This window comes from Coleofasciculus sp. E2-BRE-01, assembly GCF_040221695.1.
Lineage (GTDB): Bacteria > Cyanobacteriota > Cyanobacteriia > Cyanobacteriales > Coleofasciculaceae > Coleofasciculus.
In genome coordinates this window covers 1-90127 of record NZ_JAVKEA010000204.1, presented here as the reverse complement: position 1 = coordinate 90127, position 90127 = coordinate 1, and the positions used below count along the sequence as shown (strand labels likewise).

Annotated in this window: 81 protein-coding genes and 2 pseudogenes; 51 read left to right on the top strand and 32 right to left on the bottom strand. The window is 45.4% G+C overall.

The features are described 5' to 3' along the window. The first annotated feature begins 390 nt into the window (after positions 1 to 390). From RIG66_RS26880 to RIG66_RS26850, 7 genes are all read left to right on the top strand, one after another. Complete coding sequence (locus RIG66_RS26880) at positions 391 to 1020, top strand: chemotaxis protein CheB (RefSeq protein ID WP_446382084.1); 630 nt, start codon at positions 391 to 393, stop codon at positions 1018 to 1020. A 95-nt stretch (positions 1021 to 1115) separates the two neighbouring features. Next, the gene (locus RIG66_RS26875) at positions 1116 to 2987 is read left to right on the top strand and encodes a CheR family methyltransferase (protein ID WP_446382082.1); all 1872 of its coding nucleotides are present in this window, start codon (positions 1116 to 1118) and stop codon (positions 2985 to 2987) included. A gap of 15 nt (positions 2988 to 3002) precedes the next feature. Further along, positions 3003 to 3209: a hypothetical protein gene (locus tag RIG66_RS26870; protein WP_446382080.1), complete on the top strand. Its 207-nt coding sequence runs from the start codon at positions 3003 to 3005 to the stop codon at positions 3207 to 3209. Between the two features lie 113 nt (positions 3210 to 3322). Continuing rightward, positions 3323 to 4600 (top strand): PAS domain-containing sensor histidine kinase, encoded by a 1278-nt coding sequence (locus RIG66_RS26865; protein WP_446382078.1) that lies wholly within the window; start codon positions 3323 to 3325, stop codon positions 4598 to 4600. A 372-nt stretch (positions 4601 to 4972) separates the two neighbouring features. Then, positions 4973 to 6217, top strand: coding sequence for an ATP-binding protein (locus RIG66_RS26860; protein ID WP_446382076.1), 1245 nt, complete (start codon positions 4973 to 4975; stop codon positions 6215 to 6217). Positions 6218 to 6415: 198 nt separating this feature from the next. Continuing rightward, a complete protein-coding gene (locus tag RIG66_RS26855) occupies positions 6416 to 7903 on the top strand; it encodes a DNA methyltransferase (protein WP_446382074.1) in 1488 nt (495 codons plus the stop codon). Between the two features lie 448 nt (positions 7904 to 8351). Further along, a complete protein-coding gene (locus RIG66_RS26850; RefSeq protein WP_446382072.1) occupies positions 8352 to 9014 on the top strand; it encodes a hypothetical protein in 663 nt (220 codons plus the stop codon). 156 nt (positions 9015 to 9170) lie between these two features. Here the strand turns inward: RIG66_RS26850 and RIG66_RS26845 are convergent, their stop codons facing one another. The 3 genes from RIG66_RS26845 to RIG66_RS26835 form a co-directional block, all read right to left on the bottom strand. Beyond that, positions 9171 to 10199, bottom strand: coding sequence for an aromatic ring-hydroxylating dioxygenase subunit alpha (locus RIG66_RS26845; protein WP_446382070.1), 1029 nt, complete (start codon positions 10197 to 10199; stop codon positions 9171 to 9173). A gap of 242 nt (positions 10200 to 10441) precedes the next feature. Then, positions 10442 to 10960 (bottom strand): type IV pilin-like G/H family protein, encoded by a 519-nt coding sequence (locus RIG66_RS26840; protein ID WP_446382068.1) that lies wholly within the window; start codon positions 10958 to 10960, stop codon positions 10442 to 10444. 218 nt (positions 10961 to 11178) lie between these two features. Next, positions 11179 to 13134: an FAD-dependent oxidoreductase gene (locus RIG66_RS26835; protein WP_446382066.1), complete on the bottom strand. Its 1956-nt coding sequence runs from the start codon at positions 13132 to 13134 to the stop codon at positions 11179 to 11181. Positions 13135 to 13247: 113 nt separating this feature from the next. On the opposite strand from RIG66_RS26835, the gene RIG66_RS26830 reads away from it, so the two are divergent. Then, positions 13248 to 14021, top strand: a complete 774-nt coding sequence (locus RIG66_RS26830; protein WP_446382064.1) for an ABC transporter permease — start codon at positions 13248 to 13250, stop codon at positions 14019 to 14021. A 225-nt stretch (positions 14022 to 14246) separates the two neighbouring features. Beyond that, positions 14247 to 15134, top strand: a complete 888-nt coding sequence (locus tag RIG66_RS26825; RefSeq protein ID WP_446382090.1) for an ABC transporter ATP-binding protein — start codon at positions 14247 to 14249, stop codon at positions 15132 to 15134. 227 nt (positions 15135 to 15361) lie between these two features. Here RIG66_RS26825 and recR read toward each other — a convergent pair. Next, a pseudogene (recR, locus tag RIG66_RS26820) lies at positions 15362 to 15955 on the bottom strand (recombination mediator RecR); the annotation flags it as partial. Positions 15956 to 16146: 191 nt separating this feature from the next. Here recR and RIG66_RS26815 point away from each other — a divergent pair. From RIG66_RS26815 to RIG66_RS26785, 7 genes are all read left to right on the top strand, one after another. Continuing rightward, positions 16147 to 17430 carry a valine--pyruvate transaminase gene (locus RIG66_RS26815; protein ID WP_446382088.1) on the top strand — a complete coding sequence of 428 codons (1284 nt, stop codon included), beginning with the start codon at positions 16147 to 16149 and terminating at the stop codon, positions 17428 to 17430. 145 nt (positions 17431 to 17575) lie between these two features. Next, positions 17576 to 18880, top strand: a complete 1305-nt coding sequence (locus tag RIG66_RS26810) for a glutamate-cysteine ligase family protein (RefSeq protein WP_446382062.1) — start codon at positions 17576 to 17578, stop codon at positions 18878 to 18880. Between the two features lie 43 nt (positions 18881 to 18923). Next, on the top strand, positions 18924 to 19610 hold the full coding sequence (locus RIG66_RS26805) for a class I SAM-dependent methyltransferase (protein ID WP_446382060.1): 687 nt from the start codon (positions 18924 to 18926) through the stop codon (positions 19608 to 19610). 378 nt (positions 19611 to 19988) lie between these two features. After that, complete coding sequence (locus tag RIG66_RS26800; protein ID WP_446382058.1) at positions 19989 to 20882, top strand: hypothetical protein; 894 nt, start codon at positions 19989 to 19991, stop codon at positions 20880 to 20882. A gap of 148 nt (positions 20883 to 21030) precedes the next feature. Next, positions 21031 to 21321 (top strand): hypothetical protein, encoded by a 291-nt coding sequence (locus RIG66_RS26795; RefSeq protein WP_446382056.1) that lies wholly within the window; start codon positions 21031 to 21033, stop codon positions 21319 to 21321. Between the two features lie 270 nt (positions 21322 to 21591). Next, positions 21592 to 22044: a DoxX family protein gene (locus tag RIG66_RS26790; RefSeq protein ID WP_446382054.1), complete on the top strand. Its 453-nt coding sequence runs from the start codon at positions 21592 to 21594 to the stop codon at positions 22042 to 22044. Next, a complete protein-coding gene (locus RIG66_RS26785; protein WP_446382052.1) occupies positions 22041 to 22229 on the top strand; it encodes a hypothetical protein in 189 nt (62 codons plus the stop codon). The genes RIG66_RS26790 and RIG66_RS26785 overlap by 4 nt, the downstream gene beginning before the upstream one ends. Positions 22230 to 22273: 44 nt before the next feature. Here the strand turns inward: RIG66_RS26785 and RIG66_RS26780 are convergent, their stop codons facing one another. Beyond that, positions 22274 to 23140 (bottom strand): shikimate dehydrogenase, encoded by an 867-nt coding sequence (locus RIG66_RS26780; protein WP_446382050.1) that lies wholly within the window; start codon positions 23138 to 23140, stop codon positions 22274 to 22276. 70 nt (positions 23141 to 23210) lie between these two features. Between RIG66_RS26780 and RIG66_RS26775 the strand changes: the two genes are divergently transcribed. The 3 genes from RIG66_RS26775 to RIG66_RS26765 are packed head-to-tail and all read left to right on the top strand — an operon-like array spanning position 23211 to position 25066. Beyond that, positions 23211 to 24059, top strand: a complete 849-nt coding sequence (locus RIG66_RS26775; protein WP_446382048.1) for a hypothetical protein — start codon at positions 23211 to 23213, stop codon at positions 24057 to 24059. 1 nt (position 24060) lies between these two features. Beyond that, on the top strand, positions 24061 to 24411 hold the full coding sequence (locus RIG66_RS26770; RefSeq protein ID WP_446382046.1) for a hypothetical protein: 351 nt from the start codon (positions 24061 to 24063) through the stop codon (positions 24409 to 24411). 58 nt (positions 24412 to 24469) lie between these two features. After that, complete coding sequence (locus RIG66_RS26765) at positions 24470 to 25066, top strand: hypothetical protein (protein WP_446382044.1); 597 nt, start codon at positions 24470 to 24472, stop codon at positions 25064 to 25066. A gap of 263 nt (positions 25067 to 25329) precedes the next feature. Here the strand turns inward: RIG66_RS26765 and RIG66_RS26760 are convergent, their stop codons facing one another. Then, positions 25330 to 26433, bottom strand: a complete 1104-nt coding sequence (locus RIG66_RS26760) for a metal ABC transporter substrate-binding protein (RefSeq protein ID WP_446382042.1) — start codon at positions 26431 to 26433, stop codon at positions 25330 to 25332. Positions 26434 to 26526: 93 nt separating this feature from the next. On the opposite strand from RIG66_RS26760, the gene RIG66_RS26755 reads away from it, so the two are divergent. The 3 genes from RIG66_RS26755 (at position 26527) to RIG66_RS26745 (ending at position 28560) form a co-directional block, all read left to right on the top strand. Further along, positions 26527 to 27318, top strand: a complete 792-nt coding sequence (locus RIG66_RS26755; RefSeq protein WP_446382040.1) for a metal ABC transporter ATP-binding protein — start codon at positions 26527 to 26529, stop codon at positions 27316 to 27318. Positions 27319 to 27463: 145 nt separating this feature from the next. Then, positions 27464 to 28351 carry a metal ABC transporter permease gene (locus tag RIG66_RS26750; RefSeq protein WP_006100597.1) on the top strand — a complete coding sequence of 296 codons (888 nt, stop codon included), beginning with the start codon at positions 27464 to 27466 and terminating at the stop codon, positions 28349 to 28351. Positions 28352 to 28479: 128 nt separating this feature from the next. Continuing rightward, positions 28480 to 28560, top strand: coding sequence for a hypothetical protein (locus RIG66_RS26745; RefSeq protein WP_446382086.1), 81 nt, complete (start codon positions 28480 to 28482; stop codon positions 28558 to 28560). Between the two features lie 15 nt (positions 28561 to 28575). Here the strand turns inward: RIG66_RS26745 and RIG66_RS26740 are convergent. Continuing rightward, positions 28576 to 29154, bottom strand: a pseudogene (locus tag RIG66_RS26740) (Uma2 family endonuclease); the annotation flags it as partial. A 298-nt stretch (positions 29155 to 29452) separates the two neighbouring features. Here RIG66_RS26740 and RIG66_RS26735 point away from each other — a divergent pair. Then, a complete protein-coding gene (locus RIG66_RS26735) occupies positions 29453 to 29773 on the top strand; it encodes a CU044_2847 family protein (RefSeq protein ID WP_446382038.1) in 321 nt (106 codons plus the stop codon). 418 nt (positions 29774 to 30191) lie between these two features. Here the strand turns inward: RIG66_RS26735 and RIG66_RS26730 are convergent, their stop codons facing one another. From RIG66_RS26730 to RIG66_RS26720, 3 genes are all read right to left on the bottom strand, one after another. Next, on the bottom strand, positions 30192 to 34097 hold the full coding sequence (locus tag RIG66_RS26730; protein WP_446382036.1) for a WD40 domain-containing protein: 3906 nt from the start codon (positions 34095 to 34097) through the stop codon (positions 30192 to 30194). A gap of 137 nt (positions 34098 to 34234) precedes the next feature. Further along, positions 34235 to 35014, bottom strand: coding sequence for an HNH endonuclease (locus RIG66_RS26725; RefSeq protein ID WP_446382034.1), 780 nt, complete (start codon positions 35012 to 35014; stop codon positions 34235 to 34237). Next, positions 35014 to 35247 carry a helix-turn-helix domain-containing protein gene (locus tag RIG66_RS26720; protein WP_446382032.1) on the bottom strand — a complete coding sequence of 78 codons (234 nt, stop codon included), beginning with the start codon at positions 35245 to 35247 and terminating at the stop codon, positions 35014 to 35016. Before RIG66_RS26720 ends, RIG66_RS26725 begins: the two co-directional genes overlap by 1 nt. Before the next feature lie 136 nt (positions 35248 to 35383). On the opposite strand from RIG66_RS26720, the gene RIG66_RS26715 reads away from it, so the two are divergent. After that, the gene (locus RIG66_RS26715; protein WP_446382030.1) at positions 35384 to 36268 is read left to right on the top strand and encodes a DNA cytosine methyltransferase; all 885 of its coding nucleotides are present in this window, start codon (positions 35384 to 35386) and stop codon (positions 36266 to 36268) included. Positions 36269 to 36483: 215 nt separating this feature from the next. Here the strand turns inward: RIG66_RS26715 and RIG66_RS26710 are convergent, their stop codons facing one another. After that, on the bottom strand, positions 36484 to 37791 hold the full coding sequence (locus RIG66_RS26710; RefSeq protein WP_446382028.1) for an AAA-like domain-containing protein: 1308 nt from the start codon (positions 37789 to 37791) through the stop codon (positions 36484 to 36486). A gap of 362 nt (positions 37792 to 38153) precedes the next feature. Between RIG66_RS26710 and RIG66_RS26705 the strand changes: the two genes are divergently transcribed. Beyond that, positions 38154 to 41651, top strand: coding sequence for a PAS domain S-box protein (locus RIG66_RS26705; RefSeq protein ID WP_446382026.1), 3498 nt, complete (start codon positions 38154 to 38156; stop codon positions 41649 to 41651). 563 nt (positions 41652 to 42214) lie between these two features. Here the strand turns inward: RIG66_RS26705 and RIG66_RS26700 are convergent. The 3 genes from RIG66_RS26700 to RIG66_RS26690 form a co-directional block, all read right to left on the bottom strand. Next, the gene (locus RIG66_RS26700; RefSeq protein WP_446382024.1) at positions 42215 to 43348 is read right to left on the bottom strand and encodes a glycosyltransferase family 4 protein; all 1134 of its coding nucleotides are present in this window, start codon (positions 43346 to 43348) and stop codon (positions 42215 to 42217) included. Positions 43349 to 43581: 233 nt separating this feature from the next. Continuing rightward, entirely contained in the window at positions 43582 to 43887 is a 306-nt protein-coding gene (locus RIG66_RS26695; protein WP_446382022.1) for a hypothetical protein, read from the bottom strand. A 235-nt stretch (positions 43888 to 44122) separates the two neighbouring features. Next, a complete protein-coding gene (locus RIG66_RS26690; protein ID WP_446382020.1) occupies positions 44123 to 45274 on the bottom strand; it encodes a UDP-sulfoquinovose synthase in 1152 nt (383 codons plus the stop codon). Positions 45275 to 45375: 101 nt separating this feature from the next. On the opposite strand from RIG66_RS26690, the gene RIG66_RS26685 reads away from it, so the two are divergent. Together RIG66_RS26685 and RIG66_RS26680 are read left to right on the top strand one after the other, a co-directional pair. After that, entirely contained in the window at positions 45376 to 45840 is a 465-nt protein-coding gene (locus RIG66_RS26685; protein WP_446382018.1) for a GNAT family N-acetyltransferase, read from the top strand. A gap of 256 nt (positions 45841 to 46096) precedes the next feature. Next, positions 46097 to 46654, top strand: coding sequence for a PEP-CTERM sorting domain-containing protein (locus RIG66_RS26680; protein WP_446382016.1), 558 nt, complete (start codon positions 46097 to 46099; stop codon positions 46652 to 46654). A gap of 139 nt (positions 46655 to 46793) precedes the next feature. On the opposite strand, the gene RIG66_RS26675 is transcribed toward RIG66_RS26680, so the two are convergent. The 7 genes from RIG66_RS26675 to RIG66_RS26645 all read right to left on the bottom strand — a co-directional run bounded on the left by RIG66_RS26675 (position 46794) and on the right by RIG66_RS26645 (position 51825). Next, a complete protein-coding gene (locus RIG66_RS26675) occupies positions 46794 to 47672 on the bottom strand; it encodes an SDR family oxidoreductase (RefSeq protein ID WP_446382014.1) in 879 nt (292 codons plus the stop codon). A gap of 285 nt (positions 47673 to 47957) precedes the next feature. Beyond that, a complete protein-coding gene (locus RIG66_RS26670; RefSeq protein WP_446382013.1) occupies positions 47958 to 48107 on the bottom strand; it encodes a glycine zipper family protein in 150 nt (49 codons plus the stop codon). Between the two features lie 32 nt (positions 48108 to 48139). Next, positions 48140 to 48517, bottom strand: coding sequence for a hypothetical protein (locus RIG66_RS26665; protein ID WP_446382011.1), 378 nt, complete (start codon positions 48515 to 48517; stop codon positions 48140 to 48142). A gap of 99 nt (positions 48518 to 48616) precedes the next feature. Beyond that, complete coding sequence (locus tag RIG66_RS26660) at positions 48617 to 48868, bottom strand: TIGR02450 family Trp-rich protein (RefSeq protein WP_446382009.1); 252 nt, start codon at positions 48866 to 48868, stop codon at positions 48617 to 48619. 66 nt (positions 48869 to 48934) lie between these two features. Beyond that, entirely contained in the window at positions 48935 to 49111 is a 177-nt protein-coding gene (locus RIG66_RS26655; protein WP_446382007.1) for a hypothetical protein, read from the bottom strand. Continuing rightward, positions 49108 to 49710, bottom strand: coding sequence for a rhomboid family intramembrane serine protease (locus RIG66_RS26650; protein ID WP_446382005.1), 603 nt, complete (start codon positions 49708 to 49710; stop codon positions 49108 to 49110). Before RIG66_RS26650 ends, RIG66_RS26655 begins: the two co-directional genes overlap by 4 nt. A 177-nt stretch (positions 49711 to 49887) precedes the next feature. Next, complete coding sequence (locus RIG66_RS26645; RefSeq protein WP_446382003.1) at positions 49888 to 51825, bottom strand: S9 family peptidase; 1938 nt, start codon at positions 51823 to 51825, stop codon at positions 49888 to 49890. 233 nt (positions 51826 to 52058) lie between these two features. On the opposite strand from RIG66_RS26645, the gene RIG66_RS26640 reads away from it, so the two are divergent. From RIG66_RS26640 to surE, 3 genes are all read left to right on the top strand, one after another. Further along, complete coding sequence (locus RIG66_RS26640; protein ID WP_446382001.1) at positions 52059 to 53702, top strand: rhomboid family intramembrane serine protease; 1644 nt, start codon at positions 52059 to 52061, stop codon at positions 53700 to 53702. A gap of 356 nt (positions 53703 to 54058) precedes the next feature. Beyond that, positions 54059 to 54283 carry a helix-turn-helix domain-containing protein gene (locus tag RIG66_RS26635; RefSeq protein WP_446381999.1) on the top strand — a complete coding sequence of 75 codons (225 nt, stop codon included), beginning with the start codon at positions 54059 to 54061 and terminating at the stop codon, positions 54281 to 54283. Positions 54284 to 54308: 25 nt separating this feature from the next. Continuing rightward, a complete protein-coding gene (gene surE / locus RIG66_RS26630) occupies positions 54309 to 55097 on the top strand; it encodes a 5'/3'-nucleotidase SurE (protein WP_446381997.1) in 789 nt (262 codons plus the stop codon). Positions 55098 to 55370: 273 nt separating this feature from the next. Here the strand turns inward: surE and RIG66_RS26625 are convergent, their stop codons facing one another. From RIG66_RS26625 to RIG66_RS26615, 3 genes are all read right to left on the bottom strand, one after another. Beyond that, positions 55371 to 55598, bottom strand: coding sequence for an indolepyruvate ferredoxin oxidoreductase subunit alpha (locus RIG66_RS26625; RefSeq protein WP_446377919.1), 228 nt, complete (start codon positions 55596 to 55598; stop codon positions 55371 to 55373). A 105-nt stretch (positions 55599 to 55703) separates the two neighbouring features. Continuing rightward, on the bottom strand, positions 55704 to 55895 hold the full coding sequence (locus RIG66_RS26620; RefSeq protein WP_446381995.1) for a hypothetical protein: 192 nt from the start codon (positions 55893 to 55895) through the stop codon (positions 55704 to 55706). 193 nt (positions 55896 to 56088) lie between these two features. Beyond that, positions 56089 to 57840: a thiamine pyrophosphate-dependent enzyme gene (locus RIG66_RS26615; RefSeq protein ID WP_446381993.1), complete on the bottom strand. Its 1752-nt coding sequence runs from the start codon at positions 57838 to 57840 to the stop codon at positions 56089 to 56091. Positions 57841 to 58697: 857 nt separating this feature from the next. Here RIG66_RS26615 and RIG66_RS26610 point away from each other — a divergent pair. Then, entirely contained in the window at positions 58698 to 61301 is a 2604-nt protein-coding gene (locus RIG66_RS26610; RefSeq protein WP_446381991.1) for a GAF domain-containing protein, read from the top strand. Between the two features lie 52 nt (positions 61302 to 61353). Here the strand turns inward: RIG66_RS26610 and RIG66_RS26605 are convergent, their stop codons facing one another. Then, the gene (locus RIG66_RS26605) at positions 61354 to 61881 is read right to left on the bottom strand and encodes a DUF3122 domain-containing protein (RefSeq protein WP_446381989.1); all 528 of its coding nucleotides are present in this window, start codon (positions 61879 to 61881) and stop codon (positions 61354 to 61356) included. Positions 61882 to 62110: 229 nt separating this feature from the next. On the opposite strand from RIG66_RS26605, the gene RIG66_RS26600 reads away from it, so the two are divergent. The 4 genes from RIG66_RS26600 (at position 62111) to RIG66_RS26585 (ending at position 67223) form a co-directional block, all read left to right on the top strand. Then, complete coding sequence (locus tag RIG66_RS26600) at positions 62111 to 62446, top strand: cupin domain-containing protein (RefSeq protein ID WP_446381987.1); 336 nt, start codon at positions 62111 to 62113, stop codon at positions 62444 to 62446. A gap of 375 nt (positions 62447 to 62821) precedes the next feature. Then, complete coding sequence (locus tag RIG66_RS26595) at positions 62822 to 65215, top strand: PAS domain S-box protein (RefSeq protein ID WP_446381985.1); 2394 nt, start codon at positions 62822 to 62824, stop codon at positions 65213 to 65215. 332 nt (positions 65216 to 65547) lie between these two features. Continuing rightward, positions 65548 to 65988 carry a response regulator gene (locus RIG66_RS26590; protein WP_446381983.1) on the top strand — a complete coding sequence of 147 codons (441 nt, stop codon included), beginning with the start codon at positions 65548 to 65550 and terminating at the stop codon, positions 65986 to 65988. A gap of 5 nt (positions 65989 to 65993) precedes the next feature. Then, positions 65994 to 67223 carry an ATP-binding protein gene (locus RIG66_RS26585; RefSeq protein WP_446381981.1) on the top strand — a complete coding sequence of 410 codons (1230 nt, stop codon included), beginning with the start codon at positions 65994 to 65996 and terminating at the stop codon, positions 67221 to 67223. Between the two features lie 282 nt (positions 67224 to 67505). On the opposite strand, the gene RIG66_RS26580 is transcribed toward RIG66_RS26585, so the two are convergent. Next, positions 67506 to 68297 (bottom strand): YdcF family protein, encoded by a 792-nt coding sequence (locus RIG66_RS26580; RefSeq protein WP_446381979.1) that lies wholly within the window; start codon positions 68295 to 68297, stop codon positions 67506 to 67508. Between the two features lie 211 nt (positions 68298 to 68508). On the opposite strand from RIG66_RS26580, the gene RIG66_RS26575 reads away from it, so the two are divergent. The 7 genes from RIG66_RS26575 (at position 68509) to RIG66_RS26545 (ending at position 75035) form a co-directional block, all read left to right on the top strand. After that, positions 68509 to 69114, top strand: a complete 606-nt coding sequence (locus RIG66_RS26575) for an HD-GYP domain-containing protein (RefSeq protein WP_446381977.1) — start codon at positions 68509 to 68511, stop codon at positions 69112 to 69114. A 43-nt stretch (positions 69115 to 69157) separates the two neighbouring features. Beyond that, positions 69158 to 69304 (top strand): hypothetical protein, encoded by a 147-nt coding sequence (locus RIG66_RS26570; protein WP_446381975.1) that lies wholly within the window; start codon positions 69158 to 69160, stop codon positions 69302 to 69304. A 217-nt stretch (positions 69305 to 69521) separates the two neighbouring features. Further along, entirely contained in the window at positions 69522 to 71285 is a 1764-nt protein-coding gene (locus RIG66_RS26565; protein ID WP_446381973.1) for a S8 family peptidase, read from the top strand. Then, a complete protein-coding gene (locus RIG66_RS26560; protein WP_446381971.1) occupies positions 71282 to 71515 on the top strand; it encodes a hypothetical protein in 234 nt (77 codons plus the stop codon). Before RIG66_RS26565 ends, RIG66_RS26560 begins: the two co-directional genes overlap by 4 nt. A 320-nt stretch (positions 71516 to 71835) precedes the next feature. Next, positions 71836 to 72585, top strand: a complete 750-nt coding sequence (locus RIG66_RS26555) for a TauD/TfdA family dioxygenase (RefSeq protein ID WP_446381969.1) — start codon at positions 71836 to 71838, stop codon at positions 72583 to 72585. Positions 72586 to 72718: 133 nt separating this feature from the next. After that, positions 72719 to 73978, top strand: coding sequence for a diaminobutyrate--2-oxoglutarate transaminase (gene ectB, locus RIG66_RS26550; RefSeq protein WP_446381967.1), 1260 nt, complete (start codon positions 72719 to 72721; stop codon positions 73976 to 73978). Between the two features lie 97 nt (positions 73979 to 74075). Beyond that, entirely contained in the window at positions 74076 to 75035 is a 960-nt protein-coding gene (locus tag RIG66_RS26545) for a glutamate cyclase domain-containing protein (RefSeq protein WP_446381965.1), read from the top strand. Here the strand turns inward: RIG66_RS26545 and ectB (RIG66_RS26540) are convergent. Then, positions 75027 to 76280, bottom strand: coding sequence for a diaminobutyrate--2-oxoglutarate transaminase (gene ectB / locus RIG66_RS26540; RefSeq protein ID WP_446368407.1), 1254 nt, complete (start codon positions 76278 to 76280; stop codon positions 75027 to 75029). The genes RIG66_RS26545 and ectB (RIG66_RS26540) overlap by 9 nt on opposite strands. A gap of 161 nt (positions 76281 to 76441) precedes the next feature. Here ectB (RIG66_RS26540) and RIG66_RS26535 point away from each other — a divergent pair, with 161 nt between their 5' ends. Continuing rightward, entirely contained in the window at positions 76442 to 77254 is an 813-nt protein-coding gene (locus tag RIG66_RS26535; RefSeq protein WP_446368406.1) for a class I SAM-dependent methyltransferase, read from the top strand. Between the two features lie 180 nt (positions 77255 to 77434). On the opposite strand, the gene RIG66_RS26530 is transcribed toward RIG66_RS26535, so the two are convergent. Together RIG66_RS26530 and RIG66_RS26525 are read right to left on the bottom strand one after the other, a co-directional pair. Then, positions 77435 to 78001, bottom strand: a complete 567-nt coding sequence (locus RIG66_RS26530) for a Uma2 family endonuclease (RefSeq protein WP_446342060.1) — start codon at positions 77999 to 78001, stop codon at positions 77435 to 77437. 175 nt (positions 78002 to 78176) lie between these two features. Continuing rightward, positions 78177 to 78971: a hypothetical protein gene (locus RIG66_RS26525; protein WP_446381963.1), complete on the bottom strand. Its 795-nt coding sequence runs from the start codon at positions 78969 to 78971 to the stop codon at positions 78177 to 78179. Between the two features lie 337 nt (positions 78972 to 79308). Between RIG66_RS26525 and argB the strand changes: the two genes are divergently transcribed. Continuing rightward, positions 79309 to 80208 carry an acetylglutamate kinase gene (gene argB, locus RIG66_RS26520; RefSeq protein WP_446381961.1) on the top strand — a complete coding sequence of 300 codons (900 nt, stop codon included), beginning with the start codon at positions 79309 to 79311 and terminating at the stop codon, positions 80206 to 80208. 40 nt (positions 80209 to 80248) lie between these two features. Here argB and RIG66_RS26515 read toward each other — a convergent pair whose 3' ends face one another. Further along, entirely contained in the window at positions 80249 to 80584 is a 336-nt protein-coding gene (locus tag RIG66_RS26515; RefSeq protein ID WP_446381960.1) for a hypothetical protein, read from the bottom strand. A gap of 388 nt (positions 80585 to 80972) precedes the next feature. On the opposite strand from RIG66_RS26515, the gene RIG66_RS26510 reads away from it, so the two are divergent. The 3 genes from RIG66_RS26510 (at position 80973) to RIG66_RS26500 (ending at position 84529) form a co-directional block, all read left to right on the top strand. Then, on the top strand, positions 80973 to 81821 hold the full coding sequence (locus tag RIG66_RS26510; RefSeq protein WP_446381958.1) for a hypothetical protein: 849 nt from the start codon (positions 80973 to 80975) through the stop codon (positions 81819 to 81821). Positions 81822 to 82310: 489 nt separating this feature from the next. Next, a complete protein-coding gene (locus tag RIG66_RS26505) occupies positions 82311 to 82481 on the top strand; it encodes a hypothetical protein (protein WP_446381956.1) in 171 nt (56 codons plus the stop codon). Further along, entirely contained in the window at positions 82478 to 84529 is a 2052-nt protein-coding gene (locus RIG66_RS26500) for a DICT sensory domain-containing protein (RefSeq protein ID WP_446381954.1), read from the top strand. Before RIG66_RS26505 ends, RIG66_RS26500 begins: the two co-directional genes overlap by 4 nt. Positions 84530 to 84695: 166 nt before the next feature. On the opposite strand, the gene RIG66_RS26495 is transcribed toward RIG66_RS26500, so the two are convergent. Continuing rightward, complete coding sequence (locus RIG66_RS26495) at positions 84696 to 85013, bottom strand: hypothetical protein (RefSeq protein ID WP_446381952.1); 318 nt, start codon at positions 85011 to 85013, stop codon at positions 84696 to 84698. A 275-nt stretch (positions 85014 to 85288) separates the two neighbouring features. Between RIG66_RS26495 and RIG66_RS26490 the strand changes: the two genes are divergently transcribed. The 4 genes from RIG66_RS26490 to RIG66_RS26475 all read left to right on the top strand — a co-directional run bounded on the left by RIG66_RS26490 (position 85289) and on the right by RIG66_RS26475 (position 89492). Beyond that, entirely contained in the window at positions 85289 to 85819 is a 531-nt protein-coding gene (locus RIG66_RS26490) for an O-acetyl-ADP-ribose deacetylase (RefSeq protein ID WP_446381950.1), read from the top strand. A gap of 3 nt (positions 85820 to 85822) precedes the next feature. Further along, positions 85823 to 87178: an inorganic phosphate transporter gene (locus tag RIG66_RS26485; RefSeq protein WP_446381948.1), complete on the top strand. Its 1356-nt coding sequence runs from the start codon at positions 85823 to 85825 to the stop codon at positions 87176 to 87178. Between the two features lie 325 nt (positions 87179 to 87503). Next, positions 87504 to 88895: an AAA family ATPase gene (locus tag RIG66_RS26480; protein ID WP_446381946.1), complete on the top strand. Its 1392-nt coding sequence runs from the start codon at positions 87504 to 87506 to the stop codon at positions 88893 to 88895. Beyond that, complete coding sequence (locus RIG66_RS26475) at positions 88896 to 89492, top strand: RloB family protein (RefSeq protein ID WP_446381944.1); 597 nt, start codon at positions 88896 to 88898, stop codon at positions 89490 to 89492. Between the two features lie 307 nt (positions 89493 to 89799). Here RIG66_RS26475 and RIG66_RS26470 read toward each other — a convergent pair whose 3' ends face one another. Beyond that, positions 89800 to 89994, bottom strand: coding sequence for a hypothetical protein (locus RIG66_RS26470; protein ID WP_446381942.1), 195 nt, complete (start codon positions 89992 to 89994; stop codon positions 89800 to 89802). Positions 89995 to 90127 lie beyond the last annotated feature (133 nt).

The window sequence follows — 90127 nt, the reverse complement described above, 5'->3', positions numbered from 1 at the left end:
TTTAATGAACCAGGAAGCTTGCCACACAATGATTGCCGCTTTTCACCGCCTCAAAACTCTCTTGAAATCCGGGTAAAATTGGTTAAAGCTATTGCTGTCCCATGTTCCGGCAAATCAAACTAACAATTTAGCACACTAACTACGGAAGACCCAACAATATCAACAATCGGCAAATCGAGTAAGCGCGTCTGAAAGTCGGTGCAGTCATAGCCCCGTTGAGCCGATTCGTAGCGACTCAGAAAAGTCTAGCCAGATAGCCTCCTCCGGGACGGGCGAAAAGCTAGATATAAGGTTCTGAGGAATCTCCCGGTTCCGCTTCGCTAAAACCGGGAGAGGTTTCAATGAAAACGTTAACCCTTATATTTCAGTGCTACCGCTCATAAAAATAAAATGCAACAGCCCCAAGCCGATCAACACACCAATCCTCCCCCAGGCTTCGCCAATACTGCCTTTGATGTCGTCGCCATCGCTGCATCTGCTGGCGGACTAAAGGCGCTATCTGAAGTTTTATCCCATCTACCGACTGACTTTCCAGCAGCCGTTCTGGTTTTACAGCATCTTGACCGCAGTCACCGTTCTTTAATGGTAGATATACTCCGCCGACGGATTTCTTTGCCGATTAAGCAGGCGGAGGATGGAGACAAGCTAAGTCCGGGAGAAGTTTATATTGCCCAACCCAATTATCATGTTTTGGTTAACTCTGATGGTACGCTTTCTTTAACGCAGTCACCGATGGTCAATTTTGTCCGTCCCTCAGCAGATTTACTGTTTGAGTCGCTGGCAAATAGTTATCAAAATCGGGCAATTGCTGTTATTTTAACCGGGACAGGGAAAGATGGCACAAAAGGAGTAGAGGCGATCGCGAAAATGGGCGGTATGGTGATTAGCCAAAATCAAGAGACGTCGGAACACTTTGGTATGCCCCGTTCTGCTATTGACACCGGGATCGTCAATTTAATTTTACCCTTACCGGAAATTGCTGAAACACTCATCCAACTTGTAAAAGAGGGTAGAGGGTAGAAGATTTTAATAGTTCTGGGACTTGCTTTTAACTTTTTATTTTTAATTTTTGCTTTTATAATAAGTAATAAGTAATAAGTAATATCCAATTACCAATGACAACTGACAAAGAACAAGAAGAAAGTAGAATATTTGAATCCCTACTGGAGTACCTAAAAGAAACACGCGGCTTTGATTTTACAGGCTACAAACGCTCTACGCTCAAGCGGCGGGTAACCCGGCGAATGCAGTCTCACAATATCGACAATTTTGGCGATTATTTGGACTACCTGGAAGTTAATCCAGAAGAATTTGAGCCGCTGTTTAATACAATTTTAATCAACGTTACCGCATTTTTCCGGGATACCGAAGCCTGGGACTATTTACACCAGCAACTCCTGCCGCAACTGTTGCAGCAAAAGGATAGGCAAGAGCAAATCCGCGTCTGGAGTGCGGGGTGTTCTTCGGGGGAAGAAGCCTATTCTATCGCCATGCTTTTGGTAGAAATGATGGGGTTGGAACAATTTCGCCAGCGGGTGAAAATTTATGCCACCGATGTAGACAAAGAAGCCTTAAGTCAAGCGCGTTGGGCACGCTATGATTCCAAAGCCTTAGAAAACCTGTCCGAGGAATGGCGACAGCGCTATTTTGAACAAGTCGGCAATCAGTATGTATTCCGATCTGATATCCGCCGGGCGGTGATTTTTGGTCGGAATGATTTGGTTCAAGATGCGCCAATTTCCCGACTGGATTTACTGCTTTGCCGCAACACGCTGATGTATTTTAATGCGGAAACTCAGAAACGGATTTTGGCACGGTTTAACTTTGCGCTAAAGGACAACGGCGCTCTATTTTTGGGCAAAGCCGAGATGCTGCTAACTAATAGCAATCTGTTTAGACCTTTAAATTTACAGCATCGCCTCTTTACCAAAGTACCCAAACCGAAACTAAGCGATCGCCTGCTGATGCTCGCCCAAGCTGGGAATGAAGAATCGAGTGCGCGTCTGTCTGAGCGGGTGCGGCTGCGAGAAGCGGCGTTTAATACCTCAGCCATTGCCCAAATTATTGTTGATACCAATGGTTACTTAGTCTTGGCAAATATCAGCGCCCGGTCAATGTTTAATCTCAAACAGCAAGATCTGGGCAAACTGTTTCATGACTTAGAAGTTTCCTACCGTCCCCTAGAACTGCGGTCGATCATCGATGATGTCTATCGCGATAGTAGGTCGATTACGATTAACGATGTGGTGCGGGAGCAGTCCGATAATACTCAGTATTTGGATGTGCAAATTACTCCCTTAAAGGAAAATGGCAATGGCGAGAAGTTATTGGGAGTGAGTGTTTCCTTTTATGATGTCACTTGCTACAACCAATTAAAAGATAAGTATAAAACGTCTAGCCAAGAACTGGAAACGGCAAATGAGGAACTCCAGTCGAGTAATGAGGAACTCGAAACGACAAACGAAGAACTACAATCCACGAATGAGGAACTCGAAACCACCAACGAAGAACTGCAATCCACCAACGAAGAATTGGAGACAATGAATGAAGAACTCGAATCGACTAATGAAGAATTACGGACGATGAATGATGAATTGCGCTTGCGGACGGATGAAGTCAACCAAGCCAATGCCTTTTTAAATTCAATTCTAGAAAGTTTCCAAACAGGGGTGATTATTGTAGACTGCGAATTTCATATTATCCGGTGGAATCAAGACGCCGAGGAATTCTGGGGACTACGCAGTGACGAGGTAAAAGACAAATCCCTCCTGAGTTTAGAGATTGGTTTACCTGTGGATCAGTTGTGCGAACCAATCCGTAACTGTTTTCAGGGCGAGGAAAATCATCAGACAATCATGGTGGATGCGATTAATCGCCGAGGTCAATCCATTCAATGTCGGGTTACATTGCATGGTTTGCAAGGGATAGAAGAACAATTATACGGCACGATTGTATTGATAGATGAGGTGAATCAAGGAGATGGGTGAGGGTGTGGGTGTGGGGTGTGGGGTGTGGGGTGTTGGGTGTTGGGTGTGGGGTGTGGGGTGTGGGGTGTGGGGTGTTGGGTGTGGGGGTGTCGGGTGTTGGGAAAGGTTGAAACTATTGCCTATTGTCTATTGCCTATTGCCTATTGCCTATTGCCTATTGCCTATTGCCTATTGCCTATTGCCTATTGCCTGTTCCCTGTTCCCTATTCCCCCCCCTTTTGAAGATCTATTGCATGTGAAATAACAGGAGGTAGTATTGTTGACGGGGCGCGTTTAGTCGCATCTTTTGTGAAGAAAGATAAGATTAAGTGTAAATCCTCACTTACGCAATTCCCATGACTAACCTAAACCAACCGATTCACCTCTCCCAACAACGCCTAGAATCCTTGATGAACCGGATCAATCAAGCGGCGGATCAACCCGAAATCCTCTCAACGATTCTAGAGGAGTTTTCAATCACATTAGAGAAACTCGATCAGCAACAGCAGGAGTCAGTCACCATAATTAATGCCAGCCAAATCGAACTCCAGCATTACCGAGAGTTATTTAACAGCACTTCAGAAGCCTACATAGTGACGGATATTACAGGAAAAATTCACACCGCCAATCCCGCCGCCAGTACGATGTTGAACATCTCGCCCAACCATCTGATTGGCAAACTGTTACCTGTCTTTGTCTGTGAATCTCACCGCCAAGCCTTTCGTACCAAACTGGAACAAGTAAACCAATCCTGCCAATCAACGGCGTGGGAAGTGCAGCTACAGCCTCGCCACAGTGAATACTTTCCCGCCGCGATCGCGGTTTCTCCCATTCGCGATAATCAGGGTAATCTAACCAAATTACGCTGGTTAATTAGCGACATTAGACACCGCCAACAAGCAGAAGCCTTGCGCCAGGAATTAGCTGAACAACAAGAACTCAGTGAACTCAAATCCCGGTTTCTCGGTACCGTTTCCCATGAATTCCGCACGCCGCTAACCACGATTCTCTCCTCTAGTGAAATGTTAGAACGGTATAGCGATCGCCTGAGTCCAGAACGCAAAACCGTACATTTCCATAAAATTAGCCAATGCGTGGGCTATATGACCCAGTTATTGGAAGATATTTTAATTTATAGCAAAGCCGACGCCGAAAAACTAGAATTTAATCCTACTGTTGTCAATTTAAGCGAATTCTGTCAGAATTTAGTCGAGGACTTGCACCTAGAAGCCGCGAATCAACAACGGATTCAGTTTAAGTGTAACGATGATGACATTTGCGGCAATTTTGACCCCAAACTGCTGCGGCAAATTCTGAGTAATTTACTCACAAATGCCCTGAAATACTCACCCAACGGTGATCCCGTAGACTTTGAACTGAATCTTGAGGAGAATCAAGCTATAATTATTATTCGCGATCGCGGCATCGGTATTCCCGCCAATGACCAAGTTCATTTATTTGAACCCTTTCATCGCGCCCAGAATACAGGTACAATCAACGGGACTGGATTAGGACTCGCGATCGTCAAAAAAGCCGTAGATTTACATCAAGGCAAAATTTCTGTCCAAAGTAAGATTGACATTGGCACAACATTTACCGTCAAATTGCCACTCCTGAATGTAAAAAAATTCTAGTCTGGACACGACTTGTCGTGTCCAGACTAAAGGTGATATAACCGTTGTGAGTGAAATCATCAAAAAAACGTAACTCGCCCTCTAGTGGGAAGAATCTGATCCTAAAAACTACTATAGTAAAGTGCAAGCTATATAAGCTATAGAAATTTTAAATCCTACTGTTTTATAGAACGAAATCATTTATAAAATGCTGCATTAACTATAGATAAATCTGAATAGGCTAGACACCCCTGATGTGATGGAGATAACCATGAATCCTAACCAATCCGCAAAAAAAAACTAAATATATCCTCCGATACCTTAACCGAAGCGATTAACGAACATATTCAAAACGCCAAAGAACGCTTAGCACAGACAGAACCTGAGGTTAGCATGTCAGCCGATGAATGCTCAATTAAGCTAGCCGAAACCGTTACCGAACTATCCACCACCCTAGAAGAACTACAAGTCGCCGTCGAAGAAATCCAAGAACGGAATCAGGAACTCGCAGCAGCGCATCAAGCCACAGAAGACGAACGCCGAAAGTATCAAGAGTTATTTGAATTCGCCCCCGACGGCTATTTCATCACCGACGCATCCGGTATAATCCAAGACGCCAACCAAGCCGCCGCCACCCTACTGAATATAGAAAAACGGCGTCTAATCGGCAAACCCCTAGCTTTGTTTATTGCCGATACAAGCAAACGCACCTTTCTCAGTCAACTCAACCAACTCACCCACCTCTCCTCCCCCGACTTTCCCACCACCCTACTGTACCGAGACTGGGAACTATCCCTGCAACCGCGCCAGAATGAACCCTTTCCGGTGGAGATTTCCATTTCAGCCATACTCAACCCTCAATCAGAAATCGTGGGATTGCGCTGGTTAATTCGGGACATGACCTATCGCAATCAAGCCGAAAGCCTACGCCAACAACTAGAAGCCGAAAAAGAATTCAGCGAACTCAAATCCCGCTTTATCCAAACCGTCTCCCACGAATTCCGCACCCCCCTGAACATGATTTACGTCTCCGCCCAACTCCTCGCCCGTTCTCACGACGGCTTAAGCGAAGAAAAATGCAATCAATTACTCCAACGAACCGACAAAGCCGTGCGGCGGATTACCAAAATACTCGATGACGTTCTCGTCTTCAGCCAAGCCAGCGCCGACAAACTGGAACTCAACCCCACATTACTGGACTTAGAACAATTCTGCGAAGCCATCATCGAAGACTATCAAATCATCGCCGGTAGCAACAAAACCCTACAACTCAACACCCCTGGAACCAACCACAGCGTTTGTCTCGACGAAAAACTCCTCTATCAAATACTTGGCAATCTCTTATCCAACGCCATCAACTATTCCCAACCCAACAGCACCATAACCCTAACCCTAACCTATCCAGACCATACAGTATGCTTTCAGATCCAAGATCAAGGAATCGGCATACCAAGAGAAGACATCCCCCGACTCTTTGACCCCTTCCACCGGGCGAAAAACGTCAGCAACCTACCCGGAACCGGACTCGGACTATCCATCGTCCAAAAAGCCATCGAACTCCACGGCGGAACCATCAACGTCCACAGTGAAGTCGATATCGGCACCACCTTCACCGTCACCCTTCCATTAGGTTTGTAGTAAGGGCTTTAGCCCTATCATCGTAACGCTGAGCAGATTAACTTGTAATATAATCAAACCTCCCCCACCCCAACCAACATTCGTCGTTCGTAGTAAGGGAACCTTAGCCCATCAACGCAACGCCGAACAGATTATCTTGTAAAATAATCAAACCTCCCCCATCCCAACCCCAAAACCTGATCAAACCAAACAAACCGAGTGTACAAACAACTAACCCTAGAATTTGCCAACAATTCCGAACCATCCCCCCAAACCATCACTCATCCCACTGGATATTCAGGCTGGTACAGACTACACAAATACTGGGGCAAAAAACCCCACGAACCCCTCGCCCTAGCCATCCAACAACTCACCCAAGAAAACGATATCATCCTAGACCCCTTCGTCGGTTCCGGCATAGCTGCCCGTGAATCCCGGCTGCGAAAACGTCGTTTCATCGGAATAGACATCAACCCCATCGCCACCGAACTCACCAAACTACTCATCTCCCCACCCGATTATCCCCTCATCCGCAATGCCTTCCTATCCCTAGAAAAAACCCTCAAACCCCAAATCAACCAAACTTATCAACTCAAAGATGGAAGAATCGCCTCCCACTATCTTTGGCAAAACAACCAATTACACCAAATTTGGTTATCCGGTAATCGCAGCACTAGCCGCCTCGAACTTCCCCCCACACCCGAAGATATTCAACTCATCGACACCTTTTCAACCTACAAAAGCAAAACCATTCGTCCCCCGAAATTCTTCGCCAATAGCAGAATAAACGCTACCCCGCAACTCTCCCTATCCGACCTCATCACAGGTCGCGCCCAACATAACCTGGACTTAATCATAGACCGAATTAACCAACTTCCCCAAGCCGCCCAACCCGCCATGAAGCTATGCCTAACCGCAGCCTCTGGACAAATGACAAAAATGGTATTCGCCGTTACAGGCAGAGGCAAAACCAACGGGAATCCCTCAAAAAAAACAGAAGTCGGGAGTTGGGTAATTGGCTACTGGCGACCCCCATTACACTTTGAAGTAAACGTTTGGAACTGTTTCGAGCGGCGCGTTACCAAACTATTAAATGTGATCAAAAACGGTGATCCCTTACAAGGCAGCACTATTAGTGAAACCCTCGATCAATTCTACCAAAACAACGCAGAATGTAGCATTATCTGCGCCCCTTGTCAACAAGAACTAAAAAACCTGCCAAAGAAATCAATCAACCTAATTATAACCGATCCCCCACACAGCGATCGCATTCCCTACCTAGAACTCAGTGAACTGTGGAATAGCATCTTAGGAATTGAACCCAACTTTGACTCAGAAATCGTCATCTCAAACGCCAAAGAACGCGCCAAAACCGCCACCCTCTACAATCAAACCATGAGCGCCTTCTTAACCGACTGTTCCGCCATTCTACGAGACGACGGCTTCCTCGTCTTACTTTATAATGCCAGACAACAGAAACACTGGGCATTTATCAAACAACTCATAGATAGCTCAGAACCATCATCAAACCTAAACTACCTCGGACAATTCCCCTGTAACTATTCAGCCCGTTCCGTCGTCCAAGACAACCGAAAAGGGAGTCTTAAGCATGATGTTGCCCTAGTTTTCGGCAACCCTAACGCTGATTTAAACAAAATTTCGCGATTGAAAACTATTCGCGGTTGGTCAGATACTTTTCCCCATTAGTCAAGCATTAACTCGATGGACTTTGAGACAGCACAAGCCTGGTTTCGAGACAATCGCATCAGAGAATTATCCCAAACCAAGGACGGGCTACGTTTTCTTAAACTACGTTCATTATCGCGCCGTGAACACTTATACCAATTATTCGCATCCGCCGCTTTAACCCCCCCAATCCAACTCAGCACGAGATTTATTAAAAGAAGCCTTTAATACCACCTCGATTAATGACACCCTAATTAATTTCACCATCCAACAAATTTACGCATCAGAGCGAGAAACACGTCGTCAACAAGAGCCAGAACTCGTCAATCAACTCTATCGTATCGATGTTTTTGACTGGGGTGGACTGCATCAAAATAGCCTGGAGAGAACAATTATAGACAACTACGTCAAAAAAATCCATAACTATGATCAACTCTCAAACAGTATCGAGAATGAGCTTCACTATAGTATGCGAGGTTACGTTTTATGTTCATGGTACAACCATTGGACATCAATAATAATTGAAGATATTTTCCGTGATCATGATCAAGTATTACCTGCGGTAGGCTTAATCAAAAAAATAGACTTTTTTATAAATAGTATTCCCTTTGATCTAAAAGTCACTTATTTTCCTGAAGGATACATCAAACAGTGCCGTCGTTCAGAAAATAAGCGTCCAGAACTTACACGATTGAAACAATGGGCGCGTCAGCATCAAGTCACATTTAGCCCTAATCTTCCTGACAGTCAATTACTCTCAGACTTATGGAAAAAAGCCAGGGATCATCCCTCAGAAGACGCCCAAACCTTGCTATCTGAACTCAGCAATTTTCGGCAAAAACTGATTCAACAAGCCAAGAAAAACCCCGACAATCTAATCAAATGGCTGTACGAAAATCAAGGTATCCGTCGATTTGACGCCTCGAATCGCTTATTCTTAGTTCTCATTGACCCCTCAGACTTCTTTCAATCCTGGAAATTGAAACGCGCCAAACCGCTTCTCGACGCTAGAATAACAGCTTACTTAGATAAAATCTCTTCATCTCCCGGACAAACCTTAAACTTCACCTGGGAAGGAAAAAACTACACAGTCATATCAGACGCAATAATCATTACTAAACCGCCCGGATAACGTTGTTTGTCATTCTTCGTTCGTAGTTTGGGAACCTTAGCCTATCAACGTAACAGCGAACATACCAACGTAAAACATACATTCAACCTTAACCAAGGGCGGGTTTTGCCACAAACAGTATCAGCAAAATTCCCAATTCAATCCCTAAACCCACCCCTACAAATCACCCTGCTTACCCATCACCCGTTGCACACTCACCAACGCCCGATTCAACTCATACCCCCTCCCTTGCGGATGCGCCAAATACGCCAACTGTTCCTCCTCAATCATCTGCACATCCTGACGCACCAACCCATCCAACAACCCCTGCGCCGAACCAAATAAACTCTCCTTAATCCACCGCCGAAACCAAATCGGTAACTTATGCAACCGCCAAAACGCATTCAGCGACGTAAAATGAACCAAATAGGCGCGAGTCTGGCGTAAACTTATCGGACACAATAAACAATAAATCCTAAAATCCTCCCCCAAACTCGACACCCAATGGGGATAAACATAACTCACATCCAACGGTTCCGGATGCAAACGCCGCAGCGCCGGAAAAAACAACTGAGAAATCGACCAAATTTTATCAATCTTATAATAACTCTTCGCCTGATAATGAGCATCTACCCGATACTCATCCTCCTCAATATCCACCAAAACCGGATCAGCCCACGCTTGCAAATCCTGATGCAAATGCCCATGATACATATCCATCAAATTCTCAATTAAAAACGAAAAATGGGCATTACAGTCAATCCGAGAAACCGTAGCAATATAATTCAGATGATCCCACTCCGGGAGTCCCATCGGTTGTCGAATGTTCCTATCCCCCTCCCCTGGAAACAGCCAAATAAACCCATCCTGTTCCCGCACCGGATAAGCACGAACCGCACAATTCGGCAATTTTTGATTTTCGGCTAAATAGGGAACAAAAACACAATTTCCCGTTGTCTTAAACTGCCATCCGTGATAAGCGCACTCCAACAAATCCCCCTTAACTTGACCATGACTCAATTGAACTTGGCGATGAGGACAACAGTTTTCTAAGGCATGAATTTCACCCGTACTATCGCGAAAAAGAACAATATTTTGATGCCAAAGGGTTACGCCGACAGGTTGCAATTTCACCTCATCGCTACGGGCGACAACATACCAATGATTGAGGTTAATTCCAAGTTGGCGAATATCTAAATTTGTCATACTAAGTCATAATTAAATTGTAGTTATAATTTAATTGTAGGGGCAGGTTTAGGAATTGTAGGGGCAGGTTTAGGAATTGTAGGGGCAGGTTTAGGAATTGTAGGGGCGGGTTTAGGAATTCAACTCAGCTATCACTGAAATAACGGAACAGCAAAACCCGCCCTATCTCACCAATAACGGAACAGCAAAATCCTTGACCATTGAATCGGGCGCACGTCGGTGCGCCCCTACGGTGTCACACCCTATAATATTCTGTTCCGATCAAAATCCGTTAACGCATGAGAACCAAAAGGACATAATATCCCCGTTGAAGCAAACGTCGGCGCAGTCGGAATCACAGGCGGAGAGGTTGAAGGTAAATTCGTTTCACAAATCCCCCCAATGCCCTTAATAATCTCACCCGACGATACCACAAAAGCCGCCCCCGCATAACTTTTCAGTTTCGGGTTTTTCGCTTGGGCAATCATAATCATACCCTGACGCGGATTCTTTGCAGGTAACATCAAATAGCGATAATTCTCCGTCTCCTGGAACCCCGCCAGATTTAACTCAGCTAAACTTGTGGCAAACTGAGAATACTCCAGAAAATAATTTAATTGCGCCAAATTCACCGCATTTAAATACTCTTGCACCTCCCCTTGCAGCGCCAAGGCTGCGGCTGTTTGGGGAATGTAGGAAGGCGATTCCTGCGCCTGTACCGTTGGCGAGAATCCTGTGAATAAAGTAATCAGTCCTAATTTCGCGATCGCACCTTTAATCATAGCGTGTTCCTCTCCATTGGGGATAGGGGATTGGGTTTAGGAAAGTTAGGGCGGGTTTTGTTGATATGTTATCGGTAATATTCAGGATTGAATCCCTAAACCCGCCCCTACAATTATCTGTACTGTTGGCGAAATTCCTGTTTAAGGCTGGTGGTGTATCAAGGGTTTCTGACGAATGACAAATGACAAATGACAAATGACGAATGACGAATAACAAATCATATCGAAAAAATCCCTTCTGGATTCACCGATAACAGCGATCGTTGTTGCAATCCTTCCCGGTGTATAATCTCATTAGCCGCCAGGAATCCACTACTCACCGCCCGTTCCATTAACCCACAGGGAAAGGGCATTTTTACCCAGTCTCCAGCAAAAAATAGATTCGCCACTCCAGAATCACTTTCGGGGCGTTCCTGATAACTCCCTGGCGGATAACCGGAGAAGTTTTTCTGATTCACTAACTCTCGGTGTAACATCGTCGCCGTTTGTAATTCTGGGACAATTTCATAGAGTTCCTGTTCAAAGGTAGTTAACAAAACCTGCTGATTGGGAAACTCGTCTTCTTTATAACAGTAAGCGTGTAACTCTACCACACTTCCCCCCGTCTTTTCATGCCACTGAATATAATCATCTTGGATGCGATGATACAAAGTAATACTATCAGTGAGACGATAGCCAGATAGGGAGGTAAAATTACTATGTTCCCAAGCAAAATCCCGATCAAACCAAAATCGGGCAACGGCAAAAGGATCAGCCACGGCTAATTGTTCCACCTGAGTTAATACTTGGGAATTCACCTCCCCTTCTGCCAATTTAAACAAATGTTGGACACCGGGAACATCAGTGGCAAAGACATAATAATCGGCTTGAATCGTTTCTGTGGCTACCTGGGGCGAATCTGGACTGGAAATTCCCACCAGTTGCACTTCATCCTCCTGGCGTTGCATCAGGTTAAACCGAGGTAAATCCCGTTTCGCGGGTCCGGCTATCACCTGCCCTTGGGAATTATAAACCGCCCCATGACAGGGACAAATAAACTGACCATCCCCTTGGCGTTGTACCGTACAGCCTTGATGGGTACAAGTTAGAGAAATCGCTTGATTCTCCTCTGGAAACAGGGCAAACATCGCATCCCCAGCCCCGTAATAATCCACAGTCTGATCAGATTCATCAGTGTCCATCCTGTGATTCCGCTTCACCCAAAACGGCACCGAGGGTTGAGGATTTCCCTGTTGATAACTAATCGAATGAATCTGCCTATCTTGCCACTGAATCTGACTCACCGTGGCTTCCGTAACAATCTTTCCCTGCCGATTTTGAATCGCCTGGGCAATCGGTTCCACCAAACTCCTACCCATATCCTGGCGCGTCCCATTAAACGCCAATCCTTCGGGATTGCCAAAAAAATAAAAGTGGAAAAACTGCATTAATTCGCCCACACTCAACACATCCGGCGCATTCAGACTGGATTTAGCAAAGGGTAAAAAATACAGATCATAAAGTCCTTGGGGAAACTCACCTTTTACCCAATCCGCAACCGATAACTGATCCAAACGCTGGAAACTATCGGGGATTTGGAAACCGCCAATTTCCCGAAACACCTGCCAATGTTTCAGCTTGGTCAGATTAATCCCCCAACGCCAGCGATTTGAAGACGCGATCGCTAAATCTACCACATTCCAGGGAAAGGCAGAACGACTAGGGCGAAAGACTTCCGGCTGATACTGATTATCCCGGAAAACCACCGAGTAAAATTCCAGGGAACGGAAGTGATCCTGAATCTCCAACTCAGCCACCAACCGATTCAAATTATAATAATGCGGGAAAAAGCCATGGAACCCATGTTCCATCCGCAGAGAGTGATCGCCCACCTGAATTTGCCAACTAGCAATCTTACCGCCGAGTTGAGGCGATCGGTCTAATAGTGTGACATCAAAGCCACGTTGACTCAACTCATAGGCACAACTAAGCCCCGCCAATCCCGCACCCACAACCACCACCGATTTCGGCTGAGTCAGGGTTCGGGGCAAATTTAGGGTATCTGGTTGAATAATCGTGGGTTGAGGTTTCGCCCAGCGAGAATATCCGATTACACCCCCCACCCCAGCGACGCCAATCAGTTTCAGGGCGGTGCGTCGGGAAAGGTAGAATCTGTTTAATTTGTCATTGGTCATTGTTTAGGGAACAGGGAACAGGGAACAGGGAACAGGGAATGGGGCGGGCGCGAGTTGCATCTAGGTAAGACAAGAAACAATAATAATGAAACCCGCCCCTACAGAAAATTTAAATGAACTATTGGCATGAAACCGTAGCTGTCGCCCAGCGCATTTTAATCGAACTGGGGCGAAGACGCCGCAGTTTGGTCTTTTGGGGAATTTTCCCCATTTCGGTATTATTACTCAACGGTTATATTTTGGCAGAACGCGCCCAATTGTCGATGGCGCAAGCCTTTGAAAATGCCGCCCCCTCGACATTGGCAGGTGCTGCTTTATTTTTTAGCTGTCTGGGGGGTACGGTAGCCACAGTGGTAGGGGAACGAGAACAGCAAACCCTTAAACGTCTGTTCATCTCACCCTTAAGTGGCATATCCTATTTTCTAGGTATTTTTTGCGCCCATAGCGCCATTGCTGGGGTTCAAGCGGTTTTGGTTTATGCGATCGCAGCATGTTGGGGTGCTAAGTTTCAGGGGTCTCTAGTTTTAGGCATCTTGATCATTCTACAGAGTATCATGGCTTACGTGGGAGTGGGATTCATCCTTGGTACCCAGTTTGCCCGTCGCACGGAGGATGTAAACGCCTTGGTTGCGGCGTTTGGCGTACCTCTGTTAATTTTAGGAGGCGCATTTTTACCCACATCCCTGTTCCCCGACACCTTGCTAGACATCGCCCAATTTAACCCGATTTACCATATCAACGAAGCGCTGCTGGCGGTTTGGGCAAATGGCGCGGGATTAGCCGATATTCGGGAACATTTTTGGTTTTTGGCGGTATTTGCCTTAATTATGGTGGTAGCCGGATGGTTATCTTATCAGCGGATGCTGAGAGTTGAGCGAAGGCTATGATATCAGATAAATCTTCGTAGGGGCGCACAGACGTGCGCCCGTGTAAACTTAAGCCTAAAACCCCCTCACCCCCAGCCCCTCTCCCACCAGGGTAGAGGGGAGTAGGTTTGTAGTAAGGGCTTTAGCCTTTGACAATTTTGGCAACCTCCCATTTGGGATTTTTGAACTTTCAATTAGTCCGTGTCAGAAACTCATAAAATTGTCCTATTTTATGTATTAGTCATTGTGCTGCATATTGAAAACCTCTGTAAATCCTACGGCGATCGCCAGGTTCTGCAAAATCTCACCCTACATATTCCCCCCGGAGAAATTTACGGATTACTTGGACCCAATGGTGCCGGAAAAACAACCACAATTAATACTATCTGTAACTTACTCAAAGCCGACAGTGGCACAATCACAATTAATCACAAACCCGTCTCCGACGCCACCAAAACCCTAATCGGAATTGCCCCCCAGGAAAACTTACTCTATAAAACCTTAACCTGTGCCGAAAACCTGCATTTTTTCGCCCGCATCTATGGCTTAAGTAAACGACAACGACAACAACACGTCCACACCTGTTTAGACGCCGTTAACCTCTGCGATCGCGGTAGGTGTCCCGTTGAAACCTTAAGTGGGGGAATGCAGCGACGCTTAAATATAGCCGTCGCCCTGGTTCATCAGCCGAAACTGGTCATTTTAGACGAACCCACAACGGGTTTAGATATCGAAGCCCGATATGAAATTTGGGATTTAATTCGCCGTCTTCAACGTCAAGGATTAACAATTTTATTAACCACTCACTTACTAGACGAAGCCGAACGCCTGTGTCAGCGGATTGGCATTCTCAAAGGGGGACAAATTGTCGCCGAGGGGAGTTTAGACAGCCTGCGCCAACGGATTCCCGCCCAAGAAATTGTGATCATCCAAACCCAAGAAGAAGAACGTGCGATCGCGCGGGCGACAGAACTCGGTTTCACCCATCGGCGCTACGGGAATGATTTAGCTTTTTGGTTACCCGAAGCGTTGGATTTAAAAGAAATAATTGCTCAATTTGAGGGCATTTCCCTAGATTCAATTACTCGCCAACCTGTACGCTTAGAGCATATTTATATCGAAGTGACTCGATGAAGGATCTTGGCATACAAAGGGCAGAATGAAAGGAGTTTCGCTATACATAGGGCACGGCAATGCCGTGCCCCTACCCAATCAATTATCCCGTCGATTGTGGTAGGGGCACGATACCATCGTGCCCTAATCTAGCTTCATGGAGAATTGACATTAGACGAACATGATATAAATTCTGAATATCCTATTTCTTAACGAATGACAAATGACAAATGACGAATGACAAATAACTAATCCAACTCTCGCCGCCCTTCCAACGCCCGTGCTAATGTCACCTCATCCGCATATTCTAAATCCCCACCCATGGGTAAACCAAAAGCAATTCGAGTCACCTTCGTAAATGGTTTCAATAGTTGACCAACATACAGCGTCGTCGTCTCCCCTTCCACACTCGGACCAATCGCTAAAATCACCTCTTGAATCTTCTGCTGGCTAACGCGGCGCACCAGTTGTTCAACATGCAATTGTTCGGGTCCAATTCCATCCATCGGAGAAATCACTCCACCGAGAACATGATAATTCCCCCGATACTCCCGTGTTTTCTCCAACGCAATCACATCACGGGAATCCGCCACCACACAAAGCGTTGTTTTATCCCGATTCGGGTTACGACAGATATCACAAACCGATTCAGCCGACAGGTGAAAGCAAACCTGACACAAGCCAACCTGCTTTTTCGCCTCAATTAAAGCTTGCGCCAGGGCTTTGACTTCATCCTCTGAGCGCTTAATAATATGTAATGCCAATCGTTGAGCGGTTTTGGGACCCACTCCAGGTAAGCGTTGTAGTTGCTCGATCAGTCGAGCTAGGGGGCGTGTGTAAACCGTGGTTGTTCTCCCAGTCTATGCGTTTACCTTACCTATAGTACGCTCTCCAGTTGAGAAAAGCAGAGGGAATTGGGGGAGTCGGGTGGGGAAATTTGCGGTTAAATAAGTACAGTCCCCAGCGAATCAGCAAATTTGACTCAATTCGCGGCAAAGTAAGTTAACCTCTGTGATAAGAGCGATCGCGCATGATGGAACCGTCTCTCACTCAATTCGGTACTCAGATGTCCAACCTGACGGGCGTCCGGGCTATTATGAAGGATATTATTGAAACGTTACGATTAGGTCAGGGACAGGAGTTCATTAACCTTAGTGCGGGAAATCCGGTAATTTTGCCAGAGGTGGAACAACTGTGGCGAGACTGTACCGCCCAACTCTTGGCAAGTCCTGACTACGGAGAGGTAGTTTGCCGTTATGGGTCATCTCAAGGATACCAGCCCTTGATTGACGCGATCGCAAAAGATTTTAATCAGCGTTATGGCTTGAGACTAACTGAACGGAATATCTTAATTACTCCCGGTTCTCAATCCATTTACTTCTACGGCGCGAATGTCTTTGGCGGCTATACCCAAGCGGGTGAGTTAAAACAAATCGTTCTCCCTCTGAGTCCCGATTATACCGGGTATGGTGGCGTCAGCTTAACCCCAGAAGCACTAATCGCCTACAAACCCAGCCTAGAGATTGACGAAGCGGCGCATCGCTACAAATATCGTCCCGACTTCAGTCAATTGAAAATCAACCAAAATACAGGCTGTGTAATATTTTCGCGCCCCTGTAATCCTACAGGAAATGTTCTCACCGATAATGAAGTGCGAAAAATTGCCGAACTCGCCGCACCTAATCATGTGCCAGTGTTCATTGACTCCGCCTATGCACCCCCATTTCCGGCATTAAACTTTACCGAAATGACGCCAATTTTTGGTGATAATATTATCCATTGCCTGAGTTTATCCAAAGCCGGACTACCCGGAGAACGGATTGGCGTTGCTATTGGTGATCCGGATATGATTGAGATTTTGCAATCGTTCCAGACGAATCTCTGTATCCATTCCTCCCGCTACGGACAAGCCATTGCTGCACAGGCGATTAATTCTGGCGCATTGGCTGAGATTTCTGTTAATGTAATTCGTCCCTATTATCAGCACAAGTTTACCGTATTAGAAACAGCGCTAAACCAATTTATGCCAAAAGATTTACCGTGGTTTTTACATCGGGGTGAAGGCGCTATTTTTGCCTGGTTGTGGTTCAAGGATTTACCGATAACCGATTGGGACTTGTATCAAAAGTTAAAGCAGGTGGGAGTAATCGCCGTTCCTGGAAACACCTTCTTCCCCGGATTACGGGACACCTGGGAACACCAGCATCAGTGTATTCGGATTAGTTTAACGGCTAGCGATCGCGAATTAGAAACCGCCATGAAACGGTTAGTTAAAGTAACACAACAGGTGTATCAGCAAGCCGTGGTGGAGGTTTGATTCTGAGGAAAGTAGGGGCGGGTTTAGGATATATCGTTTCGCCATTGATGATAACATAATGTACCGATACCCAATATCCTCGACTTCTTAGAGAAGTCGGGGATCTGACTGGAAACCGCTATAATACCAAACAACCGTTAACACTATGAAACTAGGTAAACGTCGCATCGGTTTAGAACAAGAATTTTTCCTCGTAGAAGAAAGGGGCAAATTTTCCAATCGTGCCGATGAATTCTTACAAAATTGTCGCCAAGAAGCCGAATCCATTGGTTTAAATCCCAATTACTTTATGCCGGAATGGGTGAAGGGAATGATCGAAATTAATACCCCTCCCGCCCATACTCCCACCGAATTAGCCACAGCCTATCTTAAAAACTTACAACTCGGATTACAGGTGGGGAAAAAGATGGATTTGCGGCTTTATCCCCTATCCAGCTATCCCTTACATTTAATTCCCGTCATTCGGGATAAATTAAGCTATCATGTCCAAGTTCGCACCGTTGGCTACGACCGATTTTTGAATGCGGGTAAATGTACGGGTACTCATATCCATTTAGAAGTACCACCAGGAGTAATTGATTCCCGCGTTGGTGTTTCTTACAACAGCAGCGCCGCCGAACGCGAAGAACTCATTAATATTTATAATTTAGCCACAGCCTTAGATTCTGCCCTCATCGCCTTAGGACGCGCCTGTCCCTTTTATGAAGGAGAAGCTACGGGGCTTGCCTATCACATTGTCCGCTATCGCGGGAGTGACCGATTTGGCTGGGAAGGGGTTTACACTCACTTACAATCTGTTGGCGGTTTAATGCCCTATGCCGATTCTGTGGAACAGTTAGTGGAGTTGCAATTTGAACGCTATTATGCATGGCTAACCGCGATGGATAATGCTAGAGTTGAGCGAAAGTTGTTTACTGAAGGCGGCGGCAATTTACTGAAATCGGGTTGGAATCCGGTGCGACTTAATGCGTTGGGAACGGTGGAATTACGGGGAATTGATAGTAATTATCCGGACGTAATTTTCACGATTATGAGATTAGTTTACAATGCAGCTCGGCGAGTTAGACAGGAAGGAATAACCGTTAGACCTGCTCAAGGCGCTCAGACCTTTGAGTTACGCGATGATTGGCTAATTGTACCAGATTTTGACTATCTCAATGGTGAATTATTATTTGCTGCCGTAACGGAAGGAGTGAAGAGTTCTAAGGTTACGGCTTATCTGGATTCTATTTTAGAGTTTGCGATTCAAGATGGCAGTGAAGGAATTAATTACCTAGAAAAGTTGAAATCAGATTGGGGTGAATATCAAACGACAGAGGCGGAAATTTTACAAGAGTTTGTTCCCGCAGGCGCTAAATTAGAAAAGGAAGAAGGGTTGCGGTTGGTGCGTGAAGCGTGCGATGAGTTAGAAGCCCAGGTATCATCGTTTTCACAAAAGTATTCGGTTTAGGTTACATCGGGTTCAGATTTAATTATAATTGGGGTAAAAATTAATGAATACTGATCAAATTCGCCAAAGTTTTGAAAATACAGCCATAGTATATGACAGTCTAATTCCTAAACTGATTCCTCACTATCATCAACAAAATAGACTGCTGCTCGATCTAATTCCGTTTGACCGTCAGCGTCCCTTGAATGTTCTCGATTTAGGTGCAGGGACAGGAGTGTTGTCTTCTCTGATTCTCCAGGCGTTTCCCTCAGCAAATGTGACAGTATTCGATCTGGCAGAGAGTATGCTAGAAACCTGTCAGAGGAACTTGTCAGCGTTTCGCGATCGCGTAACCCTTCAACAGGGTAATTTTGCCAGTGATGATATTGGGTCAGGCTACGATCTAATTATATCTGGATTGGCAATTCACCATTTAGATCATCCAGGGAAACAGAAGTTATTCAATCGGCTATTTCAGGGGATTAATTCCGGTGGAATTTTCCTCAATCGCGATATTGTTATCAGTTCCACCCCAAATCTAACCCAGCAGCATCATCAGCTTTGGTGTCAGTATATTGAGTCTCAGGGAGAAGATAGCAATTACTGGTTCACTAACTATCTAGCAGAAGATATTCCGGCATCCGTTGAAGACCAGTTAAAATGGCTAAAGCAAGCAGGATTTGAAGATGTTGGCTGTCACTGGCGCTATCTTAACTTTGCGATTTTTGGAGGTCGAAAACCTAATCAATAGGTAGGCAAAGATCACCCCATGCAAGAGGAGGCGATTGAAATCGCTGCTACACAAACATAGGCGAAGCCTTCCCGAAGGGTAGTCCGCCTGCGCGGACTAGGTTATAACAGGGATAGCTAACCCGGATTTGGTATTAGTCCATTTTAATGGACTTTAGCTATAAGCCAAGAACTTGAGTTCTTGGCTTGTTTTAGCTTCGATTGAACCGTCAAATCTATTCCGCCACCCTCTTGGATATCGCCTGTACAATTCTCTCTAAAAGAAATAACGGATCAGTTTCGCGGCGTAAATTACTGATCTCAAACTGAGTGTGACACTCCTGATCTCCAAAAGTAATGATGAGAGTAGTAGATGTACCCAAGTGTCTTGAGAATTGTCATGAAAAGTGCCACATTAGAACGTTCAAAGGGACGCTTAAGTTCAGCATCAAACCCGATAAAGCGGTTAACCCAAGGAGACTTCACGCAGCGGTTTGGTCGTTTCCTCATCTGTCGGAGAATATATAGTCTTCTCCAAGCTAGGCGACAGCGCCTAAATCCCGATTTCTATAAAAAACGCCTGAAGATTGCTTCTGATTCAATGTTTGACGGTTTTTCCCTAGATAAATGTGTCCAACAACTCCGTCATGAAGGAGTAGGATTTGGTCTGCATTTATCGCCGTCAATGGTAAAAGAAATCTATCAATATGCCATAAAAACACCTTGTATTGAACCTGAGTCTGACGACGAGTTTTTCATCGAAGAGGTAATTAGAAAGGGTCGAAGGCGAGGTGAGCATCCAGTGCTGCGTGCCTTGGTGCGTGATGTAATGGATTGTGAAGCCATTCAAAAAATTACCCAAGATCCGCTGCTGTTGCAAATCGTTAAGAACTATCTGGGGTATTGGCCCAACCAAATTACCCAGCATCTGACTTGGAGTTTAGTTTCAGATCTGTCCGAGTTGGAAATTAGACAGAGTTATCCACCCACAAATTTTCACTATGATATCGCTGGGTACAACTTCATGACAGCCTATTTTTATATCACCGATGTGAAGGCTGATTCTGGCGCTCACGTTATGTTCAAAGGCTCTCATAAGAAAAAGCCACTTTACATGACTTTTTCTGCGGGTCGCCAGTCGGACAAGGCGGTGCTTAATTATTACGGGCAAGACAATCAACTGATCATTGAAGGAGAAAGTGGATTTGGTTTTGTGCAAGATCCTTCCTGCATTCACCGAGTCATTTCTCCAGTTAAAGCAGATAGACTACTGCTGCAAATCCGGTATTCTTAGACCGCAGTGGACTGACACAGTTAAAATGGTGGAATAGGTTGGGTTCGTAGTAGGGGCTTTAGCCCTCTCCAGCTAGGCGGAGAGAGAACTAAAGTTCTCACTACAAACAACGTCCTATCAGAATACTCAAAGAGAACGAAAAGAAATTGTGGATAATTTTCGTCCATCTAATGAAGAGTTTTCTCTGTTAGAGGAAGTTGAACTGTTAACGGTCACTCTCCGGGGCTATGCCAATCAAATTCAGGTGCAAGGGTGGATTGTAAATGAAACCAAGGCAATTGAGCAATTGCGAGAAATGCGAGTTTTTAGGATACCTGTTATCGTCCAGTTTTACTTTGTCAGTAATGGCAAGTATGAGCAAATGAAGGGTTATATTAGAATGTTGGATTACTTGCGCTTACTGATGCTGGAATATTTGCAGTATGAACAATTAAATTAAAAATCCGGCAAAGATTATCAATATTAACTCCTATTCTATGCACCTATGTTCAGGGTTGGTTTATTCAATTGGGGGCTTTCAAAACCAGATAATGGGAAAACCTACCCCGACAAATAAATGAGAAATGATTAAATTAGAACAGTTAAGATGATGAAATGTAATACTAAATCCCAGTTCAGGGGTTATCGAGCAGTTTAAGAGCTAACTAGGGATAGACGCACGATCGCGACTCAGCCTCTATCCTGTGATCGTGAGTTTCCTCTATTCCTTATGTCTCAATCACCTGACAACAGTTATCGCCGTAAAGAAATCCTTCGGGGTGTTCTTGCGGTGTGTATCATCATCGTCGGTATCACCCATTTCTTGAAACCAGAACAATATGCCCGCATCGTTCCGCCACCCTTTCCCCCCTTGACGTCTGTCTATGTGAGCGGTTTCTTCGAGATTCTCGGCGGTATTGGTTTAATGATTCCATTTGTCAGCGTCGCCGCCGCCTGGGGACTGATTGCTCTGTTTATTGCGGTGTTTCCTGCCAATATCTACATGACACTGAACAATATCAAGATTGAAGGCATTCCCCACAGTCAATTGTTTTATTGGATTCGGCTACCCTTTCAAGCCGTGTTAATTGCTTGGGCTTATTGGTATACTCGCCACCCGGAAAAACAAGCTGGCGCATCAGTTGTCGCTGAAAAGGTCAAGCTTTTGATTAATCGATCATGACAAAAGCGTCACCAACCCAATCTCCTGAAACGATTCCCCTTGACAACCGTCATCCCCCGTGGCTTGACCGCCGCCAATTTCCGTTCACGTCTCGCTTTCTTGAGATTGAAGGACATCGGATTCACTATGTTGATGAAGGCAGTGGTGCTACCCTTACTTGGTATTATTTTAGGCGTTTGTCGTAAACGATGCGAACATTTGAGGCGCTAAAGCGCAACTACGAGCAAACTTACAAGCCTAATTTTTGTTGTAAGGATTCTCGCATGATTTCAACGGGTGGTGTTTGTCCTAACCAAATTTCTAAGGCGGCTGCACCTTGTTGGACTAACATTTCTAAGCCGTCAATGGGAGTCGCGCCTTGGTGTTTGGCTTGTTGCAGGAATTTTGTAGGATTGGGGGTGTAGATTAAGTCATAGGCGATCGCACCTTTGGGTAATCCTTGCATTGTCTGTTCATCGACAGGGGATTGATCGACATGAGGATGCATCCCGACAGGTGTGGTATTTACGAGTAAATCGGCTTGTTGTAGTAATTGGGGGAGTTCTTCCCAGGGATAGGCTTGGAGAATTGGAGATAAGGGAGTATTTGCCCAACTTTGCTGGAACTGACTTAGTTTATAGGGATTGCGACCGACAACCCAAATCTCAGGACACCCTAATTGCATACAACCCACGACAACGGCGCGTGCTGCACCACCATAGCCTAATACTACCGCCTTGGTTTGATGCCAATCTCGCCGATATTGGTTTAAGGGTGCGATAAACCCTAAGACATCGGTATTTGTCCCACTCCAGCCTTTATCGGTACGCCAAACGGTGTTCACGGCACCCACCAGTTGGGCGATATCGGATACCTCGGCTAAGAGGGGGATAATGGCTTGCTTATGGGGAATCGTGATATTAAAGCCTTGCAATCCTATCGCCGCAAACCCCGCCACGGCGACAGCTAAATCCTCCGGTTTGACGGGGAGAGGGAGATAGACATAATCCACACCCAACTGTGCGATCGCGCGATTGTGCATAATTGGTGATAGAGAATGCTCCACCGGATGACCAATTACGCCTAAGAGTTTGGTTGTCCCTGTAATCTGTTGCATTGTGCTATTTTAGCAAGGCATGGGATAAGTTGAATACCCAATGAATCGTTCAATTCAATAATTTTCTGATATGCTGCGAAAATTTCTTATCCTTTTCATGTCTTTGGCATTGTGTCTAACCACCCTAGCGTGTGGTTCGCCTTCTGTCGCCCAAAGCCCAAATCAGACGGTCAATGTTACCTCAAATTCCCAGCAGTTCCCTGATGGGAAATATCCGGTGCAACAAGCCACTTACGATGATGTTAGTGGTGAATATAGCCTGATGTTGCTGAATACACCAGCCGGTACACCCCCTGTCTTGCGTAGTCCAGATTTGCGATTAGCCCGTCTTACGGATGAGGAACTATCAGCGGGTGAAAAGACATACTTGCAAATCGAAAATGGTCAAGCCGATATGCACTTAAGTGAAAACTTTCGGATTGAATATGTGCATAACGTTACCGAAACCCAAACAAATCCGCAAACAGGTCAACCGGAAACGGTAATCGTGCGGCGGGAATCCAATTTCTGGACACCATTTGCAGGTGCTATGGCGGGTCAAGCTTTAGGGAGTTTATTATTTCGACCCAGCTATTATGTACCCCCGGTTTACCATGGTGGAATTATGACCGGATATGGTGGATATGGAAGCACTTACTCCCAAGCGGTAGACCGATATCAAACCCGTCATAATCAACCGCCACCTGCGGTAAAGAATCGTCAAACGTTCCGCAGTACAGGTCAATTAAGACGTTCCTCTAATTCATCATCAACGGCTCGCAAAAATAGCCAAAAAGCTAATCGGGCGACAGGTTCAGGTTTTGGATCTAGTAATTTGCGCCGTTCTAATAAATCTAGTTCGACACGGATGAATCGTTCCAGTCGTTTTGGTAGCAGTTTTGGCAGCCGTCGGCGTTCGATGGGAAGAAGACGGCGTTAAATTGTCATTTGTCATTTGTCATTTGTCATTTGTCATTTGTCATTTGTCATTTGTAGGGGCGGGTTTAGGGACAATTGTAGAGGCGGGTTTAGGGACAATTGTAGGGGCGGGTTTAGGGACTCAATTCAGCTCCCCACCGATAACGGAACAACAAAACCCGCCCTCCCCACCGATAACGGAACAACAAAACCCGCCCTCCCCACCGATAACGGAACAACAAAACCCGCCCTCCCCATCGATAAATGAACAACAAAACCCGCCCTCCTCACCGATAACGGAACAACAAAACCCGCCCTCCCCACCGATAACGGAACAACAAAACCCGCCCTCCCCACCAATAAATGAACAATAAAACCCGCCCTCCTCACCAATAGCTGAACAACAAAACCTGTCCTTATAACTATTCAGCTATGCCCTACAGTCAATTTACTACGATTGGTAAAGTCAAAGAAGCGTTTAATTTAACCACAGCCGAAGGGATTCACTTTTTACCAGATATTGAACCCATTCAACCGTCCCCAACCCTGATATCCTTTTTAGAAGAAAGTTTACCTTTAGCAGCATCAGCTAGTGAAAAAGCGCGTTCGGAAGGCATTATTTACCCAGTTTTGCTGGAAGTTCGGCGCATCCTGCAACGACGGGTCAGCTTATTTTCGGGAGAGGATTTCACCGTTGATGAGTCACTTGGACTCAATGGACGGTGTGATTTTCTCTTGAGTCGTTCCGAGGAACTTTTAGAAATTGAAGCGCCAGTCGTGATTATTATCGAGGCAAAAAAAGCAGATTTGAGAACAGGATTTGGGCAATGTATTGCCGAAATGGTGGCAGCACAGAAATTTAATCAGGCAAAACAAACACCTATTTACACGATTTATGGGGCAGTTAGTAGTGGCACTCAATGGCGATTTCTGAAGCTAGAAGAACAAACCGTAACCATTGATTTAATTGATTATCCTCTGCCACCTGTGGAGCCAATTTTGGGGTTTTTGGTATGGATGATGCAGTAAGCTGGGGAAGCTGAGGAGAGGATTAAGCTGTCACGCATTTAAATTGGGAATGGGTAGCGAGCAAGATGCTCGCACTACAAAGATTTCGCCATTATTGACATTAAGGTTTAAATGCCGAACAGTTTATCCGGTCAAATTTTGTTATTCAGTTATTGGTGAGGTAGGGCGGGTTTTGTTGTTCAGTTATTAATGAAAAGCAAGTTTAGTGTCTAAACCCGCCCCTACATAAGACATAAGACATAAGACGATATCCACCGTTAACATTAATTGCCCCCGTTTAAAAATGCTTGATAATCGCCCCCTAACGCTTCGACAATAGTACGGGTATTAGTAATCAACATTTTCACATAAGTATCCGCTTCACTTCCGGGTGCGCCTAGGGAATCAGAATAGAGTTCGGATGGTGCTAATTTAACCCCCGCTTCTTCCGCAACCGTTTCAATTAAAGCCGGGTTAATCGTGGTTTCGGCAAAAATAGCAGGAACTCCGGCTTCTTCCACTGCATCGGATAGGGTTTTCACAGTTTGGGCGCTGGGTTGTTCTTCGGTGCTAATTCCGATTAGTGTGCCAATCACTTCTAATCCATAAGCTTGAGCATAATATTGAAAGGCATCATGGGTGGTGACGAGTTTACGCTGATTCGCGGGGATGGTTTGAATTTGCTGAGTAATCCAGGTATCAACCTGTTCTAATTCCGCCGTGAGTTTGGCGGCGTTAGCGGTAAATTCGTCTTCGTCTTCTGGTGAAAGTTCAATTAAGCGATCGCGTATGGCATTGACCATTTTAATCCCATGCTCTGCATCTCCCCAAACATGAGGATCGGGTTCGGTTTCTCCTTGATATTCAAAGTCTAAGGAGGTGACAACTTCGCCAACAGCAAAGGTTTTGGCATTTACCCCCGCCGACTGCATCAGTTTAATCAGTGCAGGTTCTAAGTTATACCCGTTGTAGAGAATCAAATCGGCTTGTTCTAAAGCAATGGTATCAGCAGGTACGGGTTCGTAAACGTGTGGATCAGCACCAGGTTCCAGGATTCCGGTTAACTCGATCTCATCTCCCCCCACTTGTTCGGTCCAGTCGGCAATAATGGTACTGGTAGCGACAACGTTGGGTTTATCCTCTGCATCGGTTCCTGAGAGATTCGGATTTGTCGCCTCACAGCCACTCAGCCAAAGTCCCAGCATCACCCCAGCTAGAACCTTCCATCGGGAAATTTTCGGGAAATTAATTCTACCCTTTCCCCCAAACAGGGCGGGTTTAGTCAAGGTATTGGTGTGTTGGGTAGCCTTATCAGTCAAACCCGCCCCTACACCTGTACACTCCTGTTGTAACTGAGTTCTACCCTGCGAGTGAGTTATTCCGATCATCAAGTTTATATAGTGGTTTTCATATTGTTTTCATTTTTAAATGTACAATATTCTCATAATTGTTTCATTTTCCCCAATCTGCCCGGTTTAATCATGTCAACGCTTATCTTTAAAAGAAACGACTCCAACCCCCAAAGCCCTACCATTACCCACCAAGAACCCATAAGGATTGGACACCTTAGCGTACAGTATCGCTTTGTGGAGGCGCTCAAGGATATCACCTGTCAGATTCAACCGGGGCGACTGACGGGAATTATTGGTCCCAATGGCGCGGGGAAAAGTACGCTGATGAAAGCGATGCTGGGGTTAGTGCAGACAAGCTGTGGTACGGCGATGTATCAGGGGAAACCGATGATGGATCAGTTAAACAGGATCGCCTATGTACCCCAGCGATCGCAGATTGATTGGACATACCCTGCAACCGTGTGGGATGTGGTATTAATGGGGCGGATACGCAAGACGGGATGGTTTCGGCGTTTCTCCACCGTATCCCGACGCATCGCCGCCCAATCGTTAGGGCGGGTGGGGATGAGTGAATTTCGCGATCGCCCGATTGGGCAATTATCGGGGGGACAACAGCAGCGCGTTTTTCTCGCCAAAGCATTAGCTGAAGAAGCAGATATTTTCTGCTTTGATGAACCCATGGCGGGAATTGATAAAAAAACCGAAGCCATTATATTTGAGATTCTCCACGAATTAGCCGATTCCGGGAAAACCGTGTTAGTGGTTCACCATGATTTAGGGGAAGCCATTACCAATTTTGATGATTTAATTTTATTGAATCGGGAATTAATCGCCTCAGGTTCCCGCCCACAAGTCATGCAGGCAAATAACATACAACGAGCGTATGGAGGTCAAGTCGTATTTTTCTCAGATGCAGCTTAATGTTTGAATTGTGTAGGGGCGGGTTTAGGGATTAAAATTGATTGTTTTTATTAACGTTTCTACAAAACCCGCCCTGGCTAACGTTTGAGATATTCAACAAATAACAAATAACAAATAACAAATAACAAATGACAAATGACGAATTATGCTTGACCTTTTAATTGAACCCTTGCAATACAGTTTTATGCAGCGATCGCTAATGACAGCCGTCTTAGTGGGAATCGTCTGCGCTTCAGTGGGAAGCTACCTGATGGTACAACGCCTCGCCTTACTCGGTGATGCGATTAGTCATTCCGTATTACCCGGATTAGCGATCGCTTATATCGTGGGTGTGGATATCTTTCTGGGGGCGTTTTTGGCAGGTATTGTCAGTACCATTGTAATTACCTGGATCAGAACGCGATCGCAGATTAAAGAAGATGCGGCGATGGGGATTGTCTTTTCCGCCTTCTTTGCCCTTGGTATTACCTTAATTACGGTTATTCAAAAAGACAATAAGATTGACCTAAATCACTTTTTATTTGGCAATATCCTCAGCGTTACCGGGGAGGAAGTGATCAATACAGCCATAATTACCGCCATTGTCCTCGCCATTGTTCTGTTGCTGTATAAAGAATTAATGTATTATACCTTTGATCCTGTAGGGGCAAAAGCAGCAGGATTACCGACAAATTTACTCAACTTTGGCTTAATGATTTTAATTGCTTTAACCATCGTCGCCAGTCTCAAAGCGGTTGGCGTGATTTTAGTCTTAGCCATGCTAATTACCCCAGGGGCGACGGCGTATTTATTGGTGACAAGGTTGCACCAGATGATGCTGTTAGGGTCAGGAATTGGCGTTGTTGCCAGTATTAGTGGGATGTATTTGAGCTATTTTTTCAATTTGCCATCGGGTCCGGCTATTGTATTAGTCACCTTTGGATTTTTTATGCTGGCATTTTTGTTTAGTCCCAGTCAGGGTGTTTTAACTCATCCCAGAGTTCAATCTAATCAGTCACAAATTTGGCGAGAAATTAAGGGACTATTGAGATGAAATGAGTCTGTAGGGGCGGGTTTAAGGACAATTGTAGGGGCGGGTTTAGGGACTAAATTCCGCTATTTACCAATAACAGAAAAACAAAACCCGCCCTCCCCTTCATGTAGGGAACAGGTGTTCTAAAGATTAGCAATCTGCTGGGCGAACCAAACAGCCGCCGCGCCGTTGGTTTCCTGTTCAAGACGGGCAAAGGTTTGTTCAACTAACGCGATCGCTAACCCATCCAATGCCCTAGAGACTTCACTCTGTTGATATCGACCATCAGCTTGCAGACAAAATGCTATCACCCTAGCGGCTGACACATCAATCACCCAATATTCGGGAATTTCTAAGTTGGCATAAATTTGCTTTTTTTCATCCAAATCCGTTGCTAAAGTTGTATCTCCCACTTCCCAGACTAAATCAGGAACTCGCCACTGTCTTAAATTAATTCGTCGCGGTTCTCCCACTTGCCAACGAGGAGATTCTGCACCAATATACACCACCTGATCGGGAGACGCCGCCCGTTGTTTTGGTTTTTCGAGAATACATCCCCCCAAACAATCGAATGTTTGTTCTGGCTGACGACTAAACCAGAAGGCAATTAACATTGTCAGGAGTTCGCGAAATCTGGCGTGATTAATACCTTCCCAGCCCATGTCAACAAAGAGATAGCCCTGATTAAAAAAGATTCTAAAATAGTCAACCTGGGACTGTTCAGCATCCACGCAGCACGCCACATAATCATCCCATGTTGCTGATTGCCATTGAGGAATTTGATCAGGCGATGTTCGTACCCGAATCTGAGTCAGAGTTGCCATATCACCCAAGTGATGACTGTTTCAAGTCTACTGTTGCAATTTTATAGTATGAGTAGCGAGCAAGATGCTTGGTAGCGAGCAAGATGCTCGCACTACCAGGATTCCACAATTCTTGATCTTAAGGTTTATCTGCCGAACAGCTTAAGATAAAGAGAACAAGTTTGTAGTCAGATATGCTGTAGGGTGGGCATTGCCCACCAGAAGACGAGGAGCGTGCCATTCATCTTAAGATAGGGATAACAAGCAAGTTTGTAGTCAGGGAACCTTAGCCCTTACATTTCCCATTGAGGAGAATGAAATGACTTTTGCCGAATCCCGCAGTGACACCGTTCCCGTTGAGCTTCCCAATGGGGCGATCGCGAAATTTGAGGTGACAACCACGGGGCGAGAGGATGTCAGTTTTGATGCCAAGCAGTTTCAGCCTGTTGCTGATGCGATCGAGGGGGTAGTACAGATGGTCGCCGCACCCCTGAAAAAAGCCAGACCGAGGAAGGCGACGGTAAAATTTGGCATGGAAATGGCGATCGAGGCGGGACAATTAACGGCAGTGATTGTCAAAGGATCGGGTAAAGCGAATCTGGAAATCACGTTGGAATGGGAAGCCCAGCCTAAACCGTAAACCCTGAGGGGGTGACAAGGAACTTGAAGGTACTACTGGGTGTAGGGTGTAGGGTGTAGGGTGTAGGGTGTAGGGTGTAGGGAAAAATTGACGCTTCGACTCCGCTCGACTCCGCTCGACTCCGCTCGGTGTTGAACTTTACTCAGGGAGTCACCAAAAACTCTATTGCTTATTCATTTTGACCCTGAAGTCCTTCTGGTTGACGGCGTTGCCTCGCCAGAAAGAGCGCTTGCTCCTTACCCTATCTCCTCTTATGGGCTTTTGTGTTCCTTACCGATTTACCCCACACCCCACACCCCATACCCCATACCCTGCCTACCTTTGACTTAGTTTGTCACCCCTTCAGACCATCAAGTCTTCGGCTTGATTGTCCCACTCGAAACCATAGCGGGTCGCCCCTACACCAATTGGTCAACAATCAATCATCGCACAAGTAGCGATCGCGTTCTTCAACTTCCGGGCTGGTCTTAATATAATCCCGTATCCAGTCACAACCCTGTTGGAGAACAGGGTTGACATCCACCACCTGATCCAACTTCCAGAGAATCACCGTATTATCTAAACTGGCAGATGCAAGAGTTTGACCATCGGGACTAAAAGCAACATCAAAGACACGATCCTGATGACCGGGTAATGTGGTGATTAACGTGCCATCACTGCGCCACAGTTTAACCGTGTGATCCCAACTGGCTGAAGCGAGAAATTGACCATCGGGGCTATAGGTAACACTTTGGACGCGATCGCGATGTCCTGCTAAGGTTTTAAGTAACTGCCCGTCTCTTGTCCATAGTTTAATCGTGCGATCGGCACTGGCTGAGGCAAACTGCTGACCATTGGGACTGAAGGCAATATCCCACACTTGATCATCATGTTCCGTCAATGTTTGTATTGGTTGAGAAGCAAATCCTCCAGAACTATCTCGTTGCCAAAGTTTAAGGGTTGCATCGGAACTGCCAGAGGCGAGGAGTTGACCATCCGGACTGAAAGCCACCGTGTTCACCTCATGCTTATGTCCCAGCAAGGTGGTTAATAATGTGCCATCAATCCGCCAGAGTTTAATCGTCTTGTCCCAACTGGCTGAAGCAATCAACTCACCATCCGGGCTGAACCTCACCTCAAACACTGTATCTTGATGTCCCTTGAGGGTTCTCAGGGGTGAACCCTCTGCCTGCCATAGTCTAACCGTTGTATCCTCTCCGGCTGAGGCAATCAAGCGACCATCAGGACTGACATCAAGCCCCCACAGTTGATTGAGATGTCCTTCCAGAGTTTTAATGGGCGTGCCATCAGGTTGCCAAAACTTGAGCGTCGTATCAGTGCTAGCGGACACTAATTTCTGACTGTCGGGGAAGAAATCAATTCCCCAAACTGAACTGGAATGACCTCTGAGTCGGGTTAAACTAGGCGGGTTAAACCGCCACAGACGCATTGTCCCATTGACACCGGATGATATCAAGGTTTGACCATCCGGGCTAAAGGTGATCTGCCAAATCCCTTCTTGATTTACCTGAATGGTTTGCAGCAGAGTACCCTCCGCCGACCAGAGTTTGATGGTGTCATCCCAACTCGCGGAGGCTAGAGTTTGCCCATCGGGACTAAAGACTAAATCGATAACGGTACTCTCATGTCCTTTGAGAGTTTGTACCAATGTCCCATCACTCTGCCAAATGTGAATCGTGTCATACCAGGTTCCCGCCGCTAACCGTTGACCATCAGGACTGAAGACAAGACTGACAATGCGATCCAATTCCGAGGACTGATCTCGGTAATTAGCTGCTTTGAGGGTTTTTAGTAGGGTTCCCTCCAAACTCCACAGCTTGATTGTATTATCGAAACCGCTAGACGCCAACATCTGCCCATCGGGGCTAAACGTCACCGACCATACTGCATCCTCATGCCCGATGAAGGTGTTTAGCAGTGTACCATCCAACCGCCAAAGCTTGACGGTGCCATCTTCACTCCCTGAGACAAGGTGTTGACCATTTGGACTAATAGCAATCGACCGGATTAAATCCTGATGTCCCTGGATTGTCTGTAACACTGTGCCCTCTAAATTCCACAGCTTAATCGTCTGATCCCAACTGGCAGAAACGAGTCGTTGACCATCAGGAGTAAACTCAACAGCAGTGACGATATCCTCATGTCCCCTCCAACTTCCTAGAAGCTTGCCATCTCGACGCCAGAGTTTAATCATTTTATCTTGACCCCCAGTGGCAATAAGTTGACCATCAGGACTGATGGCAACGGTTTGGACAGCATTTTTATGGGCTAACAGTTGATTGGATTCATCTGCTTGAAAGACACTGCGGCGCAGGATTTGCTCGGTTTGAGCTTGTAACTCTGGAGTGACAACTGCTAGATTTTGCGATCGCTGCCATGCTTTAATTGCGGTGAATAATGCCCCTAAATGATTATCTGAGGCAAATAAGGCTTGAGCAGAAATTGTCAACGCTTCCACCTCCCTCACCGCGAGTTGACGCTTCTGAAACCGGGTGAACAATCCCAACCCACTGGCTACCACAAACGCCACAGTCACCGTTGCCAATAAACCCCGTTGCAGTTGGGTGGTTTTATGTTCTTGCAGCAAGCGTTTGTGTTCTTCAACCAGTCGCGCTTCCACTTCTTTGAGTCGTTTTGCCTCTTCAATGCGCTTAATTTCATCTAAGTCGGTACTGCTGCCAAACCATTTTAAAACTTCCCCATCGGGACTCCGCAGCGGAGTTGCCCGTTGCAAAAACCAACGGTAGTTCCCTTGACCATCTTTGAGGCGAAGTTCCACCTGATAGGGTTCTCCGGTTTGAAAACAGTGTTGCCAAGCATCTTGCGATCGCGCTTGCTCCTCTGGATGGATAAAAGCAATGCGTTCCCAGTCTTTCACCTGCTCTAGGGTACAATCTAAATAATCCAATCCCCGTTGATTAATATAGGATAATTTACCATCGGCTTCAATAATCCACACGATTTGTGGTATGGCATCGGCGATCGTTCTAAAATATTGTTCTCGTTCTTTTTGTACCTGTAAGACTCGTTCAATCTCTTGGCGTTCTGCATCTTGACTCGCTGCCAAAAATTGATAATCTACATCACTTAAACGCTTTCCCTGAGACCACAGCAGCGCATCTTGTAACGCTTGTCCCCGCAACAGTCGTGAAGTATCCTGTTGATGGCTCCCTATCCACGCCTCAATTGCTTGAGAGTAGGGACGCAATTGACTCAGTTGTGCTTGTACCCAGTTTAGATTAAAGACAGCTTGATAAATAGCATTATTAATCCGTAAATAGCCTTGCTGCTTAATTACCAACCCCGAAAGCAACAATTCAATCTGCTCCCGACTGTCATCACTGGGAATAGAAATACCTTGAAGTAATTGCTGGTAAATCCCCAAAAGTATGTTTGTTAATTGGGGATTAACCAGGATGCGATCGCGAATCGTGCGGAGATGTTCCGGTTCATCATTCGATTCCCAATCTGAGAGGAGGCGTCCTAACACTAATTTATCGATAATTTCTGCTTCTTCACCCCCCTCAATAATGTTAGGAGATTTAACAACCAACTGACAGAGTTTTTGGGTGAGAAACGGTTGTCCTCCTGTCCAGTCTAAAATTCGTTGTAGAACCCCCATGGGGTGTTTAGCTTTTGGGTTCAAGCCTTCAGCTAACGGTTCCACCTCGGATAGCTGAAACCCGCGCAAATCGATAGCTTTGCCAATATTAAACGGTGTGCGTTTTTTATCCGCAATTAAATCCGAAGGTGTTGCCACCCCAAACAAAGCAAACGTGAGCCGCTGATACCGAGGAGTCTCTGACCGTTGATTATAGAAATATCGAATTAAAGCAAAGAAATCATCCGTGGGAAAATTCAAACCCAAAACTGTATCAATTTCATCAATACAAATAACAATATTTCCTTGGGGAATGTGAGCCAATAAAACCGTATCAATAAATCGACTGAATAGTTGAATTAGGGATAAACTCTGATAATCATCCCACCAAGTTTTCAGATTAAATTCTTGGATTTGGGGAAACTTATCGACTAATTCATACAAGAGTCCCCGATACCACTGACTAGGCGTAATCGTCTCACTACCCAGATTAGTTAAATCAATCGAAGCACCATGAAACCCCCTAGCTTTAAGACGATGAAGTGTTCGCAACCGCAAACTGGATTTCCCCATCTGTCTGGTGTTAAACACATAGCAAAAGTTTCCCGCTAGCAGCGCTTCATACAATTGGTCATCAGCCGCTCGCTGGACGTAGGTAGGATGGTTATACTTTAAACCCCCACCCACTTTATAATATCGAGTGAAACGAGTTAAATTTGTCATTTGTCATTTGTCATTCGTCATTTGTCATTTGTCGTTGTAGGGTGCGTTAGCGCAGCGTAACGCACCTTTACCCTTTACCTCTGGCAGATTGAGTGAAATAGAATAGTTTAGCGTCAGTTATTTTTTTCACATTTAACTTACCTGTTTTGAAAGAATTCATTGACAATCCAATTGAGCAAGTCGTGAGGGTCTGAGTTTGTCATAGCGGCATACTGTCTCAACTTCAAAATATTATCTGAAGATAAACGAAGTGGAGCAAACCGATCAGGAAATGCCCAACTGCACTGCTCACACTCAATCTGACATCCACGACATGATGTACTCTTAAAGTTGTTACATTCATCACACAGAGGTTGCCAATTTTTCAATTCATTGCCACCCCCTCTAGTCCGGGGAATTTTATGATCCTGTTGAAATTTAACCTCAGGTTCAGAACGACCACAAACGGCACAATTATAGTTGTATTGCTCCAGAATTTTCTGCCAATCTAAATTAGACAGCTTGATTCGCGGCACCCTTTTTTCACTTAGGATTAAACTGACAAGTTGATAGGTTTTGCCTTCTCGTCCAATCCCAGTAATTCCTTCTTCCCCTTGGAGTTCTCGCAGACGTCGAAAGACATCGACGTAAGGTTTGTAGGGTTTGCGACCTGAATGTTGACTTTTTCGGAAATTTTCAATGGCTTCTCTCAACTGCTCCTCACGTACAAGAGGTCCAGGAATACCATGTCCGGGGGGCCACAGTTTTTCTAAGAGAACTCGATAATAGGATTTATTCGCTCGGCTAGGAGACACAAAACGTTGACATACTTGTTCTAACCATTCTTCCCGACTCACATTTCCTGGAACCTCGGTTTCACTAACAGGAACAAGAGATAAAAACTTTTGTCTGCCTCGATTTTTACGATTTGCCGCCATCAGCTATCTCCCCGCAGCAACCATATTGGGTCGATATCCAACACTTGGGAAATGGCATGAAGTTCGTAATCTTTCACACAGCGCACTTGACGCTCGATTTCTGAAATATCAGATTGCTCTAGCTTGACTCCGTAATCGACATTTAAAGCCGCTGCTAATTCAACTTGATCTAGACCGCGTTGTAATCTGACTTGACGAATTCTCAAGCCGCTGATGTTTTGCTTTTTATCCACAGTTAACAGTTTAAAACCTAATGGTCGAGATATTATCGACTGTTAAACTGGTTTGTAGACGATTTTCGTCTACAGTAGATTTTGATCCGTCAATCATCTATGATGGTCGTCACAATTAGGCTTTATCTCTAGTTTCATGCGTGTTGCTTCGTTCTTTGCAGGTATTGGCGGTTTTGATCTCGGCTTTGAACGAGCAGGGATGCAGGTTGTGTTTCAATGTGAGATAGATCCGTTTTGTCAACAGATATTAAAACGCCATTGGCCCCACGTACCCCTTCATGACGACATCTCGACCCTCAATCCAACAACTATCCCTACCTCTGATTTATGGTGTGCAGGATGGCCCTGCCAAGACCTCAGCCACGCCAACACCGAGCGACAAGGACTCACAGGGGAAAGAAGCGGGCTATTTTTCCGGTTTATGGACTTGGTTAGAGAAGTTCAGCCAACGTGGTTGGTCATGGAAAATGTGCCGGGATTGCTCTCGGCGGAGCAAGGAACCGCTCTTGAGACAGTTACCGACACGTTGGAAGCGAATGGGTATTTGGGGGGATGGATATCGTGTAACGCTCTCCATGCGGGCTTACCCCACAACCGAGACCGAGTATTCTTTATCGCAAGTTTTAGATCAGAACGTGCCTATCACTTCTTTGCTAACAGCCGCGAATTGTCTAGGGATACTGCGTCGCGAAAATCGAGCCAAGCGAAAACTCGATCCGATTTTCGTCAAGGCACTGTCACAAACGATCCGCTTGTGGTACAACGTCGCGGTGGCTTCGGGTACACCCTGGCAAAAAGCATCTGCCCCACGCTACGTGCCCAATCTGGACGACATCAAGGAGGTCATTCAGACCGACCCATACTCTGTGGCGAGAAACTTGACGTGGACAGAGTGGGAGCGGCTCATGGGGTTTCCCCCCGGATGGACTCTCGCCGAGGGAGACTCCTTGGCAACGCCGTTGTCCCCCCCATCAGCGAATGGCTCGGAAGACAAATTTTAGAAATTGTTCGTTGTTCGTAATGAGGGAACTTTAGCCTAGTTCGTAGTAAGGGAACCTTAGCCTTATATTCAGTTGGATGATCAGAATTTCGTGACAGATAAACTAAACAGATTCTATACCTACTTTTAACCTCAAAAAAGGGCGACCCGATCATCTGTAGGGGCGGGTTTGACCGATAATTTGAAGGGCAGGTTTAGCAGTAGGGTGCGTTAGCGCAGCGTAACGCACCTTTCCCCTACGAGGAACCTCGCCAAGCGCCAAAATACTGACGGTATAACTCACAACTCGGCGTCGCTTTATTTTCCTGCAACTTAATCAAGCCTAAACTATTTAATTTATAAGCCAAACAGGAATCACTTAAAACCGTCTCATCCGCACCCATCACTTGTCTCACCGCATCAGCTAACTGAGGTGTCGTAATCAAACTGGCTAACCGTCGCAGATGACCATTATAAATCCCTGATGCTGTCAGCGCCTCTTGTAATAACTGCGCTAACGTTATATTGTCATGATCCAAAGTATAAAGAGCCAGTTGAACCAGATAAGGATATCCTCCCACCATTGCCATCAGTTGTTCAATTTCCGTGTCTGCCAAGTTCAACCCATAAGCTTGTGCCAACGCCTGTATCTGTTGAGCATCAAACTCCGATAAACTCATCGGAAACCCGACATTAAATGGAGATTGATTCACTCTCATTGGTACATACACTTCCGTCGAATGAGCCACAACGATGCGTAACGATTCCCAAATTTCTGACTCATTGGCATATTCATGCCACACTCGTAATAAAGGCAGAAACTCTTGAGCAATCTGAGGATAAACAAAGATTTGCTCTAAATCATCCAATACCATGACTAACGGCGCGTTAAACTGAGGTAATATATACTTCTCAAAGTATCGAGTACAGTTTGACTTTGCCAACCCTGGCTCCATATCCCAATACTCTTCCAACTTAGGCGCTAACTCCAGCCGCCAACTGATACTTTTGCAAAACCAACGCAGAAAACTATTTAAATCGTTCATCGCTACATTATCAGCTTGTTGAAAGCTCAAGCAAATGGTGTTGTAGCCTTGGTTTTTAGCAAAATTGAGTAGATACCCCAATAGTGAGGTTTTTCCCATCCGTTCTGGCGCTTTGATTCGCAGTAACGCTCCCGGTTGCACCAGTTCAGTGCAACACTCTAATTCAATGGGAGGGCGTTGGATATAAAAGGGGGATTGACAAGAAACAGGACTTCCCGGATAGTCGGGTTGAGTTGAGGATGGATTGAGGATAAACGATGGCGCAGTCGCATTCATTCTACGCCGCAGCACTGATTGTAGATTCGCTTTGGTGGTTTTTTCTCCAAACGCACGACTGAGTTGTTGCCAAAGCTGTGAACCCGCAATCCGCAAGTACCCCGCATCATAATCAAACTCTTGGGCGATGTCATAGTAGCTCTTACCCTGCCAACATTGTCGGAAGATCAGCTCTTGTGTATCGGTTAAGCCTTCCGGTTGAAGGCTTTGATCGATCAGGATCAGCGCTTCCTCTACATCCATTATTTTGCTGCTCCTCCCCAAATACCTAACTTTTTATAACAATTCATAACAGGTTAGTGTTTTAGAATATGCATTGAGATAGATGACTAATAGCTTAATATTTATGTTCATACAACTTTTACACGGTTATCGTGTCTTAATTTAATAAGTTGTTATAAAAGGGGTGATGAGTCTGGACATCATATCACCGAGTTTTGAGCGAAGCATCTATTGAGATTTTTTACGCTGCTATCGTGCCGTTCTCTAAATGATCGATAAATGATCGATTTTGTGCTGTGTGTGCGGATCACGTCAGCGTTTACATTACCGTGAACGACTGAACTGTCAGCATTATTTTTTCAATTTAGTTTAAACAATGCCAGATGATTAGCCAAATCCCAACACATACAAATACTACAGCTTGGCAAGTTTTGTTCGTGGGAAATGACCCCGCAATCGTCCAACAGATTCAAGCCATTTTACTGGATAATCAGAATCCACAGGCATCGCTAATTCAGGTGGCAAGTATTAATGCAGCCCTAGAACGTTTGCAGCAAGATGAAATTGATATTATTTTATTCGATTTGTGTCTGATATCAAGGGGAAAGAAGACAGAAGGTGTTCAGGAGAGCGAAAAATCTGATTACCCTTTAGAAATTCATGATACTATCCAAGCACAGTGGCTGGATGCGATCGCGCGACTTCAGGAGTATAGTGGAGAAAGCCCAACCCATGCCGAAATTCCCATTGTTGTCCTCGGTGCGGCAGAGGATGAAACGTTAGCATTTCAACTGATTCAAGCCGGGGTTCAGGATTATTTAATTAAAGGAGAATTCGATAATTCCCAACTTATGCGCTCCCTGCGCTATGCCATTGCCCGTCAACAGGTGCGGAATCAGGAAAATCAAGGAGTAGAGAAGAAACAAAGATGGGAAGATAAGGATGAATTTTACCACTCTCTCATCCCTAAATTTAAATCCCTGATTCCGGACGAAAACGGAAATGGACAATATACTCAACCACCATCAAATCAATTAGAGTTCGCCTGTCAATGCGACGCGGATAAAATTAGCGAAAATTTCCAAATTCTTGCTCCACCCCTACACCTACCAGAACATCAACAGCAGCGTTTCTTTAACCTTTCCATGAATCTGCTCTGTATTGCTGGATTTGATGGCTATTTTAAACAGTTAAATCCCGTTTGGGAAACGACATTGGGTTACTCTATCTCGGAACTCTTGAGTCAACCTTATCTAAATTTTGTCCATCCCGATGATCAAGATGCCACTCAACAGCAAGCGCAAAAGCTGATCAATAATAGCGTTTCTACAATTAACTTTGAGAATCGTTATCGCTGTAAAGATGGCTCCTATCGTTGGTTACTCTGGAGTGCGACGCCAGTAGTAGAAGAAGGGTTAATTTATACCGTTGCTCATGATATCACCGCCCGCAAACAGACCGAAGAAAAATTACACCTGCTCGAACGTGCGATCGCGGCGGCGAGTAATGGTATCGTGATTACAGATGCTCAAGCTCCTGATCATCCCCTTGTTTACGTTAACCCGAGTTTTAAGCGGATGACGGGTTACTCCCCAGCCGAACTTCTCGGTCAAAATTGCCGCTTTCTCCAGAGACAAGACACCCATCAACCCGAATTGCAGGAAATACGCCAAGCCCTCCGGGAAAAACGAGATTGTCATGTCACCCTGCGAAACTATCGGAAAGACGGTACACTATTTTGGAATAACGTATCAATTTCCCCAGTACGAGATAGTGATGGAAACGTCACCCATTTTATCGGGGTACAACGGGACATTACCGCACTGAAACAAGCAGAAGCCGCTTTATCCCAGTCCGAGGCGCGATTCCAAAAGCTGACCGAAACGATACCGGGCGTAATTTATCAATATTATCAATATCCTGATGGTAGTCATCAATTTACCTACATCAGTTCTGGCGTTCGGGAACTCTTTGAATTAGAACCCGAAGCGGTTCAAGACAACCCTCAATTAATCTGGGATAGGATTCACCCCGATGATTACAGTGCTTATGTGGCGTCCATAAACCATTCTGCTAAAACCTTAGAATCCTGGTGTATGAAATGGCGAATTCTAACCTCATCTGGGACAATTCGCTGGTGTCAGGGAAAAGCTAAACCGATGCGCCTGTCTGACGGGACGCTAATCTGGGATGGCATCATTCTCGATATTACCCAGCGCCAACATATTAAAGCCAAATTGCAAAAAGTGGCGGATACCAATCAAGCCTTATTAGATGCCATTCCTGACATGATGTTCCGCTATCGTGCGGATGGTACATTTGTTGACTTCAAACCTGCTCAAAGTATTGTTCCGGTTGCGCCACCCGAGGTATTTATCGGTAAAAAACCCCAGGATATTTTGCCGCCAGACGTAGCCCAACGACTACAGCAAGCATCCCAGCAGGCTATCCTTTCCGGTCAACTCCAAACCTGTGAGTATCAATTAACAATTAACGGGCAACTCAGCGCCTATGAAGCACGGATTATTGCCTGTAATCCCAATGAAATTATTGCTATTGTCCGAGACATTACTCTACGGAAACACGCCGAGGCAGAAATTATCCGGGCGCGGGATTTATGGCAAGCGATTTTCAATGAATCAGCCGATGCTATTTTTTTAGTTGACCCAGACACCCTTTTAACTCTAGACTGCAACCAACGGGCAATCGAGTTATTTGAAGTCACGAACAAAGCTGAATTATTAAATATCGAAGGACAGACGCTTCAAAAAGAACCATTTCATCCCGATGACTTAGATTCTATCGTCGATGAAATTCAGATGTATGGATTTTGGAGTCGAGAGATAGAATATGTGAGCAAAAAAGGACGGTTATTTTGGGGAAATTTAGCTGTCAAGCGAATTCAAGTGGCGGATAAAACCCTCCATTTAGTCCGCGTCACCGACATCACCCCCCGTAAACAAGCAGAATCGGACTTACGCCTCAGTGAAGCTAAACTGCGCGAAAAAGCCGAAACTTTAGAACTCACCATCAGCGAATTGAAACAAACCCAAGTTCAACTCATCCACCAGGAAAAAATGGCATCCTTGGGTCAGTTAGTTGCTGGGATTGCTCATGAAATTAATAATCCGGTTAGCTTCATTGCTGGCAATATTAACCCCGCCCGGATGTATATCCGTGATCTTTTGCAGCTAATTTACCTCTACGGTCAATTTTATCCAACACCTCCTCAGGAAATTCAAGACTATATTGTTGAGAGAGAACTCGATTTTATTGAGCAAGACTTTGTAAAATTATTAAATTCCATGCAAGAGGGAGCGGCAAGAATTCAGGGCATCGTTCAATCTCTGCGAAACTTCTCCCGTTTAGATGAATCGGACTACAAAAAAGCTGATATTCACCAAGGTATCGAAAGCACCCTGATGATCTTACAACATCGCCTGAGAAAACAGCCGAACCGAGCCGCGATTCGGGTGATGCGAGAGTATGATGATCTGCCCTTAATTAATTGCTATCCTGGAGATTTGAATCAGGTCTTTATCAATATTTTGAGTAATGCAATTGATGCTTTAGAAGAACGAATGCAGCAGGATAAACTTTTTGTCCCTAAGATTCGGATTTGCACGGATTTGATCACGATTCAGGAGCAACCGGATATCCATAAAATTATTATTCTGATTACTGACAATGGCGTCGGGATTGATCATCAGATTAAACCGCGCATATTTGACCCATTTTTTACTACCAAAACCATTGGTCAAGGCACAGGATTAGGTTTATCGGTTGCCCACACCAGTATTGTGCAGCGACATCAGGGTGAGATCCATTGTAAATCGTTATTAGGGCAAGGTACAGAGTTTGTGATTGAGTTACCTGTTTGATTGATCATTGGTCATAAGCTGTCATGCATTTAAATTGGGTATTAGTAGCGAGCAAGATGCTCGCACTACAAAGATTTCCCCATTATTGATATTAAGGTTTAAATGCCGAACAGCTTACTCGCTCCCGAAAAGAAGCGAGCTATATCATTTGCCATTGTAGTTAGTAATTTTTTTTGATCAAAGACAGATTAGGTTGAGGAAATTTCACACAAAATCAAGCATTTTACAACACCAAACTCGGTGATTCAGTGTTATGATTTTATTAAGGATAGTTTAGGTGTATTGGCTTCTAAAGATTTGGTATTTAAATCTTTAGGAGCTAGTTTATTAAATAATAATAATAGTTGGAGAGATATAGCGTTTTCATTTGAGTTGTGAACCCCACCCTTGCCCTCCCCTTGCTAAGAGGAGGGTTTGGGATGGGTAATATTTTCACGTTTCATTTGGAACTGCTATATAGCAGCTATATAAGAGGGCACGGCAATGCCGTACCCCTACCACCCTCTGATTGCAAGTCGAGGTGTTGCCTATTCCCACCACAAGACTTATTCAGCAGCCCCTAATCAAGCCGCAGGTAAGAGCGATCGCGACAACACCACACTCTGATAATACTGTTGTAACTGACGGGTTGCGGCTGACCAACTCCACTGTTCGGCTTCCGCCCTGGCGTTTTCTCGTAAGGTTTCCCGTTCGGTTTGTTCCTGGAACAGACGTTGAGTCGCCGCGATCGCGCCTTGTTCATCCCTGGGGTCAAATAGGTAGCCGTTTACCCCATCGGTGACGATATCGGGAATTCCCCCAGAACGCGCCGCCACTACCGGACACCCCGCCGCCATCGCTTCGAGTAAAACTAATCCCAAAGTTTCGGTACGGGAGGGGAAAATAAACGCATCCGCCGACGCAAAGGCAGAACCTAAGGCTTCACCTGTCAGATACCCGACAAAATGGGTGGGGGTTCCAGCAAAATGTTTTTCCAAGGCGCTGCGATGAGGTCCATCGCCCACTAATGCCAAACGCGCACCGGGAATCGATTCCAGAACTGGCTTGATCCGGTCAATTTCCTTTTCCGCCGACAAACGCCCCACATAAAGCAGCAATGGGCTTTCCGGGTGTCCTTGGGACAAGTGCGATCGCATGTCCTCAGACGCCAAACTGGGACGAAATGTCTCTGTATCTACCCCCCGTTGCCACAAATCCAATCGTTCAATCCCGTGCCCTCTCAATTCCTCCACCATCGCCGTCGAGGTACATAAATTAAGCTGGGCTTGGTTGTGATTTGCCTTAATTAATTCCCACATCACCGGTTCTAACATCCCTAACCCATAATGCTGAAGATACTGGGGTAAATGAGTATGATAGGACGCGATTAAAGGAATTTGCATCGCTTTAGCATAATAGAGTCCCCCTAACCCTAATACCGCCGGATTCACCACATGAATTACATCCGGCTTAAATTCAGCTAACGCTATGCCAATCGCGGGTCGAGGTAATGCCAGTTTGAGTTCGGGATATAAAGGTAATGGAAAAGCCGAAACGCCATAAATTTTGGCACCTTTGTGTTCTGTGAGTCCCCCATCAGGACAAATAACCAGAACCTGGTCACCATTGCGTTGTAAATGGTCAACCGTGTGCCGCAGTCGCGTGACAATCCCATCAACTTTAGGCAAAAAAGTTTCAGTGAATAAGGCAATTCGCATAATCGTGTGACTGTGTGCGGAGTGGTATTGCAAACGGTAGGAGGCAGGAGGCAGTGGTTCGACAGGCTCACCAACCAGGTAGGAGGGTTGTTACTGGTATAGGGTCTCAGCCATTATATCTGTCCTAACCTCAATGGCACTAAAATCAACCTTTTTGGATCGTCGAAATCCTTATATACCAGCCAAAATTTCAGTACCATTTATCCTCACCTTGATGGCGACATTTAGAACAACTAAGGATCTTCAGCGTTTTTGGGCGGTAAGGTACAGAGTCCATGAATCCCAATCGCCGCGATAATTCCCCCTAGTAAAACGCCCACACCTTCAGCAAAACAGTTAATTCGATGTCTATTTTCTGCGGCTTGGGCAATGGATAAATCCCGCATTGTCGAAGATGGAGATTCAGACAACTGTTGATAATATCTTTGGTGACGCTCTAATGCTACCCATTCTGGGAAAAGATAATAGGCACTGAGAACCGATGCAGCGAAACCGGGTAAGACGACAAACACGAGAAGAATTGCCGATTTTATCATCATGACAAGCTATGAAAATCTGGCTATTTCCAGGGAAAGATGAGATAGGGTAAGAGGAAACCAAGAGTTTCTAGTTCCTCTTACCGAAACCATTAGTTCAGTGATTATCCTGGGCTGTTCTAGACCGAATTGGGTTGAAAAAACAGGACGATAAACCATCGCAACCCCTATTTTTTCCCGTTGATGTTTTATGTCTTCCCTACCATAGTCCTGAATCCTGAACCGATAGTCAAGAGCTTTAGCGCCGCCAAGACACCTTGGGTAAGATTTGTTTTTCATCTACACGGTGCTTGTACTTGCTGGCAAAGTTTAGTAAGGAATCAATCAGGGAATCAGAGAGGTAATGGGGTTGGAGTCCTAAACTTAACAGGCAAGTATTTTTGGCGTAGAAATAATGCTGTTCTAACTCAACTCGTGGGTTATCGAGGTGCTTAATGTCCACATCGATATCCAAATGGGTTCCAGCATTTTTCACCATCACGGCTAAGTCGCCCACACTGAACATTTCCGTGAACTGGTTAAATACGCGGAATTGACCGGGATCAGCCGGATTCGCGATCGCGAGTTCGACACAACGCACGGTATCCCGAATATCTAAGAAGCCTCGGGTTTGTCCCCCTTTACCGTATACTGTCAAGGGATGACCCACCGCCGCCTGGATACAGAAACGGTTTAAGGCAGTACCGAAAACGCCATCATAGTCGAGGCGGTTAATCAGCATCTCATCCATTCCCGTTTCTTCGGTTTTGACACCATAGACGACACCCTGATTCAGATCCGTTGCCCGGAGTCCCCAAATCTTGCAAGCAAAGTGGATATTATGGCTATCGTGGACTTTGCTCAGGTGGTAGAAGCTACCGGGTTGTTTTGGATACGGTAAGGTATCTTTGCGCCCATTATGCTCGATGGTGATGTAGCCTTCTTCGATATCGATATTCGGCGTGCCGTATTCACCCATCGTCCCCAGTTTGACCAAATGGCAATCGGGGAAGTCTTGTCGCATGGCGTAAAGAATATTTAATGTCCCTACGACATTATTCACCTGAGTTAGTACCGCATGTTCGCGGTCAATCATCGAGAATGGGGCAGACCGTTGTTCGCCAAAGTGAACAATTGCCTCCGGTTCAAACTGATGCAGGGATTTAATCAGGAAATCGTAGTCGGTGATATCACCCACGAACAAGTCAATGGATTTACCCGTCAGATCCTGCCAACGTTGGATACGGTGTTGAATCGGTGCAATTGGCGTCAGGGTTTCTACACCCAGTTTCATATCCCAGTGACGGCGCACCAGGTTATCCATAATCCCGACGTCGTATCCTTTTTTGGATAGATGCAGGGCGGTTGCCCACCCACAATAACCATCGCCACCAATAACCAAGACTTTCATAGTCAATCCATAAAATTGAAGAGCCGATACTCGGTAAATGTATCAGGTTTCGGGTACTCTCGAACCATTAAAATCAGCGATCGCACCATAAATCATCCTACATGCATACAAGTCAGCCGTCTCTACCCGCCAACTGTACCCTCCGACGCGCCTCTTCTGGGGATCGGGGCGCGATTTTCCGATTGGTACTGGGGGCAAAACTTGATCCGACTCAGTTACGATGGCAGCAATTCTGGGTGATTGAATGCGAGGGACAGGTGGTGGCTTGTGGACAGTTACGCCAGTTTGCTGACGCCCAGGAGTTAGGGAGTTTAGTTGTCGCCCCAGAGTGGCGCGATCGCGGTTTGGGAAGCTTGCTGACGCAGCATCTGATTCGTCAAGCCAGCCACCCCCTCTATCTGGAATGCTTAGGAACACGCCTAGCCCAGTTTTACAGGCGCTTTGGCTTTGTGCCAGTTTTCTGGCAAGAGTTGCCGCGATCGCTTAAATTTAAGTTCGGCTTATCTCACTTCGCCAAAATTATCTTCCGAATACCTGTAGAAATTATGACTCTATCCCCTCACTGAATAAATACCTAGACATAAATTTTGTTAGTTAATTGAGTTAAAGCTCCTAATCATAGACATTAAATGTAACTTACAATACAAAAACCGTGTAATATTAAAATTATTAATTATATTTATGTAAAGAATAATAGATGAAATTGACTTGACAAATACAAATGAGTATGGTCTTATAAATACTCCTACAGATAGAGGAAACATTCCTTTATTATTCATTTAATTGTCACAGTTGTTTCACTTACTACAGGGTTTCCAATTTATGAAATTTAGTTACTCACCGTGGCTTGCTGCATTAACGGTAGCTACCACTACTGCTGCTACTGCTGCCGCTAATCTGGTTAATGTATCCCCCGCTACAGCTGCTTCAATGAAATTTAGTGTAGATATCCATGATATCGAAGTTAATGCAGACATACTGGGTGATAGTCCAACAACAATAGATGCAGTTGCAGGTTCTTTCACCACAAACGATTCAATGGATGTAATTGAGTCGGTTTCTCTAGAGTTGGGGGATCTCATCTTTGATCAGGGTGAATTTGAAAGTAATGGTTCCCAAATTCTGTTCAGCAATTCTGCACAGCAGACTCAGAGTCTCACTCTATTCAACATACTGCCACTTCCCCAAGAGATTGGCGGTACGAGAAGCGGAGACGCACTGTTGGTAAATGGAGATCTCGACGCAGATGTACCCTACCAACTGACTAAACTTCCTTCTGTTCCTGAACCCCTCACACTCCTGGGTTCAGCCGCCGCATTAGGCTTTGGAGTTGGACTCAAGCAAGAACACTCAAGAAAGAAGAATAAAGTCAACGAATAAGGGCGAAACTAAAGCCAGTTGAGTTCCCTCCCCTTGCCAAGGGGAGGGTTAGGGAGGGGTCTGTCTCAAGGTATTGGAGATTGTTGAGAAATTGACACAGATGTCAGCTTGGCGTCCCTACAGTATATGGGCATATAAGTCAGATAAGGCTCCCCCGCAATGCCTCTAATTCTTCTTGCAAGGGTAAAGGATTATATCCTAACGCAAATGCTTTGGAACTATCCAAGGAAACATCTGGAGGTCGTGGCGCTGCCATTTTTACCTCTGCTTGTCTACAAGAGTTTAATCCAGTCTTGGGTAATCGTAACACATCAACCAGCAGACACCCAAATTCGTAACGTGATATCCGCTCTTTTCCCCCCAGATGCAGGTAGCCTTGAACGTTATCGAGGGCTAACAATAACCCTTTCGCTGCGGTGGTTCCACTCACGGGTGTGCGAAATTCATCAACAAATAACTTTAACTCGTTTCCCGCTTGTAACGTTTCTATAAATGGCTGAATAAAGCTGATTGCCGTTGGTGTCGCCTGACCAAACATTAACGGCATTCGGCAAATTGCTGTCTGAGGATAACGGGTTAACATCAGATTTTCAGCCCTAACTTTTTGCTCTCCATAATAACTAATTGGCGAAACCGGATCAGTTTCCCGATAAGGTGGATTTAAACCATTGAATACTAGGTCAGTGGAGGTAAATATACAAGGAATACCATAATCCGCACACAGCCCCGCGATATCCCCAGATGCTGTAACATTTATTGCTTCCGTTTCCTGGGGGTGCATTTGGCAAAAATTGGGGCTAGATTGAGCAGCTGTATGAATAACCGCGTCGGGTTGAATGTCTTGAAAAATCTGTTTGAGTTGCTGGAAATTGGTTAAATCAACTTTTAGTATGTTTATGTCTGGACTATTGGCAGATTTAGAAAGGCAAGTTCCATAGACATTCCATTCTCGTTTTGACAACTGGCAAGTATGCCAACCCAAAAATCCACTAACACCTGTAATCAATAACCTTTTCATGTGATTAGATTGACTTATTTATACATCTTAGCCTTGTAAATAAGAGCGGATTTTGTTGTTCATCTATTGGTAACAAGCAAGGGGGGGGTTTGTTGTTCAGCTATTGGTATACAAGCAAGGGGGGGTTTTGTTGTTCAGCTATTGGTAACAAGCAAGGGCGGGTTTTGTTGTTCATCTATTGGTAACAAGCAAGGGCGGGTTTTGTTGTTCATCTATTGGTACAAGCAAGGGCGGGTTTTGTTGTTCATCTATTGGTAACAAGCAAGGGCGGGTTTTGTTGTTCATCTATTGGTACAAGCTAGCTTTAGTGGCTAAACCCGCCCCTACAGTGGCTAAACCCGCCCCTACAGTGGCTAAACCCGCCCCTACGGTGGTTAAACCCGCCCCTATAGTGGTTAAAACCGCCCCTACAATTGACCCTTCGACTACGCTCATTTTTCCTTTAGATATTCAAATGTAACCTCCCATCACTTTGACTCACAGGTTAGTACTTCATTAACAGGAGCAAAACCTTCAGGGTCATCATACCCCACTAACTCAGAATAGTAATTTTTGTTTTGCAGGAGAATAACCCGCGCTGTGTCCAAGGGAGTATCATGAAACGTGAGTTCCCGTTTCGTTGTCAGCGTAACATTTTCATCAACAGTTGAGGGAAACTGTTCATAAGTAACAATTGTACTTCCCTCGTCTTCTGTAATGGTAATATATGACCTCATTCCCAAAGGATTAGGTTTTCCAGAATCAGGATTATACTGGCAAATTCTACCACTACTAGAAGCAGCGCAACTTAGCGGGAAAATGATGAAAGCTAAAGCAACAATCAACTTTGACGAATGATTTTTCATAAGACCTTACCTGAGCAACAATATTTTAATAGGATCGGGATATTTCTATCCTATTGAGTATTCATTGAACTGTTTTTTCCCTCCAGCCAACCTCTCACTTTATAATTCATCCTCTTCTATTTCCTTCATTTCTTGTAAAGACTGCCAACCTGGTTTCCACAAAGAACGGTCTTTAAGCTGTTTAGCATTTAACCAAAAGCGAACAGTCGTGTCACAGGATGCCACCATTTCGGCAAAAACCCATTGACCCTGATTTTTGCGGTTAACTACTTGAAAATGTCGCCAACCCCAGGTTTGTTGCGTCGCTGTCCATTTAGAACCAACCAAATAAGGAAATTTTTGTTTTGCCATTAATAATTGGGAAAGTATTGACCTTTCACGTCATTCGGCGGCGGTGTGTAGGGGCGGTTTTCACTATTATCGTTTCTTACTTAACCCAAAGGTAACTAAACCCGCCCTGATCCAGTTTTGAATTAATGTCCTCATCTTCCAGACGTTCCACCGGAACGTCTCTACAACCCCATCTCCCCCATCTCCCCCATCTTCCCCATCTCCCTCATCTTCCCCATCTTCCCCATCTTTCCCATTCCTCATCCCTTACGCTGAGACAATAGGCGTGCCGCAATGATTCCACCAATAAAACCAAATAAATGCCCTTCCCAGGATACACCAGGAACCGTTGGTAAAACACCCCAAATTGCGCCTCCATAGAGAAATCCGACGATCAGTGAAAGTAAAATAGAGGGAATATTGCGTTGAAAATAGCCGCGCAATAGCAGAAAACCCAGATAGCCAAAAACTAGACCGCTAGCGCCAATGTGAACACCGGGAGAACCAATCAGCCATACCCCTAAACCGCTAACAACCATGGTGATGGCGGTGACAATAAAAAAGTCGCTGGTTTTTTGTAACATGACGAACCAGCCGAGGGTGAGAAAGGGGATAGTATTGGCAATTAGGTGAGGTAAACCCCCATGGAGAAACGGGGCAAATAGGATACCCCTTAACCCAATAATTGTCCGGGGTAAAATACCATAACCGTCGAGTGCGCCTTGGAAAATAACTAAATCAATGAGTTCTAAACCCCACATCGCCGCGACGAGTCCGCCTAAAATGGTAGCTTGGGTTTTGACTTCACGGGCAAGGGCTTGGGTTTCCTGACGGACAAGTTTTCGGGTTTCCCGGTTACTCATGGCTGAACCCTCTGAGATAAATTGTTGAGTACTAATGGTTCTAGGTTAGCAAGTTCCGGTGACATCCTCCGACAGCAATCCTGGGGAAGGGCGGGTTTTGGATGATATGGTATTACTTTCGCCTTAATTGAATCCCTAAACCCGCCCCTACAGTTGAATTTCCCGATAAAATAGGGGTTAAAAATTGTCGATCGCGACGGGTTCAATGGGTTCGGCTAACTCAAACCCGAATATCCGTGAATAAAAGAATAACTCGGCTTCCAAGGTGCGCTTGATGTTCTCAGCCCGTCGGAATCCATGCTGTTCTTCGGGGTAGGTGATGTATGCTACGGGTAATCCCTTTGCTTTTAACGCCTCCACCATCGTCTCGGCTTGGTTGGGGGGAACCACTTTATCCTCTAACCCTTGGAAAAAAATCACCGGACAGGACAATTTGTCGGTAAAATGAATCGGCGATCGCGCTTTGTACAAGTCTTGGCGTTCTGGATAAGCACCAATTAATCCATCCAGGTAACGGGATTCAAATTTATGGGTATCGGTGGCTAAGGTTTCTAAGTCGCTGACGCCGTAATAACTCGCCCCAGCTTTAAACACATCCCGGAAGGTAAGGGCGGCTAAGGTAGTATACCCCCCAGCGCTACCGCCTGCGATCGCTAACCGTTCTCCATCGACGAATCCTTGTTCCGCCAGGTACTTTGCACCATTGGCGCAGTCATCAACATCCACAATTCCCCATTGATTCTGGAGGCGTTGGCGATACTCGCGTCCATACCCTGTACTTCCGCCATAGTTAACATCTAAGAAGGCAAAGCCGCGACTTGTCCAATATTGAATCTTTAGATTAAAGGTACTGGATGTGGATGCAGTTGGTCCACCATGACTTTTGACAATCAGAGGCGGTTTCTCGGTTTCGGGTGCTTGATAGTCTTTATTTTGCGGGGGATAGAAGAAGCCGTAAGCCGTTTTACCGTTTTCGGTAGGAAATGCGATCGCCTCAGGTATGGAGAGGTATCCTTTATCTATCTCTAATGTTGTCGATTGACGCAGAACCTCTATCTGTTGGCTAGCTACGTCCATCTGTACCACGGCGGTGGGTTCGGTAGCGGAACCACCAATAAAGACAACGCGATCCTTTGTTACCTGCACCGATGAAATACTGGTATAAGGGGTTTCAATCGGGTTGAATTGTTTCGTCTGGAGATCGATACTCCCTAAACGCCATCGACCTTGGACAGTATAAGCACAGATTAGGCGATCGCGCGATGAAATGCCATAAGTAGACATACCAAACACCCACTGGGGAAGACCAAACTCCGCCTCCATTTCACACACAGGTTCTACTGCTTGCTGATTCCAGCGATACAGATTCCACCAGCCAGTCCGATCACAAACGAAGTATAATGTGCCATCGGGTGACCATTCCGGTTGAAAGATTGACTCCTCCACTCCACCTGCAATACATTTAGCTTCACTGAGTAATCCATCCCCTTGAATCGGCGCCACCCAGAGTTGTGTCCCATCCCATGGCATATTAGGATGATTCCAACTCAACCAGGTTAACTGAGAACCATCGGGACTCAAACGGGGTGAGGCGTAGAAGTCATGTCCTGAAGCGATAATTTGGATAGCGTCACTATTGTTTAAAGGAATACTGACTAACGTGTTAACGGGTTCTGCACCTTCACTGCTGTGATCTTCACGCACAGCAATCAGCCGTTGTCGCTGAGAATCACTTATCAGATCAGCATAGCGGAGAGTTCTGCCTGACTCTGGGGTGATGGGTTGAGGTTCTGTATCACCCGTCTGCTGGTAAAGACGCTGATCCTGATAATTGGCAAAATAAATAATCCCATCCTTAACCGCGTAAGCACCACCACCATATTCATGAACGCGAGTACGCACATTAAAGGGAGAGGGAGTAATATCTGCGATCGCGCCATTCGCCTGACGTCGTACAATTACATTACGTCCGGCTTCCATGGGTCGTGCTTCTATCCAGTAGGTATCCGTACCATCTAGGGCGATACTCCCCAAGCCAATCGTACCCGCCACAATAAGTTCGGCTGCGATGGGAGAGTTCCAGGAACCGTAGGGAGAGATTTGCGGTTGAGTCATCGTTAATTGTCTATGGAGTTTGCCAACATCTGTAGGGGCGACCCGCTGTATTAAAATAGAAAAACCAATTTATCAATTTTATCGGATCGCCCGACCCATGATACCGTCAATTCAAACCCTCTGCATTTAGACTGGGGCGAGTCGAGACAGGTTAATGATCACACCTCAATAGTTGCTCAGCGACTCGCCCCTACAACCCCGAACCCGATAATTCCCACAACCGCGATCGCGTCTTGGATCGGGTTATCGTTGAAAAGGTGGACTTCGCCTACTTCTCCCAACCCGATCGCCAATCACCGTTGATGGATATTAATCAGTTACTCCTATGGATTGTCTGCACCTCCTGCATTCTGAACATTATCGTTGGAATTCGCCGTGCTAGTGTTTCGGATTCAGCCGTGTACATCCGTAGCTGGATGATTGTTTCCGGCTTGGTGTTAGCCACAACAGGTGTCTTGTATGTCCTCACTCCAGAGAATGCAGGCTGGATTGGTGGGGGGTTATGGGGGTTGTTGATTTTAATGCCGATTCTGGGATTTAGACTCATGAATCAACTGGCATATCAGGAACGCTTTGGTGCAGCTAGCCGACTGGGTAAACTCCTCTGTTGGCTACACCCCGCCCAGAATTGGCGTCAATTTGCTGAATTATTGGACACGCTTGAACAATTGAAGCAGGGTTCAACGGTTGAAGCCACGGCGATTATTAACCGCTACAAAACCACCAATCGCCCTCTGGTGCGACATACCATCGCCACTCTCTATAAAATGGAGGCGCGTTGGCAAGAGTTGCGGGAGTGGATTGAAACCAACGTACCACAGACCGCGCTGGAACATGATCCCAGTCTGATCCTGTACTACCTGAGAGCGTTGGCAGAGATGGGGGACTTAAATCGTTTGCTCACCCAAGTTGATCAGTTTGAACGTATCTTAGAACGGAGCGATCGCGGCATCAATCAGAGTCAAGCGTATTTATTTGCCTTTGCCTTTTGCGGTCAAAAAGCCCAAGTCGTCCAATTGCTCACTGGATCTTTAGCATTTTATCCAAAGTACATTCGCCAATTTTGGCTGGCTACAGCAGATTGGGCGGCGGGAGACGTAGAGGAGGCGCGTCAGCAACTATTGGCTATTTCTAACCGCCATACTGGACTCTACCGCCATGCGATTCAAGCTCGTTTATCCCAGTCACCTGTCAACCCTGATGCTGTTTTGACTCAATATTCTCAGCAGATTTTAGCGCGACTTACACTCAATCTCCAACATCAGATGCGATACGGTTCCAGAGAACGGTTTCTAGGTTCTAGAGCCTATACGACTTGGGCAATTATTGGATTAAACCTGATTGTATTTGGATTGGAAATTAACTTTGGCGGAAGTGAAAATCCGCAAGTTTTATACAAACTTGGCGCATTAGTACCAGAGGAAGTTCTCGACGGTGCTTGGTGGCGGTTATTAACCTCAACATTTTTGCACTTTGGATTTCTGCATCTATTAATGAATATGCTGGGTCTGTATATCCTCGGACCCTTTGTCGAATATGCGCTTTCTGGGTGGCGATATTTACTACTTTACCTCAGTAGTGGTGTTGGTTCGATGTTGGTAGTATCTCTAGCCACTCATTTCGGATACTCTGAGGCGCAATTTGTAGTTGGGGCATCCGGTTCCGTGATGGGGATTGTGGGCGCAACGGCGGCTATTTTACTTCAGGGATGGCGGCGCGAAAAATCGCGTTTAGCCTCTCGTCGTTTGCGGTTTATTTTATTTATTATTGCCTTTCAAGTTATCTTTGACCTATCAATTCCTCAAGTAAGTTTCACAGGTCACACGTCAGGCTTAATTATCGGTTTTTTGGTAGGGCTTATGCTGTACCATAAGTAATACTAAATCCGGGTTAACTACCCCCGTTTGGGTTAGGACAAGGCAGAGAGCAGAAAGGGTAGAAGGAAAAGTACCCAAGTTAAGAAGAGAGTGACTTCATCAGATTTGGTGTAATGATCTCCCCCTTCCTTCGTCGGGAAAGGAAGGAGGTTAGGTCTACAGATCTTCCGAGTTCGTAGGTTCTGGCGGCAGATCAAACATGATTTCCAGGGGAACTGTTGGCATCAGTTGCTTTTTTTGTTTGCCAAAGATGATTATATACTATAGCGTCAAAACTTATTCGTCAACGCTTAAGCGTTTAAGCTGTAGCATTTAACCTCTAGTTCTGGTACATAAATGCTCATAAGCTAAAGGATATGTACCGAGTTAGAGTCAGAGTTAAAGAGCTGTGTCAGGAAAAAGACTGGAGCCTCAACGAATTGAGCTTGCGTTCTGGTGTCACCTATAGCACCGTTAGGCGTTACGCCCTGCAATCCTTGGGCAAAGTCAACATGGATACTGTGTGCAGGATAAAGGAAACGTTTGGTTGTTCTTGGGAAGAATTACTGGAAGTACAAGGGGATAGTTCGTTCAATGAGTAAGTAGTCAGGAGTCACACTGAATTTGATGAAATTGCTGATCAGCAACGATGACGGAATTTTTGCCTTGGGGATTCGCACCTTGGCTGATACACTGGCACAAGCGGGTCATGATGTTACCGTCGTTTGTCCAGATCGAGAGCGATCGGCAACAGGTCACGGTTTAACCCTCCATGATCCCATTCGCGCCGAAGCGGTTGATACGATTTTTCACCCGGCGGTTAAAGCTTGGTCTTGTTCTGGAACTCCCTCAGATTGTGTAAAGTTAGCATTGGGAGCCTTAATTGATAGTCCTCCCGATTTAGTTCTATCGGGGATTAACCACGGTTCTAACTTGGGAACCGATATCCTTTACTCTGGCACGGTTTCCGCCGCCATGGAAGGGGTTTTAGAAGGAATTCCCAGTATTGCCTTTAGTCTGACTAGCTACACATCAAAAGAGTTTCATGTTGCCGCCACGTTCGCCAAAAGCCTGATTGAGCGACTCTCTCAGCAACCCCTAGCCAAAGTCATGTTACTCAATGTCAATGTACCGCCCGTGAGTCAGGCGGAAATTGCTGGGGTTAAGGTTACCCGCCAAGGAATTCGTCGCTATTTCGACACCTTTGAGAAACGAGTTGATCCACGGGGTAAAACCTATTATTGGTTAGCCGGTGAAGTGATTGAAGATATAGAACAACCCCCCCATTCCCATCTTCCCCCCGATTTAGCTACCGATGTTCAAGCCGTTAAGGAAAACTATATTGCGATTACGCCCCTGCAATACAATCTGACGGATATTGCTGGCGTCTCTAGTTTGCAAAGCATAGAGTTTTAAGTGGAATGGCACTGACTTTAGAGTTTGTAGTCAGCGATGCGAGCGCTTCTGGCACGCTTCGTGCCTACTACGAAACCAGCTTAAGTCAGCAACATTCGTTTTAAGTGGGTGGACACAATTAATCTGAACGGTGGAGATTGTCATTGGTCATTGGTCATTTAGACAGGGCGGGTTTAGTGACGTTAGGGTGGGCAAAAAACGATAGTAGTGAAACCCGCCCCTACACAATTTCCCCATCTCCCCCATCTCCCCTATCTCCCCCAGCTTCCAGATTTATTGGGGGGTTTTCTGTAACTCCGGTCGCTCTTCCGGAACGATCGCGCCTTCTACAGGACATACCTGTAAACATATACCACAATCGATGCAGGTATCGAAATCAATCCAATACCAGTCTGTCCCCTTGACATTTTTGCCAGGACCAGGGTGAATGCAAGCAACTGGACAAGCATCGACGCAATCTGCAACCCCTTCGCAGGTTTCCGTAACAATAGTGTGAGACACGCTATTCCCTCTCGTAGTTACAGGACATTGAGAGATGATCCCCCATGGGTTTTATGTTACTGCATTATCGGCAAGGAATCCATGTATCTCAACACCAATCAACGATTATAGTGTGCCGTTTATTGCTCCACCTTTTCCCCGACAATTCGCCAAATAGGAATGAATGAGACTCGCCTCTGGTGTATCTTTGACTTCTCGACGAGTTTTGATCAGGAAGCCACCAATGACATAAGCCGCCAATAATAGTGCGATTCCGATGACAACCTGAAGCACGATATTACTAGGGCGTTTTTTCATAGCTGATTAAGTTTGAACATCTTTTGCAGGGGTTCCTGTTGATCAGAAGTCAGTAGAGACGTTCTGCCGGAACGTCTGTATCAAGCATGTCCTCTTGCCGCTTTAGAGTTTGTAGTAAGCGCTAAAGCGCTTCTGGCACTAAAGTGCCTACTACGAACCTAGCTTAAGTCAGTGACATTTGACATAAGACAAATTAAAGGAGTTCTCTTACCTTATCCGACAACACCGTCAGCGCAATCTTCTCGCGATTGGGTTCACCTCGGGCGAGAGATTCAGCCAACTTACTTGCCTGATCCAGACTAATTTTGCCCGGAAACGGCGGTTCATAGGGATCAACGATCGCGTCCACAATCACCGGACCCGGTGTATTTAATGCTTCCTCTAAAATATCGCCACATTGGGCGGGATCATCAATGGTGAAGCCAACTCCGCCACATGCCCGGGCAAAGGCAGCATAATCAATGGGTTGCAATTCACAGCCATATTCGGGATTCCCCAGGAAAACCATTTGCTCCCATTTAATCTGACCCAATGTATTATTCTTGATGATAATAATTTTGATCGGGAGTTGATACTTGACACAGGTGGCAAACTCTGGCATCAACATCGAAAAGCCACCATCGCCCACAAACGCCACACATTGACGGTCAGGATAGGCAATTTGGGCGGCGATCGCGTAGGTCAACCCACAAGCCATAGACGCCATGGTTCCGGATACGGAGTACATTTGCCCCTGCTTGACGGGAATATAACGGGCTGACCAAGTGGTAATCGTACCGGAATCAGCGGAAATAATCGCCGTATCCGATAACTGTTTCCCCAACTCCCAGGCGACGACTTGGGGTTTCATCGGCTGATCCTGGCGAGTCCCCCGTTGTTCCATTAACTCCCACCATTTTTGGGTTTTCTCCTGCGCCTTCTCCAGGAAACTTCGGTCTTCCTTGCGGTTTAACATCGGTAGCAGGGCGCTAATCGTGGAACGTGAGTCACTCACCAAACCCACTTCCACCGGATAGCGCAAGCTAATATGCATGGGTTCGAGATCGATCTGAATTGCCCGCGCTTGACCGGGTTTAGGCAGAAACTCCATATAGGGAAACGTTGTTCCCACCATCAGCAGGGTATCGCACTCTTCCATCACTTCCTGGGAGGGTAGAGTGCCAATCAAACCTAATCCACCTGTAGTATAAGGATTGCGATCGGGAACCACGGTTTTCCCTAATAAGGCTTTCACAATCGGTGCGCCCAACGTCTCAGCCAATTGTTCCAGTTCATCCTTTGCCCCTAACGCACCACGACCAACTAAAATCGCCACCTTCTTACCCGTGTTGAGAATATCGGCAGCCCGTTGTAAATCCTCTTGTGCCGGGAGTCCCGCACTGCGGGCGTAGACTTCAGAGGAGTGATGCAGAACATTACGGCGTGAACTTTTTTCTGGTGCACTTTGGGATTGAAAGTCAATGGGAAATGTGATGTGCGCCACACCATGATGCTGGAGAGCCGCACGGCAAGCGAGATTGGTGATACCTTCAACATGGGCAGAACCCATCACCCGCGTATTGTAAATCGCCACATCCATGAACACCTTGTCCAGGTCTACATCTTGCTGGGAATGGGTGTTAATCAAATCGTGGTAGTGGTGACCCGTAATCGCTAGCACAGGTTGACCATCCATCTTGGCGTCATAAAGACCATTAAGCAGATGCAGACCCCCAGGACCTGATGTGGCAAGGCAAACGCCTAACTTGCCTGTATATTTCGCATAGGCACAAGCCATAAACGCGGCACTTTCTTCATGGCGTACCTGGATAAAGCGGATTTGGTCTTGGCGTTGGCGTAGGGCTTCCATGATGCCATTAATGCCATCACCTGGCATGCCAAAAATGACTTCAACCCCCCAACTTTGCAGGGTTTCAAGCAGTATATCCGATGCAGTAGTTGTCATAATTACTCGGTTTTTCTTATAGTCCTTTTTCCATACCCATGTCTTCTGGGCATCGATGTTTTTGGCTAGGGTAAAATCGGTGTCCCATACAGCCAGGTTGGATATCTGACGTTTCCCACTCGATTATCCGTTTGAGGACAAAATCAATTCTTCTCACAATATTCGATTTAAATTTAAAACTTGATCTATCTAAAGGAAGTTTTTAGCTAAATGATATTAATTTCGCCAAAGTCTCTGTCTTTAGGCAGATAAGTAGGTTGGTGGAAATAAACTTAACTCTATTAAGTTATGTAAATAGACTTCAAACCCTTACATAAACATAAGACGAATGACGTAGCTTGCTTCTCAAGGGAGCGAGTATGACGAATGACGAATGAGGATCTGAGCCATTAACGTTTATTGTCCCTACCGACTTATCTCAACGAAACTGAATCCGGACATCCACAGAAGCTTATCGGTAAAACCCAGCCCTGTTTCCAGACGTGTCATGGCACGCCTACCCCCACCCTATCGCTCGATCTATTGGCGTCTGGCTGTAACTAGGTGCAGAATGATTTAAGGGCAATCCTCAACTCAGCCAGCAGAAGTCCCTCTGGTCATGGAGTTAGGGCAGAAGGATGAGACAATAGAGGTAATAGTGAATGACAAAGGATATAAAACAAATAACAACTCAGACAGATAAATGTATCTAACATTGAGATTGGTCTAAACTAACTGAAAACGGAAGCGTTTTTCAACGTTCACCGATATCGCTGCGCTTATTTGTTTTAAATCTCCCGACTGAAACAGTCAACCAGACGTGCATGAGCGTGCGTCTGACAGCCAGAGCAAAAAGTAGCTGTTCAACAGCGAATACTATGACACTGTCTAATGCCGGTAGCGTTCTTGCTACATTGACCCAGTTAACCCAACTCAATCGCACTAGCGTTTTAACTCATCGAGTTAAAGACTTATCCCTTCCCGAATTTATCTGCTTACTGGACTTCATCACCGCCGAATTTCAGCAATTTCTGCGGGCGCTGGAAATGATTAATCATGAAGCGCTGGAAACCATGCTGGAGCAGGTGATGGAGGCGTTTACCCTAAAAATCGGTCAACTCCTACAAGCTGAGCGTACTACTATCTTCCTCGTTGATGGTGACAAAGATCAGCTTTGGGCAAAAATTCCCTCAGGTGAGGACAACGCCGCCAAGGAGGTTCGCATTCCCCTAAATGTGGGTTTAGCAGGTCATGTGGCGACGACGGGCGAATCACTCAATATCACCGAAGCCTATAACCATCCCCTGTTTAATCCTGAAGTTGACGAATCTCCGGGCTATCATACCAATTCACTCTTGTGTATGCCCATTGTCAGTAGCAATAAAAAGATTGTCGCTGTCGTGCAGTTATTGAATAAAGCTGGGGGTGTACCCTTTGACGAAGAAGATGAACAGCGCTTCCGTGACTTTGCCGCCTCGATTGGCATTATCCTGGAAACTTGCCAATCATTCTACATGGCAGCCCGTAACCAACGCGGTGCAGCCGCCCTCCTGAAGGCAACTCAGTACCTGGGTCAAAGTTTAGACCTAGAAGCCACACTGCGTCTAGTCATGGATCAAGCGCGGGAGTTAATGCAAGCAGACCGCTCCACGTTATTTATGCTAAGTAAAGATGATGGGGAACTGTGGAGTAAGGTCGCGACGGCTGATGGCAAAGAGATTGTAGAAATCCGGATCTCAGCCAATCGGGGAATTGCAGGTTATGTGGCGTCTACGGGTCAACCGTTGAATATTGCCGATGCCTATAAAGATCCTCGCTTTGATCCAACGACGGACAAAAAAACAGGCTATGTCACCCGTAATATTCTCTGTATGCCTGTCTTTAACTCGGGTGGCGAATTAATTGGTGTGACTCAATTGATTAATAAGAATCAAGGCAGCTTCACCACCTCCGATGAAGAGTTTATGCGGGCATTTAATATTCAAGCTGGAATTGCCCTAGAAAATGCAAAACTTTTTGAAAATGTCCTGATCGAAAAGCAATATCAAAAAGATATCCTGCAAAGCCTTTCTGATGCGGTTATTTCTACCGATATGCAGGGACGGATTGTGACAATTAATGATGCGGCGCTAGGATTACTGGGATGTCCCTTACAACAACTCGACAATCGCAACCGTCAGTTGTGGGAGGAAAAACTCACCAATCGCTACGTCTGGGAGGTTGTACCCATTGAACATCTCCAATTCCGCTTACAAGACAGCCTAACTACGGGGGCGAAGCATTACCTTCCTGAGCAAAATTTAATGGTCGGTCTGTTTCAATGTCCCCTGGAAGAGATAGAAATACCGAATACTCCCCCCTATTGCCAATCCCATGATGATACTCATCTTTATCTCCTAGCTATTCCCAAAAGCGATGACCCAAAAACCTATAGTTTGTGGAATGAAGATCCTGATCATTCTGGATCTTTAGGTTACCTGTCTAAACAGCAAGTCCAACCTATTGAACGGAGTATTAATTTAACAGTTAATCCGCTAACTAATCCCCAAGGAATGGTGCGAGGGGGTCTGGTTGTATTAGAAGATATTAGTCGAGAAAAGCGGCTGAAAACAACCATGTATCGCTACATGACTCCAGAGGTTGCGGATGAAGTCTTAGCCTTAGGTGAAGATGCGCTGATGCAGGGGAGTAAAAAGGATGTCACTATTTTATTTTCAGATATTCGGGGGTATACGACTTTAACCGAAAATTTGGGAGCGTCGGAAGTTGTATCGCTATTGAATAAATACTTTGAAACAATGGTCGAATCAGTATTTGAGCATAAAGGAACCTTAGATAAATTTATTGGTGATGCACTGATGGCAGTTTTTGGCGCTCCCTTGGCGTTAAAAGAAAATCATGGCTGGATGGCGGTTCAATCCGCCTTAGATATGCGTTGGCGTTTAGCCAAATTTAATGAACCTCGGATGCGAAATCGCCAACCTTTAATTCATATTGGGATTGGAATTAGTTCGGGAGAAGTGGTGTCGGGTAATATTGGTTCCCACAAACGCATGGACTACACGGTTATCGGAGATGGCGTGAACCTCAGCGCCCGCCTGGAAAGTATTACGAAAGAGTACGGTTGTGATATTATCATTAGTGAATATACCTATAACCTCTGTCGCCATAATGTTTGGGTGCGGGAACTCGATAAAATCCGCGTGAAGGGGAAAAACCAAGCGGTCAGTATTTATCATTTGATTCAAGATATCGATACCCCTCTTAATGATAAAACCCACAAATTTTTAGATCTGTATGCTAAAGGGCGTCAGGCATACATAAGTCGCGACTTCTCGAAAGCAATTGTTTATTTTGAACAAGCCTATCAACTTGAACCTAATGATAAGCCAGTTTTGATTCATATTGAACGGGCTAAACATTATCAGAATAATCCTCCTCCCGATTATTGGGATGGCGTTCATACGATGACTAGAAAATAGGGGATAGGCACAAGTTGGGATTTCCTGATGTTAATCTACTACAGAACATTGTTCAAGTCTCGATTTCTGTGATCAATAATTGCCACTCGCTAACTAAAGATTTGGGAATAGTTAAGGAGAGGGGTTGTCCATGATTGAGGGATATGGAAAGGATCAGAGATTCATCCGCTTGTAATTTGGCAAAGACATCGGTGACATCATACTGACCCACATTAGGCGCTGGCGCTTCTTGGGCAAAGACATCAGGGGCGGTGAGCAGTTTACCACCTGCTGTGGCAATTTCCAGGAATTGGGGATGGGTAAAGTCCGCCATACCCGGAAAGCCGACTAACCGCAGATTCAGGCGCGTTGACTGACCTGGTATTATTTTTTTGAACAGAACTACCTGCCAAGTTCTTCCTGATTCATCTTTCAACGACTCCTGGGAGTGATAGCGCATGATTCCCGGCGCGTCTTGGTGTTGTCGCAGTACAGCAACGGCTGGCGGAGTCAGGAAGGTGGCTTGAAATAGGAGTAATACCAGGAGGAATCTACCAAGCGTTAGAAGCAAAGAAAAGTATCGCTGAATAGGATGAACCATAAGTATTCGATATCAAGTTAACTCAAAGATGTTTGCATATTTCCCCAGAAGGCTTCGCCCATTCCTTACCCCCGCCAGAAACAACTATTAATAATACCAGCGATAGATGTGTCGGGGCGACCTGCCCACCTAAATTAACAACTCAACTTCATTAAATTTTATCGGGTCGCCCTTTATTCTCGTTAACATGGGATATCTTATTTAAATTGTGCCATAGGAGAAATTCATCATGACCAGTCAAATTCCCAGCCAATCATCGTTTTCATTGCAATTGCGCGATCGCATCGAGTATCCTGAAGGGGGTGTGGTGAGTAAAGTTATTCATAAAGATGACAAGTGTGACCACACGTTGTTCTGTCTGGCGGCGGACACGAGCATTTCTGAACATACGTCACCTCGTAACGCTACGATTAATGTGATTGAAGGAAAGGGTGTCTTTACTTTGGAGGGGAAGGATATTCAATTGGAACCGGGCGTTTTTATTTCAATGGAGGCGAATGCGCCCCACGCTTTAAAGGCTGAACAAAATTTGGCGTTTCTGTTAACGCTATGGAAAAATGACTGAGGTTGAAAATCCGAGGAGAAGTCAAGAGCCAGAATCAGCCTTGAACAAAGCTGCGTTACGCTTCACACAGCTAAAATTGTGGAATAGATTTTACCATTGAATCGGGCGCAAAGCTTTGCGCCCCTACAGTTTCTGGACGTAAGGTTAATTAAATTGTTCATTGGGTTTAAACCCAAGGCGGGAAGACAGCGATAGGTGCAAGATGTGAGGGGCGGGTTTAGTTGCATCTGGGTGAGGGAAGAAACAATAATAGTCAAACCCGCTCTCTACATGTTCCCAATCCCCAATTCACCCAGATATGATACATCCCCTCGGCGAAACGGGAATACTTTAGTATAGCCGTCAAGCTAGTCCCGCTTTTGCCAAAGGATATTCATGAGTCAACCATTACCTATCCCTGAATCCCTTCCGCTTAACGCCCTGAAGGAACAACGCGAGTTAACCGCAGCGCTGTTGGATTTAATCGGCGCGTTGGTTGTTGTTCTGGATGCTCAAGGACGAATTGTTTATTTCAATCACGCTTGTGAACAGTTAACGGGTTATTTGCGCCAGGAAGTCCAAGGTAAATATGCTTGGGATTTATTAATCTTGCCGGAAGATGTCGCCTCAATTCAAGCCATTTTTGATAACTTAATCCCCGATGATTTCCCCAAACCCTGTGAAAACTGCTGGGTGACACGGGAGGGAGACTGGCGCTGGATTGCGTGGAGGGATACGGTTTGTTTGAATGAACAGGGGACTGTTGAGTATGTAATGGCTACAGGGCGAGATATCACAGAACGTAAACAGACTGAAAAGACGCTGCGAAACTTGGCGATGTTGAATCAAGCGATTTTAGATAGTGCCAATTATACGATTATCTCTACTACTGTTGATGGTACGATTTCTACCTTTAATCGAGCCGCTGAGAAATGTCTCGGTTATTCGGCGTCAGACGTTGTGGGTAAAACCACACCTGCTCTATTTCATGACCCTGACGAAATTGTAGAGCGATCGCGCGAACTTTGCCAAGAACTTAATACTCCGATTCAACCTGGATTTGAGACATTTATCACCAAAGCTCGTCGGGGAGAAATTGATGAACGAGAATGGACTTATATTCGCCACGATGGGAGTCGCTTTCCGGTTTTACTTTCGATTACCGCTTTATATAACTCCGATAACCAAATTGTCGGATTTTTGGGGATTGGTAGTGATATTAGTATCCGGAAACAAGTCGAACAATCCTTGCGCGACAGTCAGCACTTTAGACAACGCATTGCGGATACAGTACCCGGTATCTTGTACCTCTATGATGTGATAGAACAACGCAATGTTTATGCCAATCGTTCTACGGTTGAACGGTTAGGGTATACACCCCAAGATATTCAAGATATCGGTACAGATTTTATGTCTCATCTGGTAAATCCAGAGGATATTCCTCACATTCTAGACCATCAAAAGCACTTGACGACGCTTACCGAGGATGATCATCTCACGCTTGAGTATCGGATGAAACATGCCAATGGAGAATGGCGCTGGCTGCGGAGTCGAGAGACGGTTTTTTCTCGAACCCTTGAAGAATTACCAAAACTGGTTCTCGGTATCGCTGAAGATATTACTGACTATAAACGGGTTGAGGATGTCCTGCGTCAAACCAATGAAGACTTAGAACATCGGGTCAAACAGCGAACGGCTGAGTTAGAAAATGCCCATAAACAATTACGATTTCATGTCGAAAATTCCCCCTTGGGAGTGATAGAGTGGGATAGTCAGTTTCGGGTTCAGGGTTGGTCAAAACAAGCCGAGCGTATTTTTGGCTGGAAGGCGGAGGAGGTTCTGGGCAAACAGTTGAATGATTGGCAATTTGTTTATCCGGATGATCTCGAATTTGTCCATCAGAAAGCCTTAAACCTGTTGAATCCAGAATCGCTACCTGAGATTATTGAGAACCGGAATCTAACTAAAGATGGCAATGTATTATATTGCCAGTGGTATAACTCTGTGTTGTTTGATGAATCAAACAAGGTTATTTCTATTCTGTCTCTGGTGCAGGATCAGACAGAACGTAAGCAGGCTGAGGAACAACTCCAGCAACTGAATCAACAGCTTCAACGTTCTAACCAAGAATTAGAACAATTTGCCTATGTCGCCTCCCACGATTTGCGAGAACCCCTGCGGAAAATTAGGAGTTATAGTGATTTATTGGTGAAACGCTATCAGGGTCAGTTAGATGAACGGGCGGATAAATATATCAGCTATATTACCGATAGTGTCATCCGGATGCAGGCGTTAATTACGGATTTATTAACCTATTCACGAGTCAGCCGCAATGAACTGGTTTTAGAACCTACTGATTTAGGTCAAATTCTTCAGCAGACGTTAACGGATTTAAGTCCAGCGATTGAAGAAAATCAGGCAATTATTAATACTAAAACTTTGCCTATTGTGCAAGCTCATCCCTTACAAATTAGGCAAATTTTACAGAATTTAATTGCCAATGCGATTAAATTTCGCCGCGAACAGCCGCCACAAATTAATATTAAGGCTGACTGTCAGGATGATTTTTGGCAGATTTCCATTCAAGATAATGGGATTGGCATTGATCCTAACTATAGCGATCGCATTTTTGCCATTTTTCAACGCCTACATTACCGCGAAGAGTATTCAGGGACAGGAATTGGGTTAGCTATTTGTCAAAAGATAGTGGAACGTCACGGCGGAAAAATTTGGGTCGAGTCAGAATTAGGTCAGGGAAGTACATTTTACTTTACTCTACCTGTTGTGTAGAGGAGATGGGGAAGATGGGGAAGATGGGGAAGATGGGGAAGATGGGGAAGATGGGGAAGATGGGGAAGATGGGGAACACCTCGACTTCGCTCGGTGTGTCAGATAGGGAAGATTGTGTAGGGGCGGGTTTCACTACTATCTTTTTGGTCACACCGAGATGTAACTAAACCCGCCCCGACTTGACGAATGACGTAGCTTGCTTCTCGCGATAGCGAGTATGACAAATGACAAATGACAAACAACGTTAGTTTTGCCAAGATTTGGGGAACTCTGTCATAAATTGGGAATAGTGCGAGAATTATCCACAAACACTTTATGTTATGACCTGCTTGATGAACCCAGTAACTAAAGCGATTGAAATTCTCCTAGTCGAAGATGATCCGGGGGATATTGACTTAATTGAAGAAGCCCTAGAAGATGCCAAGTTACAGATTAATCTCAATAGTGTCAGGGATGGGGTTGAGGCGCTGGCTTACTTACGACAAGAAGGTAAATATACTCAGACTATCTCGCCCGACTTAATTCTTCTGGATCTCAATCTACCCCGTCGAGATGGGCGTGAGGTACTCCAAGATATTAAAGGTGACAACTACTTTAAACGCATCCCTGTGGTGGTTTTAACCACGTCTGATGCTGAGGACGATATTCTTAAGTCCTATAACTTGGGTGCAAACTGCTATGTATCCAAACCTCTGGGTATGCAAGACTTTATCAAAATTGTCGAATCCATCGAAAACTTCTGGTTTACCGTTGTCAAACTTCCACCCAAATAATCACCATGTACACCGATCCTATCCGAGTTTTACTCATTGAAGATGACCTCGGTGATGCTGATTTAATCACAGAATTCCTCGATTTTGTCAAGCCAACTCCGTTCCAGATTACTCACCATCGCTGTTTGCAAGAGGTACTACAGCCGAGGAATCAAGATGCTTATGATGTCATCTTATTGGATTTGTCATTACCCGACAGTTTCGGCTTAGAAACCGTTGAGCAGGTGTACAAACAGTTTGCCACGATCCCCATTGTCATTCTCAGTGGCTTAGAGGATGAATCACTCGCCACAATTGCGGTTCAGAAAGGAGCGCAAGATTATTTAGTCAAGGGTGATTTTGACAGTAACTTATTAGTGCGTTCTATCCGCTATGCCATTGAACGGTCTAAAATTATTCAATTACTCAATCAAAAAGAGCAACAATTACAACAGGCAAATGAACACCTCGAACATCGCGTCGCTGAACGGACAAGCGAATTTCAACAAGCCAATGATCAATTACGAACCTTAGAATCTCAATTGCGTCTAGCGCTGGCTCAAGAACAAGAACTCAGCCATTTCAAATCCCGGATTATTTCCACCGTTTCCCATGAATACCGCACACCTTTGACAACAATTAACTCATCTGCCGAAATTCTGGAACGGTATCTCCACAAATTGGATGAAGCAAAGCAGCGCAAACATTTCCAGCGGATTCAGGCATCGGTTAAACATCTAACCGCTTTAGTAGAAGATGTTCTATTTATTAACAAGGCAGAACTAGAGAAGGTTGAGTTTAAGCCAGAACCGATCTACTTAGTTAGCTTTTTCGAGGAAATCGTTGAAGGATTACAAATTACCGTCGATGAGAAACATCAGTTATTTTTTACGCATCACGGAAGTTGTGAATGCGCTAATTTCGACCCTAAATTACTGCGACAAATGATTACTAATTTGCTCTCCAATGCGATTAAATATTCGCCGCAGGGGGGTAAAATTACGCTGACTTTGAGCTGTGAAGAAAAGCAGGTTGTGTTTCAGGTGCAGGATCAGGGAATTGGCATTCCCCAAGCCGATCAAGCGAAATTATTTGAATCCTTTAGTCGTGCCGGAAATGTGGGAACGATTGCCGGAACAGGTTTAGGATTATCAATTGTTAAAAAATGTGTTGATTTACACGGGGGTGAGATTACAGTCAAAAGTGAGGTTGGTTTTGGTACAACATTTATAGTGACATTACCTTTAATTAAGTAATAAATAATAAGTCATATTGTCGGGGCGGGTTTAGGCACTCAGGTAAGCTTATCATCGATAAGTGAAGAGCAAAACTCGCCCTTCACTTATTGGGGCTTTTGAATTTCTGCATTCTTAAGCTGTCATTCGTTTAAATTAGGTATTAGTAGCGAGCAAGATGCAAAGCCTGCGGCATGGCTTCGCTTAACGCACTACAAAGATTGCGCTATTATAATCTTCCTCCTTCTCTTCTGCCTTCTGCCCTCCGCCCCTCTACTCTCTGCCTTCTTGAATTCTTTGATACTATAACCATCCTCGTAGCCAATAAACGGCTGTCCCAATATATTCCTTAATCGCCCGGGTCGTCATATCTAAATTTTGAGTATCTGGCAAACCATTCAATAAAATAGCCGCTAGACTACTATTCGGTTCATTCAGTTCTTGTTGAGTGACCAAAAAATCAGTCGGTGCTGGAATCGCTTCAATCCCCTGACGTATAAAAATCCGTAGGGCGCGAGGCATATGCATGGCAGAGGTAACTAATAATACCTTTTTTATCCCTTCCTGCTGTAATATTTTTCGCACATTGACGGCATTTTGGTGGGTGTTCAGAGACGCCGGATCTTGCAAAATTGCTGAGGGAGGAACGCCAATCATTTCCAAGATTTGAGCCATATCCGCTGATTCTGGAGAACCCCCACCCCGCCACTCAATCCGCCCCCCAGAGGCAATAATCACAGGGGCTTTCCCTTGCTGATAAAGCTGCGCCCCATAGAAAACGCGATCGCCTGCTTCATTTAAATCCGGTGCAGGGCGCGGCGGAATGGCGGATCGAGTCGCCCCACCCAAAATCACGATCGCCTCCGCCTGGGGTAACTCGGTTGGCGGAATATGCTGCCACTCTAGGGATTGAACCATGCTATTGGCAACCCAACCGTTACTGGCAACTAATAAGATGATTAATCCTAAGGCGATAGGGATAGGAACCAAGCGGGGGCGTTTCCAGGACAAGACTAACGCCACAACCATGAGTACGCAAGCAAGTCCTAATGGATACACAAATAAGGGGAGTAACTTGGAGAGAAATAAAAACATACGAAAATTAAATACAGAATTCTGATTGTATCCAGCCTTATGGTAAGGTTAAAGATGCACTAATAGATCCCTCTACTGTATAAAGCGCTATACAGTCCTCCTCCTAACCCAACTGACTGGTTTCTATCCAAAAGCGTTAACATAACCTGAGTTGAGGATCACTAACCTCAATAACAATGCAACAGTAAAAGTCACCTAATTCTGAAGTGGAATGCTTCGCCCCGGCGACGCCGATATCTTAAATTTTCTTGAACAAATCCAGCTGGCTCGAAACGTCACGGCTGGTTTGCGCTGCTATCGTCTGCGAACAATGTGCTTACATTTTGGACGGTGGCTGAAACTAGACAAAACCCAATTGCGCCAGCTTGTTTTCCTGAGTTACTGTCATGGCTTAGGCAAACTTAGCATTCCCGACTCGATTTTACTCAATCCCGGTTCCTTAAGTGAACAGGATTGGGTAAAAATTCGCGAGTATCCGGAAGTGTCGGCTTTGATCTGTAAGCAGCTTCCGGGGTTGAGAGAATTTGTCCCCCTAGTCTTGTCTCATCAAGAACGACTCAATGGCACCGGCTATCCTAAAGGACTCAAGGGTGATGAAATTCCATTCATTGTCCAAGTTTTCCAGCTTGTCAACATCGCCGATGCGATTATCAGTAAGCGACTCCATCGCACCCGGAACGAACCCTCAAGCGATCGCCCCTACTGGATGCAAGCCATAGAGGAGATTACCAAGGAGATGGAAGCAGGCGCACGCGATCGCATTTTATGTGAGAAGTTTTTCCGATTTCTTGAGCTGTTCTACCAAGGCGGCGGGTGACGGGGAGCAGGGGAAGCGGGGGAAGCTGGGGGAGCTGGGGAAGATGGGGAAGATGGGGGAGATGGGGGAGATGGGGAAGATGGGGAAGATGGGGGAGATGGGGAAGATGGGGAAGATGAGGGAGATGGGGGAGATGGGGAAGATGGGGGAGATGAGGGAGATGGGGAAGATGGGGGAACGTCTATTGTAGGGGCGGGTTTTACCTCTAACGTTTGAAATGGTGCGTTACGCTACCCTACCCTTCGGGAACGCTGCGCGAACGGGAACGCTTCGCGAACGCTAACGCACCCTACACCCTATTTCCTGACGAATGACGAATGACCAATGACCAATGACCAATGACCAATGACAAATAACAAATAAGCTATCGTAGAGGTTAAACTGGCACGATAGACGGATGGTTGCCAATGAAAAAGTTTTTGTTACTGTGTTTGTTTGTGATTGGGCTAGGTTTTGCCCTGTTCAACTTTAAAGGGTTGGCAAATCAGGGGGAATTTGGCTCAATTGTACTGGATTTCCGGGAAGATATTCCCGCTACAGAGATTAGTGCTGAGGTGGACGCGATCGCGCAAAAATACGGCGTGACCCCGCGACTCAATAGCGAATTCTCTGACGTTGACAATATTTACATTTTGGAGGGAGATAAACAAGTCCTGCGTCAGCTCAAACGATCAGAACTGGCTAAGGACACGGAATATATTGAACCCAACTACATCTACAGCACATTTTTTGTTCCCAACGACCCCAGCTATAGCCAGCAATGGAATCTCCGCAGCATTAATGTGGAAGCCGCATGGGATGAGACGCGGGGAAGTGGGATTACGGTAGCGGTGATTGACACTGGGGTTAGTCCGGTTCCTGATCTCAAAGATACCAAACTCGTCGAAGGGTACGACTTCGTAAACGATAGAGTTGACGCCTTTGATGATAATGGTCACGGAACTCACGTTGCTGGAACCATTGCCCAATCCACCAATAATAGTTACGGGGTTGCTGGCGTCGCGTATGAAGCCAGTCTCATGCCCTTAAAAGTCTTGAGTGCGGGTGGCGGTGGTACGATTTCCGATATCGCCGAAGCGATTAAATTTGCTGCCGATAATGGCGCAGATGTGATCAATATGAGCTTGGGCGGTGGCGGTGAAAGTAAACTGATGCAAGAAGCGATCGACTATGCCTATAACAAAGGTGTGGCGATTATTGCAGCAGCAGGGAATGCTAACCAAAATTCCGCCTCCTATCCCGCCCGTTATCCCCATGTTTTGGGTGTTTCCGCTGTGGATTCCGCTGGCGTAAAAGCCCCCTATTCTAACTACGGTGCAGGGGTTGACATTTCTGCCCCTGGTGGTAGTGAAGCGGGTAAGATTGTCCAAGAAACCATTAATCCCAAAACCAAAACTGCCATGTTTTCTGGCTTTCAGGGAACCAGTATGGCAGCCCCCCACGTTGCTGGGGTTGCGGCTTTGGTGAAAGCGAGTGGGATTAATGATCCCGATGAAATTTTCACCGTTCTCCAACAATCCAGTCGTCAGGTTGAAGATGATCCCCTCAACCACTTTGGCGCGGGACAACTAGATGCTGGGGGTGCAGTGCAATTGGCGGCGAAGGGACAAATTACCTTCCGCGATTTCTTCCGTTGGTTGCGCGATAGTGGCTATCTCAATCTCCGGTTCTGGATTGATGGTGGTGCAGTTGCACTGCTGCCGAAAGTTCTCATGGTTCTGGGTTCCTACCTCTTGGCGTGGTTCTTACGGAACTATTTGTCCTTTGGCTGGAGTTTGACCACAGGATTAGTGGCTGGAAGTTCGGGATTATTTTTCCTGCGCGGCTTCTATATCTTTGACTTACCCCAGTGGCCCCTACGAGTCATGGGCAGTTCGATTCCGGAACTGGGTACTGCGGTTCAAGGTAGTGGGGTATTAAATCCCATTTTTGCCAGTGTGCTGATTCCCTTTATCTTAGTGGCATTGTTCCTGGGACACCCCCAATGGAAATGGGTGGCGATTGGTTCAGCCTTGGGTGTTGCCAGTTGTTTGGCTGTAAGTGCGGTAATGTCTCCCAGTGTTCTGTGGTTAGGTAGTGGCATTGGGGCGCGTCTATTCTTAATGGCGAATGCTCTCCTCTGCTTTGGACTTGCCTATTTTGCCTCTAAAGAAGAGGGAAGATTTGCATGAGCATTAATGTCACGGGCAAAATCGAACACAAGGATATTGGCATGGGGGCTTGGGCTTTAGTTGCCGATTCTGGAGAAACCTATGAACTTCAGGATGCCCCCGATGAGTTACAGCAACCTAACTTGAACGTGAAGGTGCAAGGAGAGGTGCGAGAGGATGTGATGACCACAGCAATGATTGGTCCAGTTCTCGAAGTGCAATCCTTTGAGGTGATATCGCAATCGCCATAGCAGTTAGGACGAATCTTATGGTAGAGACGTTCCGGCGGAACGTCTCTACAAAACGCTGTAACAAATTGATGGGCTTGTATATCAACCTTTACGTGGAGCTAAAAACTGAGTTTCTTAATATAGCAATCCTAAATAGGATGCAACAAGCGAAAAGGTCGAAAGCCAGGTATAGCAAGGGTTTAATTTTTTAAAATTGCCACAACCTAAATAGGATTGCTATATTTTTTGTAAAAAAATATTAATATTTTGTTTTGTCTAGCATCCTCGGTCTAATATAATGCTTTTGGTGTAACTAAACAGTTAAATGGGATACATAATTGATGATCACGAGTTTGCCTAAAGATTTAGTGGATTGCTCAGAGACTTCAATCTCCAAGTCGCAGCAAGTCCTCCAGCAAAATAGCTTTATCTATGTAGAAACAGAAAACCCCAGTTTCAACTGGATTGAATGGGCTAAATTGGTCACAGGTGAGACGTTAAAACCGCAATACGGGCAAGAGATATTCCACGTCAAATGGGAATCTAATTTTCTGAACTTGTCCGACGCCCGAGGTCAACGGGTTGTGCTGCCTCACACCGAAGCCAGCGATTATCAAAACCCACCGAAATATCTGGCACTTTGGTGCAAAAAGCAGGCAAATTGTGGGGGGGGGATAACAACTTTAGCTTATGTAAAAGGATTTGTCAAGACGCTTACCGAAGCAGAAAAGAAAAAACTCATGGAGACGCGGCACTATTTTGGTGCCACTGGAGGCATCCATGCCAACCGTACCGAAGGCGCCATTCATCCCATCTTATCATTTTCGGGGAACAAGCCGATTTTACGCTTGTCTTGCAACTATATTAAATACGGTGACTACAGCCCCGATCCAGAGAACCTCAAGCCCTTTACTCCCGATCCATTTTTGGCAGAAATTACCGACCGATTTATCGACTATTACGAAGCAAATCACTTGGCGATTCGGATGGAGCAATACTCCTGTTTGCTTTGGGATAACGAATGTATGGCACATGCCAGAACCACCTATAGTGATTCAACCCGAGAACTAGAACGTATTTTCTTAGGCTAATCCTCCACTGATTGTTTCGGGGGGAGAATTACCTTGTATTTTTAGGATAATCACTTCACGGGTAAAGTCAGACAACTCTAGCCAAAGCTTAAGAGCGCTGGAAAAACGTATAGGAAAAACTGAGACTAATCGGATGAGAATTTTCCATGAATTGGAATCCAATGTGCGAAGCTATAGCCGTTTATTTCCCACGGTATTTAAGCAGGCACAAGGCGCTATTTTAGAAGATAAACAAGGGTGTAAGTACATTGACTTCCTCTGTGGAGTGGGTACGCTAAACTATGGACATAATAACCCCCAACTCAAAGAACGACTAATCCGTTATCTCGAGTCAGATGGTATAATTCATGGTCTGGATTTAGCAACGGTGGCGAAAGAGGAATTTCTGGAAACCTTTGCCGCCATTATTCTTGAACCTAGGCAATTAAATTATAAAGTTCAGTTTCCAGGACCAACAGGAACCAATGCGGTAGAGGCGGCGCTGAAACTGGCTCGCAAGATAACAGGGCGAGAAAATGTAATTGCCTTTTCTAATGGCTATCATGGCGTCACCCTGGGTTCCTTAGCCACAACTGCCAAAGCCTCTCAGCGAGCAGCGGCAGGAATATCAACCACAGGGGTAACGTTTATTCCCTATGATGGGTACTTGGGTGAGGCTATTGATACAACAGAGTACCTCGACAAAGTCCTTTCCGATGTAGGCAGTGGGGTAACACTTCCAGCAGCGGTGATTGTCGAAACCATTCAGGGAGCAGGTGGGGTGAATGTGGCAAGATTTGAGTGGTTGCGATCGCTCGAAAAGGTCTGTCGTAAATATGATGTCCTCTTAATTGTGGACGATATCCAAGTGGGGTGTGGACGAACCGGTACATTTTTCAGTTTTGAAGACATCGGTATTTCCCCTGACATTGTTACCCTCTCCAAATCCTTGAGTGGTTTCGGTTTGCCGTTTTCCTTGGTACTGATTAAACCTGAATTCGATCAATGGAAACCCGGACAACATAGTGGCACATTTAGAGGACCCAACCTCGCCTTTGTCACCGCTAAAGCCGCCTTGGATATCTATTGGCAAGATGACAGTTTGTCAGCCTCGGTTAAACAAAAAGGCATCGTAATGGAATCTCGATTGCAGCAGATAGCAAAAACGACAAAGAAAGCCGAGTTTTCGGTTAGAGGTAGGGGTATGATTCAGGGGTTAGACAGCAAAGATGGAAACCTCGCCCAAAAAATTATCCAGACAGCCTTTGCCCAGGGGCTAATCATGGAAACCGCTGGCGCACAAGGGGAGGTGATTCGCTGTCTGCCACCTTTAACTGTTTCGGAAGAGGTATTAGAGAAGGGACTAAATCTCCTGGAAAATGTCGTCAACAAAGTTGTCCAAGACGCCATCTAAGTGGAGATCGTCATTGGTCAATTGTCATTGGTCAATTGTCATTGGTCTCCCACACCCTGTAGCCATTAGTCATTAGTCAATATTAAAATAAATGCCGATGAGTGCTGTCATTGACAATTCTCCAGAAATTCTCAACCGGATCGAACAAATTGAAACTATCTGTGGACGAGATGTAGGTCATGGTATACAGCCACTGGTGCAGGCGGCTAAAGGGGGGCTGCTGGGTGCCGCTCGCTCCATCGCTGAACATCCATCCCCCCATGTCGCAATTATCACAGGATTTTTTATTCCCCATGGCACTCCTCCGGCTGCGGAAAATGATGGTCCCATCGGTTGCGCTCACCTAGCGGCGGGACTTCAAAGAGTTGGAGTACCGGTGCGTCTGGTTACCGATCCTTTATGTCTCAATGCTGTCCAAACGGCGGCGAGGGCAGCGGGAATACCGGCTAACCTGCCTTATGATGTTGTTCCTGTGGATGCGGCTAGCGCTGAAGATCCCTCAGTTTCTTCTATCGTCAAGTTCTGGCAAAGTAGCGAACCACCGGTTTCCCATGTTATTGCAATTGAAAGAGCCGGTCCAAGTTCTGATGGTACTGTCCGTAATATAAACGGGGATGATATTACCGCTCATACCGCTCCGTTGCATCTGTTATTTACCCTCAATGACATTATCTCCATCGGCATTGGTGATTTGGGCAATGAACTCGGTATGGCAACCCTTTCTCACGAGCTAATTGCTAAAACGATTAAGCATGGAGAACGAATTGCCTGTGATATTCCTTGCGATTACCCAATCATGTGCGGAGTATCAAACTGGGGAGCCATTGGGTTACTCATTGCCCTGGCTTTGCTGCGTTATGACTGGAAATCTAAGTTAACTGAGGGACTCACATTAGACATCGATAAACATATTTTGACGACTCTTGTCAATGAGGGAGCAGCCATAGATGGCGATACGGGCTTGCCAGGTTTTACCATTGAGACTTTTCCCTGGGAATTTCATGGCAACGTATTGACAGAACTTTTAGCCGCCGCCGGTTTGAGCGAGTCAGTTTGAGAGCGCCGCCGCGATACTTTTATCCAAAATATCTAGCCCCTGGTTCAACGTATCAAAATCAATCGTTAGTGTAGACTGAAGATTAATCACTTCTTTGTCCACACCCATGGGTTCAAAGATTAAACCCCGTTGGAACGCTTCATGACTAACTTTTTTCGCTAATCCCGGTAGCTTGCAGGCAATTCCTTGAATCAAACCCAGTCCTCGATGTACGCCGCCGATTTCAGGATAATCAGCAATCATCTCTTGGAGTCGCTGCTTCATGACTTCACCTTTTTCAACGATTTCCTGGGAAAAAGCATCGGTTTTCCAGTATTCTTCCAAAGCCGCCGTGGCGGTAACAAAGGCGAGATTATTACCTCGGAATGTGCCGCTATGTTCTCCAGGTTTCCAGCCGTCTAAATCCGGTCGAATCAACACCACCGCCATCGGATTGCCATAAGCACTTAAAGATTTAGCCAGACAAACCAGATCCGGTTTTAACCCAGCTCGCTCAAAGCTAAAGAACGGACCGGTTCGACCACACCCAACTTTGATATCATCAACAATAAGCAAAATTCCTTGCTCTTGAGTAATCTGGGCAAGGCGCTTGAGCCAAGGCACACTCGCCACATTAATTCCGCCTTCAGATTGCACGGTTTCCAGGATAACGGCGGCGGGTTTTTCCTGATTTCGGCTCAAGTCATCGATCAGTTTTTCCAACTGATTAAGACTATCGTCTTTGGTGCCAGATTGCTCCTCGAAGGGAACCGTTAAAACATTACCAAGGGGAATCCCGGCGGCTTTTTGATAGACTGGATTCGGGGTTACTGCTAGAGCACCTAAGGTATGACCGTGGTATCCTTTCGTGAAACAGATAACGGTTTTTCGACCTGTCACTTTACGGGCAAGCTTCAACGCAGCTTCAGCGGAATTAGTTCCCGTCGGACCGGTAAACATAACCTTATAGTTGAGTCCTCGTGGTATTAAGATGATCTCCTCGAAACATTCGAGAAACTTCCCCTTGGCAGCGGTGAACATATCCAGGCTATGAGTGATGGCATCTGACTCAATGTATTCTAGGAGAGGCTTTTTGAGTTTTGGATTATTATGTCCGTAGTTGAGAGCACCAGCACCGGCTAAGAAGTCTATGTAGGTGCGCCCATTCTCATCGATCAAATGATCTCCCACTGCCTTGGTGAAAACAGTGGGAAATAATCGACAGTAGCTGCGGACTTCCGACTCAATTCTCGTAAAAATGCTCATGTTGTTAACCTTTTGCTAGTATCTTCAAACCCTGGAATAGCGATCGCACCATCTTCACTTAAATTTATAAAATGTCATGTCTACTTAACGAGTCCCAGAATCCAGAATACATTGTATGCTTTTTAGGGTGAATAGAATAAATTCAATCAGCACAGGAAACCATGACACCAAGTCGATTTACTGAATCTGACACCGAGGCGTTGTTTGATGATCAGGAACGAGACAAACGTTTCCGTAGCTTCTGGAACCCAGAAGGGAGTCTCCACTGGGGCTATTTCAACAACTTAGCTGAGGCTCAGGCTGAGGACTTTGTACCCGCCTGTAAGCGCTGGGATGAATATATGTTGGCACAAAGCGGTATTACTGCCGAGTCTCAGGTGCTAGAAGTTGCTTGTGGAAATGGCAACGCGGCTATCTGGTTGGCTCAACAGACAGGATGTGAGGTGGTAGGAATCGATCTCAGTGGCAATTATATCGACAATGCTCAACGCAAGGCGAGTAATTTTCCGTCTCTGCGCCTGAACTTCCAAAAGGAATCAGCCACTAATCTGCCTTTTCCAGATGGTTCCTTTACCCATGCCTGGAGTCAAGGCGCTCTGTACCACATCCCTGAACTAAAGAAGGCTCTGGCGGAGGCTTACCGTGTTCTCAAAGAAGGAGGTATTTTCTTGTTTGATGACTTGATCACGCCAGTCAAGGAAATCAGCGCGACTACCCGCAAATACGTTTATGATCGGCTACTGTTTGAGCCGACATTTAGCCGCGAATCCTATGCCGAAAACCTCACTGAGCTAGGATTTAAAGTGTTGCAGGTCAAGGATTTAAGTGAACATTTGGAAAAGAGCTACGAATTAGTGTCTGAGCTGGCTCAGGAGCAATATCCAGATTTGAGCGCTGCTTTTCAGAAAACCCAAAAGGCAATCGCCGCAGGTGAATTAGGCTGGTGCTTCTACCTCTGTGAAAAGCCAGGTTAGCCAGCCGCAAGAAAATCAAGACATCTAAGACTTTCTTTAACTCTTATGAATTATGAATTAGAAACGTTACTTTTTAATCCATAATTCATGTTTTTTTTCGACAACTCAAGAAGGTAACAGGCAACAAGGATATCGAGTTGACTATGCTCAAAGATAATGCCAATCAAAATTGAGCGATCGCTAAAAATCCCACTCTTCAAACAGTTCAGCAACCGACATGGAAAAGCCAGGAACGATCGCGTCACCCTCTAGCTCGTCTTGAGGACGAAGTAAGCGATCGGGTTCGGGCGAATGGTAAACCAGAACATATTTTTCATCGGGATGAATCACCCAAACTAAGCGAGTATCATTGTCAAAATATTCCACAATCTTGTCGTGGATTTCTTCAACGGTGTTGTTGGGAGAGAGAGTTTCCACCGCCAGATCAGGAGAACCTTGAAAGAAACCACGAGGGGGACGCTTTAAACCCTTGAGCCGTTCTTTAGAGACAAAAGAGACGTCAGGCGATCGCTTGTTGCCGTTCTTTAAGGTAAACGCTGTACTAGAATCACAAACCGTTCCTAATTTGTGTTGCCGAACATAGATTGCCAGAAGCCCCCCCAGAAATGAGCCAATTCCGCCATGCTCCATCCCTGAATTGCCCATATTCACAAGCTCCCCGTTTACTAACTCATAACAATGCCCATCTTTGGACAGTGCCATAAATTCCTCATCTGTCCAAACTTTTTTCTCAGTGGAGATTGTCATAGCCCAAGCTTCCTCTCGATTTTCCGGAATCGCTACTTCTAGTTTGACACGTTACATGACGGGGAAAAAGGACACATCATTTAGGTAGAGACGTTCCGGCGGAACGTCTGGAACAACAGTTCTTTTGTCCTAATAGATGTGTCTACTGCTATAACCAACACTACCGGATTAACTATTATTGAGCAGAGGGATAGATGGATTTAGCAATGAATACAGGCTTATTCTCGTATTCGGCTTCCAGTTGACGTTTAACATCCAAATCCCAAGTTAACTCATACTCCTGCTCAAATTCAGCGGCGATAAAGGGACGCACCTCACCCGTCACGACAACATCTTCACCTTCGACCATAGTTCTCTCCGGTGCGACTAAGGTGAAGACTAACAAGTCACCGCCACCCGCTAACTGATCTTCATCGAGTGTAAAGGTATTGTTACTCATAATTTCTTCCACTTCACCCTCTACAGCCACAGTTTGATTGTAGAATTGGCTAGGATCTTCGGTAATTTCTCCGGGTTTGGGTGCAAGTGCCAGTGATTCAGCGACAATAGCAGGCTGTTGTTCGTAGTCGGTATCGAATTGGAAGTCTAAGTCGAATTCTTCCTCAAACTCTACCATATTAAACTGACGCACTTCACCGGTGACTTGGACTTCAACATCCTCCTCTTCTGGCAGCATAAAGGGTTCGCCTGAGGTATTGACTACGATAATCTCATCACCAAACAACTCATCCTCTGAGAGGGTAAAGGTGACATTATCCAGAACATCTCTCACTTCGCCTCTGATAGACACGCTTTGACCGATAAGTTGGTCGGTGTTCTCCTCGACTTCCTCAGCGGTTACGTTTTCTTCCTCTTGTCCAGCGGTGACAACGTCTTGGGTAGTGTCGGCGCAGGAGGGAAGTAGCACCGCCATCAGCGCTAAGGCGATCGCACTGGCAGGTAAGCTTTTACGATAGTGTTTAATAAACATGTATGAATGTCCTCTGAATATTCAGCAAATCTTAGAAGTTAATGCTTCCACCATTCATTCAAAGGCAATCTAGCCGCGATCGCATCCTTCTCTGGAGTAGCTATGACCTCTATCCCATGGAGGATTTTGGTGAATAGGGAGCTGGGGGAGCTGGGGGAGCTGGGGAAGCTGGGGAAGCAGGGGGAGCTGGGGGAGCAGAGGGAGCAGAGGGAGCTGGGGAAGCTGGGGGAGCTATGTAGAGACGTTCCGGTGGAACGTCTGGAAGCAGGGGAAGATTTTTGATAAAAAAATGATCTAAACTGCTTGGGATATCTTATTGGTCTTCCAGTTCCTGTCGATGGTACAAGAAAACGATCACGATTTAATCCGGGAAGCCGAAGCAACCCGTGTGCAGATACTCAGTGAAGCCCTACCTTACATCCAGCAGTTTGCTGGGAGGACGGTTGTGGTTAAGTATGGGGGGGCGGCGATGAAGGATAGCAACCTCAAAGATAAAGTGATTCGGGATGTTGTCTTCTTATCCTGTGTCGGCGTTCGTCCCGTAGTCGTTCACGGCGGTGGTCCAGAAATTAATAGCTGGTTGGATAAGCTGGGGATTGAACCGCAGTTTAAGGATGGGTTACGGGTAACGGATGCACCCACGATGGATGTGGTGGAGATGGTTCTCGTGGGTCGAGTGAATAAAGAGTTAGTCTCTCTGATTAACCGGGCTGGGGGTTTAGCCGTGGGACTTTGCGGTAAAGACGGAAATTTAATCAAAGCCCGTCCGGAAGGGCGCAAGGGGATTGGCTTTGTTGGAGAAGTCAGCAGTGTTGATATTAAACTGGTGGACTCTTTGGTCAAAAGTGGCTACATTCCAGTTGTGTCAAGTGTTTCTGCTGATGAGGCAGGTCAAGCCTATAATATTAACGCTGATACCGTTGCTGGCGAAATTGCTGCCGCTTTGGGAGCAGAAAAGTTAATTCTACTCACTGATACTCCGGGGATTTTACAGGATTACAAAGATCCTTCCACTCTCATGGCTAAGCTGGATATTCAACAAGCACGAGAGTTAATGACATCGGGCGTTGTGGCTGGCGGTATGATACCTAAGGTTAACTGTTGTGTGCGATCGCTGGCTCAGGGGGTACGGGCGGCTCATATTATTGATGGTCGAATCCCCCACGCTCTACTTTTAGAAATTTTTACCAATAAAGGAATTGGTTCTATGATTGTGGCATCTGAATTTACGACGTAGTGGCTTGACCCACTTAAAATAGGGCTTTGTGCAGCAAGTCCTACTTACTTCGGTTGAATAATCCCGTCAATGGAACGGAGCTTTTCTGGGAACGCTTCCTCGCTCTAGCATCTCGACGCTGTTTCGCCAAGGCTAATCCACTTAACTTGACGGGGGCTTCCTCTGGCTCATCTTGGGGTTCAGAGGGGGCTTTCTTTGGTTCATCTTTACTATTCCACCAAGCCACAACCCAGCCGCCAGCAATTCCCCCAACAGCACCCACCACGATACTGAAGGGAACTGAGTATCCAAGTAAAACCAGACATAGCAAAAACACTAACCATACTCTTAGCGCTACAGGGAACCCTTCGGAGAAACCGGGCAACAGTTTATTCATTCCTTTGTCCTTTGTCCGTTCTTTGTCATTTGTCCTTTGTCATTTGTCCTTTGTCAAGGGGTAAGTTTTAAATATTGTGTGAAGATAAAATCTATCGGATTTGATAAGTTTATCTTATAAATATGATGATTTATTTGGTTAAGATAGTTAAGTTTATTTAAACAATATAAACTTTTTTTACAAATGTTGGAATAGTTTCATCAATGTAGATGAAGTGACAGGTGTCATCTCTCATCTATGTAAATTTGTGCTTAATACTCATTTAAATCAATAATGACTTCATTCATTGCTCTATGTAAAGTGTTTGTGAATATGACCAAAAACTAGAGAGTTAAACTTTAAATTTATGTATCCTGAACATTAAGAAGCTGATTATACCATTACTACTATGAATAAACTATTAATAATAATGACTCTATCAATATCTATTCTGATAGAAGCTTTAGGCGGAAATTCAGCAGGTGCATTAACCCTAAGAAGTTGGAACAGCGCTAATCAGCGTGGTGGTGACTTATTTAATGACGGAAAGGGTGCATTGTTATACGGTGAATTTCGAGCAAGTCTTCTGGAGCGTTCACATACTATCCTTCCAGGAGTATCAACCCTAACCGAGGCAAATCTTGCTGACGTTGATATATTCTTTCACGGAACATCCTCAACAATTCTGACACCCACTGAAAGTACTGTGCTGAGAAATTTTGTCAAAACGGGTGGTTTTGTGATTGTTGAATCTGATTCAAATCTTTCTGAACAGAATTCTGCTAATTCGGTACTGGAATCACTAGGGATCGGTTCACGATATGCAGGTATTGTCGGTGGTGTCAATTCTCCTACAGGTGGCACGTTTCAAAATACAGTTTCTCCAACTACTGTCGGCGCATTAGGCGACCTAAGAGGTCAAACATTTGGTACATCCTTAGCCACTGATATTGACCCAATGGTAACCGATATTACTCCCACTGGGGGGATGCTGATTGGTACAAATGGATCAATCAGGTCGATGGTGGAATTTCAGCCTTTTGCCAATGGTGGTCAAGTCTTGGCTGTTGGTGACGCCTACGGTTTTAATCTTTTCCAGAGTTCAGAGAATTCTTTTTTTAATCCTAATAATCAAAAAGCTTATATTAATTTTATTGAGTCTAAAAACTTTAAAACTCCTGTTCCTGAAACATCAACGCTATTGGGTTTATTGACATTAGGGACTTGTGCTATCGGAACTAAACTAAGTAAAAAATGATTAAAGTCCAGACTATTAAATAAATTTTGTTGTTTATGTCCAGCAACCTGGAAACAACTTGACATAATAAATAGAGTTTAGGTTGATCAAAATCTTACTTTTATCTATTCCTGGTTAAGATTTGCCGGATTCTCATTCTTTTAGTCCTCCGATTAATCAACCAAGCCAGACGAATGCCATTCTCTAAGGAGGTTGGTGGAAATAAACTCAACCTTATGAAGTTATCTTAACAAAATCAGGGCAAAAAGAAATTTCTTTTGTTTTTTAGGAGTTAAAGCATTCTAGCGTTCCAGTTTTACCCAGGAACCCTCAGCGTTACCAGCATCCTGGAATCGGCTTTGAGGTTTGAAATTGCTCTACCTCGGGTTCGAGACATTCGCTCACCTGGACATTTCCCCGGAGTCTAGAGAGGAATTTGCTCGGATTCGCTAGGTGGAAGTTACCTTCTTTTTTGTACGATAGGTTGATAGGACAAGTTATCAACTTTAGATGACCCACAGCGGTTCTTTGCCGAATCGCGTTGCTGAATGGCATTCCCTATACCTGCCGATTGCTCTCGATCAATCGGAGATTATGGCAATAAAAATCATAAAAAAGGGGATTTGTCAAGGGTTTGTTGCCAAGCTCAAGCTAAAAACTGCTTATCGCTTATTTGAATGATCATCAAAACTTCGGTGCTGGCTCACTTACTCCAAGCCATGCCCCACCTGAGGCAACAAGTATATTTCAAAGCGTCGTTGACCGCACTCTCCCATGCGATGGAAGATCAGGTCTTAGCTGGTTCGGAGCAGCCGTTGGTTATCGCCTGTTTTCAGCGAGAACGCTTCTATCGTCAGGAAGCCCATCGCTATCGGCGCATTGCCCAACGGACACCTCATGTCTATGTCTTAGCCGCACCAGAAACGGATTTCAAGAATAGCTCAGATCACCACGAAACCGTGGCATTTGATCCGGGCGATGCCTTAAGTCACGAGTGGCATTTAGTGGTAATTAGTTCTCACTATGCCAACTGTCTGATCTGCCGAGAAAAACGTTCGTCTGTGTCCAATAACGCCAATGGGGAGATGGATACGTCTCGACGTTTTGAGGGAATTTGGACATTTGACCGGACGGTTAGTGCCAAAGCCGCCGAGTTGATTTTGGATCGCATTGCCACCTATCGACCTGAGTTAGCGGATAAAATCGAGCAAGCAAAAGCTGAGTATATCAGTTCTGGCTCAACTCAACCCTCAGACCGGAATCGGCAAGACTCACCCAATCCCGATCCGTTTGTGCAACGGCTAGTGACTTACTTACAAGCGGGTCAGTATAAACTCCTGAAAGCCTATAGCTCGATCGCGGCTCAAGAACAACGCGAGCGTTTGGTGAATTCGATTACCACAGCGATTCGGCGATCGCTCGATCCCCATGAAGTTATGGAAATCGCGGTGCAAGAGTTAGGGCGAGCCATGGGTTCCTGTCGTTGTCTCATTTACCGCTGTAAAGCCACGGATACTCAAGCCACGATTACCCATGAGTACCTGGAAACCCGAGGGCGCGATCGCACGATCCTTTGCTCCACCCTAGGTAGCCCTTGGCCCCTAAAAGACAATACTCTGTTTCAAGCCATTGTCGAACATCAAGAGTCCATTTCCGTAGAAGATACCCAACATGATCCTCGGCTGAACCAGACACCCAGCAAAAGCGCTAATTCCCCATCCTCTAAGTTAAAGGAATTGGTGCAAACCTTTGGTATGCGATCGTGGCTCATGGTTCCTGTACTATATCAGGGTCGGTTATTGGGGATGGTCGAGTTACACCACTGCGGCGAAACCCCTTATCGGTGGAAGGATGAAGAACTTGCCCTTGTCGAAGCGATCGCAACTCAAGTGGGTGTCGCCTTAATCCAAGCGGAAGCGTATGCGAATTTGCAAGATTTGAACCAACAACTCGCCGCCCTTGACCGCACTCGTAGTAACTTAGTGGCAATCACGGGTCATGAACTCCGCACCCCCCTGTCCACGATTCAGGTTTGCCTAGAAAGCCTCGCCAGCGAACCGGATATGTCGCCAGAATTGCGTCAGGTGATGCTGAATACCGCCCTTGACGACGCTGAACGTCTGCGGAAACTGGTGCAAGACTTTCTCACCCTCTCGCGCCTGGAAAGTGGTCGTGTGGAATGGAATGTCGAAGCCATTTCTCTACAAGAGTGCATTGAATTAGCCCTCAGCCGGATCAACGTCCATTGGTCAGAGGATCGGCGACCGAACATTATCACTCAAGTTCCCACCGATCTGCCCTTAGTCCAAGCCGATGGTGAGTGGCTGGTAGAAACCCTTGCCAAATTGTTAGACAACGCCTGCAAATTTACCTCCTCCCAAGGAGAAATCACCATTGGGATTCAAACCAATGGGAATTCGATGTTAAAAGTGACTGTCGCCGATACAGGGCGAGGGATTGAACCGAATCGCCTAGAGGATGTCTTTGATCGCTTTTATCAAGAAGAAGGGGCGCTGCGACGGACAACGGGTGGAACAGGCTTAGGATTAGCAATTTGTCGCCAAATTGTCAAGGGGTGGGGCGGTAAAATTTGGGCAGACTCAGCAGGTAAAGACCAAGGTTGTCAGTTTCACTTTACGGTGCCAATGATTGCGCCGACATCAGATTCTCAGCCCTCTAAAGGGAAGGGAAAAGGTAGTCGTAAGGGGTCAAGAGTTAAGCGAAAGTGAATTGAGGATTACCCGGTCAGATCAAGTTCATTCGTATGAATTATATTTTGTTAACGCAGAGTACGCAGAGGATACCGCAGAGGTACGCAGCGGAATTGAGCGGACTTGAATGAAAGTTTAGAGCATTTGGACACAGGAAATGTGAGGAGAAATCTCTATTTTTCCCTTAAATTTTATAGCAGGGATTATTTTTGATGATGGGCGTTTGGACTTCGTTCATCCAGGAATAATCCCAATCGGGTTCGGATTGTTCAGTGAGGGACACCATATCGCCCTGATAGTTTTGATTGATTTGAATGGCTTTAGAGTGCAAATGTTCTGGGACATAGCATAAATCAACGGGCAATCCATGTGCCACCAGAAATTCTGCTAATTGTTCAGAATGAATGTATATGCCTTCTCGATGCAGGCGTTGTAATATTTCCGTAAATGTGTGCCAGCGCTGATCCGTTCTTGGTTGAGATGGTAAGGGTGTGGGTAACATACTGTGCTAGAGCGTCAGTTTAATATTGAAGAAGCCTCCCAGAAATAAGCCATAAGGTAGACGGTTCCAGAGGAACCTCTATGGGAAGGTTAGGTAGCTAATGGTATCATTTATCGGCTGAGTCTACTGAGTCTTGGTTTTCTACAGAGCCTAACCCAGACGCGATCGCGCCTATTACAATAACACCACAACTGTTCCCCTACTGCTGAGCTTACCTATCGGTGATCTGTGATGCATCCAACGAAACAAAATTATTTCTCTGGAGGATAATATTCATGATAACAGGCAAAATAAATTTCATTGAAGGGGATATCACTCAGTTAAACGTTGATGCGATTGTCAATGCGGCAAACACCTCTCTACTCGGTGGTGGTGGTGTGGATGGGGCGATTCATCGTGCGGCTGGACCCGGTTTGTTGGCAGAATGTCGAGGGTTGAATGGCTGTGAAACGGGTGATACCAAAATTACTCAGGGTTATAATCTACCAGCCGATTGGGTGATTCATACCGTGGGACCTGTCTGGCGGGATGGTAATCATGGCGAGGATGCTTTGTTAGCCAGTTGTTATTACCGGAGTTTGGAATTAGCCGAGCAAAATAATATTCGTAGTATTGCCTTTCCAGCAATTAGTACGGGCGCGTATGGATTTCCGCCCGAACGGGCTGCCAGAATAGCCGTAGGTACAGTTAAGCAGGTTTTGGCAGAAAAGACAACCATCGAGCAAGTGATTTTTGTTTGTTTTTCCAAGCCATCCTATAACTACCATCGGCAAGCCATGCAAGACATTATCACAAATAAGGAATAACGAGTGATTTCAATAGCTCTAATTCAACTCAGTTTAACTGCCATTCTTGCCTTCTATGTCGCTTGGAATCTAGGTGCTAATGATGTAGCGAATTCCATGGGAACGTCAGTTGGCTCAAAAGCGGTTACGCTACGACAAGCGCTAATTATTGCCGGGATTTTGGAGTTTACGGGTGCGGTTTTATTTGGTCAAGGGGTGGCGACAACGTTAGCCACGCGAGTGATTGATCCAACGTTATTTGCCCAAACGCCACAGGTGTTACTACTGGGGATGATGTCTGTATTACTGGCTTGTGGTTTATGGTTACAAATTGCTACCAGTCTCGGATTACCTGTCGCCTCATCCCATGCTGTAGTTGGCGCGATCGCAGGATTTTGTTGGGTGGCGATTGGGGTGCAGGCGGTAGATTGGGGAACGTTGGGGCGTATTTCGTTAACTTGGATTATTACACCTGTTGTTAGTGGTAGTTTAGCCGCCGGATTTTATAGTATTATCAATACGTCAATTTTAAGGCAAAGGAATCCGATGGTTCAGCTACGAGAATGGATTCCTTGGCTAAGTGCGATTCTTTTGAGTATCTTTGGCGCGATTGTCATGCCAAGTTTATTTAATCGTCCTCTATTTGATGCTTTGCCCATTCCTACCCATGATTTACCGATTATTACAGTTTCGATTGCGGCTATTGTCCTGAGTCTGATTAGTTGGCGTCAGTTGGAACGTAGCCCTTTATTTCTACCTGCTAATCCTGAAGAATCGAAAGATCAAGACATTCGCATCCGGGAAACTGGAGAAGCGGAAATTGAAGCTAATATTGCCCCACCCCCTAATGCTGTGTCTCCCTTTCCCTCAGCGATTGAGCAACAACTGGCGCGGTTTCAAGTTATCAGTGCTTGCTTTGTGGCATTTGCTCACGGTTCCAACGATGTCGGGAATGCGATCGCTCCCTTAGCTGCGATCGCGTATATTGTTGCAACGGGTACGGTTCCACTCACCGCATTTAATATTCCGTTGTGGATTCTCCTCATTGGTGGTGCTGGTATCGTTGCAGGATTAGCTGTTTGGGGTAAAAAGGTGATTACTACCGTTGGGGAAAATATTATCCCATTGCAACCCAGTAGTGGATTCTGTGCCGAAATTGCCACAGCGACAACTGTTTTACTCGCCTCCCGCTTCGGTTTTCCGGTTTCAACGTCTCACGCTTTAGTGGGGGGTATTGTGGGTATTGGATTGATTCAAAATTGGCGCACGGTTCGCTTTCAAACCTTGAAATCCATTGCGCTGGCTTGGTTAATTACACTACCTGCTGCCGCTAGTTTAGGGGCGATTATTTTTATTAGTTTACGTGGGATTTTTCTTTAGGCTCTTAAGCCAGGGCGGGTTTTGTTGATCATTTATCGGCTTTTAATTAGCGTTAGTCCATTTTTGGTAAGAATAAGGTTCGACTCACCGCATTTAATAGTCTTGGGTGGATTATCATTATCGGTAGCGCTGGTGTTGTAGCCGATTTAGCCGTGGGGCAAACAGGTGCTATGGCAAGAGTGTGTATTGGGGTTGTTATGCCAAGCCTTCTACACACCCATCCTGACCAGGAAAGAGAAAATATCTCTATTGAAATACATAATATACTATAATCAAGCATAGCTTGTGTCAGAGAAAGATATTTTTGCCCGGATGGGTACTCACTATGCTAATTCGTTTTCGTGCAGAAAATATATTGTCTTTCCAGGAGCAAATTGAGTTCAGCATGATTCCATCCTTACAAAGGATTCATGCTCATCAGGTTTTTCGGACAAAGAAGAGAAGTGAAGTTAGTTTAACCCGTTTCGCTGCTATATATGGTGCTAATGCTTCTGGTAAATCAAATTTGGTCAAAGTAATTAAGTTTGCTCAGAATATGGTTGTGCATGGGCTAAAGCCAGAAGCTAAAATTCCCGTCCAACGTTTTCGCCTCAATCAGGATTGTCTCCATCGCCCTGCTCGGTTTGAGATTGAATTCAAGATGGGGAGGCAAATGTATGAATATGGATTTGAATTAGATTCTCAGTTTATTCACACTGAATGGCTGCAAACGTTTACGCGCCGAGCTGATACACTGCTTTTCCGTCGCACTACAGATAAGAAGGGTAATGCACAGCTAGAATTTGGGGAATTTGCTGACAAAATTAGCAGCGAAGAAAATTTGTTTCTCCAGTTTGTTGGTAAAGGTACGCGACCCAATCAACTATTTTTACGTGAAAGTATTGAAAGAAATGTTAAATATTTTAGAGCCGCTTATGATTGGTTTCGTAAAGTTTTGACAATTATTGAGCCAATGTCAGAATATATTCCAGTTGAACTGCAAATGAATGAAGATGAAGCGTTTTCAGAATTTCTGGGTAAAGTTTTACGAGAGGCTGATACTGGGATTACATCGATTCAAGCTGAGGAAATTGCTCTGGATGATCTTGATCTTTCAGAAGAAGCAGTAGAATTTATAAAAGAAGGATTATCGAATGCAGATGGAGTTTTCTTGAAACTAGCCAAATTGCGTTTAACTGCAATTAAAAAAGATGATCAAATTCGTGTATGGAAATTAGTACCTATTCATCAAACCTCGAATGGAAATGAAAAAGCTGTGTTTGAGATTCATGAAGAATCGGATGGAACCCAGCGATTAATCGATTTCGCCCCTTTGTTACATGAGTTACTCCTAGGAGAAGATGAACGTGTTTTTATTGTCGATGAATTTGATCGGAGTTTGCATCCTAAACTATCTCGAATGATTGTTGGTATTCATCTTGATGAGGCGAATGCTACCAAGCCAAGTCAACTGATTGTGACAACACACGAAACCACTATTCTGGACTTAGATTTACTGCGTCGAGATGAAATCTGGTTTGTTGAGAAGAAGCCGGAAACGGGAGCAGCAGATCTTTATTCTTTGCATGATTTTAAACCCCGTTACGATAAAGATGTCCTCAAAGACTACCTCTATGGTCGATATGGAGCAATTCCTTTTCTGGGAAATGTTCGTGCGTTACGATTAAGTGCAGCCAAAGATCAATCTTCTGGGATAGCTGAAGGTTCAGAGGTTTAAATGTCTAAGGGAAAACGTTCCTTCAAAAGACCTTCGCCAAAGCGTGAACTAGAGAAGGTTTATATTGTAGCAACTGAAGGTGAAAAAACGGAAAAAATATACTTTGAGTTCTTTAATGGTGTAGAGTATCGAAAGAAAATTCAAGTTAAAGTCCTACCAACCAAAAAAGGAAAATCCTCACCAAAAGCCGTAATTCAACGTCTCCAAGACTATGCTAAAAAAACCCGCTTAAAGCCAAAGGATGAATTATGGGTTGTTATTGATGACGATGAACGTCCCAAAGAACAGCTTCAAGCTGTAGCGAATGAGTGTAAGCAGAAGGACAATTATTTCCTTGCTATAAGTAATCCATGTTTTGAACTCTGGCTGCTATTGCATCAGGAGAATCCGAAAACGCCTCATAATGCTCATCTTTGTGAACAAGAACTAACCCGATTACTGGGTCATAAATATAACAAAAGTGATTATGATCTGAGCAAATTGACACCCCATATTAAAACAGCAATCCGTCATGCTAAACGATTAAATACTGAAGAAATTCCCAGTTCAGTCGGTACTCGCGTATATCTATTGGTGGAAAAGCTGAGCCAAAAATAGCCATTTCGATAGACTGAAAAATTTATCGCCCCCTTAGCTGCGATCGCGTATATTATTGCTACGGGTATAGTTCCCCTCAGTTTCCGTTGGATTTTTCTTTAGGCTCTTAAACAAGGGCGGGTTTTGTTGATCATTTGATCGGCTCTTAATTAGCGTTAGTCCCTAAACCCGCCCCTACAATTGTCCATTTGATATCATGTCCTAACGATTGCCCATAATTGCGATACTGTAACAACAAGGGTTTCAGGCGTTTTTATTCGGGGTGTTTGACCGGACATGATATGATTGACTTGATTCGAGGGAATGCTTATTCCTTAAACGTTTCGGCGATATAACCAATCCGGTCAACAATATCGGCAATATTACTAATGTAATAATTATTTTCATTAACCGAGAGGGTCAGGTTTTCTAGCAATAAAAACGACCAGATTTCCCCATCTGTGATAATGCCGTAGACTTGATCTTGCTGGAAGTTCTTTAGCGTCGCATACATTTCCCGCATTTCTCACAAACTAATTTGAGAAGATAATTTTAAGGGGAAAAGTAGAACTTTTCATGCGCAGAATAGAAAAATTCCAGATTATCCAACAAGATTAACTTAAAATTGCCAACCCTTACCCGACGTATTTGATAAA

What these genes read in the sequence shown, in the direction of transcription:
- RIG66_RS26880 (WP_446382084.1), top strand. Translation starts at nt 391, where the DNA reads ATGCAACAGCCCCAAGCCGATCAACACACCAATCCTCCCCCAGGCTTC.
- RIG66_RS26875 (WP_446382082.1), top strand. Translation starts at nt 1,116, where the DNA reads ATGACAACTGACAAAGAACAAGAAGAAAGTAGAATATTTGAATCCCTA.
- RIG66_RS26865 (WP_446382078.1), top strand. Translation starts at nt 3,323, where the DNA reads ATGACTAACCTAAACCAACCGATTCACCTCTCCCAACAACGCCTAGAA.
- RIG66_RS26860 (WP_446382076.1), top strand. Translation starts at nt 4,973, where the DNA reads ATGTCAGCCGATGAATGCTCAATTAAGCTAGCCGAAACCGTTACCGAA.
- RIG66_RS26850 (WP_446382072.1), top strand. Translation starts at nt 8,352, where the DNA reads ATGCGAGGTTACGTTTTATGTTCATGGTACAACCATTGGACATCAATA.
- RIG66_RS26845 (WP_446382070.1), bottom strand. Translation starts at nt 10,199, where the DNA reads ATGACAAATTTAGATATTCGCCAACTTGGAATTAACCTCAATCATTGG.
- RIG66_RS26840 (WP_446382068.1), bottom strand. Translation starts at nt 10,960, where the DNA reads ATGATTAAAGGTGCGATCGCGAAATTAGGACTGATTACTTTATTCACA.
- RIG66_RS26835 (WP_446382066.1), bottom strand. Translation starts at nt 13,134, where the DNA reads ATGACCAATGACAAATTAAACAGATTCTACCTTTCCCGACGCACCGCC.
- RIG66_RS26830 (WP_446382064.1), top strand. Translation starts at nt 13,248, where the DNA reads ATGAACTATTGGCATGAAACCGTAGCTGTCGCCCAGCGCATTTTAATC.
- RIG66_RS26815 (WP_446382088.1), top strand. Translation starts at nt 16,147, where the DNA reads ATGGAACCGTCTCTCACTCAATTCGGTACTCAGATGTCCAACCTGACG.
- RIG66_RS26810 (WP_446382062.1), top strand. Translation starts at nt 17,576, where the DNA reads ATGAAACTAGGTAAACGTCGCATCGGTTTAGAACAAGAATTTTTCCTC.
- RIG66_RS26805 (WP_446382060.1), top strand. Translation starts at nt 18,924, where the DNA reads ATGAATACTGATCAAATTCGCCAAAGTTTTGAAAATACAGCCATAGTA.
- RIG66_RS26800 (WP_446382058.1), top strand. Translation starts at nt 19,989, where the DNA reads ATGAAAAGTGCCACATTAGAACGTTCAAAGGGACGCTTAAGTTCAGCA.
- RIG66_RS26790 (WP_446382054.1), top strand. Translation starts at nt 21,592, where the DNA reads ATGTCTCAATCACCTGACAACAGTTATCGCCGTAAAGAAATCCTTCGG.
- RIG66_RS26785 (WP_446382052.1), top strand. Translation starts at nt 22,041, where the DNA reads ATGACAAAAGCGTCACCAACCCAATCTCCTGAAACGATTCCCCTTGAC.
- RIG66_RS26780 (WP_446382050.1), bottom strand. Translation starts at nt 23,140, where the DNA reads ATGCAACAGATTACAGGGACAACCAAACTCTTAGGCGTAATTGGTCAT.
- RIG66_RS26775 (WP_446382048.1), top strand. Translation starts at nt 23,211, where the DNA reads ATGCTGCGAAAATTTCTTATCCTTTTCATGTCTTTGGCATTGTGTCTA.
- RIG66_RS26765 (WP_446382044.1), top strand. Translation starts at nt 24,470, where the DNA reads ATGCCCTACAGTCAATTTACTACGATTGGTAAAGTCAAAGAAGCGTTT.
- RIG66_RS26760 (WP_446382042.1), bottom strand. Translation starts at nt 26,433, where the DNA reads ATGATCGGAATAACTCACTCGCAGGGTAGAACTCAGTTACAACAGGAG.
- RIG66_RS26755 (WP_446382040.1), top strand. Translation starts at nt 26,527, where the DNA reads ATGTCAACGCTTATCTTTAAAAGAAACGACTCCAACCCCCAAAGCCCT.
- RIG66_RS26750 (WP_006100597.1), top strand. Translation starts at nt 27,464, where the DNA reads ATGCTTGACCTTTTAATTGAACCCTTGCAATACAGTTTTATGCAGCGA.
- RIG66_RS26735 (WP_446382038.1), top strand. Translation starts at nt 29,453, where the DNA reads ATGACTTTTGCCGAATCCCGCAGTGACACCGTTCCCGTTGAGCTTCCC.
- RIG66_RS26730 (WP_446382036.1), bottom strand. Translation starts at nt 34,097, where the DNA reads ATGACAAATTTAACTCGTTTCACTCGATATTATAAAGTGGGTGGGGGT.
- RIG66_RS26725 (WP_446382034.1), bottom strand. Translation starts at nt 35,014, where the DNA reads ATGGCGGCAAATCGTAAAAATCGAGGCAGACAAAAGTTTTTATCTCTT.
- RIG66_RS26715 (WP_446382030.1), top strand. Translation starts at nt 35,384, where the DNA reads ATGCGTGTTGCTTCGTTCTTTGCAGGTATTGGCGGTTTTGATCTCGGC.
- RIG66_RS26710 (WP_446382028.1), bottom strand. Translation starts at nt 37,791, where the DNA reads ATGGATGTAGAGGAAGCGCTGATCCTGATCGATCAAAGCCTTCAACCG.
- RIG66_RS26705 (WP_446382026.1), top strand. Translation starts at nt 38,154, where the DNA reads ATGATTAGCCAAATCCCAACACATACAAATACTACAGCTTGGCAAGTT.
- RIG66_RS26700 (WP_446382024.1), bottom strand. Translation starts at nt 43,348, where the DNA reads ATGCGAATTGCCTTATTCACTGAAACTTTTTTGCCTAAAGTTGATGGG.
- RIG66_RS26695 (WP_446382022.1), bottom strand. Translation starts at nt 43,887, where the DNA reads ATGATGATAAAATCGGCAATTCTTCTCGTGTTTGTCGTCTTACCCGGT.
- RIG66_RS26690 (WP_446382020.1), bottom strand. Translation starts at nt 45,274, where the DNA reads ATGAAAGTCTTGGTTATTGGTGGCGATGGTTATTGTGGGTGGGCAACC.
- RIG66_RS26685 (WP_446382018.1), top strand. Translation starts at nt 45,376, where the DNA reads ATGCATACAAGTCAGCCGTCTCTACCCGCCAACTGTACCCTCCGACGC.
- RIG66_RS26680 (WP_446382016.1), top strand. Translation starts at nt 46,097, where the DNA reads ATGAAATTTAGTTACTCACCGTGGCTTGCTGCATTAACGGTAGCTACC.
- RIG66_RS26675 (WP_446382014.1), bottom strand. Translation starts at nt 47,672, where the DNA reads ATGAAAAGGTTATTGATTACAGGTGTTAGTGGATTTTTGGGTTGGCAT.
- RIG66_RS26670 (WP_446382013.1), bottom strand. Translation starts at nt 48,107, where the DNA reads ATGAGCGTAGTCGAAGGGTCAATTGTAGGGGCGGTTTTAACCACTATA.
- RIG66_RS26665 (WP_446382011.1), bottom strand. Translation starts at nt 48,517, where the DNA reads ATGAAAAATCATTCGTCAAAGTTGATTGTTGCTTTAGCTTTCATCATT.
- RIG66_RS26660 (WP_446382009.1), bottom strand. Translation starts at nt 48,868, where the DNA reads ATGGCAAAACAAAAATTTCCTTATTTGGTTGGTTCTAAATGGACAGCG.
- RIG66_RS26655 (WP_446382007.1), bottom strand. Translation starts at nt 49,111, where the DNA reads ATGAGGAATGGGAAAGATGGGGAAGATGGGGAAGATGAGGGAGATGGG.
- RIG66_RS26650 (WP_446382005.1), bottom strand. Translation starts at nt 49,710, where the DNA reads ATGAGTAACCGGGAAACCCGAAAACTTGTCCGTCAGGAAACCCAAGCC.
- RIG66_RS26645 (WP_446382003.1), bottom strand. Translation starts at nt 51,825, where the DNA reads ATGACTCAACCGCAAATCTCTCCCTACGGTTCCTGGAACTCTCCCATC.
- RIG66_RS26635 (WP_446381999.1), top strand. Translation starts at nt 54,059, where the DNA reads ATGTACCGAGTTAGAGTCAGAGTTAAAGAGCTGTGTCAGGAAAAAGAC.
- surE (WP_446381997.1), top strand. Translation starts at nt 54,309, where the DNA reads ATGAAATTGCTGATCAGCAACGATGACGGAATTTTTGCCTTGGGGATT.
- RIG66_RS26620 (WP_446381995.1), bottom strand. Translation starts at nt 55,895, where the DNA reads ATGAAAAAACGCCCTAGTAATATCGTGCTTCAGGTTGTCATCGGAATC.
- RIG66_RS26615 (WP_446381993.1), bottom strand. Translation starts at nt 57,840, where the DNA reads ATGACAACTACTGCATCGGATATACTGCTTGAAACCCTGCAAAGTTGG.
- RIG66_RS26610 (WP_446381991.1), top strand. Translation starts at nt 58,698, where the DNA reads ATGACACTGTCTAATGCCGGTAGCGTTCTTGCTACATTGACCCAGTTA.
- RIG66_RS26605 (WP_446381989.1), bottom strand. Translation starts at nt 61,881, where the DNA reads ATGGTTCATCCTATTCAGCGATACTTTTCTTTGCTTCTAACGCTTGGT.
- RIG66_RS26600 (WP_446381987.1), top strand. Translation starts at nt 62,111, where the DNA reads ATGACCAGTCAAATTCCCAGCCAATCATCGTTTTCATTGCAATTGCGC.
- RIG66_RS26595 (WP_446381985.1), top strand. Translation starts at nt 62,822, where the DNA reads ATGAGTCAACCATTACCTATCCCTGAATCCCTTCCGCTTAACGCCCTG.
- RIG66_RS26590 (WP_446381983.1), top strand. Translation starts at nt 65,548, where the DNA reads ATGAACCCAGTAACTAAAGCGATTGAAATTCTCCTAGTCGAAGATGAT.
- RIG66_RS26585 (WP_446381981.1), top strand. Translation starts at nt 65,994, where the DNA reads ATGTACACCGATCCTATCCGAGTTTTACTCATTGAAGATGACCTCGGT.
- RIG66_RS26580 (WP_446381979.1), bottom strand. Translation starts at nt 68,297, where the DNA reads ATGTTTTTATTTCTCTCCAAGTTACTCCCCTTATTTGTGTATCCATTA.
- RIG66_RS26575 (WP_446381977.1), top strand. Translation starts at nt 68,509, where the DNA reads ATGCTTCGCCCCGGCGACGCCGATATCTTAAATTTTCTTGAACAAATC.
- RIG66_RS26570 (WP_446381975.1), top strand. Translation starts at nt 69,158, where the DNA reads ATGGGGAAGATGGGGGAGATGGGGGAGATGGGGAAGATGGGGAAGATG.
- RIG66_RS26565 (WP_446381973.1), top strand. Translation starts at nt 69,522, where the DNA reads ATGAAAAAGTTTTTGTTACTGTGTTTGTTTGTGATTGGGCTAGGTTTT.
- RIG66_RS26560 (WP_446381971.1), top strand. Translation starts at nt 71,282, where the DNA reads ATGAGCATTAATGTCACGGGCAAAATCGAACACAAGGATATTGGCATG.
- RIG66_RS26555 (WP_446381969.1), top strand. Translation starts at nt 71,836, where the DNA reads ATGATCACGAGTTTGCCTAAAGATTTAGTGGATTGCTCAGAGACTTCA.
- ectB (WP_446381967.1), top strand. Translation starts at nt 72,719, where the DNA reads ATGAGAATTTTCCATGAATTGGAATCCAATGTGCGAAGCTATAGCCGT.
- RIG66_RS26545 (WP_446381965.1), top strand. Translation starts at nt 74,076, where the DNA reads ATGAGTGCTGTCATTGACAATTCTCCAGAAATTCTCAACCGGATCGAA.
- ectB (WP_446368407.1), bottom strand. Translation starts at nt 76,280, where the DNA reads ATGAGCATTTTTACGAGAATTGAGTCGGAAGTCCGCAGCTACTGTCGA.
- RIG66_RS26535 (WP_446368406.1), top strand. Translation starts at nt 76,442, where the DNA reads ATGACACCAAGTCGATTTACTGAATCTGACACCGAGGCGTTGTTTGAT.
- RIG66_RS26530 (WP_446342060.1), bottom strand. Translation starts at nt 78,001, where the DNA reads ATGACAATCTCCACTGAGAAAAAAGTTTGGACAGATGAGGAATTTATG.
- RIG66_RS26525 (WP_446381963.1), bottom strand. Translation starts at nt 78,971, where the DNA reads ATGTTTATTAAACACTATCGTAAAAGCTTACCTGCCAGTGCGATCGCC.
- argB (WP_446381961.1), top strand. Translation starts at nt 79,309, where the DNA reads ATGGTACAAGAAAACGATCACGATTTAATCCGGGAAGCCGAAGCAACC.
- RIG66_RS26515 (WP_446381960.1), bottom strand. Translation starts at nt 80,584, where the DNA reads ATGAATAAACTGTTGCCCGGTTTCTCCGAAGGGTTCCCTGTAGCGCTA.
- RIG66_RS26510 (WP_446381958.1), top strand. Translation starts at nt 80,973, where the DNA reads ATGAATAAACTATTAATAATAATGACTCTATCAATATCTATTCTGATA.
- RIG66_RS26505 (WP_446381956.1), top strand. Translation starts at nt 82,311, where the DNA reads ATGACCCACAGCGGTTCTTTGCCGAATCGCGTTGCTGAATGGCATTCC.
- RIG66_RS26500 (WP_446381954.1), top strand. Translation starts at nt 82,478, where the DNA reads ATGATCATCAAAACTTCGGTGCTGGCTCACTTACTCCAAGCCATGCCC.
- RIG66_RS26495 (WP_446381952.1), bottom strand. Translation starts at nt 85,013, where the DNA reads ATGTTACCCACACCCTTACCATCTCAACCAAGAACGGATCAGCGCTGG.
- RIG66_RS26490 (WP_446381950.1), top strand. Translation starts at nt 85,289, where the DNA reads ATGATAACAGGCAAAATAAATTTCATTGAAGGGGATATCACTCAGTTA.
- RIG66_RS26480 (WP_446381946.1), top strand. Translation starts at nt 87,504, where the DNA reads ATGCTAATTCGTTTTCGTGCAGAAAATATATTGTCTTTCCAGGAGCAA.
- RIG66_RS26475 (WP_446381944.1), top strand. Translation starts at nt 88,896, where the DNA reads ATGTCTAAGGGAAAACGTTCCTTCAAAAGACCTTCGCCAAAGCGTGAA.
- RIG66_RS26470 (WP_446381942.1), bottom strand. Translation starts at nt 89,994, where the DNA reads ATGCGGGAAATGTATGCGACGCTAAAGAACTTCCAGCAAGATCAAGTC.